The organism is Vibrio sp. QJM3NY_27 (assembly GCF_057785955.1).
In genome coordinates this window covers 230686-346028 of the sequence record NZ_CM173512.1, presented here as the reverse complement: position 1 = coordinate 346028, position 115343 = coordinate 230686, and the positions used below count along the sequence as shown (strand labels likewise).

101 protein-coding genes, 6 tRNA genes, 3 rRNA genes and 1 riboswitch (2 of these 111 only partly in view) are annotated in these 115343 nt (G+C 44.0%); of the genes, 54 read left to right on the top strand and 56 right to left on the bottom strand.

The features are described from left to right. The 7 genes from AC3CIA_RS17470 to phnE (AC3CIA_RS17440) form a co-directional block, all read left to right on the top strand. Positions 1 to 1355: the 3' portion of an ATP-binding protein gene (locus AC3CIA_RS17470; protein ID WP_488519364.1), read on the top strand. It extends 619 nt beyond the left edge of the window; the window shows 1355 of its 1974 coding nt (coding positions 620-1974); its start codon lies off the left edge, out of view; its stop codon occupies positions 1353 to 1355. Beyond that, complete coding sequence (locus AC3CIA_RS17465) at positions 1352 to 2704, top strand: sigma-54-dependent transcriptional regulator (RefSeq protein WP_054541528.1); 1353 nt, start codon at positions 1352 to 1354, stop codon at positions 2702 to 2704. Before AC3CIA_RS17470 ends, AC3CIA_RS17465 begins: the two co-directional genes overlap by 4 nt. 296 nt (positions 2705 to 3000) lie before the next feature. After that, positions 3001 to 4221: a glycerophosphodiester phosphodiesterase family protein gene (locus AC3CIA_RS17460; protein WP_488519363.1), complete on the top strand. Its 1221-nt coding sequence runs from the start codon at positions 3001 to 3003 to the stop codon at positions 4219 to 4221. Positions 4222 to 4520: 299 nt separating this feature from the next. Further along, complete coding sequence (gene phnD, locus AC3CIA_RS17455; RefSeq protein ID WP_004732989.1) at positions 4521 to 5561, top strand: phosphate/phosphite/phosphonate ABC transporter substrate-binding protein; 1041 nt, start codon at positions 4521 to 4523, stop codon at positions 5559 to 5561. A gap of 128 nt (positions 5562 to 5689) precedes the next feature. Further along, entirely contained in the window at positions 5690 to 6460 is a 771-nt protein-coding gene (gene phnC, locus AC3CIA_RS17450; protein WP_004732991.1) for a phosphonate ABC transporter ATP-binding protein, read from the top strand. Continuing rightward, entirely contained in the window at positions 6448 to 7272 is an 825-nt protein-coding gene (gene phnE, locus AC3CIA_RS17445; protein WP_488519362.1) for a phosphonate ABC transporter, permease protein PhnE, read from the top strand. The genes phnC and phnE (AC3CIA_RS17445) overlap by 13 nt, the downstream gene beginning before the upstream one ends. Continuing rightward, positions 7272 to 8075, top strand: a complete 804-nt coding sequence (phnE, locus tag AC3CIA_RS17440) for a phosphonate ABC transporter, permease protein PhnE (protein WP_004732994.1) — start codon at positions 7272 to 7274, stop codon at positions 8073 to 8075. The genes phnE (AC3CIA_RS17445) and phnE (AC3CIA_RS17440) overlap by 1 nt, the downstream gene beginning before the upstream one ends. 170 nt (positions 8076 to 8245) lie before the next feature. Here phnE (AC3CIA_RS17440) and AC3CIA_RS17435 read toward each other — a convergent pair whose 3' ends face one another. From AC3CIA_RS17435 to hpf, 3 genes are all read right to left on the bottom strand, one after another. Next, a complete protein-coding gene (locus tag AC3CIA_RS17435) occupies positions 8246 to 9025 on the bottom strand; it encodes an HAD-IIB family hydrolase (protein ID WP_488519361.1) in 780 nt (259 codons plus the stop codon). A 109-nt stretch (positions 9026 to 9134) separates the two neighbouring features. Further along, positions 9135 to 9290: a DUF3012 domain-containing protein gene (locus AC3CIA_RS17430; RefSeq protein ID WP_108150212.1), complete on the bottom strand. Its 156-nt coding sequence runs from the start codon at positions 9288 to 9290 to the stop codon at positions 9135 to 9137. Positions 9291 to 9563: 273 nt separating this feature from the next. Beyond that, positions 9564 to 9920 (bottom strand): ribosome hibernation-promoting factor, HPF/YfiA family, encoded by a 357-nt coding sequence (gene hpf / locus AC3CIA_RS17425; RefSeq protein ID WP_004733000.1) that lies wholly within the window; start codon positions 9918 to 9920, stop codon positions 9564 to 9566. A 420-nt stretch (positions 9921 to 10340) separates the two neighbouring features. Between hpf and AC3CIA_RS17420 the strand changes: the two genes are divergently transcribed. Together AC3CIA_RS17420 and AC3CIA_RS17415 are read left to right on the top strand one after the other, a co-directional pair. Beyond that, entirely contained in the window at positions 10341 to 10925 is a 585-nt protein-coding gene (locus AC3CIA_RS17420; RefSeq protein WP_054546278.1) for a hypothetical protein, read from the top strand. A 412-nt stretch (positions 10926 to 11337) separates the two neighbouring features. Continuing rightward, positions 11338 to 12768: a YfcC family protein gene (locus AC3CIA_RS17415; protein ID WP_488519360.1), complete on the top strand. Its 1431-nt coding sequence runs from the start codon at positions 11338 to 11340 to the stop codon at positions 12766 to 12768. Positions 12769 to 12890: 122 nt separating this feature from the next. On the opposite strand, the gene glgC is transcribed toward AC3CIA_RS17415, so the two are convergent. Further along, positions 12891 to 14111, bottom strand: coding sequence for a glucose-1-phosphate adenylyltransferase (gene glgC, locus AC3CIA_RS17410; RefSeq protein ID WP_488519359.1), 1221 nt, complete (start codon positions 14109 to 14111; stop codon positions 12891 to 12893). Positions 14112 to 14510: 399 nt separating this feature from the next. Here glgC and ompW point away from each other — a divergent pair, with 399 nt between their 5' ends. Further along, complete coding sequence (gene ompW, locus AC3CIA_RS17405) at positions 14511 to 15152, top strand: outer membrane protein OmpW (protein ID WP_004733008.1); 642 nt, start codon at positions 14511 to 14513, stop codon at positions 15150 to 15152. Between the two features lie 202 nt (positions 15153 to 15354). Next, complete coding sequence (locus tag AC3CIA_RS17400) at positions 15355 to 17181, top strand: choice-of-anchor I family protein (protein WP_488519358.1); 1827 nt, start codon at positions 15355 to 15357, stop codon at positions 17179 to 17181. Between the two features lie 109 nt (positions 17182 to 17290). On the opposite strand, the gene AC3CIA_RS17395 is transcribed toward AC3CIA_RS17400, so the two are convergent. Then, complete coding sequence (locus AC3CIA_RS17395) at positions 17291 to 18010, bottom strand: SDR family oxidoreductase (RefSeq protein WP_004733012.1); 720 nt, start codon at positions 18008 to 18010, stop codon at positions 17291 to 17293. A gap of 251 nt (positions 18011 to 18261) precedes the next feature. Between AC3CIA_RS17395 and AC3CIA_RS17390 the strand changes: the two genes are divergently transcribed. Further along, positions 18262 to 19167 (top strand): LysR family transcriptional regulator, encoded by a 906-nt coding sequence (locus AC3CIA_RS17390; protein WP_488519357.1) that lies wholly within the window; start codon positions 18262 to 18264, stop codon positions 19165 to 19167. A 53-nt stretch (positions 19168 to 19220) separates the two neighbouring features. Here AC3CIA_RS17390 and AC3CIA_RS17385 read toward each other — a convergent pair whose 3' ends face one another. After that, entirely contained in the window at positions 19221 to 19559 is a 339-nt protein-coding gene (locus AC3CIA_RS17385; protein ID WP_004733017.1) for a winged helix-turn-helix transcriptional regulator, read from the bottom strand. Between the two features lie 105 nt (positions 19560 to 19664). On the opposite strand from AC3CIA_RS17385, the gene AC3CIA_RS17380 reads away from it, so the two are divergent. Beyond that, positions 19665 to 20432: an SDR family NAD(P)-dependent oxidoreductase gene (locus tag AC3CIA_RS17380; protein WP_054546287.1), complete on the top strand. Its 768-nt coding sequence runs from the start codon at positions 19665 to 19667 to the stop codon at positions 20430 to 20432. Between the two features lie 135 nt (positions 20433 to 20567). Then, complete coding sequence (locus AC3CIA_RS17375) at positions 20568 to 21221, top strand: cupin domain-containing protein (RefSeq protein ID WP_488519356.1); 654 nt, start codon at positions 20568 to 20570, stop codon at positions 21219 to 21221. Between the two features lie 78 nt (positions 21222 to 21299). On the opposite strand, the gene AC3CIA_RS17370 is transcribed toward AC3CIA_RS17375, so the two are convergent. After that, entirely contained in the window at positions 21300 to 21938 is a 639-nt protein-coding gene (locus AC3CIA_RS17370) for an NAD(P)-dependent oxidoreductase (protein ID WP_171309254.1), read from the bottom strand. A 162-nt stretch (positions 21939 to 22100) separates the two neighbouring features. On the opposite strand from AC3CIA_RS17370, the gene AC3CIA_RS17365 reads away from it, so the two are divergent. Next, positions 22101 to 22997: a LysR family transcriptional regulator gene (locus tag AC3CIA_RS17365; RefSeq protein ID WP_488519355.1), complete on the top strand. Its 897-nt coding sequence runs from the start codon at positions 22101 to 22103 to the stop codon at positions 22995 to 22997. 137 nt (positions 22998 to 23134) lie between these two features. Here the strand turns inward: AC3CIA_RS17365 and AC3CIA_RS17360 are convergent, their stop codons facing one another. After that, the gene (locus AC3CIA_RS17360) at positions 23135 to 23983 is read right to left on the bottom strand and encodes a hypothetical protein (protein WP_488519354.1); all 849 of its coding nucleotides are present in this window, start codon (positions 23981 to 23983) and stop codon (positions 23135 to 23137) included. 381 nt (positions 23984 to 24364) lie between these two features. Then, complete coding sequence (gene ribB / locus AC3CIA_RS17355; RefSeq protein ID WP_004733029.1) at positions 24365 to 25021, bottom strand: 3,4-dihydroxy-2-butanone-4-phosphate synthase; 657 nt, start codon at positions 25019 to 25021, stop codon at positions 24365 to 24367. 185 nt (positions 25022 to 25206) lie between these two features. Continuing rightward, positions 25207 to 25357, bottom strand: a riboswitch (FMN riboswitch). 386 nt (positions 25358 to 25743) lie between these two features. Between ribB and AC3CIA_RS17350 the strand changes: the two genes are divergently transcribed. Further along, on the top strand, positions 25744 to 26490 hold the full coding sequence (locus AC3CIA_RS17350) for a phosphatase PAP2 family protein (protein WP_065206288.1): 747 nt from the start codon (positions 25744 to 25746) through the stop codon (positions 26488 to 26490). A 52-nt stretch (positions 26491 to 26542) separates the two neighbouring features. Here AC3CIA_RS17350 and AC3CIA_RS17345 read toward each other — a convergent pair whose 3' ends face one another. The 3 genes from AC3CIA_RS17345 to AC3CIA_RS17335 form a co-directional block, all read right to left on the bottom strand. Next, the gene (locus AC3CIA_RS17345; protein WP_054546295.1) at positions 26543 to 26905 is read right to left on the bottom strand and encodes an MmcQ/YjbR family DNA-binding protein; all 363 of its coding nucleotides are present in this window, start codon (positions 26903 to 26905) and stop codon (positions 26543 to 26545) included. A gap of 70 nt (positions 26906 to 26975) precedes the next feature. After that, on the bottom strand, positions 26976 to 27701 hold the full coding sequence (locus AC3CIA_RS17340; protein WP_017075912.1) for a sulfite exporter TauE/SafE family protein: 726 nt from the start codon (positions 27699 to 27701) through the stop codon (positions 26976 to 26978). 225 nt (positions 27702 to 27926) lie between these two features. Next, positions 27927 to 29132: an MFS transporter gene (locus tag AC3CIA_RS17335; protein ID WP_488519353.1), complete on the bottom strand. Its 1206-nt coding sequence runs from the start codon at positions 29130 to 29132 to the stop codon at positions 27927 to 27929. 29 nt (positions 29133 to 29161) lie between these two features. Between AC3CIA_RS17335 and AC3CIA_RS17330 the strand changes: the two genes are divergently transcribed. Further along, a complete protein-coding gene (locus AC3CIA_RS17330; RefSeq protein ID WP_372204473.1) occupies positions 29162 to 29311 on the top strand; it encodes a hypothetical protein in 150 nt (49 codons plus the stop codon). Positions 29312 to 29771: 460 nt separating this feature from the next. Then, positions 29772 to 30386 (top strand): DUF6198 family protein, encoded by a 615-nt coding sequence (locus AC3CIA_RS17325; protein WP_488519352.1) that lies wholly within the window; start codon positions 29772 to 29774, stop codon positions 30384 to 30386. Positions 30387 to 30530: 144 nt separating this feature from the next. Here the strand turns inward: AC3CIA_RS17325 and sigZ are convergent, their stop codons facing one another. Next, on the bottom strand, positions 30531 to 31145 hold the full coding sequence (gene sigZ, locus AC3CIA_RS17320; RefSeq protein WP_488519351.1) for an RNA polymerase sigma factor SigZ: 615 nt from the start codon (positions 31143 to 31145) through the stop codon (positions 30531 to 30533). Further along, on the bottom strand, positions 31129 to 31425 hold the full coding sequence (locus AC3CIA_RS17315; protein WP_004733042.1) for an ArsR/SmtB family transcription factor: 297 nt from the start codon (positions 31423 to 31425) through the stop codon (positions 31129 to 31131). The genes sigZ and AC3CIA_RS17315 overlap by 17 nt, the downstream gene beginning before the upstream one ends. Before the next feature lie 232 nt (positions 31426 to 31657). Here AC3CIA_RS17315 and AC3CIA_RS17310 point away from each other — a divergent pair, with 232 nt between their 5' ends. Then, positions 31658 to 32758, top strand: coding sequence for a permease (locus AC3CIA_RS17310; protein WP_488519350.1), 1101 nt, complete (start codon positions 31658 to 31660; stop codon positions 32756 to 32758). 80 nt (positions 32759 to 32838) lie between these two features. On the opposite strand, the gene AC3CIA_RS17305 is transcribed toward AC3CIA_RS17310, so the two are convergent. Together AC3CIA_RS17305 and trmY are read right to left on the bottom strand one after the other, a co-directional pair. Continuing rightward, positions 32839 to 34170 (bottom strand): IS4 family transposase, encoded by a 1332-nt coding sequence (locus AC3CIA_RS17305; RefSeq protein WP_488518170.1) that lies wholly within the window; start codon positions 34168 to 34170, stop codon positions 32839 to 32841. Positions 34171 to 34309: 139 nt separating this feature from the next. Further along, entirely contained in the window at positions 34310 to 34909 is a 600-nt protein-coding gene (trmY, locus tag AC3CIA_RS17300; RefSeq protein WP_004733046.1) for a tRNA (pseudouridine(54)-N(1))-methyltransferase TrmY, read from the bottom strand. A 258-nt stretch (positions 34910 to 35167) separates the two neighbouring features. On the opposite strand from trmY, the gene AC3CIA_RS17295 reads away from it, so the two are divergent. The 10 genes from AC3CIA_RS17295 to AC3CIA_RS17250 all read left to right on the top strand — a co-directional run bounded on the left by AC3CIA_RS17295 (position 35168) and on the right by AC3CIA_RS17250 (position 42162). Next, the gene (locus AC3CIA_RS17295; protein ID WP_488519349.1) at positions 35168 to 35692 is read left to right on the top strand and encodes a DUF3087 family protein; all 525 of its coding nucleotides are present in this window, start codon (positions 35168 to 35170) and stop codon (positions 35690 to 35692) included. 577 nt (positions 35693 to 36269) lie between these two features. Beyond that, positions 36270 to 37824: ribosomal RNA gene (locus tag AC3CIA_RS17290) — 16S ribosomal RNA — on the top strand. A 122-nt stretch (positions 37825 to 37946) separates the two neighbouring features. After that, positions 37947 to 38022 (top strand) — tRNA-Glu (locus tag AC3CIA_RS17285). A gap of 20 nt (positions 38023 to 38042) precedes the next feature. Further along, positions 38043 to 38118 (top strand) — tRNA-Lys (locus AC3CIA_RS17280). A 26-nt stretch (positions 38119 to 38144) separates the two neighbouring features. Next, positions 38145 to 38220 (top strand) — tRNA-Val (locus tag AC3CIA_RS17275). A gap of 25 nt (positions 38221 to 38245) precedes the next feature. Then, positions 38246 to 38321: transfer RNA gene (locus tag AC3CIA_RS17270), tRNA-Ala, on the top strand. Positions 38322 to 38386: 65 nt separating this feature from the next. Continuing rightward, a tRNA-Val gene (locus AC3CIA_RS17265) sits at positions 38387 to 38462 on the top strand. A gap of 418 nt (positions 38463 to 38880) precedes the next feature. After that, positions 38881 to 41774 (top strand): 23S ribosomal RNA (locus AC3CIA_RS17260). Between the two features lie 98 nt (positions 41775 to 41872). Next, positions 41873 to 41988 (top strand): 5S ribosomal RNA (rrf, locus tag AC3CIA_RS17255). The 16S, 23S and 5S rRNA genes sit together here with 6 tRNA genes alongside, the layout of an rRNA operon. Before the next feature lie 83 nt (positions 41989 to 42071). Next, positions 42072 to 42162 (top strand) — tRNA-Ser (locus AC3CIA_RS17250). A 291-nt stretch (positions 42163 to 42453) separates the two neighbouring features. Here AC3CIA_RS17250 and AC3CIA_RS17245 read toward each other — a convergent pair. Further along, positions 42454 to 43866 (bottom strand): sulfatase-like hydrolase/transferase, encoded by a 1413-nt coding sequence (locus AC3CIA_RS17245; RefSeq protein ID WP_488519348.1) that lies wholly within the window; start codon positions 43864 to 43866, stop codon positions 42454 to 42456. 70 nt (positions 43867 to 43936) lie between these two features. Here AC3CIA_RS17245 and AC3CIA_RS17240 point away from each other — a divergent pair, with 70 nt between their 5' ends. After that, positions 43937 to 44791, top strand: a complete 855-nt coding sequence (locus AC3CIA_RS17240) for a glycerophosphodiester phosphodiesterase family protein (RefSeq protein ID WP_473578611.1) — start codon at positions 43937 to 43939, stop codon at positions 44789 to 44791. A gap of 84 nt (positions 44792 to 44875) precedes the next feature. On the opposite strand, the gene AC3CIA_RS17235 is transcribed toward AC3CIA_RS17240, so the two are convergent. From AC3CIA_RS17235 to AC3CIA_RS17210, 6 genes are all read right to left on the bottom strand, one after another. Continuing rightward, the gene (locus AC3CIA_RS17235) at positions 44876 to 46198 is read right to left on the bottom strand and encodes a CoA-disulfide reductase (RefSeq protein WP_488519347.1); all 1323 of its coding nucleotides are present in this window, start codon (positions 46196 to 46198) and stop codon (positions 44876 to 44878) included. Between the two features lie 77 nt (positions 46199 to 46275). Beyond that, positions 46276 to 47682 (bottom strand): cation:dicarboxylate symporter family transporter, encoded by a 1407-nt coding sequence (locus tag AC3CIA_RS17230; protein WP_488519346.1) that lies wholly within the window; start codon positions 47680 to 47682, stop codon positions 46276 to 46278. Positions 47683 to 47719: 37 nt separating this feature from the next. Further along, positions 47720 to 48103: a RidA family protein gene (locus AC3CIA_RS17225; protein ID WP_135458371.1), complete on the bottom strand. Its 384-nt coding sequence runs from the start codon at positions 48101 to 48103 to the stop codon at positions 47720 to 47722. A 24-nt stretch (positions 48104 to 48127) separates the two neighbouring features. Next, entirely contained in the window at positions 48128 to 48793 is a 666-nt protein-coding gene (locus tag AC3CIA_RS17220; RefSeq protein WP_488519345.1) for a helix-turn-helix transcriptional regulator, read from the bottom strand. 503 nt (positions 48794 to 49296) lie between these two features. Beyond that, positions 49297 to 50631, bottom strand: coding sequence for an MATE family efflux transporter (locus AC3CIA_RS17215; RefSeq protein WP_488519344.1), 1335 nt, complete (start codon positions 50629 to 50631; stop codon positions 49297 to 49299). 262 nt (positions 50632 to 50893) lie between these two features. Next, positions 50894 to 51868, bottom strand: a complete 975-nt coding sequence (locus AC3CIA_RS17210; RefSeq protein WP_488519343.1) for a helix-turn-helix domain-containing protein — start codon at positions 51866 to 51868, stop codon at positions 50894 to 50896. Positions 51869 to 51960: 92 nt separating this feature from the next. On the opposite strand from AC3CIA_RS17210, the gene AC3CIA_RS17205 reads away from it, so the two are divergent. Together AC3CIA_RS17205 and AC3CIA_RS17200 are read left to right on the top strand one after the other, a co-directional pair. Continuing rightward, entirely contained in the window at positions 51961 to 53331 is a 1371-nt protein-coding gene (locus AC3CIA_RS17205) for a serine hydrolase domain-containing protein (RefSeq protein ID WP_488519342.1), read from the top strand. 66 nt (positions 53332 to 53397) lie between these two features. After that, entirely contained in the window at positions 53398 to 54183 is a 786-nt protein-coding gene (locus AC3CIA_RS17200; RefSeq protein WP_488519341.1) for a hypothetical protein, read from the top strand. A gap of 83 nt (positions 54184 to 54266) precedes the next feature. Here the strand turns inward: AC3CIA_RS17200 and ppsA are convergent, their stop codons facing one another. After that, positions 54267 to 56639 (bottom strand): phosphoenolpyruvate synthase, encoded by a 2373-nt coding sequence (ppsA, locus tag AC3CIA_RS17195; protein WP_017086817.1) that lies wholly within the window; start codon positions 56637 to 56639, stop codon positions 54267 to 54269. A 178-nt stretch (positions 56640 to 56817) separates the two neighbouring features. On the opposite strand from ppsA, the gene ppsR reads away from it, so the two are divergent. Beyond that, a complete protein-coding gene (gene ppsR / locus AC3CIA_RS17190; protein ID WP_017069200.1) occupies positions 56818 to 57651 on the top strand; it encodes a posphoenolpyruvate synthetase regulatory kinase/phosphorylase PpsR in 834 nt (277 codons plus the stop codon). Positions 57652 to 57763: 112 nt separating this feature from the next. Here the strand turns inward: ppsR and grxB are convergent, their stop codons facing one another. From grxB to AC3CIA_RS17175, 3 genes are all read right to left on the bottom strand, one after another. Next, positions 57764 to 58396, bottom strand: coding sequence for a glutaredoxin 2 (gene grxB / locus AC3CIA_RS17185; RefSeq protein ID WP_054548426.1), 633 nt, complete (start codon positions 58394 to 58396; stop codon positions 57764 to 57766). Positions 58397 to 58729: 333 nt separating this feature from the next. Beyond that, entirely contained in the window at positions 58730 to 58888 is a 159-nt protein-coding gene (locus AC3CIA_RS17180) for a hypothetical protein (protein WP_004733064.1), read from the bottom strand. A gap of 164 nt (positions 58889 to 59052) precedes the next feature. Beyond that, the gene (locus AC3CIA_RS17175; protein ID WP_171328273.1) at positions 59053 to 60033 is read right to left on the bottom strand and encodes a Gfo/Idh/MocA family protein; all 981 of its coding nucleotides are present in this window, start codon (positions 60031 to 60033) and stop codon (positions 59053 to 59055) included. A 209-nt stretch (positions 60034 to 60242) separates the two neighbouring features. Here AC3CIA_RS17175 and AC3CIA_RS17170 point away from each other — a divergent pair, with 209 nt between their 5' ends. Then, entirely contained in the window at positions 60243 to 60725 is a 483-nt protein-coding gene (locus AC3CIA_RS17170; RefSeq protein ID WP_054548424.1) for a GNAT family N-acetyltransferase, read from the top strand. A 2-nt stretch (positions 60726 to 60727) separates the two neighbouring features. Further along, positions 60728 to 61507, top strand: coding sequence for a L,D-transpeptidase family protein (locus AC3CIA_RS17165; RefSeq protein WP_488519340.1), 780 nt, complete (start codon positions 60728 to 60730; stop codon positions 61505 to 61507). A 79-nt stretch (positions 61508 to 61586) separates the two neighbouring features. On the opposite strand, the gene AC3CIA_RS17160 is transcribed toward AC3CIA_RS17165, so the two are convergent. From AC3CIA_RS17160 to AC3CIA_RS17125, 8 genes are all read right to left on the bottom strand, one after another. Further along, a complete protein-coding gene (locus AC3CIA_RS17160) occupies positions 61587 to 62324 on the bottom strand; it encodes a sulfite exporter TauE/SafE family protein (RefSeq protein ID WP_237288673.1) in 738 nt (245 codons plus the stop codon). Positions 62325 to 62484: 160 nt separating this feature from the next. Beyond that, a complete protein-coding gene (locus AC3CIA_RS17155) occupies positions 62485 to 63204 on the bottom strand; it encodes a glycerophosphodiester phosphodiesterase family protein (RefSeq protein ID WP_237288674.1) in 720 nt (239 codons plus the stop codon). A 56-nt stretch (positions 63205 to 63260) separates the two neighbouring features. Continuing rightward, on the bottom strand, positions 63261 to 64571 hold the full coding sequence (locus tag AC3CIA_RS17150) for a sn-glycerol-3-phosphate import ATP-binding protein UgpC (RefSeq protein WP_488519339.1): 1311 nt from the start codon (positions 64569 to 64571) through the stop codon (positions 63261 to 63263). Further along, the gene (ugpE, locus tag AC3CIA_RS17145; protein WP_012601047.1) at positions 64561 to 65403 is read right to left on the bottom strand and encodes a sn-glycerol-3-phosphate ABC transporter permease UgpE; all 843 of its coding nucleotides are present in this window, start codon (positions 65401 to 65403) and stop codon (positions 64561 to 64563) included. Before ugpE ends, AC3CIA_RS17150 begins: the two co-directional genes overlap by 11 nt. 38 nt (positions 65404 to 65441) lie before the next feature. Beyond that, on the bottom strand, positions 65442 to 66323 hold the full coding sequence (locus AC3CIA_RS17140) for an ABC transporter permease subunit (protein WP_488519338.1): 882 nt from the start codon (positions 66321 to 66323) through the stop codon (positions 65442 to 65444). A 239-nt stretch (positions 66324 to 66562) separates the two neighbouring features. Then, positions 66563 to 67855: an extracellular solute-binding protein gene (locus AC3CIA_RS17135; protein WP_488519337.1), complete on the bottom strand. Its 1293-nt coding sequence runs from the start codon at positions 67853 to 67855 to the stop codon at positions 66563 to 66565. Positions 67856 to 68142: 287 nt separating this feature from the next. Next, entirely contained in the window at positions 68143 to 68745 is a 603-nt protein-coding gene (locus AC3CIA_RS17130) for a 2OG-Fe(II) oxygenase (RefSeq protein ID WP_488519336.1), read from the bottom strand. 170 nt (positions 68746 to 68915) lie between these two features. Continuing rightward, positions 68916 to 69953 carry an L-dopachrome tautomerase-related protein gene (locus AC3CIA_RS17125; protein WP_488519335.1) on the bottom strand — a complete coding sequence of 346 codons (1038 nt, stop codon included), beginning with the start codon at positions 69951 to 69953 and terminating at the stop codon, positions 68916 to 68918. Between the two features lie 357 nt (positions 69954 to 70310). On the opposite strand from AC3CIA_RS17125, the gene AC3CIA_RS17120 reads away from it, so the two are divergent. Next, positions 70311 to 71099 carry an MBL fold metallo-hydrolase gene (locus AC3CIA_RS17120; protein ID WP_488519334.1) on the top strand — a complete coding sequence of 263 codons (789 nt, stop codon included), beginning with the start codon at positions 70311 to 70313 and terminating at the stop codon, positions 71097 to 71099. A 73-nt stretch (positions 71100 to 71172) separates the two neighbouring features. On the opposite strand, the gene AC3CIA_RS17115 is transcribed toward AC3CIA_RS17120, so the two are convergent. Further along, positions 71173 to 71601 (bottom strand): ATP-dependent zinc protease family protein, encoded by a 429-nt coding sequence (locus AC3CIA_RS17115; protein WP_004733090.1) that lies wholly within the window; start codon positions 71599 to 71601, stop codon positions 71173 to 71175. Positions 71602 to 71634: 33 nt separating this feature from the next. After that, entirely contained in the window at positions 71635 to 72540 is a 906-nt protein-coding gene (rimK, locus tag AC3CIA_RS17110) for a 30S ribosomal protein S6--L-glutamate ligase (protein ID WP_017076564.1), read from the bottom strand. A 602-nt stretch (positions 72541 to 73142) separates the two neighbouring features. Here rimK and AC3CIA_RS17105 point away from each other — a divergent pair. Both AC3CIA_RS17105 and AC3CIA_RS17100 read left to right on the top strand, forming a co-directional pair. Then, complete coding sequence (locus AC3CIA_RS17105) at positions 73143 to 74927, top strand: SgrR family transcriptional regulator (RefSeq protein WP_488519333.1); 1785 nt, start codon at positions 73143 to 73145, stop codon at positions 74925 to 74927. A gap of 179 nt (positions 74928 to 75106) precedes the next feature. Next, on the top strand, positions 75107 to 76168 hold the full coding sequence (locus AC3CIA_RS17100; RefSeq protein WP_488519332.1) for an MBL fold metallo-hydrolase: 1062 nt from the start codon (positions 75107 to 75109) through the stop codon (positions 76166 to 76168). Between the two features lie 196 nt (positions 76169 to 76364). On the opposite strand, the gene AC3CIA_RS17095 is transcribed toward AC3CIA_RS17100, so the two are convergent. Continuing rightward, a complete protein-coding gene (locus AC3CIA_RS17095; protein WP_016769096.1) occupies positions 76365 to 76790 on the bottom strand; it encodes a MarR family winged helix-turn-helix transcriptional regulator in 426 nt (141 codons plus the stop codon). Between the two features lie 98 nt (positions 76791 to 76888). Here AC3CIA_RS17095 and AC3CIA_RS17090 point away from each other — a divergent pair, with 98 nt between their 5' ends. The 5 genes from AC3CIA_RS17090 (at position 76889) to AC3CIA_RS17070 (ending at position 81635) form a co-directional block, all read left to right on the top strand. Beyond that, positions 76889 to 77380 carry a DUF2798 domain-containing protein gene (locus tag AC3CIA_RS17090; RefSeq protein ID WP_054547167.1) on the top strand — a complete coding sequence of 164 codons (492 nt, stop codon included), beginning with the start codon at positions 76889 to 76891 and terminating at the stop codon, positions 77378 to 77380. 34 nt (positions 77381 to 77414) lie between these two features. Next, the gene (locus tag AC3CIA_RS17085) at positions 77415 to 77720 is read left to right on the top strand and encodes a DUF3861 domain-containing protein (RefSeq protein ID WP_017088697.1); all 306 of its coding nucleotides are present in this window, start codon (positions 77415 to 77417) and stop codon (positions 77718 to 77720) included. A 382-nt stretch (positions 77721 to 78102) separates the two neighbouring features. Continuing rightward, a complete protein-coding gene (locus AC3CIA_RS17080; protein WP_488519664.1) occupies positions 78103 to 78867 on the top strand; it encodes a hydratase in 765 nt (254 codons plus the stop codon). Positions 78868 to 79055: 188 nt separating this feature from the next. Further along, positions 79056 to 80414, top strand: a complete 1359-nt coding sequence (locus AC3CIA_RS17075) for a Na+/H+ antiporter NhaC family protein (protein ID WP_488519331.1) — start codon at positions 79056 to 79058, stop codon at positions 80412 to 80414. 156 nt (positions 80415 to 80570) lie between these two features. Continuing rightward, entirely contained in the window at positions 80571 to 81635 is a 1065-nt protein-coding gene (locus tag AC3CIA_RS17070) for a helix-turn-helix domain-containing protein (RefSeq protein WP_146456224.1), read from the top strand. Between the two features lie 20 nt (positions 81636 to 81655). Here the strand turns inward: AC3CIA_RS17070 and AC3CIA_RS17065 are convergent, their stop codons facing one another. The 4 genes from AC3CIA_RS17065 to AC3CIA_RS17050 form a co-directional block, all read right to left on the bottom strand. Continuing rightward, the gene (locus AC3CIA_RS17065; protein ID WP_428783015.1) at positions 81656 to 82669 is read right to left on the bottom strand and encodes an alpha/beta hydrolase family protein; all 1014 of its coding nucleotides are present in this window, start codon (positions 82667 to 82669) and stop codon (positions 81656 to 81658) included. Between the two features lie 124 nt (positions 82670 to 82793). Beyond that, positions 82794 to 83990, bottom strand: coding sequence for a multidrug effflux MFS transporter (locus tag AC3CIA_RS17060; RefSeq protein WP_481586237.1), 1197 nt, complete (start codon positions 83988 to 83990; stop codon positions 82794 to 82796). A gap of 273 nt (positions 83991 to 84263) precedes the next feature. Beyond that, positions 84264 to 84644: a hypothetical protein gene (locus AC3CIA_RS17055; protein ID WP_171308027.1), complete on the bottom strand. Its 381-nt coding sequence runs from the start codon at positions 84642 to 84644 to the stop codon at positions 84264 to 84266. Positions 84645 to 84799: 155 nt separating this feature from the next. Next, the gene (locus AC3CIA_RS17050) at positions 84800 to 86512 is read right to left on the bottom strand and encodes an RluA family pseudouridine synthase (protein ID WP_237289346.1); all 1713 of its coding nucleotides are present in this window, start codon (positions 86510 to 86512) and stop codon (positions 84800 to 84802) included. Between the two features lie 314 nt (positions 86513 to 86826). On the opposite strand from AC3CIA_RS17050, the gene AC3CIA_RS17045 reads away from it, so the two are divergent. Beyond that, positions 86827 to 87279, top strand: coding sequence for an NUDIX hydrolase (locus AC3CIA_RS17045; protein WP_488519330.1), 453 nt, complete (start codon positions 86827 to 86829; stop codon positions 87277 to 87279). A gap of 17 nt (positions 87280 to 87296) precedes the next feature. On the opposite strand, the gene AC3CIA_RS17040 is transcribed toward AC3CIA_RS17045, so the two are convergent. From AC3CIA_RS17040 to AC3CIA_RS17000, 9 genes are all read right to left on the bottom strand, one after another. Next, entirely contained in the window at positions 87297 to 87734 is a 438-nt protein-coding gene (locus tag AC3CIA_RS17040) for a bifunctional diaminohydroxyphosphoribosylaminopyrimidine deaminase/5-amino-6-(5-phosphoribosylamino)uracil reductase RibD (protein WP_054547159.1), read from the bottom strand. Between the two features lie 202 nt (positions 87735 to 87936). Continuing rightward, positions 87937 to 88491, bottom strand: coding sequence for a nucleotidyltransferase family protein (locus tag AC3CIA_RS17035; protein WP_488519329.1), 555 nt, complete (start codon positions 88489 to 88491; stop codon positions 87937 to 87939). Then, positions 88491 to 88778 (bottom strand): putative quinol monooxygenase, encoded by a 288-nt coding sequence (locus AC3CIA_RS17030; protein WP_488519328.1) that lies wholly within the window; start codon positions 88776 to 88778, stop codon positions 88491 to 88493. Before AC3CIA_RS17030 ends, AC3CIA_RS17035 begins: the two co-directional genes overlap by 1 nt. A 939-nt stretch (positions 88779 to 89717) precedes the next feature. Next, on the bottom strand, positions 89718 to 90575 hold the full coding sequence (locus tag AC3CIA_RS17025) for a hypothetical protein (RefSeq protein WP_428786045.1): 858 nt from the start codon (positions 90573 to 90575) through the stop codon (positions 89718 to 89720). Further along, on the bottom strand, positions 90575 to 91429 hold the full coding sequence (locus tag AC3CIA_RS17020; RefSeq protein ID WP_488519327.1) for an ABC transporter ATP-binding protein: 855 nt from the start codon (positions 91427 to 91429) through the stop codon (positions 90575 to 90577). The genes AC3CIA_RS17025 and AC3CIA_RS17020 overlap by 1 nt, the downstream gene beginning before the upstream one ends. Next, a complete protein-coding gene (locus AC3CIA_RS17015; RefSeq protein ID WP_004729948.1) occupies positions 91426 to 91797 on the bottom strand; it encodes a GntR family transcriptional regulator in 372 nt (123 codons plus the stop codon). The genes AC3CIA_RS17020 and AC3CIA_RS17015 overlap by 4 nt, the downstream gene beginning before the upstream one ends. A 222-nt stretch (positions 91798 to 92019) precedes the next feature. Further along, the gene (locus AC3CIA_RS17010) at positions 92020 to 93765 is read right to left on the bottom strand and encodes an EAL domain-containing protein (RefSeq protein WP_488519326.1); all 1746 of its coding nucleotides are present in this window, start codon (positions 93763 to 93765) and stop codon (positions 92020 to 92022) included. 851 nt (positions 93766 to 94616) lie between these two features. Next, a complete protein-coding gene (locus AC3CIA_RS17005) occupies positions 94617 to 95096 on the bottom strand; it encodes a type II secretion system protein (protein WP_488519325.1) in 480 nt (159 codons plus the stop codon). Between the two features lie 250 nt (positions 95097 to 95346). Then, a complete protein-coding gene (locus AC3CIA_RS17000; RefSeq protein WP_488519324.1) occupies positions 95347 to 97353 on the bottom strand; it encodes a putative bifunctional diguanylate cyclase/phosphodiesterase in 2007 nt (668 codons plus the stop codon). Positions 97354 to 98165: 812 nt separating this feature from the next. On the opposite strand from AC3CIA_RS17000, the gene AC3CIA_RS16995 reads away from it, so the two are divergent. Both AC3CIA_RS16995 and AC3CIA_RS16990 read left to right on the top strand, forming a co-directional pair. Further along, positions 98166 to 98855: a response regulator transcription factor gene (locus AC3CIA_RS16995; RefSeq protein ID WP_054547152.1), complete on the top strand. Its 690-nt coding sequence runs from the start codon at positions 98166 to 98168 to the stop codon at positions 98853 to 98855. Then, a complete protein-coding gene (locus tag AC3CIA_RS16990; protein WP_054547151.1) occupies positions 98848 to 100197 on the top strand; it encodes a sensor histidine kinase in 1350 nt (449 codons plus the stop codon). The genes AC3CIA_RS16995 and AC3CIA_RS16990 overlap by 8 nt, the downstream gene beginning before the upstream one ends. Before the next feature lie 103 nt (positions 100198 to 100300). Here AC3CIA_RS16990 and AC3CIA_RS16985 read toward each other — a convergent pair whose 3' ends face one another. Continuing rightward, a complete protein-coding gene (locus AC3CIA_RS16985) occupies positions 100301 to 100837 on the bottom strand; it encodes a GNAT family N-acetyltransferase (RefSeq protein WP_171316499.1) in 537 nt (178 codons plus the stop codon). Positions 100838 to 101062: 225 nt separating this feature from the next. Between AC3CIA_RS16985 and AC3CIA_RS16980 the strand changes: the two genes are divergently transcribed. Continuing rightward, a complete protein-coding gene (locus AC3CIA_RS16980; RefSeq protein ID WP_171316501.1) occupies positions 101063 to 102328 on the top strand; it encodes an HD-GYP domain-containing protein in 1266 nt (421 codons plus the stop codon). Between the two features lie 164 nt (positions 102329 to 102492). Here AC3CIA_RS16980 and AC3CIA_RS16975 read toward each other — a convergent pair whose 3' ends face one another. The 4 genes from AC3CIA_RS16975 to AC3CIA_RS16960 all read right to left on the bottom strand — a co-directional run bounded on the left by AC3CIA_RS16975 (position 102493) and on the right by AC3CIA_RS16960 (position 105237). Then, a complete protein-coding gene (locus AC3CIA_RS16975; protein ID WP_488519323.1) occupies positions 102493 to 102942 on the bottom strand; it encodes a PTS sugar transporter subunit IIA in 450 nt (149 codons plus the stop codon). Beyond that, entirely contained in the window at positions 102939 to 104195 is a 1257-nt protein-coding gene (ulaA, locus tag AC3CIA_RS16970; RefSeq protein WP_004729966.1) for a PTS ascorbate transporter subunit IIC, read from the bottom strand. The genes AC3CIA_RS16975 and ulaA overlap by 4 nt, the downstream gene beginning before the upstream one ends. A gap of 9 nt (positions 104196 to 104204) precedes the next feature. Beyond that, positions 104205 to 104474, bottom strand: a complete 270-nt coding sequence (locus tag AC3CIA_RS16965) for a PTS sugar transporter subunit IIB (RefSeq protein WP_004729968.1) — start codon at positions 104472 to 104474, stop codon at positions 104205 to 104207. 286 nt (positions 104475 to 104760) lie between these two features. After that, positions 104761 to 105237 (bottom strand): hypothetical protein, encoded by a 477-nt coding sequence (locus tag AC3CIA_RS16960; RefSeq protein ID WP_488519663.1) that lies wholly within the window; start codon positions 105235 to 105237, stop codon positions 104761 to 104763. 612 nt (positions 105238 to 105849) lie between these two features. Between AC3CIA_RS16960 and AC3CIA_RS16955 the strand changes: the two genes are divergently transcribed. The 7 genes from AC3CIA_RS16955 to AC3CIA_RS16925 all read left to right on the top strand — a co-directional run. Next, positions 105850 to 107058: a NupC/NupG family nucleoside CNT transporter gene (locus AC3CIA_RS16955; protein WP_004729974.1), complete on the top strand. Its 1209-nt coding sequence runs from the start codon at positions 105850 to 105852 to the stop codon at positions 107056 to 107058. Between the two features lie 357 nt (positions 107059 to 107415). Next, a complete protein-coding gene (locus AC3CIA_RS16950; RefSeq protein ID WP_054547148.1) occupies positions 107416 to 107685 on the top strand; it encodes a hypothetical protein in 270 nt (89 codons plus the stop codon). A gap of 114 nt (positions 107686 to 107799) precedes the next feature. Next, complete coding sequence (locus AC3CIA_RS16945) at positions 107800 to 109248, top strand: TolC family protein (RefSeq protein WP_054547147.1); 1449 nt, start codon at positions 107800 to 107802, stop codon at positions 109246 to 109248. Further along, positions 109245 to 110516, top strand: a complete 1272-nt coding sequence (locus AC3CIA_RS16940) for an efflux RND transporter periplasmic adaptor subunit (RefSeq protein ID WP_488519322.1) — start codon at positions 109245 to 109247, stop codon at positions 110514 to 110516. Before AC3CIA_RS16945 ends, AC3CIA_RS16940 begins: the two co-directional genes overlap by 4 nt. A gap of 2 nt (positions 110517 to 110518) precedes the next feature. Beyond that, a complete protein-coding gene (locus tag AC3CIA_RS16935) occupies positions 110519 to 113662 on the top strand; it encodes an efflux RND transporter permease subunit (RefSeq protein WP_488519321.1) in 3144 nt (1047 codons plus the stop codon). A 155-nt stretch (positions 113663 to 113817) separates the two neighbouring features. Then, positions 113818 to 114528 carry a response regulator transcription factor gene (locus AC3CIA_RS16930; RefSeq protein ID WP_488519662.1) on the top strand — a complete coding sequence of 237 codons (711 nt, stop codon included), beginning with the start codon at positions 113818 to 113820 and terminating at the stop codon, positions 114526 to 114528. Continuing rightward, positions 114525 to 115343: the 5' portion of a sensor histidine kinase gene (locus tag AC3CIA_RS16925; protein ID WP_428785161.1), read on the top strand. Its footprint extends 435 nt past the window's final position; 819 of the gene's 1254 nt are visible here — the first part of the coding sequence; its start codon is at positions 114525 to 114527; its stop codon lies off the right edge, out of view. Before AC3CIA_RS16930 ends, AC3CIA_RS16925 begins: the two co-directional genes overlap by 4 nt.

Here is a 115343-nt window from a genome sequence, read left to right as displayed (position 1 = left end):
AATTAGGCTTGGTCGAAAAGTTGTATAACGACTCCAGTTTTAATGAACTGGATTACACCAGTTTGCGATTAGAGCAGGTAGGGGAAGAGTGGTGGAAGCTCTGGGTCAGTGGTGATTTAAGAAGTGATTTTCCTCAATTAGATCATCAACTCACGGTGATTTATAGCCTTGCCTCAAGCGATAGCAGCTTGTATGGGATGAAAAATAAAGCGCTCGATCATCTTTATCAAGAGCAATACTTCCTGCAAAACAGCCGCGAGCATTTGAACCAATTAACCGTGCAGATCGAAAGCAACACCAGCAAGGTGAATAGCAATATTGACCAATCGATTCAGCAGGCACAGCAATCTTTGCAATCTAACCAGCGTCTCTCTCTTTTCCTTTCTCTATTTAGCGTGTTGGCTGCCGCTGCTATTTCATGGTTCTACGTGCGCAAGAGTATTTTGGAAAGACTTTTACAGCTTAAAGACAACATGTTTGCGATTTCGACCGGCCATTTAGATACCGAAGTGTCCATTCGTGGCAAAGACGAAGTGACGCAAATGGCCAAGTACCTAAAGGTATTCCAAACCACGGCCAAAATCGTTAAGCAAACTAACCGAAAATTAGAAGCTGAAGTGGAAGAGCGAACCCTAGCCGAAGCCAAGCTGCGAGTGACTCAAGATGAGTTAATCCAAGCCGGAAAACTGGCTGCATTGGGGCAACTCAGTGTCGGGATAACGCACGAGATCAATCAACCGCTGACCGCAGTAAACAGTCACGTTCGAAGTGCACAGCTTTGGCTCGGTAAAAATAGACCAGACAGAGCACAAGAGAATCTTAAAAAGATCGAAGTCCTGCTAGAAAAGGTGGCTGCGATAACTCGTCACTTAAAAGCCTTCTCACGTAAGAGCGACGGCAAGATTGATAATGTGGAACTAGAGAAGGTGATTGGCGATGCGATTGATCTGTTTGAAACCAGACAGAGCCCAGTATCGATTCAATATTCGCCCCAAAGCTACCAGATGGTTCGAGCCAACAGCATACGCTTGGAACAAGTGCTGGTGAACCTCATCAGCAATGCTCTGGATGCGATTGAGCATAAAGAGCAGCCTCAACTTAGTATTGCAACGCAAGAGCTTTCGAACACCATGCAGATTTTGGTCAAGGATAACGGACTGGGCATACCTGAAGAAGATATCCCGTATTTGTTTGACCCATTTTATTCCAGCAAAACAACAGGTAAGGGGCTCGGGCTCGGCTTGTCTATCGCATACAACATAATAAAAGATTTTGGTGGCTCGATTCACGTGGAATCGGTTGAACACCAAGGCACCACCTTTATCGTCACTCTACCAAAAGGCACAGGTTCATGATTTCAGAAAAACACATAGTTCTTATCGACGATGAAATAGATGTCGTCGAAGCCGTGAGCGAAATGTTAGAGCTAGAAGGGTTTAGTGTCACCACCTTTACTGATCCCAACCTTGGCCTAAAGTCGCTTAAAGCAAACAGTCAGTCGGTTGTGTTGTGTGACGTGCGCATGCCGAAAGTGGACGGTTTGACGTTGTTGAGCTCAATCCAACACCGTGCCCCGAATGTGCCCGTTTTATTGATGAGTGGTCATGGCGATATCCCAATGGCGATCGAAGCGATGAAGCTGGGCGCTTTCGACTTTCTGGAAAAACCGCTTAATTCGAGTGAGCTGGTGGAGAAGCTTGATTTGGCGATTGCCCAGTGTCAGCACAGTTGCCCGTCAACCTCGGATGGCGATGGGCAGGAGGATTTACCGATTGAATCTGTGGTTATTGGCCAATCAAAAGCGATGGATACGATACGTAAGCAAGTGCTCGCTTTAGCGCATACCGGAGTCGATACCATCATCAACGGAGAAACGGGAACGGGCAAAGAGGTGATAGCTCAAGCTCTGCATCAATTCAGTCGTCGTAAGACTAAGCCATTTGTCGCGATTAACTGTGGTGGTATGACAGAGAGCATTATTGAGAGTGAGTTGTTTGGCCATGAAGCGGGTTCGTTTACTAGCGCGAACAAGAAGCGCATTGGCAAAATAGAACAAGCCAATGGCGGTACTCTGTTTCTCGATGAAATTGAGAGCATGCCGATTGCGGTACAAATAAAACTACTGCGTGTGATTCAAGAGCGAATGATTGAGCGTGTTGGTGGTAATGAGTTGATACCTGTCGACATTGTCGTGGTCGCAGCCAGTAAAGCTGATCTTGTGAGTTTGAGTGAGTCTGGGGAATTCAGAGCCGATCTCTTTTATCGCTTGAACATTGCAAGCTTAAACCTTCCGGCACTGCGCCAACGAAAAGAAGACATTCAGGTGCTGTTTCGCCATTTTGTGATTCAAGCGAGCCACAAATATAAGACGCGCCCATCGACGATTTACCCCGAGCAGATACAGCAGCTATGTCGGCATGAATGGCCGGGTAACGTACGTGAACTACGTAATGTCGCTGATCGATTTGTGCTGGGTATCGTCGGTGATGGCTTCGATCTTCAATCGCCAATTTGTGAAGCGTCCGGAGAAGATTTCGCCTTTGAAAAGCAGATGGAGCAGTACGAAAGGAATGTACTGACGGAAGCGCTAATAGAAAGCGCAGGTAACATTAACGAGGTATCAAGTAAGCTGAATTTACCGCGTAAAACCCTTTATCGAAAAATGAAGAAACACCAATTGGATAAAGAGAGTTTCAAAGCTTAATTCGTTCAGGTGTTTGTTAAATGGAAAACCAAAACCAAAACCAAAACCAAAGCCAAAATAAAAGCACAAGACAACAATGACCCATTTGGTTTTTAGTCGAATGGCTAACTGTTTCAAGTGATTGTAATAAAAGAGCTTTAACATCTGGCACAAAGCGTGCAATCCCTACATTGTGGCGTCAGCCCACATGAGGTTATTCAGTGTTGAGTCAAAAAAACATATGACGGTTATCCAACATTGAATGATCGAATAAAGGACATTAGAAAAATAATTGCTTGTTGCAAGGAGATACAAACATGAAGCAAATACTGAAAGGTTCGATTGCTCTGATATTAGGCATGAGTTCAATAACGGCATGGGCCGCTGCAGAACCAGCAAACTTAGGACCTCGTCCCCTCTTTTTAGTCAACAATATGGATGAGAGCCCTTTGAAAACTAAGCTGTTGAGTTGCAGCGAAGGACCTTTTCATCGTAGTGATTTTTCTATTGGGCATCGCGGAGCTGCGATGCAGTTTCCTGAGCACACTAAGGAATCCTATTTAGCGGCGATTCAAATGGGCGCAGGTGTTGTAGAGTGTGATGTGACCTTTACCAAAGATAAGGCGTTGGTATGTCGTCACTCGCAAAGTGATCTACACACGACGACCGATGTATTAGCGCACCCAGATCTTGCTAAGAAGTGCTCAACCCCGTTTACACCAGCTAATCCAACGACAGGTGAAGATGCTCAGGTGGAGTGCCGTACTTCTGATTTCACGTTGGCTGAGTTTAAGACGTTACAAGGAAAAATGGATGGTGCGAACCCAAAAGCCACCACGGTTGAAGAGTACATGAACGGAACTCCAGGTTGGAGAACCGATCTTTACAGTCAAAGTGGGACACTGATGACACACGCAGAAAGTGCAGCACTGTTTAAAGAGCACGGCGTTAAGGTCACACCTGAATTGAAATCGGCAGCAGTAGACATGCCTTTCAATGGATTTAGCCAAGAGATGTATGCGCAGAAGTTGGTGGATGAACTGAAAGAGGCGGGTTTCAAGCCTTCTGAGGCTTACCTGCAGTCATTCAACTTGGATGATGTGAAGTACTGGATCAAAGAAGCACCGAAGTTCGGCAAACAAGCGGTTTATCTTGATGACCGTGTTTATGAGCAAACGGACTTTGTCGCGTCTGTTGAGAACATGAAAGAGCTACACGATGCGGGCGTGAATATCATCGCACCACCTCTGTTTGCTTTGGTTGAGTTAGGTGAGAACAACGAATTGGTTGCGTCTAACTACGCAAAACTGGCAAAAGATGCAGACCTAGACATTATCGCTTGGACACTGGAACGTTCTGGCCCGCTAGCGCAAGGCGGTGGTTGGTACTACAAGAGCGTGAAGGACGGCATCAACAATGATGGCGATATGATGAAAATGCTTGATGTGCTGGCACAAGATGTGGGTGTGATGGGCGTATTCAGCGACTGGCCTGCAACGGTAACGTATTACGCTAACTGTATGGACAACGACGCATAGGCGATTCTGAGAGCGCTGTTACGTCGCTAATTATAGCGTTTGTATAGAGAGCGCTTAGCCAAAGAATAATAAGAGAAAAAGCAGCGGAACAAAGAGCCTCCGGGCTCTTTTTTTACCACTGAAATTGGTGGGACAGAAATGACCCAAATGATGGATTTTTAGTTGGACACGAATGACTCAAAAGATCTTGGCTAGTTTGAGTTTTGTTGTAAGTTATTGAAATTTAGTAAATAAAAATATGGCACGAAGGCTGCAGTAGCTAAGGTGACTTTCAACAATAAGTAAAGTAAGGTTTGAATATGAAAATCAGTGTTAAAGGACTGTTAATCGCTAGCTCATTACTACTTCCTTCAATGGCTATGGCAAGCGACTGCTCTAGTCGTGGTGTGTTAGACGATCGATACTGTGATGAAAACCAAGATTTGGTGGCCGATTCACCAAAGAACCCAGATGAGTGGAATGACCCAAGTACGCTTGTGTTTACCTACACGCCAGTAGAAGACCCTGCGTTGTACAAAGATGCGTTTGCGGATTTCCAAGCTCACCTAAGTAAAATTACAGGTAAGCGAGTGATTTACTACACAGTTCACTCGAACTCTGCGCAAGTAGAAGCGATGCGTTCTGGTCGACTGCACGTTGCTGGTTTCTCTACGGGCCCAACAGGCTACGCAGTTAACTTAGCAGGTTACGTTCCAATTGCGGTGAAGGGCGATGAGTCTGGTTTCCAAGGCTACAACCTAATCACGATTGTGCGTAAAGACAGCGGCATTAACAAAATGTCTGATCTGAAAGGCAAAAAGGTTGCACACACTTCTGCATCTTCCAACTCTGGCAACCTCGCTCCACGTGCGTTATTCCCAGCGAAAGGCCTAGTGCCAGATGAAGATTATAAAGTGCTTTACTCAGGTAAGCATGACCAATCGATTCTAGGTGTCTTCAATGGAGATTATGACGCAGCACCTGTGGCATCGGACGTGTACGATCGTATGGTAGCAGCAGGTCGTGTTGACGATTCTGAACTGAAGATCATCTACCGTAGCCCACGCTTCCCAACGTCTGCTTTTGGTTACGCGTACAACTTAAAACCAGAGCTAGTTGAGAAGATCAACGAAGCTTTCTTTAGCTACCGCTTTACACCAGAGATGAGCGCATCATTTAAAGGTGCCGACCGTTTCTCGCCAATCAGCTACAAAGAAGAGTGGGATGTGATTCGTGATATCGCTCATGCGACAGGTACGGCTTACACCAAAACAGGCCTGAAGAAATTGGCTGAAAAAGATGCGGCTAAACGCGCAAAGAAAAAAGCAGCTGAGCTAGCAAAACAAGCAAACAACGGCTAACTCTTTTTCTATTAGAAGGCTAAGTTTTAGAAAGACTTAGCCCTTTTAAAATACCTACTTCAACTAAATATCTATGCCCTCGCGGGTAGGGTATAGATCATTCGAAAATTCGCACAAGGAAATGCAGTATGGCCGTAGCAAGCTATGAAGGAATAAAGATAAACAACCTTTTCCACGAATATGTGGCAGGCAAGCCAATCCTTAAAGGCATTAATATTGATATCGATGAACCAGGCATCATCGCGATCATTGGTCCATCTGGTACAGGTAAAAGTACACTTCTACGCTGTATCAACCGACTCAACGATCCAAGCCAAGGTGAGATCATATTTGATGGCGCAGACCTGACTCAACTAAAAGGGCAAGCGTTACGCAAACAGCGCCGACATATCGGCATGGTGTTTCAAGAATATAACCTTGTCGAACGTTTAACGGTTATCGAGAACGTGTTGAGTGGCCGTTTGGGTTACATGACCGCTTGGAATGCATGGCGTCGTAATTATTCTGCGCAAGACCTAGCAAAAGCGTTCGAGTTACTTGAATTTGTTGGCCTGCAAGACTTTGCTAACCAACGTGCCGACAGTTTATCGGGCGGCCAAAGACAGCGTGTCGGTATCGCTCGCGCCGTTATGCAAGACCCATATATCTTATTGGCGGATGAACCGACTTCATCACTCGACCCGAAAACCGCGGTTGAGATCATGGAGTTGATGGAGACATTCGCAGAACAGAAAAACATTCCCGTGTTGGTTAACATCCACGATGTGAACTTAGCCAAGCGTTATGCCAAGCGCATCATCGGCATGTGTAACGGTAAAGTTCATTATGACGGTAGCCCTGAAGGGATCTCAGAAGAAGATCTAAAAATTATTTACGGGGGTGAGTCATGGCTGGATTAACCCCAAGTTCATCGCCAAGCGTACCGTCAAACCAGTCGCCAGCGAAGCATGAAAACCCGTTCAAAACCTCATGGACTAACCGAGCAATCATCGCTGCAATCATTGCCTACCTGTTTTACAGCTTTGCGACGTTAGGGCTGACTTTTGATCGTTTGGTCATCGGTTTTGGTGAAAGTGAGCGGTTACTATCAAGAATGTTTCCGCCTGATTTTTCGCGTACTAGCTTACTGCTGAGTGGATTAGCGGAAAGCTTACAGATTGCGATTATCTCAAGCTTCTTTGGCATCGTTATTTCATTGTTTCTGGGCTTGTTAGCTGCGAGAAATATGATGCCTTCAATCGTATCGACGCCAATACGTTGTTTCATTGCACTATGTCGCTCTTTTCACCCGGTGATCATCGCAATCCTATTTGTGAAAGCGGTGGGCTTCGGTGCCCTAGCTGGGATCCTGACTTTGGTCTTCGCATCGATTGGTTTTATTGCCAAGCTTTTTGCAGAAGCGATTGAAGAGATATCTTTTAAACCGGTTGAAGCGATTAAAGCAACCGGTGCCAGTTTTATCAGCGTCATTTTGTATGCGGTAATGCCTCAAGTGTTTACTCGTTTTATTGGCTTTGCTAGTTACCAGTTGGATTCAAATCTACGTAACTCAACCATGGTTGGCATTGTGGGTGCGGGCGGCCTTGGCGGCACGTTATTTTCGGCATTCCAACGCTTTGACTACGACTTTGTCGCTGCTATTTTGATCACCATTATCGCATTGATTCTTGTGGGTGAATTTCTTTCCAACATTGTTAGGAGAATCTTCTAATGACAACAGCATCTATCGATAAAGAGTGGCAGCGTTTTACACCAAATGAACGAGTAGCTCGATTTGCCGTTTACCTTAGCCTTGTGTGCGCGATTGTTTGGTCTTGGCAGACGGTTGAAGTGATTCCTGAGTTCCTATACGACGCGCCAGCGCAGTTTGCTGATATGTTCGAGCGTATGGTGCCAGTGGACTACGCTTTCTATCCTGAATCAATCCACGCAGCGATGATTGAAACACTGCACATTGCAACGTTAGGTACCTTGTTTACCTTGATATTTGCGATTCCGTTGGCGTTGTTGAACGCGCCAAATATCACACCTAATAAAGCGCTGAACTGGGTGGCTCAATTCTTTCTGGTGTCTTCACGTTCTGTGAACTCATTGGTTTGGGCTTTGTTGTTTATCGCACTATTTGGCCCCGGTGTTCTCGCAGGCATTATGGCAATTGCCATTCGCAGTATCGGCTTTGTAGGGAAGCTGTTAGCGGAAGCGATTGCCGAAGTGAACATGGGGCCTATCGAAGCTCTGCGCGCAACCGGCGCTTCTTGGATGAGCATCTTGCTTAAAGGGTATTGGCCACAAGTGATGCCCGCATTCTACTCCATCGTGTTGTTCCGTTGGGACATCAATGTGCGTGAATCTGCGGTATTGGGGTTAGTGGGCGCTGGTGGTATTGGCGTGGTGCTAAACGATGCGCAGAACCTTTTTGAGTGGCAAAAAGTTTCGATGGTATTAGTGAGTATCTTCGCAGTGGTTATCGTTGCAGAAGCCGTAGTGATCCACATCCGTAACAAACTCATATAAACATATGGTGCAATGCAGCGTGTTTTGTGTGATGTGTCAAAGTTAAGAGCTTATCTAGCATTTTGAAGCTCAAACGACCCTAGGTACTTCGGTCTACCTAGCGGTCGTTTTTTTATGTCTATTGAGTGACCTGAGACCTTGTTAGAAGGGCGTGACTCGTTTTTAAGTGTCTAGCTTTTAACTGCCAGCAGCGCATCCACAAATTCTGCAAATCCATAGCCACCCGGCTGCGACATCACCTTACTTGGATGATGATCTAACTTATCCCAATAATGCTTAATGTTTGCCACGCCAACGGTGAGTGGTAGTGATTCGAACATCTGTTGATCGTTCATTGAATCGCCGACATAGCAAGCCTCATTGTGGATTTGCTCAAGCGATAAGCCTTTATCAGCAAGGAAGCGGTGTACTGCGTTTTTCTTTGAGTGTTCGCCATACCAAGCATTGATATGAATCGAACTTGCCGTCGCGTGTGCGCCTAAAGCGTGTATTCTTTCGAGTACCGCTTGAACAGTTTCAGGATCAACAGGCTTACGGTTTTGGCCGATATCAATCGCGACCTCACACAAGCGGTAAGATTGATCCAAAGTTAGTGATAGGTCGGGATAACTCAACAAGATCGCTTCAACTTCTTGTTTTAGCTTAGCTTGGTTCTGACGCACTTGTTCTAGCGGTGTTTCAGATGAGAGTTGTAATGCACCATATTGCTTCTCTAGTAAGAAGGCGCCGTTCTCTCCAAGCACGGCATCGACAGGCCAAAGCTGCGCAATATGGTCACACCAACCAGCACAGGCTCCCGTTACTGCGACCACTTTGATTCCATTGTCTCTCAGCTTTTGTAACGCAATCAGGGTTTCTGGAGGGAGTGAACCTTGCCAAGTGAGCGTGTCATCGACGTCGGTTAATACCCAGTTGATGCGTTGCCAGTCATTACCTAGTTGGTGTTCCATCCTCAAACTCACTTATTCGGGTTTATTGTGTTGCGTGGAGTGCTCAGTTCGTCGTTAAACGTCTTTCTCTCAGTCTGACTAAGTGTCGTTAATTAACGCTTAACCGTGTTTAGAAAATACAATGTTTAGCAAAATCACCGGCTTCATTGGCAGTCCAGTCGCCTTTCGGCTTTTCTTTCATCTCTGTACACCAAGCTTCACTGCCCACTTCTGTACAAGCCATCAGTTGAGTCGCTAGAAATAGAATTAGCGCGATTTTTTTCATAATAAAGATTCCTTTATTCTCTAAATTTCTGCTTATAACTGTACCAAATACTACTAGCGATTGTTATAGCAGCCAGTGACATAAGTTTGCTAAAAACGATATAGAGTTGGGCTTGGTTCTAAGATGGGAAGCGAAGGGGGGGTAGACCGTCGCGATAGGCAAAATCAAAGTGATAAAGAGATTGAGGGGTAGATCGAAAAAGCCAGCAACATGTGCTGGCTTTGAAATTCTTGTGCGCTTCTATTCGTTAGTGAGCTTTAACTACTTGTCGAGTTATACCAGTTTCATCTCTTGGATGATGTCCGAAGCGATTTCTGGCTTCGTGCTCGTTGGTTTCTCGTGTAGGTCTGCTTTCAATTGTCCCTTACGGTTACTTAAGCCTGCTTCAAGTTTCTTGAGTGCTGCAGCGATAGCTGGGTACATAACATCGTCTGTAGATTTTGCTGTTACTCGTACACCTTCGTAGTTGGTGAATACTTCTACCTGATGTTGACCGTGTTCTTTAGTAATGATGATGTCGCAACTGATCAGTGATGGGAAATGGTTCGATATCTTCTCGAATTTACTTTCGATGTCTTTGCGTGACTCGTCGTTAATTGATACGTGATGTGTTTGAACATTTATTTTCATAAATCATACCTTTCCAATGACTGTGTCATTTAAACGTAGCAAACATCGGTGAGTTTAACCAACTGCGAAATAGCACATGTGTGATTCACTTCAGTGTTATCAAATAATCTCCCATTACTCCCTTGAAAGTCCGATGAACTGGTCGCATATTATGTTTCGTGAATTTCAAACGTGTTTAAAAATCCCTCACCTTTGAAGTATTACTCCAATTCACTCTTTCAACTTAGTTTTTATCGCCCTAATCACGCATCACTCCAAATACTTATTCTAGTCTGCTTTTATAAATCCACATCCATTTTAGTGAACAAAACATATCTGCTCTGCCTATATCACAATTACTGATATAAAGAACAATGAGATATTGAGATGAATTTTAGTACGGGATACTCTAACTGCCATCTTCTATTTGGATCCGTTAACATGAAAATGCCTGTTAAATTCGCTGTAATCGCAGCTTCCCTTTCTTTCGCTTTTAATGCCTTTGCTGCCCCTGTTGAGTTTCAGAAAATTCCAGAGATCATGCAGCAGTTTGAAACGGCAGAACTGTACGTTAAGAAGTCGGTCACTCTAGGTCGTTTGCCAGCAGAGTCTGAAATTGGCATTGATTTCCCTACCTATGTTTCAGACGGTGAGGGCGGTTACAGCATCGAGACAAATAACGTAATGACAGATTCTGTTGTTATCGCAAGCATGCCGAAAGCGATTGTGGATGATGTTTTCAACCAATGGCTAGTACCTAAAGAGACATGGATCAGCAGCTACGGATCTTTGCCAACCTCAACCACTGAATTTAAGCCCTTTAAGCGTATTAAAACCATTAAAGCGATTAAGATCGATGCTGAAATTCTTGAGCTGTTAGGCAGTGAAGATGGCAACACGGCGATGATCAAAGTGAGCTGGGATGAGAAGGGAATGAAGGTCTATAAGGATGGTTACTTGGCGGATTATGAGTACGGGATTGCCCCTCATGAGATGCAAGAAAACTATGAGCTAGCGCCTAAGTAATTCAGTTCAATGTAAAAAAAGCGCCCAGTTTTTGCTAGGTGCTTTTTTAAAGCCCACCAAAACATGACGAAACTCACACTTTTCTGACAATTTACCGCTCGTTGTGTTAGCATGCGCGGCTTGTCTTTGTAATTGATAAAAAACATATTACTCAGCGGGTTTCTTTGTTTATCTGCCCGTAATGACCTCATTCAGTTTGGCCTGACTTGGCTGAACATCTGCATTTTGCTCGGACGCAAAGAGAGTAGTACTCACTACTTCACTATGTACATTTGAGAGCACCATCTATCAAAGGCCTTTTTGAAATAGCCTAAATTAGCGCGAACTTAGTTCTGCGTGAAGGGTTTCGTTTTTCCAAAAATCCCTCTCGGCGGCTAAGTACTCCTTAGTTGCTGACAAGTAAGGAGTCTATATGACGACTACGGTATCTACGTCCGTACCTACATCTCAAGCTGGTAATACAGCTCAGATAGAGAAAGAAGTAAACCACCCGTTTCTCTCTTTGGTTATCATGGTTATTGTTGCTGCAATCGCAACTTACTTCATCCCTGCTGGTGAGTTTGAACGAGTGGTCATGAATGGCCGCACGGTGATTGACCCAGACAGTTACACATTATTAACCAGTAACCCAACGACATTAGCCTCTTTTTTCGAATCATTTTTTAAAGGCTTCAAATCCGCTTCTGGCGTGATGGGTGTTGTGGTATTCGTTGGTGGTGCTTTCGGCATTATCAAACACATGGGTTTGTTAGACGCATCCGTCGTTGCGCTGACGACGAAGCTAAAGAAGCAAGGCTTGTACGTGATTGCACCTGTGATCATGACAGCGATTTTTTTCAACGTCACCTTCACGGGTATGCGTGAGCTTGATGTCATTTTTATCTCTTTGATGATCCCGATCTGTATTAAGCTTGGCTATGACGCGATCACGGCACTTGGCGTTGTTTTACTGGCAAGTTGTGCCGGTTTCGCTGCAGCTTTGGCTAACCCATTCTTTACGGGTATCGCACACACTATTGCTGAACTGCCTATGTATTCAGGCATGTGGTACCGCTTTATTGTTGGCATGTTCATGTTGCTAACGGGTGCTTGGTATGTACTTAACTACGCGCGCAAAGTTAAGCAAGATCCAACCAAAAGTTTGTTGCATGGTACGGGTTACCACTACGAATCTAGCGTTGAAGCGAAAACACTGACTACTCGTGAAAAGCTTGCGGGTATCGCGTTCTTGGGCGTATTCGCATACATGATTTTCGGCACGTTGACGATGGGGTTCGGCTTTACCGAGATTGCGGGTGCATTCGTGGCAATGGCGATCATTCCGGGTTTGGTTGCTGGTTTATCTCCGAACAAGATTTGTGAGTATTGGACCAAAGGTGTTAGCGATGTATTGGTGGCAGTACTGATCATCTTCTTCGCTCGCTCAGTGTTGACCATTATGGAAGACGCGAAGATCGTCGATTCTATTATCTTCTATCTTGCACAGATCATTTCTGGTAGCTCTAAACTTGTGGCATCGGCAGGGATCTACTTGTCGCAGGCTGCGATCAACTTATTCATTCCGTCTGGCAGTGGCCAAGCTGTGATTACTATGCCAATCATCATTCCATTGGCAGATATTGGTCAAGTGACTCGTCAAGTAGCAGCACTGGCTTCTCAACTGGGTGATGGTATTTCTAACTATATTTACCCAACCAATGGTGGCTTGTTAGCGGTATTGGCTATTGCAAAAGTGCCTTACACTAAGTGGGTTCGCTTCTTCTTACCGCTGTTCTTGTTCTGGTCGGTGGGTGCTTTGATTTCAGTTGTGATTGCTCAAATGATTGAGCTAGGGCCTTTCTAAGGGTTTCTGTTTAATCGAATGCATGGACAGTTAGGATTTAACTGAGGCCGTGTGAATTACTACGAAGGCAGCGAATTCGCTGCCTTTTTTCGTTTAAAGAAAAGCTATTACAATGACCAAGATTACTCTTCAAATTGGTAAGAAGAGGGCACGACAATGACGCCTTTTTTCGATATGTGAAAGCGTTTAGCGTCGGCAAGTCGATCAATGCCTATTTGGGTTCCATCTGGCACCTTAACGTTTTTATCGATGATGCAGTTTTGAATGTGACAATTTTTCCCAATTTCAACATCTTCAAACAGAATACTGTCAATAACAATGGCCGCGTTGTTGACTTTAACTTTTGGGAAAAAGATGGAGTTCTGCGCTGAACCACCTTCTATCACCACACCATTTGCGATCATCGAGTTGATGAAGATCCCTTGATTCCCTTCAACTGAAGCAATGGTTCGCGCAGGTGGAAGTTGCGGATCATAGGTGCGAATCGCCCAATCCGGTTGGTATAAATCGATAGGCGAGGCCGGTTTCAACAGATCCATGTTGGATTGGTAATATGAGTCGATAGTACCCACATCTCTCCAGTACGCATCTTGGGTCACTCGGCCTTCTTCATCACCAAACTTGTGCGCGTAAACACTGTTGTTGCCCACCAATTTAGGAATGATATCTTTACCAAAATCGTGGCTTGAGTTCGGATCTTCGGCATCCGCCAGTAGCGCTTGTGTTAACACCTCTTTATCAAAAACGTAAATACCCATTGAAGCCATGCTTCGAGTCGGCCTACCGGGTACACATGCTGGGTAACGTGGCTTTTCGGTAAAGTTATTGATCTCGAGAGATTCGTCTATCTCCATCACACCAAACTCTTTGGCTTCATCAATTGAAACTTCCATGCACGCCACGGTTAAGTCGGCCTCGTTCGTTTTGTGTTGCTTGAGCATTGGCGCGTAATCCATGCGATAGATATGGTCGCCTGATAACACCACCACATGCTTAGCTTCACTACGAGAAAGCAGATACAAGTTTTGACAAATCGCATCGGCTGTACCGCTATACCAGCTATCACCGGTTCGCATTTGTGGGGGAACATTGGTGATGTATTCGCCGAGCTCGGGGTTAAGTACCGACCAACCATCCCTTAAATGTTTTTGCAAAGAGTGAGACTTGTACTGAGTCAGCACTAGAATTTGGCGAAGCCCAGAATGCAGGCAGTTCGCGAGTGTGAAATCGATGATTCGATATTTGCCACCAAAGGGCACCGCAGGTTTTGCACGGTTATCGGTGAGGGGAGAAAGCCGAGAGCCAACACCGCCGGCCAGAACGATTGTTAGAGTGTCTTGCATGGTCAGAACCTCAATGTATTTATGATTATGAACATAGACTTGCAAGCACTAAGCCAAATGTAACTCATTGAATATTAAACGAGGTGAGATTGATTCTTGTAGAACTGCACCAAATTGATGCGTACGAGATATTGGCTTGCTCTATTTTGATCCGAAGAGATCTGGGCAAAGTGAGGGGGTGAATTAACAAGATGACGCACGGGAAAGTTGCATTACAAAACTGTCAATAAAATGAAGGAATAAAGTGATCAGGTCGATATAAATTTATACAAATAATCATAACCTTTCACAAATTGATTCTCATCAATAAAGTAGGGTTATTATATGCTACCTTGCACGCAAAATAAGAAATGATTACTCATTCACCAATAAAAATTAAGCCCTCAAAAGGAAATTATAATGAAAAAAACAGTATGTGGTATTGCGGTTATTGCGGCTCTTATGTCAACCAATGTTCTTGCTCATAAAGAAGGTGATTTCATCATCCGTGCAGGTGCAGCAACGGTATCTCCAAACGACAGCAGCGGCGCAGTGCTTAACAATCCAGACCTAGAGTTTTCAGTAGATTCAGATACTCAACTAGGCCTTACTTTCGGCTACATGTTCACTGACAACATCAGTTTTGAAGTACTAGCGGCGAGCCCTTTCTCTCACAGTATTTCTGTTAATGGCCTAGGTAAAGTTGCTGACACCAAGCACCTTCCACCAACGTTTATGGTTCAGTACTACTTCGGTCAAGCGAACAGTGACTTCCGTCCTTATGTAGGTGCGGGTATCAACTACACGGTATTTTTCGATGAAAGCTTGAATGCTAACGGCAAAAACGCAGGCCTTACGGATGTGTCTTTAGATGACTCTTGGGGTCTAGCTGCAAACATTGGTATGGATTACATGATCAATGAAGATTGGTTCTTAAATGCATCGGTTTGGTACGCAGATATCGGAACAACAGCAACATACAAGACTGCGACAGATACATTCAAAACTGACGTTGATATCGACCCATGGGTATTCATGATCGGTGGTGGTTACAACTTCTAAGCCATTTAATCAGTTTATTAAAGTCGCTCAAGCACCAGCCAGCTTGGGTGCTTTTTTTTGCTTGCTTGTTAATTAAATGCTTAATCCAACTTACTGTTATTATGGGTAAAGCAAACTGATTGTCGTCATTTATTGTTAATAAAAGAGAAAGATAACTGTCATAACAGCCCTCTATGATCGCGGTTCTAATTATGGAGGATATATGAATCGTAAATTTAATAAGTTGACTTTATTACTGCCTATCGCGGTAAGTTCTGCTCTGGTTGGGTGTTCTCAGTCAACTTCAACGTTGGTAACACCATCAACGACTGCAACATCACCTCAAACGTCACTTAATGCTTTTAGCCTTCAATGCCAATCCATCCAACAGCCAATCGCGAGTGATGCTGAGGTAACCGGAATCAGTTTGGTTGGTCGTGCTATTGCCGACGCCCCGTTTGATACTTCTGCAGCCGAAATCGTCAGCTACGATTCATGTACCGACAAGCTTTATGTGGTTAACGCTCAAGCACAGAAAGTCGATGTGTTGTCGATGAACGCTGACAGCGCACCAACCTCTGAGGGCTCTATCGACCTTCAATCAGCCGCTGCGGCTTCTGGTATTACTATCGGTGCTGCGAACAGTGTATCGACTCATCAGGGCTTAGTTGCTGTCGCGATTGAAAACGCCGACAAGCAACAAAACGGCATCATTGCACTTTATCGTTCAGACACGTTAGAGCTGATCACTACTTATACGGCTGGTGCATTGCCGGACATGGTGAGCTTCTCGAAAGATGGTCGCTATATTGCCTCTGCAAATGAAGGTGAGCCGAATGCGGATTACAGCATTGACCCTGAAGGTTCAGTAACGTTGGTGGATCTAACCAATGGTCCTTTGCAAGCGAAAGTCACGCAGATTGATTTTAAGGCATTTAACCAAGGCCAGCCACGCCATGCAGAACTAACCGACAAGGTTCGAATCTCGGCGCCTAATGCAACCGTTGCTCAAGACCTTGAACCGGAATACCTAACGTTTGCTGATAACGGAAAGCTTTACGTAGCCCTGCAAGAGAACAATGCATTGGCAGCAATTGACGTCGAGAGTGCAGAAGTGGATGCGATTCTGGGATTAGGTGGAAAGCCTTGGGATACCGCTCAGTTGGATGCGTCAAACAAAGACAAAAACATCGGTAATCTACAAAGCTACGCAATGTTAGAAGGCCTTTACATGCCAGACAGCATCACGAGCTACAGTGTTGATGGGAACACCTACATTGTGACTGCGAACGAAGGTGATGGCCGTGAATATGGCATCAAGACGACACAACAAATGTGTGATGACAAAGGCTTTGAGTGGGATGGTGACGATTACCAAGGCACCGAAAACTACACCACAGAAAAAGACTTTTGTATTGCTTATGTCGATGAAGTGCGTGGCAAGAAGCTAGACGTTGATGTTAACCACCCATTAGCTGGTGCATTGAAAGACAATAAGCAACTTGCTCGTCTTAAGGTGATTAAGCCACAAGGGACACTTGCTGCTGATCAAAAGGTTCAAGCATTCGGTAGCCGCTCGTTCTCTATCTGGGATGAGTCAGGCGAGTTAGTGTTTGATAGCGGTGATGATTTTGCTCGAATCGTACTTGAGCAAGATCCTGAAAACTTCAACAGCACCAATGATAACAACCAGAGCGGTGATGATCGCAGTGATGATAAAGGGGTAGAGCCTGAAGCTATTGAAGTCGCTGAGATTAACGGCAAGCAGTATGCCTTTATTGGACTTGAGCGCCAGGGTGGCATTATGGTTTACGACGTAACGCAGCCTAAGAACGCAAGTTTCATCAGCTATCTAAATAACCGCGACTTTACTCAGCCTGTGTGCACTAAGGTTGATGAAGATGGTGATTGCGACAACGAGACTTACAACTCGAAAGCGGGTGAGCTAGGCCCAGAGTCAATCAAGTATTTCACTCGCTCTGGTAACCACTTTATCGCGGTCGGCAATGAAGTGAGCGGCAGCACATCAGTTTATCGCGTTGAGTTTTAATCACGGTTACTGCTTGTAATTAGACTCAATAAAAACAAAAGCGCCACTACTTAATCAGTAGTGGCGCTTTCTATTTATGCATCACAAATATATGCGTGATAATTAGTTTCTATGGCTGTTGCTTAGTTGGCGCTAGAGCAATTTCACGGATACATACGTTCTGTGGTTGTTGGTAAGCGAATGATACAGCGCGAGCGATATCGTCAGCTGCCAATACGCCGCCCATGTCTTCTTTCCAAGAATCGTAACCGTCTTTGATCTCTTGAGAGGTTGTGTGAGACAGAAGTTCTGTTTCTACAGCACCCGGTGCGATAGTGGTAACACGAACATTTGATGCCGCCACTTCTTCACGAACGTTCTCAGAAATAGCGTGTACCGCGAATTTAGTACCACAGTAAGCTGCGTGGCTTGGGAATGTTTTTTTACCTGCGATAGAGCTGATGTTGATGATAGTACCTGTGTTGCGTTCCATCATCGGAGCAAGTACAGATTGCATGCCGTTTAGAAGGCCAATCACGTTTACATCGAACATTGTCTTCCACTCTTGAGCGTCTTGAGTATCGATCTGACCAAGAAGCATTGCACCAGCGTTGTTGATAAGCGCGTCTACAGGGCCAAATTTCTCTTCACCTTGTGCGATTGCTGCGTCAAAAGACGCTTTGTCTGTTACGTCTACTTTCACTGATAGTGAGTTTGGTAGGTTCAACGCTTCAAGGCGGTCAACACGACGAGCTAAAAGTAGAAGAGGGTGACCTTCATCGCTTAGACGACGAGCGATTGCTTCACCAATACCAGAGCTTGCACCTGTAATTACGATTAGTTTTTTCATTTTATTTCCTCTGTACTTTTATTGCGTCGGTTGGCTACGACGTGTTGTTTAAGTGCATTCGAATCAAGTGCTTGTTGCCTTGCTTCGTTGCGATGGAGGTATATTAAGGAAAATAGCATTGTTGATATATAGCTCTTTACTTGAAACACTGTTGCTGTGGTGCAACAATAAAGATGCTCACTTTATAGATTTATAGCGTCATAACTCTATAGCTTCATCACTTTTTAAATTTCACAAGTAAGCTGGCGACCATGCTCAATCAAATTAACCTGTCTGATATTCGTTCTTTCGTGCTTATCGCTCGTTTAGGTAACTTCACTAAAGCAGCGGAGGAGCTTGATGTGTCTCGTTCCCACGTATCACGCCAAGTGAGTAGCCTAGAAAAACAGATGGGAGTGACCCTGTTTATCCGCACCACTCGAACTTTAAGGCTAACGCACGCAGGGCAAGATCTATACGCGAGATGTGAACAAGCCTTAGATAATATAGACCAAGCTCTGATTGCTGCGGTTGATGATGTCGAAGAAGTGCGTGGCGACATAAAAGTAAACTGTGTCGGCGGTTATCTTGGTGAGGTGATCATCGCGGATCTAGTGAATGAGTTTATGCAGCTTTACCCAGACATCAGTATTAGCCTTGATTTCAGTAGTAACCGAGTCGACCTGATTGAAGACGCTTTCGATATCGCTTTTCGCATGGGAAGCTTAGAAGACGCGGGCTTTATCGCAAGAAAGCTATTAGACATCGAGATGGGAACACTCGCGAGCCCTGAGTATTTCGTTCGTAAAGGAAAGCCAAGTCATCCTAAAGATCTGATCCACCATGACTGCTTAACGGGATCGGTGCGTAAGTGGAGTTTTCAAGCTCTGGACGATACTAAGAAAACGGTCGACGTGCATGTGGCGGGCAGACTGCAATGTAAAAATGGGCGAGTGTTGGTGCAGGGCGCGAAGTCGGGCAACGGAATTATTCGTGTACCAACCATCTATTGCTTGCAAGAACTGAACGACGGGCAACTGCTGCAAGTATTTGAAGAATGGGTGGTGCCTAAGGTCGACTTTTCAGCGATCTACCATCGAGACCGCTATCAACCGAGCCGAATTCGAACCTTTATTGATTTTGTAAAAGGTCGCTTTGAGCAAATGCCAGTCAGCTAAATGGCGCGGCCTACCTTCCTCTTTCTTTTAGCAATAATTGGACTGGCTCGAATTTACATCTCGTCGATTTCGTTTTGTAGGTTTTCCAGCTGGTCCAGAATCAGTAAAAACTTCTCACCAAAGGGTGTTACTTGATACTCAACTCTTGGTGGCAGTTCGTTGAACATTTGCTTATCTAAAATCCCAAACTCCACATTTCGCTTCAAGCATTCATTCAATACCTTGGTCGATAACCCTTCGACCGAGCGCACCATTTCACCAGGGCGATTAATGCCATTTGCCAGTAATTGGTAAACCGTTAGCGACCATTTACAGCCGTAGATGGTTTCTACCATGCGAGCTGAGCGCTCTGGTGCTGATTTTCTTGAAAAAAAGTTTTCCTGATTTTTCATAAAGATGTACCAATAAGTACCTACCTAACCGATTTGTACTTACTATTCATAGTGTTAGTTCAAGGCCTAAGATTACCACGTTCACATGACTTAGGAGATAACAAAATGAACTTCACTAAAAATGGTATTGCAGTAATTATCGGTGGCACAAGTGGTATGGGCTTTGAAACAGCGAAGCAATTAGTCGCTCAGAACATCCATGTGTTGGCTGTCGGCAATAACCCAACTAAGTTAGATAAAGCAGTGTCAGAATTGCAATCGTTAGGTCACGCTTCAGGCTGGCAAGCTAACCTTTATGATGATGCGAGTGTGTCTCGCCTTATTGAACACCTTGAGTCGTTAGATGAAGGTATTGGTTACCTTGTAAATGCTGCGGGTTACTTCAACCCTAAAGCGTTTATTGAGCACCAAGAATCTGATTACGAGCAATACATGCAGCTTAATAAAGCGACTTTCTTCATCACTCAAGCGATAAGCAAGTTGATGATCAAGAACGGCGGTGGCAGCGTAGTTAACGTTGGTTCTATGTGGGGTAAGCAAGCAATCAAAGCGACGCCATCTTCTGCCTATTCAATGGCTAAAGCTGGCCTGCACGCATTAACCCAACACATGGCAATGGAACTGGCTGAGCATAATATTCGTGTGAATGCCGTGTCTCCAGCAGTGGTTAAAACGCCGATTTACGAATCTTTCATTAAACCTGAAGAAGTGGATCAAGCGTTAGAAGGCTTCAACGCGTTCCACCCTATTGGTCGAGTAGGTTTGCCGAAAGACATCGCCAATAGCATCTCTTTTCTATTGTCAGACAGTGCAGATTGGGTAACGGGTGCAATCTGGGATGTTGATGGCGGTGTGATTGCTGGCCGCAATTAATTAGGATTCTTTTCAGGTGGCTGTCGCGTAGGCAAAATAGCAGCGAGATGGCCTCCTTGATGAGTATTCGCGTAGAATAGAAACTAGAAAGACAACAATAATAATTAAAACGATAACAAGAGTAAGGTCGCCATTATGTTCAACATGGACTTTTCAAAGAGACTGGTTATAGAAACCGAGACATTAGATTGGATCGCGAGCCCTGCTAAAGGGGTATGGCGTAAGCCGCTAGAAAGAGAAGAGAAAGAATCGGGGCACACGACCAGTGTGGTGAAGTACGATCCTGAATCTTCGTTTTCTGAGCACCCACATCCACAAGGCGAAGAGATCTTCGTATTAGAGGGTGTGTTCTCAGATGAAACAGGAGACTTCCCTGCAGGCACTTATATCCGTAATCCGCCGGGCAGCGCGCACTCCCCATCAAGCAAAAATGGCTGTACGATCTTGGTTAAGCTTAATCAGTTTGATGCGAGAGACTTAACTCAAGTTCGCATCAATACTCTAGAAACGGAATGGCTTGCAGGTATCGGCGGTTTACAAGTGATGCCACTGCATGAATTCGAACACGAGCATGTCGCTTTAGTTAAGTGGCCAGTTGGTGAACGTTTTCAGCCGCATCGTCACTTTGGCGGTGAAGAGATCTTTGTGTTGTCTGGCACCTTTAAAGATGAACATGGCGAGTATCCAAAACACACATGGATGCGCAGCCCGCATATGAGCGAGCATTTTCCATATGTGGAAGAAGAGACCGTTATCCTCGTGAAAACGGGGCACTTACCATTGGGTTAAAGGAATGCTCAATATAAAGATGAGAAAGCCGCATTGTTTTGAACAAGCGGCTTTTTTTAGTTTTTATATATGAGCTGACTAGTAAGCGACACCAATACGTTGGCGTGGGAACTTGCCAGATTCTAGTTCATCAATCATCGCGATAGCGTAATCGCTGACGGATATTTTGCTGTTGCCAGCTTCGTCGGTGAGTAATTGGTCGCCGCCTGTGCGGTAGGTCGACAGTTTCTCGCCCGGGAAGATTTCTGCCGCTGGGCTAATGAACGTCCAGTTAACCTGGCTATCAGACTGTTTGAACACTTCAAGAGCTTCACCTTGTGCTAGCGCTTCGTTTTTATGCTCTGCTGGAAAGTCCGGAACGGTAACTAACGGTACGTTTGGCGCCACTTCTAATGAGCCTGCACCGCCAACCCAAAGTAGGCGCTCGATACCAAGGCTTGGTAATGCGGCTAACAATTTAGTCGCAGTATTTTTTACGATGTCGTGATTACCTAGAGCACGTCCGCCAATCGAAGTAATTACTGCATCAACGCCGGATAGCGCGGTTGTAAGGCTTGCTGCTTCATCTTGTAAATCAAATGAACGAACTTCAACACCTTTGGTTTCTACTTTGCTTGCATCTCTTACTACAGCAACCACGTCGTGACCACGAGATTGAGCTTCTTGAGCGATGTGACTACCAATCCAACCTGATGCGCCTAATACTGCAATTTTCATAATGTCTCTCCAATTATCGAATTTATTGAGTCGTTTTCTCGACAGCCATTGCAGTCTAATAGCTTACTAGGTTGCGATAAATATCGTAAAATGATGTAGATTGTATCTATATAGTGATCTAATAAGATTCGGTTAGCTGCTAAACAGCTCAAGGAGAGTGCGATGGATAGGTTGACGGCGATGCGCAGCTTTGTCGAAGTGGCAAATTGTGCCAGTTTTACGCAAGCGGCAGAGCATTTGGACATGAGTCGATTACAAGTGTCGCGCCACGTTCAAGAGATCGAAGCGTGGCTAAAACAAAGACTTTTGCATAGAACAACTCGAAAGGTGAGTTTGACGGCGGCAGGGGAAATCGCATTGCAACGTTGCGAAAAAATTCTCAATGAAACCGCAGAGCTAGAAGTCACTTCACTTAATCAAACCGACGATCTTTCAGGGGTAATTCGAATTGCAGCGCCGATTGGTTTAACTCAAAACATGCTGTTGGATGTGGTCGAGCAATTCACAGAGCTTCACTCTAATATCACGGTCGAGTTGTTTGCCTCAGACCGTTTTGCGCAGCTAGTGGATGAAAGAATCGATATTGCCCTCCGTTATACTGACCAACCTGACGATAGCTTGATTGCCCGAAAGCTAATGGAAATTGATTCAGTGGTGTGCGCCTCACAAGACTACCTAGACAAACATGGTGAACCTCAAACGGTTGAAGCGCTTCGACAACATAATTGCTTTCGTCATCTGAGTGTGACGAAGTGGGATTTCGTGAAAGATAACCAATATTATTCGGTTGAGGTGTCTGGCACTATTAAAGCCAACGATGTTGGGGTGTTAACCCGCGCCGCGCAGCATGGAAAAGGGATAGTTCGCTTACCTTGTGACTTAGCGAATCCATTGATAGCGGATGGTAAATTGAAACGCGTTTTGGATGATTTTGTTTCACCGAGTAGCGTACTTTGGGCGGTGTATCTATCTCGCAGTTATCAGCTTCCTATTGTTCGTCAGTTCATTGATTTTGCAGCAGAAGCTTGGTCTAACGATATTAAGTCTGGGGATGTTTGAGGTCATATATCTTAAGTACACAAGTACACAAGTACACAAGGCATAAACATATAAATACAAAAATCCGATATCAAAGGTGATATCGGATTTGAACTCAATAATTCAGAGTTCCAGCACGCTCTCCTCTCACGAAGTCTTTACATGTAATGATGTACGGATAATCGGGTGTCTATCGCCTTTTCGTTAATGTCAGGTAAAGGTCGATACAAGCTTCTGGTAATGTCCGTCAATACTTGGTCGTATACTTTTGAAACGACGGTTGATATATCGCTTGTCAATTCGTACATGGTATCTGCCGGTTGAGTTGCTTCGGTACTTGATGCGATCTCAGTAAGTGCATGCATCGCACGTGTGCAAATCGGTGACCCACTGCTTATAGGGCAGATAATTGATAATTGGTTAAGTTTTCTGTGTGTCTGAGAGGCGTAGAATTTGAATCTCGCATACTCTTCTGGCTTCTCCATATCAGGTATACACATTCTCAGCTTGGTCAATATCTCCATGCAATCCAAGATCTGTTGCCAATTCATATGGTATTCGCTACTCATGTCTTCTCGTTCAGATTGGATCAGCCAGATGATCATGACTTCATCCATCAAGAACATGCTGTGGCGAATGGTTTTACCGTGAATAGATTGGTTACGCACCAAGCTACGATTTTGCCAATCGCTGTGCATTGCGATGAGTTTTAGATGGTAGATGCGATACATAGGACGGCTATCAAACGACACATGAGATTGAAGCAGTTCAGACACCTCAAGTATGTTGTCGTAAATCTCATTCACTTTGCGAATCGAGTCGCTAGACAGCTTATAACCAAGAGCATAATGCGTTGCGGCGCGATGTTTGCGTGATAGCAGCAATAGTTCTCTGAGTAGAACTAAGGTTTCAAACCTATGTGATAGCGCCGTTTGTCTCTTTTTGGAAAAATGAAATAGGGCAGCAAGTACTGCTATGGATAAACCAACTGAAATAATTACAAACATATTTAACTCCTAATATGTGCATACCTACTTAGTGGTAGTGCAGACACCGTGCCAAAATCAATAAGTGTTATATTTCAGTGGTTTATGTTTTTTCTTTGTTTATGGATGATCAATGATGGTGCATGACTTCACCATTCGAGTGAATGTTTCTCATATTTTGCAGGATTTTTTGAGAGGTTACGCTTTTCTTGTGATTAGGCTGGGGAGGTTTCGATAGGTAGGGACACTTCGGCGATCAATCTCTAGCTCGTGTCAAAGTACGGAAATTAAAAAGGCCTCATTCTTTAATGCTATTAACTAGAAACAGCATTAAAAAGTGAGGCCTTTCAATATTTACTAGCGATCCAATTATCGCCAGCGCGGGACACTGACGATTAAACGTTACGCAAGCTTAAGGTCGAACTCAGTGCGGTACATCACCATATCTTCAATGGTCAGTACTGGCATGTTGTGCATTTTACCGAAAGCAACGATCTCTGGCGCTTTTGCCATCGTGCCGTCTGGATTGGTTACTTCACACAGTACACCTGCCGATTGAAGACCTGCCATTTGCATAAGATCCACAGTGCCTTCTGTGTGACCGCGGCGAGCAAGTACGCCACCTTTGCGAGCACGCAGTGGGAATACGTGGCCAGGGCGAGCAAGGTCAGTAGGTTTAGCTGTTGGGTTTGCAGCTGTCTTGATCGTTGTTACACGGTCAGCGGCAGAAACACCTGTTGTTACACCAACTTTTGCTTCGATAGTTACGGTAAACGCAGTTTGGTTTGCGCTGTTGTTATCAACAACCATAGGTGGAAGTTCAAGTTGATTTGCTTGCTCGTCGGTTAGACACAAGCACACAATGCCGCTGCATTCGCGGATCATAAGCGCCATTTGAGCATTGGTTAGGTGTTCTACTGAGTAGATGATGTCGCCTTCGTTCTCGCGATCTTCATCGTCAAGTAAAAGTACGCCACGACCTTCGCGTAGAGCTTGCAGTGCGTTTTCAACGCGAGTGATTGGTTCGCCAAATTCGGCAAGTAATGAAGACTGATTCATGGTTAAACTCCTAAAATATCACCAGAATCAGGGCTGTATGAGGGATCTCAACCGAGCACGACAAAGCTAACTCATTACAAGAGGCTTTAGCTCATTATGGTTTTATCCAAAACGAAATGCACCCGTCTAAGTTGGAGGAATGAACCCAATAAATGGGCATGCCTTTCCAACTTAAACGAGTGTGTTTTCATTCTCTCTCATCCGGACTATGACCGTCGGCTCTGGCATCTCACCAGATCTGCTGACCTCGACGAATCGAGCGCTCGCGGGCTTATCTTTAGATTTTGCTAAGGACATACCGCCGGTGGGGAATTTCGCCCCGCCCTGAGAATAAAAATTAATAATTTGTTTTGCTTTGAAAGCAGACCAGATGGTAATCCTTTCAATAGTGGATTTAAAGGACTGACAGCAAAGTTTTTTAGATTCTGCTCTTTGAATGCGGTAAGTGCTCATTTTATCAACGAAACAGACATCACTTGGTTTGCATACACAGTTGCGCGTAGATTTTGATGTTTGAAAGGATTTTTATGTGTCTATGAACATGAGTGTGTGTCGAATTCATATCGTTGACAAAGCAAATGTTTATCAAATGAATGCTAACGTGGCTTAATAATTCAATATTGTTACACCATGACGTCTTACTGACCGTTTTGACATAAAATTGATATTAGCGCTGCTAAGCTGCGATAGCATCCGGACACTTTACCTAAAAGATCTTAGCCATGACTTCTCTGTTCTCTAACAAATCCAAAGGCTTATTACTTCTCGTTCTAAGTTTGTATTCTCTCGTACCTTTTTTGATCTTTGGATCGAACTTTGACCTTGGAAGTGCGGTTTTGCCTTTCTATGGTGCGTTCATGACGTTCGTGACGTACTCAGCAGGTAATCAAGGATTCTTGGTAACGTTAGCTGTTTTGTCTCTGGCATTGCTCACGATGAAGTTTTCCAAAGCTAAGCTAGTCAGCCTGTGTCTGCAGCTTGGCCTGTTGTTGGTTCTTAGCTTTGCAGCTAAAACCTTCTTAAAGCATTCAACAGAAAGCCCTCGACCTTATTCTGAGTATTTGGTGACGCAAGAAGTTGTCGAAATGCCAGAAGTGTTTTATGAACTGCCACTGGTAGAAAAGAACGCAGCGATTGCATCTGTGCAAGATAAGGTGAGTGAGTGGCGAACGCGCCACTGGTTGGGTGAGACTGACTATTCTTTCCCATCTGGACACATGATTTTCGTCGGTGTGTGTTTGGCGTTCTTCGGTGGATTGTTTTTAGAAGCGAAGCGTTTTTATTTGGTTGGTGGTTTACTGGTTTGGGCTGGTGGTGTCGCTTACAGCCGAGTTTGGCTTGGCATGCATCGCCCAGAAGACTTAGCCGGATCTATCGCTTTTGCAGGTCTTATCTATCTATTGGTGCCGCTTATCTCAGAGCAAAAAATAGAACGCTATTTACCTGCATTTTTGAAACAGACTTCCTAAGGATCCTTCCTCACTCCGAAAGAGGGCTCAGATTAGCAATACGTGATAAACGTTATTGATTGAGCCCTAGTTCTGCTTGTTTCTTTTTGGTTAGCCCTAATGAAACAATTCGGTGTGATTCAGTGAGGTAGTATCTCAGCTCCTCATCCCTTTCTGATGTGCTTTCAAAAAGCTGAATCCACTTCATTCCGCGCGAAGCAAAGTAGGGCGCGGGTTTGTAGCCCAGTTCTTCTTTCAGAAAGTCGAAGTTCTGATCGGATGCCTTAAAGATAAACGCAGGCTCATCGTTAGGCCCCCAACCACCAATCGCAAACACCTTCCCACCTACTTTCCAAACGTGAGAGTTATTCCACTGCATCACATAGCTGGTGGCAGGTAGTGACTCGCAGAATGCGTTGAACTCGTCGTATGTCATAGGAGTGTCCTTTCAATAGATGGGTGTGTTGGAACTGTGCTTATTTCTTTATCAGCGTTTTCGTTATGAACTAGCCAGCTAAGCCCTGCCAGATAGCAGTAAAGCCACTGATAGAACATAACAATAAAGAACCGATACGTATCTTCTCTTTTGGAATGCTTTGCGTGGTCATTAACGCCACTTTGTAACCCAACCAAGCCGCAGGAAGCAACGGGATTGTGATAATCAAATGGTGCATCGTGAAGAAGCCAATTGGGATCTGTACCAGTAATGAAATGATAGAACTAAACACGAAAAACGCAGAAAGGTTACCACGAAGTTGATTGGCATCTTGGTGCTGAAGTAGTAACGCCATTGGTGGACCACCAATACCTGAACTGGTGCCAAAGAATCCTGAGAAGAATCCAGCAATGCCCATCTTGGTCGGTGTTGGCTCTAACCTAAACGGCAGCAAGCTGACAATCACCGCAAATACTACTAATAAGCCTAACCACAGAGACAACACGCTCGTTGAAACCATCACTAACAAAGCACCACCTGCAATCGACCCCGGAATGCGTCCAAGCAGTGCAATTTTTAATCCGCCGATAGAAATGTTTGCTCGGTGTTTAAACGCATTGAATATAGAAATGAACAGGCCAACGAGACAGATAGGCGCGGGTACGTAGTCAGGTGAGACTAAAAACAGCAGTGGGGCTGCCACAATAGCCAAGCCAAAGCCGATTGCGGTTTGCACAAACGAGCCGACAAAAATGAGTGCCATCGCGATAAGTACTGTCTGATCTATGTATTCCATAAGCCTGCGGATTAATTTTAAAGGAGCTAACGAATACTATAAATTAAAACGAAAAGAATAGTCTTATTATTCAGTGAGGTTTATGCAAATATCGACCTTTATTATTGTCGATATAACGGGCAACGAAAAAGAGAGCGAATACCTCAGGATGTTATCCTTCAATACTCACTCTCTTTATTGGAATGACTGTTGGTTTTTAGCTGATGGGGGAGTCAGCGTTAAACGTTAAGCCATTGCCAATTTCAGGCGTTCAATAGGCTTGTCATTAATTGGTAAGTGGATAAGCGCAGCCGTAAATGCCAGTATCACTGTTGACCACCAGATTGGCTCGTAAGATCCGTAGTAATCGTAAATACGACCACCAACCCAAGCGCCTAAGAAACTACCCACTTGGTGAGTAAAGAACACCAAACCGTACAGAGTAGATAGGTAACGCGCACCGAAGATCTGACGAACTAGTCCAGAGGTGAGTGGTACCGTTCCTAACCAACAGAAACCAATCGCCGCACCAAAGATAGCAGCCGTTGATTCAGTTACTGGAAGAGTCACAAACGCACCAATAACTAGAGTACGAACTAAGTACAGTGCCGACATTACATGACGCTTGCTGAACTTATCGCCCATCACACCCCAGAAATAAGACCCGAAGATGTTGAAAATACCCACATAAGCCAGTGCCATTGCTGCACTGCTCGCGGGTAGGTTTTTGTCGGCTAAGTAACTCGGTAAGTGCGTCGCAATGAACATCACGTGGAAACCACACACGAAGAAGCCTGCGTGAATTAACCAATAACTTTTGTTCGCAAATGCTTCAGACAGCGCTTCTTTTAGTGTCTGAGTGTCTTCTACTTGTTTATTGGTTGCCGACTTCGGCGCTCGCATAAACAGGGCAAAAGAGATCATGAAACAACAAAGCACGCCAAATACTTGCATCGCACTTTGCCAATCGAATTCGTTCAACATGTATTGTGCACCTGGAATCACAGCGAACATGCCAAACGAACCTGCTGCTGTGGTTAAACCAAATGCCTTAGCCGCGTGCTCTGCAGGTACTACTTTTGCTACTGCACCTAACACGATCACATAGCTTGTCGCACTCAATCCAAGGCCAACGAGTGCGCCCAATGAAACGTAAAGCATGCTTGATTCGGTAGAAATTGAGGTAAGAAGTAAACCCAAACCGTAAGCACATGCGCCAGCAATAATGATGCGTCTTGCTCCCCATTTGTCCGCGGCCATGCCCACAAAAGGTTGGAACACGCCGAACAACAGGTTTTGTAGAGCAATAGCGAAGCTGAAAAACTCTCGCCCCGTGCCGAAATGCTCTGAAATTGGCATCATGAAAATGCCGAATGACTGTCTGATCCCTAGACTGATAATAAGTGTGCCGATCCCAAGCCATACCAGTAAAGGAAAACGGAAAATGCTCATTCTAATACTCTTAAATTAATGGTGGTGATGTGAGTGGTCTTGCGCTGACATGTGTTGGTCAGTCATATCATGGTGATGTTCGTGCCCAGAATGCTCATGCGCTGACTGCTGGTGGCATCCACTGCTCACGGCATGCTGAGCCAAGAGATCAATCAATGGCTGACTGTGATGCACAATAATCAAACTAATGACGAGAAATAGCGTCATTCTGGCCAGCTGGGCAAAAAGAGATTGTGAAAACATAAGGTGTTTACATGCGCTCAATGTTGTAAGAAGTCGCGCATCATAATGACGAGTAGTGTATGTATCAAATGACCTTTTGTGATTTAGTCTATGCGTTTTATGCATATATTTAAGCATCGTTAGAATCAGGGCGAAACGTGACCAATAAATAGGAAAACTCGAAGCTCACTCATTCAACGATAGAAGCATGCAATTAATAATGAGAGCCTAGCTGCAGGTTTTTAACTACCTGTTTAATTGAAGATTTCACAAAACTGTAAAAACTAATATACAAACTAATCACTAAGCAACATTGGCCGTTCACTCGACTTATCTGTCAAACATCGTAAATTTGGGCGTAAATCGTTTCAAAACTACTGAAACGCGATGTTCAAAGATTCAGGGAGAGTCATTCACATGGATAAAGATCATAATCTTCGCGAAAACTTATTGGCACTGCTCTTAGGTAGCGCACTGGTTTCACTTGGCGTTATCTTTTTCAATCAAGTCGGTTTGCTCACCGGAGGCACGGCTGGTCTAGCGATCTTCATTACCAAAGTAACAGACCTAAGTTTTGGTCAAGTGTTCTTCGCGCTCAACTTACCTTTCTATATTTTGTCGGTTGCTCGTATGGGCTGGCGTTTTACCATCAATACCTTTATCGCGGTTTCGATTGTTTCGTTCGCTGTGGACCATTTGTATCACGTGATTCAGATTGCCGAAATTCATGCACTGTATGCAGCTTTAATCGGTGGTGGCTTGATTGGTACCGGCATGCTGGTGATCTTTCGTCATAAGATGAGCTTAGGTGGTTTCAACATTCTGGCACTGTTCTTACAAGAACGTTTTGGGATTCGCGCGGGCAAGGTTCAGATGGCATTAGACTGTACGATTGTTGTGCTTTCACTGTTTATTGTTGATATGTCATTGGTTCTGTTGTCTGTACTGGGTGCAATCGTCACCAACTTGATTCTAGCAATGAACCATAAGCCAGGGCGCTATCAACCTGTGGTAAAAGCGGAAGCAGCATAGTTCGGTTCGCTCAAGCACTAGGTTCGCTTAAGCTCTAGATTTGTTTAAGTAAAGAGTGATTTACAGATTCTGAAAACAACAAAGCCAGCATCAATTGCTGGCTTTGTTGTATTTGAATAACAGGTTCGAGTTAGCTATTAGTTATTAACAGTTGCTACAATCGTTGTCTGGCTTGAGCTCGCAGTCAATCACATTGCCTTGTTGATCAAGTGACAGGTTACAGCACTCTTCAAACAGGTTCTTAAGATCCCCGCGACTTTTCTGAACGCGAGACTTAACCGTTGAGTAGCTGACGTTTTGCGCCTCCGCGATCTCTTTCTGACTTTGACCTTTGATGTCGACAGCAAGCAGCAATGATGAACTTTGTTCTGGTAGCGCCTGAATAAAGGGTTCGATACACAATGAAAGCTTCTGTTTGAACTCAGAGTTGTGGTCTAAATCGGAGAACCACAGATCTTCAGCATCAATTTGGCTGTCACGTTGTTGTCGAGCATGCTTACGATAGAAGTCGATAATGGTGTGATTGGCTAACTGGAATAGCCACGATTTTACGCTGCTCGCATCTTGCACCTTATCTAAGTTCTGATAAGTCTTAATCAAGATCTCTTGCAGTAAGTCTTCTACATCAGCGGTGCTGTTGACCTTGGAATGCAAGAATGACTTTAACGCTTGCTGATACTCAGCCCAAACTTGTTCCAAATTCAAAGATGCCCTATTCAAAGGTGCCTTATTCAAAGGTGCTTTAGTTGCATTGTTCATTCACGCAACACTCGTCTTGTAAGAAATCAATCACGCCTTCTAGGCATTCATATTCTGCTACGCAAAATAGGGTTCTTCCTTCACGTCTTTGGCTGATTAGGCCTGCCGACGCTAGGCTTGAAATGTGGTGAGACAAGGTAGAACCGGGGATACCGAGTTCTTCTTGTAGGCCGCCAACTGCAATGCCTTGGTAGCCAGCTTTAACGACACTTTTATAGATAGTTAGGCGAATAGGGTGACCCAACTCTTTAAGTGCTTTCGCAACGACTTCTAAGTTCATATTAACTCCTCAAGATTTAATTTCGATATTAGTCGAAATGTAGTCCGAATACAAATGTAAAAATAGTGATTCTATAACTTATTGAAAATTCTTCCTTTTAAAAATCAATTCGATTTTTATCGAAATAAATATTGATCTGTTACGAAATATTTCTATAATTCGAGAATATTCGAAATTAAGGGTTGGTTACTTTCCTCATAGAGTCCCGCCTTAAATCCAGTTTGGAGTTATTATGAGCAATGAAATGTTAACAATGCTAAAAGACGCACTTGATATGTTCGCTTTCTTAGCAGTAGAGCTAATCATCCTTTTCTTGGCGATCAGCTACATTGTTGGGATTATGCAAGAGTTTCTTACGCCAGAAAAGATTCAATCTATCTTGAGCTCACGTAACGGTAAGGGCTATGTGGTTGCTGCACTATTGGGTGCGATTACGCCTTTCTGTTCATGTTCGACGATTCCTTTCCTAAAAGGATTACTGCGTGCAAGAGCAGGTTTTGGTCCAATGATGGTGTTCCTATTCGGTAGCCCACTCTTGAACCCGGTGATCATTGGCTTGTTCGTGATTACGTTCGGCTGGCAAGTGGCTGTGTTCTACTTCTTAGTAGCAATGACGGTATCGGTAGTGGCAGGTTACGCACTTGAGAAGCTTGGCTTTGAGCGTTACGTAAAACCTGAAGCGTATGAATCGACAGGTTCTGCTTCAAGCTGTGGCACTAGCTGTGGTGATTCTGCTCCTAAGAAAGCAGCGCCAGCGAAGGCAGAATCTTCATGTGGTACAAGTGCATGTGGTGAACCTGCACCTGTAATGGCTAAAGAAACATCTTGCTGCGATTCGAAAAAAGAAGAGCCACAAGTCACTGTTTCATGCTGCTCAACGGATGGAAGTGCGACTGCAGAAATCGTAGATAAGAAAGAGCCTAGCCGTTGGATGAGAATTTGGTTCTCAACTTGGAAAGACTTCAAACAAGTTTTCCCTTACCTAATGATGGGTATCGCGATTGGTTCATTCATCTACGGCTTCATTCCTACAGACCTAATTGCTGAATACGCTGGTGAAGGTATGTGGTATGCGATTCCTGTAGCGGCTGTGATTGGTATTCCACTGTACATTCGTGCTGAAGCGGTAATTCCACTAAGTGCTGCTCTAGTGCAGAAAGGTATGGCGTTAGGTTCGGTAATGGCATTGATCATTGGTAGTGCGGGTGCAAGTTTGACAGAAGTTATCTTGCTTAAATCGATCTTCAAAAACCAAATGATTGCAGCATTCCTATTCGTTATTCTAAGCATGGCGATGGGCGCAGGCTTCCTATACAGCTTCATCTTTGGTTAATCAGTTCTGATTACGAGATAGCACCATCGATAACAAGACATCGATAATAAAAAAGAGCTCACATAGTTGAGTAATGCCAGTCAGTTAAGCTGACTGGCATTTTTTCTATTCGTTGCATATTTCTTAGGTTTCAGTTTCACCCAACGAGGATAACTTCTATCTTCTCTTCGAGGTGGTAGGATAAACATCGATATTTGCTGTAGTAGTACTTCATAGTGTTTGGGTAGTTTCCCAGGACTCGTTAAAGGTAAAGCTGCAAAGTATTGAGTCACAGCCATGGCACTACTCGTAAAGCTTAATTGATTCGGCCAGACGCTATCTAACTTGCTCGCTGCCTTTGTCATAACCTGCCTTATAAGGTTATAGGCTAACAAAATCCCCCAGAGCTCCTGTTTGACCATATCTGGGCGCTTACTTCGCAATGTATACTCACTATCAAGCAAGGTTTGCTTCATTTCCCTATAACCTAATTCGATTTCCCAACGGTAGCGATAGAGCTCTACAATGTCTTCACCAGGAAAGTGCAACCCATCACGCATTGATGTAAGCACCTGATATTTCTTTCCTTTGATAATTTTCGACACTAACCGTGCTTCTATTATCTCAGGGAGGTCACTGAATTTCTTTCTTGCTTGAGGTGTCGTTTTTATAGCAACGATAGCGTCACTCTGGCTATATTTATGAACGACTTCATACTGAAAGTCCTTTCTCACAGGGAGCATCCAATGTCTTTCTTGGCCTACTTTATTCCAGCGATTAAGTAGCCCTAGAGAGTAATATCCTTTGTCAAAAATAGTCAGAGAATGATCGGGGGTTTGTTCAATGAGTTCTTCTGCAAGGCGCATTTCGTTGGTTCGATAGTCAGAGAATGCACTATCGATTATCTGATGACTCGTAAGCTCCATCAGACAAACCATACGTACCTTAGGGTAAATATTTTCAGCTGATTGATTGCGCTGTGCTTTAAACTCTTGATGATTTTCAGGTGTATCTGTCGTTCTCCAAACGACACCATCGACGGATAGAAGGTTTAGTCCACACCAAGTTTCGAAGTTAGACGATTGATAGCTATGCGCTGCCATCTTCTTAAAGACTTGCTTAACACCTTCTTCGCCCAATCTCTGTCTCGCCTGAACAACAGCGCTTGGGGCAACAAAACGTTGTTTGTCTGGCAGGACAATATCGAGTTGATTAGCTATATCCCAAACAGATTGTTGTCGAAAAAGACTCATTCCTACAACGGACCAAAGTACAGCCTCTAAAGGTAAACGCCTTCTTCTCACCGTTGCGACCCCCGCTTGTTCGAAGCCTTGCTGAATAAGGTCTGGGCTAAGAATGTCAGAATATCTATCAAAGTGATGAAAGGTGTTACATGATCGAAAAGTATTCGCAAGTTGGCTTTCTAAAGACATAAAAAATCCGATATTAGTTTCCTAATATCGGATTTTGAAGCCTTTTGAGGATCGGTCAAATGATCTCACAAATTTCTTAACTGATCGGCATTACTCACATAGTTGAGCTCTTTTTGCGTTGAGACTATTAGTTCGGAGATTAGAAACCGCGAATATCAAGCTCATTGTTGATCAACACAACGCACTGAGAAGCAAACAGCATGTTTGGACCCAAGCTGATTTTCTCTGTCCCTAAACGCTTCAAGCTGTTGTAGCTTTTCTTCGGCATAGGGATATGGTCAGTCAGAAGGAAACATGGGTTTTCAGCAATCTCTGCATCACGGATAAAGTCACCCTTTTTATCCATCATGTACAGCTGGTGGTCTTCAGCCAGTTCTTTAACCAACTTTTCAAAGCTCATTGTGCGAACCGTGATGCCCGGTTCAACCTGACGTGTCTGTTCTTTTGTCATACCTTGAGAAGCATCAACCGCTCTTACTACCGCTGATAACAATGCCGATTCATGAAAGCCACCAATGTTGGTGATCTCATTTGAATCGAAAGTGATCGTACGTGAAAAGTCTTTAGTACTTTCTAACACAAGGTGCACGGTGACATTCTCACGGTGAGATTGAGCAACGAAGATCGTGTTCATCAGAGTATGAGCCAGAATCTCGGTATGAGCATCTTGACCAACACCTTCTAAGATAAGTTTACTCTCTGTAGGGGCTGCGCGAGCGCGTAATACAAATGAACGCATGGAATGTACCTTGTCAGTATGTGATAAAGCGAACACAGGCTTTATCAACATGAATTGATGAATAACCAAAATTTATGGCGGTATGTAACTCTTTTCTATTAATGAAGTCAAATGGAGTTATGTATAGTACTGATCAGAAGAACTCTACGTATTAAATAGAGAATGACCACATTACAAGATGGTAAAGGTTGAAGCGAAGCAAGGTTTACATAGATAGTATGCGCAAATTATCAGGTGACTTACATAAGGAAGTAGTCGATGAAGTTACAGAAGATTAATAAAGAAGAATATAAAAAGAAGATGAACTTACTGTTGGTTTCATTGGTTGGGTCACTCGCCTTGTTTGCCATCGTATTCGGTAGCATTCTGATTGAACTTTTTGGTTCAGTTGGATCAGTTACTGGGGAAGCGACAGGCAATTTCCATTTGAATGTACTCGGGGTGATTTTATCTGTCGCACTGAATGCCTTTATCGCGAGTCGTGTGAAAGGGCATGATTACTTTAAGGAAGCACTTTATGTGTGGAACCTTAAACAAACTCACAATCAAATCTATCGCAAGCTCAAGCGTATTCAACCGAAAGCTGAGCAAGGCGATCGAGAAGCACTGACGATCCTTTACTTCTATTACACTACGCAAAAACAGGTATATGACCTAGATAACAATACATTGACGATAAAAACGGTTCAGCAATCGCTAGATAACATAATGGAGCTGAGTGAAAAGTGGAGTATCGAACTGGATATAAAGGCATTTTCGAAAGATCTAGTCGCGAAATTCTAAGTTATATGCTCTTGATTGTATTAACTTTGGCCTATGAAAGAGGGTTTTGACGTAAAAGTAGACGCTTAAGCAACTTTTTTGAATTTTTATCAAAAAATAGGTTGCCATGTTTACGATGATCTCTATAATGCCGCCTCACTGACACGGCAGACGCCACAAGGCTTCAGCGGTAATCAGTAAGACGGAAAGTTCGAAAGAAATTAATTTTAAAAAGTGTTTGACACTTAAGATTAAGTCGCTAGAATTCACGTCCGCTTTCAAGGGTTTCTTTGTAAAAAGAAAGTTTCGACAAGCAAAGCTCTTTAACAATTTAAACCTATCAATCTGTGTGGGCACTCGTTGATGAATATCAAAACGTTTTATCCTTTGGATAAAACAGTTACTTCGGTAACAAACTTGATTTCAATGAGCTGAGTGACCAATACAAAATTAAGTTTACTTAATTTTGGCACAGTCAATTCATTACCATTCTGTTCTTATTTATTTAAGAAGAGAGGGGTAATAGCTTTAGAATTACATGTTCATGTTTACATGAATATTAGTTTTGAAGTCAGTATTCGTTGAGTCACAAAATCTTAAATTGAAGAGTTTGATCATGGCTCAGATTGAACGCTGGCGGCAGGCCTAACACATGCAAGTCGAGCGGAAACGACACTAACAATCCTTCGGGTGCGTTAATGGGCGTCGAGCGGCGGACGGGTGAGTAATGCCTAGGAAATTGCCTTGATGTGGGGGATAACCATTGGAAACGATGGCTAATACCGCATAATGCCTACGGGCCAAAGAGGGGGACCTTCGGGCCTCTCGCGTCAAGATATGCCTAGGTGGGATTAGCTAGTTGGTGAGGTAATGGCTCACCAAGGCGACGATCCCTAGCTGGTCTGAGAGGATGATCAGCCACACTGGAACTGAGACACGGTCCAGACTCCTACGGGAGGCAGCAGTGGGGAATATTGCACAATGGGCGAAAGCCTGATGCAGCCATGCCGCGTGTATGAAGAAGGCCTTCGGGTTGTAAAGTACTTTCAGTTGTGAGGAAGGGTGTGTAGTTAATAGCTGCATATCTTGACGTTAGCAACAGAAGAAGCACCGGCTAACTCCGTGCCAGCAGCCGCGGTAATACGGAGGGTGCGAGCGTTAATCGGAATTACTGGGCGTAAAGCGCATGCAGGTGGTTCATTAAGTCAGATGTGAAAGCCCGGGGCTCAACCTCGGAACTGCATTTGAAACTGGTGAACTAGAGTGCTGTAGAGGGGGGTAGAATTTCAGGTGTAGCGGTGAAATGCGTAGAGATCTGAAGGAATACCAGTGGCGAAGGCGGCCCCCTGGACAGACACTGACACTCAGATGCGAAAGCGTGGGGAGCAAACAGGATTAGATACCCTGGTAGTCCACGCCGTAAACGATGTCTACTTGGAGGTTGTGGCCTTGAGCCGTGGCTTTCGGAGCTAACGCGTTAAGTAGACCGCCTGGGGAGTACGGTCGCAAGATTAAAACTCAAATGAATTGACGGGGGCCCGCACAAGCGGTGGAGCATGTGGTTTAATTCGATGCAACGCGAAGAACCTTACCTACTCTTGACATCCAGAGAAGCCAGCGGAGACGCAGGTGTGCCTTCGGGAACTCTGAGACAGGTGCTGCATGGCTGTCGTCAGCTCGTGTTGTGAAATGTTGGGTTAAGTCCCGCAACGAGCGCAACCCTTATCCTTGTTTGCCAGCGAGTAATGTCGGGAACTCCAGGGAGACTGCCGGTGATAAACCGGAGGAAGGTGGGGACGACGTCAAGTCATCATGGCCCTTACGAGTAGGGCTACACACGTGCTACAATGGCGCATACAGAGGGCAGCAAGCTAGCGATAGTGAGCGAATCCCAAAAAGTGCGTCGTAGTCCGGATTGGAGTCTGCAACTCGACTCCATGAAGTCGGAATCGCTAGTAATCGTGAATCAGAATGTCACGGTGAATACGTTCCCGGGCCTTGTACACACCGCCCGTCACACCATGGGAGTGGGCTGCAAAAGAAGTGGGTAGTTTAACCTTTCGGGGAGGACGCTCACCACTTTGTGGTTCATGACTGGGGTGAAGTCGTAACAAGGTAGCCCTAGGGGAACCTGGGGCTGGATCACCTCCTTATACGAAGATACCACGATGAGTGTCCACACAGATTGATTAGGTTTAGAAAAGCAAAGAGAAGAAGAACTCCCAAGGTTCTTCGAAGTTTGTTTTTACTTTTAAAGTAGAGATAAACTAGCAGTGTCCCGTTCGTCTAGAGGCCTAGGACACCGCCCTTTCACGGCGGTAACAGGGGTTCGACTCCCCTACGGGATACCACTTCCTTCAAGAAGTAAAAAGGGTCGTTAGCTCAGTTGGTAGAGCAGTTGACTTTTAATCAATTGGTCGCAGGTTCGAATCCTGCACGACCCACCATTTCCTCCCAAGGAAATAAAAATTTGGGGCGATTAGCTCAGTTGGGAGAGCACCTGCCTTACAAGCAGGGGGTCACTGGTTCGAGCCCGGTATCGCCCACCATTTCCTCCCAAGGAAATAAAAATATGGGGCTATAGCTCAGCTGGGAGAGCGCCTGCCTTGCACGCAGGAGGTCTGCGGTTCGATCCCGCATAGCTCCACCATTCTTTCTCCATGAAGAATGGCTTTTATTTTCACTTTTTGAAAGTGAAGACAAAAGAACTATCATGGGCGATTAGCTCAGTTGGGAGAGCACCTGCCTTACAAGCAGGGGGTCACTGGTTCGAGCCCGGTATCGCCCACCATCTTTAAACATTCTTTGATGACAACAGTCTAATGAGAGTTTTTAAAAATGGTTTTGAAAGTTTAAAACTCGAAAAACTCTTGCTCTTTAACAATTTGGAAAGCTGACTGATTTGAATAACGAAGTTATTTAAATCAAATTTAAAAGTTCTCAATGTTTATCTGCTCTTATTTAATAAGAACGGCATAAACACAACAAACACATTCAAGTGTCTTGTATTCGAATGATCAGAAATGATTGTTCATTTTTTGATTCTACTTTTTATTAAAAAGTGGAAACAAGAAGTAAATTGAGTCCGGCAAACAGTCATTGAGAATTAACCCTTCTTAATGACAACCAAAAACCTTGGTTAGTTGCCATACGCTTATTTGTCTTCACTTTTTAAAGTGAAAGTAAATAGAAACCCTTTCGGGTTGTATGGTTAAGTGACTAAGCGTACACGGTGGATGCCTTGGCAGTCAGAGGCGATGAAAGGCGTAATAACTTGCGATAAGCCCAGATTAGGTAGTAATAACCTTTTGAGTCTGGGATTCCTGAATGGGGAAACCCACTTACATAAGTAAGTATCCTGTTGTGAATACATAGCAACAGGAGGCAAACCGGGGGAACTGAAACATCTAAGTACCCCGAGGAAGAGAAATCAACCGAGATTCCGAAAGTAGCGGCGAGCGAAATTGGATTAGCCCTTAAGCTTTTAATGAGACAGACGAAGGCTCTGGAAAGTGCCGCAATAAAGGGTGATAGCCCCGTAGTCGACATCTCATAATCAGTGAAAACGAGTAGGGCGGGACACGTGATATCCTGTCTGAATATGGGGGGACCATCCTCCAAGGCTAAATACTACTGACTGACCGATAGTGAACCAGTACCGTGAGGGAAAGGCGAAAAGAACCCCTGTGAGGGGAGTGAAATAGAACCTGAAACCGTGTACGTACAAGCAGTAGGAGCACCTTCGTGGTGTGACTGCGTACCTTTTGTATAATGGGTCAGCGACTTAATTTTAGTAGCAAGGTTAACCGTTTAGGGGAGCCGTAGGGAAACCGAGTCTTAACTGGGCGTACAGTTGCTAGGATTAGACCCGAAACCAGGTGATCTAGCCATGGGCAGGTTGAAGGTTGAGTAACATCAACTGGAGGACCGAACCGACTAATGTTGAAAAATTAGCGGATGACTTGTGGCTAGGGGTGAAAGGCCAATCAAACCTGGAGATAGCTGGTTCTCCCCGAAAGCTATTTAGGTAGCGCCTCGGACGAATACTACTGGGGGTAGAGCACTGTTAAGGCTAGGGGGTCATCCCGACTTACCAACCCTTTGCAAACTCCGAATACCAGTAAGTACTATCCGGGAGACACACGGCGGGTGCTAACGTCCGTCGTGGAGAGGGAAACAACCCAGACCGCCAGCTAAGGTCCCAAAGTATAGCTAAGTGGGAAACGATGTGGGAAGGCTCAGACAGCCAGGATGTTGGCTTAGAAGCAGCCATCATTTAAAGAAAGCGTAATAGCTCACTGGTCGAGTCGGCCTGCGCGGAAGATGTAACGGGGCTAAGCTATACACCGAAGCTGCGGCTACGTACCTTAGGGTATGTGGGGTAGGGGAGCGTTCTGTAAGCCGTTGAAGGTGTGCTGTAAGGCATGCTGGAGGTATCAGAAGTGCGAATGCTGACATGAGTAACGATAAAGGGAGTGAAAAACTCCCTCGCCGGAAGACCAAGGGTTCCTGTCCAACGTTAATCGGGGCAGGGTAAGTCGACTCCTAAGGCGAGGCCGAAAGGCGTAGTCGATGGGAAACGGGTTAATATTCCCGTACTTCTTACAATTGCGATGGGGGGACGGAGAAGGCTAGGTGGGCCTGGCGACGGTTGTCCAGGTTCAAGTATGTAGGCGGGTGGTTTAGGTAAATCCGGACCACTACTAACGCTGAGATACGATGTCGAGCTACTACGGTAGTGAAGTCATTGATGCCATGCTTCCAGGAAAAGCCTCTAAGCTTCAGATTGTAAGGAATCGTACCCCAAACCGACACAGGTGGTCGGGTAGAGAATACCAAGGCGCTTGAGAGAACTCGGGTGAAGGAACTAGGCAAAATGGTACCGTAACTTCGGGAGAAGGTACGCTCTTATCAGTGAAGTCCCTTGCGGATGGAGCAGACGAGAGTCGCAGATACCAGGTGGCTGCAACTGTTTATTAAAAACACAGCACTGTGCAAAATCGTAAGATGACGTATACGGTGTGACGCCTGCCCGGTGCCGGAAGGTTAATTGATGGGGTTAGACTTCGGTCGAAGCTCTTGATCGAAGCCCCGGTAAACGGCGGCCGTAACTATAACGGTCCTAAGGTAGCGAAATTCCTTGTCGGGTAAGTTCCGACCTGCACGAATGGCGTAATGATGGCCACGCTGTCTCCACCCGAGACTCAGTGAAATTGAAATCGCTGTGAAGATGCAGTGTACCCGCGGCTAGACGGAAAGACCCCGTGAACCTTTACTACAGCTTGGCACTGAACATTGAACCTACATGTGTAGGATAGGTGGGAGACTATGAAATTGCGTCGCTAGATGTGATGGAGTCGTCCTTGAAATACCACCCTTGTAGTTTTGATGTTCTAACGTTGGTCCCTGAATCGGGATTACGGACAGTGCCTGGTGGGTAGTTTGACTGGGGCGGTCTCCTCCCAAAGAGTAACGGAGGAGCACGAAGGTGGGCTAAACACGGTTGGACATCGTGTGGTTAGTGCAATGGCATAAGCCCGCTTGACTGCGAGAATGACAATTCGAGCAGGTGCGAAAGCAGGTCATAGTGATCCGGTGGTTCTGAATGGAAGGGCCATCGCTCAACGGATAAAAGGTACTCCGGGGATAACAGGCTGATACCGCCCAAGAGTTCATATCGACGGCGGTGTTTGGCACCTCGATGTCGGCTCATCACATCCTGGGGCTGAAGTCGGTCCCAAGGGTATGGCTGTTCGCCATTTAAAGTGGTACGCGAGCTGGGTTTAGAACGTCGTGAGACAGTTCGGTCCCTATCTGCCGTGGGCGTTGGAAAATTGAAAGGGGCTGCTCCTAGTACGAGAGGACCGGAGTGGACGAACCTCTGGTGTTCGGGTTGTCATGCCAATGGCATTGCCCGGTAGCTAAGTTCGGAATCGATAACCGCTGAAAGCATCTAAGCGGGAAGCGAGCCTTGAGATGAGTTTTCCCTGGCACTATAAGTGTCCTAAAGGGTTGTCGTAGACTACGACGTTGATAGGCAGGGTGTGTAAGTGCTGCGAGGCATTGAGCTAACCTGTACTAATTGCCCGTGAGGCTTAACCATACAACACCCAAGGGGTTTTGTGGACTCAGATGTACCAGACCTTGAATGAGTTTGAAGAGAAATAACTTTTAAATCAGTTTTCCGAATTTTAAAATTTGCTTGGCGACCATAGCATTGTGGACCCACCTGATTCCATGCCGAACTCAGAAGTGAAACACAATAGCGCCGATGGTAGTGTGGGGTTTCCCCATGTGAGAGTAGGACATCGCCAGGCTTTATTTGTATTTTCAGTTTTAAAAACTGAAAATAAAACTAAAAGCAGCGTACAAGTAAGACTGATTTTAGTAACAACTTGTTGGAGGGATGGCTGAGTGGTCGAAAGCACCGGTCTTGAAAACCGGCAACCGTTAATAGCGGTTCTAGGGTTCAAATCCCTATCCCTCCACCACCATTAGAAAGCCCGCTGAGAAATCAGCGGGCTTTTTTCTTATCTGTTTCAAATCATTATGTATCATCCAAATATTTACACACGCACTTAATTCACCCACGGATACTGTCAGAGTTTCCTAAATCATCTCATTAGGCTGTTTGCTAACAAGGTTAATGAAGTTCTTGAATAAGTAAAATTGAGCTGATATCTGCCTACACAGTGTTAAATAAGGGATAACTTGATGTGCGGAGAAGGTTACTTACTAAGTAAACTTTATGGTATTCAGAATCTTCTGTATCAGTTGTTCGCTTAGTCGATTTTTCTTACCTTAAACTCACTCGTTAACACTAAGTCATACTCCTTTCCTATGTACTCGGTATTGAAGATACTTTTATGTTGCTCTGTCTGTTCTGAATCTATTCCTATCCATTGCGCAAATGTGTCTGAAAAGTCTCTCAAATTATATTTGACCGAATGTGTTTTTGTTTCTTGAGTATCGTCACTCATTGTTACAAACGGCACTTCTACTGCCTGCCTTGAAAAGTGTGATCCAGTGCCGTGAATCAAATATGGGGGGGCATTTACAGACGTTAGGCCATGGTCAGAAAAATAAATGATTTTATATGTTTTATCATGCATTGTGAGTAGATCTCTAAGCTTTTCTATAAAAGCAACGCCATAAGCCACTGATTTTGAATAGCATACTAGGTACTTGTTATCTGAGGGTTTTAGTGAAACCTCCCCATCAAATCTCTTACAAAAGTCATAGTGTGACCCCATGGTATGAATGAAAATGACTTTCGGTTTTTTAGTTTCTTCACGAATCGCCTTGATCACTTCTGGTAGGAGAATGTTATCGGGTTCAGCTTTATCATAAGACGTATTCTTATAATATTGGTAATGTGCCCTACTCGCGATTGCGGATACCTGTGTCTCGTATTGCCCGATCTTAGCTTGATTTGATATCCAATAAGTTTTCATTCCAGCATCATTAGCAAGATCTATCACATTTAAGTTTTTATCATGCCTGTTTACATCTAGGCTCTTTGATAATATTCGAGGGACTGAGAAATATGTAACAACGGATGGGGAAATAACACCATTAAATATGGCTGCTCCTTTTATCTTTCCATTCTCTTCGTTATACGATGGGAAGTAATTTTTAATAACAGATTCACCAATATTTACGATGTAAATATCCTTTAATACATTATTTGTATGAACATTCTCCCATTTTGAAGAGATTACTGATTTTCCCCCTTCGAGAAGAGACAGTTCATAATATAAAGAAATAGGTTTAATAACTGTAATTAACCCTAAAAAACTAAACCACACTTCATGATGGATTGTTTTTGAGTATTCTTCATTGAGGTATGTCGTCTTTTTATTATCATGTAAGCTATAAAATTTGGTGATTAATATGCTGGAAAATAATATCAACATAATTAATGAAAATGGCTTACCAACCTTTCCTAAGGCAATGTGAAATGATAAAAAAATTAGAATGGAAAATATAATAATCTTTACATATGTTATGACGCTAATGCTTTTTATATGTTCAAGAGCTTCACCTCGATTAGACTCTAAAACCGACCCTAAGACACCTAAGTCTAAGCTTAGAGAGTTTAATCTTAAGTAGAAATCAAAAGTCATTATTACCGTGAGAAGAAGAAATACAAATCTATTACCGACAAATGCTATTATAGTTGCTATACATAACATGTTTAAACTCAATATTGACAGGGTAAACCACACATTATCATCAGCCCCAGTTATCAACAGGTAAAATGTCATGATACTTAAAGGAATCAGAGTCTTAATATCAATATTTTGTCTAGTTCTCATATGTTTTTGGGTAGCTTTTGTTATCGGCCCTTCGATAAGTGTAGTCATTGATGTATGGAGAGGCAATGTAAAGGCATACCCAAATGAACATAATAACATCCCTAATATTATCGGTAATTCTGGTGGTTTGATCGCACATGCCGGTGGGGGAATCAACGGTTTAAAATATACAAACTCGTTAGAAGCTATAGAGCAATCAATTGAACATGGTTTCAAGATGATAGAGTTAGATCTACTTATTTCATCGGATGGAAGGATCGTTGCTGTTCATGATTGGAAATCTTTTCATGTAATGACAGACTCTAAGGCGAAATCTGCCATCACATATAATGAATTTGCTATAAAGAAAATTTACGGGGAATATAGTACATTAAGTATTGAACAAGCAACTAAAATTCTTAACGAAAGTAATGTTTTTTTAGTTACGGATAAGATCCAAGACCTCGAACTGCTGTCACAGAATATTATAGATAAAGACAGAACCATTGTTGAAGTTTTTAATATAGATAAATACAACGAAGCAATAAAATTAGGTTTTAATAATGTTGCATTAAATATAAGTGTAAGCTCCCCATTTATTAAAGAATGGCTTTCTTTGAATGAAATTAAAGCAGTTACTTATAGAGGTGATAAACTAAATAACTATGGTTCAGAGTATGAAAATGCGATTAAAATAGGTAATGAAGGAATATCTTCTCTCATATATTCTAAGGAAGACTTAGATTTGGCTAATATTCGAAGTTATGGATTGAAGAACTTTGCGTTATATGTCGATTTTGTTCTGCCATCAGATGAACTATAAAATTGTATCTTATCTAAAAAGCAGAGCGTTTATGCTCTGCTTTGGTGTTTAGCTAAATATTTTTGGAACTTGTGCGGTGTTGGTTTATTTAGCTACATTACCTGCCACGTTTAGAGCATCCCATGTACGTGCAAAAGGTGGTGCGTAGCAGAAGTCCATGTAACCAAGCTGTTGAGTGGTCATCTTCGCGGTGATAGCGACAGCAAGAGCATTGATACGGCCAACCGCTCCTTTCTTACCTACGATTTCACCACCAAGTAGGACCTTAGTCTCTGGGTGATAAACTAGTTTTACCTTGATGTCTTCTTGGCCTGGATAGTAATCGGTTTGGTTTTTATCTGAAATGGTCGATACTTTCACATCTAAGCTGTGTTCTTTCGCTAGAAGTTCAGATACGCCGGTACACGCCAGTTCGTAATCGAGCACTTTCAAGCAAGACGAACCTAAGAAGCCTGACATATAAGTGTCTTTACCTGCCAGCTTGTCTGCCATCATACGTGCTTGCTTATTGGCTGTGGTTGCTAAAGGAACATAAACTGGTTTTCCTAGTGCCATATGATGGACAACGGCACAGTCACCTACTGCGTGGATGTAAGCATCTTCAGTGGCACCATATTCATTCACCAACAACGCGCCATTTTGAGCTTTTGGTAATTCGAATGCTTCCGTGTTTGGTTTGAAACCGAGTGACAGGATCACGACATCGGCTTCTATATTGCCGTTATCGGTTTCTACTATGTAACCGCCTTGCTCTGCATCGTGAATTGCAGACACGCTACAACCTGTTTTAAGGTCAGCACCAGATTCTCGAATTGCCCCTTCGACCACTTCAATGATCTCTGGGCAGAACTGACGGCTCATGATGTGCTGTTCACGTTCGATGATCGTCACGTGTTTGTCTAAGCCGTGTGCAGCATCGAATACTTCCAGGCCGATAAAGCCTGCCCCTATAACACACACACGCTGCTTGTTAACATCCTTTAGCGCTTCTTTAATCGCCAAGCCGTCTTCCATGCTTGTTAGTGTGTATACGTGTTCTGGATTGAATTCACCGAATGGTGGAACGATTGGTCGCGCACCTGTCGCAATCACCAGCATATCGTAATCGATAGTGCTCTCTACGTTTTGGTGACGCACCGTAATTTGCTTTTCAGTGCGGTCGAATGACACCATTTCTGTTTCTACACGTACATCTAAGCCTGATTTTATGGCTTGCTCTGGTGTACGGGAGATCATCCGTTCGGTGTCATCAAACATGCCGCCTGCAAAGTAAGGTAAGCCACAGGCTCCGAAAGAGATGTAGCTACGCTTATCTAAAACGATGACTTCGTCTGATGGTTGATTACGTTTGTATTTTGCTGCGAAACTCATACCCGCGGCGCTACCGCCAATAACAACAACTTTCATATTTACTACCTAAATAACCTGAACTCAGGAAAAACAGAAGAGCACTCACGTGGAGTGCTCTTAATTAAGTTTGAGAATTATACTGCTGCTTCTTTTGATACTGTCGCTGTAACGTCAGCGTCGTACTGTTCAGTATCCAATGAGCCATTCTTCTTCGCTGTAAGAACACCAGACAACATAGAACCTGAGATGTTCAGCGCAGTACGAGCCATGTCAATTAGCGCTTCGATAGACACTAGAATCGCGACTACTGTGATGTCTAGACCCATGATGGTCAGTACAGCTACTGCTGCGAACGTTGCACCACCACCGACACCTGCGATACCGAATGAAGCAATTGCAATAACAGCGATCAGTTGTAGGATGAAGCTCAAGTCTACAGGCATGCCCATTACTTGTGCCGCCATGATTGCTAGCATAGCTGGGTAGATACCAGCACAACCGTTTTGACCGATACTGGTACCAAATGTTGCTGACATGTTTGCTGTTTCTTCATCTACACCTAGGCGTTGAGTTTGTGTTTCAACGTTTAGTGGGATAGCTGCCATGCTTGAACGAGAACCGAAACCGAACACCAATACTGGCCAGATTTTCTTCATGAACTTAGCAGGAGAAAGACCGAACATGGACACCATGACGAAGTGGATGCCGAACATAACGCCAATTGCAACGTAGCTTGCTAGAAGGAAGCGGCCCATTTCAGCTAGTGCGAATAGGTCATTCGTCATCATGAACGTGGTCATCAGAGCGAATACACCGTAAGGCGTTAGCTTCAGGATTTCACGAACCATTGAAAGAACCACTTCTTTTGCAGAGTTGATGAAATCAACGAAGTTTTGCACTTTCTCTGGCTTACGGTTTTTCACTTGAAGGATACAGAAGCCTAGGAACATGCCGAACAGTACAGTCGATAGTGTAGAAGTACGTTGAGAGCCCGTTAGCATGTCGAAGATGTTGGTTGGAATGATAGACAGAGCCATACCAGACAGGCCACTACTTGCCATTGCATCTTGTGTTGCTACCAGTGAATCACCACGAGCTTCAATTGCACTGTTTGTGCCGATAGTGCTTACTAGCGCGTTCGCATCGATACCAAATAGGTAAATACTTGCGACACCAACGGCTGCTGAGATTGCACAAGTGAAAAGTAGAATACCGATGATTTTTGGTGCAATACGAGATAGCGCGCCGCCGCCTTCAACGTTCATGATCGAAGAGATCATCGCCACAAATACTAGCGGGATAACGATCATTTGTAGAAGTTTGATGTAGCCTTTACCGAACACGGAAATCAGTTCAGCAAAGCCTGAGGTTGCTACGTTACCGACACCGAAAACAAGTTGAATTGCGCCACCGAACAGTAAGCCAGCAGCAAGCGCACTCAGTACGCGGAAGTTAAAACTTTTCTTTTGCTTTTTGAAATTCGACAGCAGTGCGTAGAACCCAAAGAACAGTATGCTTAAAGCAATAAATGAAACGCTCATGAGAATCTCCTATGATACCCATTAATACCTAAGTCGGTTATTTTCTGTATGCGATGGCTTCAACTTCAACCAGTGCGTCTTTTGGTAGTCGTGCTGCTTCAACACAAGAGCGAGCAGGTGCGTTCTCTGTACCAAACACTTCGGTATACACTTCGTTAAAGGCTACGAAGTTTTCCATGTCTGATAGGAAGCAGGTTGTTTTCAACACTGTGTCTAATCCCGCATTGCTGGCTTCTAATACGGCTTTTAAATTTTCAAGAGACTGACGAGCCTGCTCTTTAATACCGCCCTCAACAAACTGCATGGTTTCTGGAACAAGAGGTAATTGACCTGATGTATAAACCATGTCGCCGTAAGACGTACCTTGTGAGTAAGGACCGATAGCTGCAGGTGCTTGTTCAGTGGCAATGATCTGTTTCACGATGTAACTCCTAAATTATTGGTTTTATTCTGATTTGAATTCACGGATAAACTTGTAAACCGCTTGTCGGCTGATTCCAAGTTGCTCTGATACTTGTGTAGTCGTCTCTTTTAGCTCAAATACGCCGTTATCGAATAAACAACGAATGATGGCTTTATTGCGACCTTTGGAAGAAACCGACTCGTCTTGATCAACCTCTTTAATGGCTGAACTCAATGCTTGTTGAATCACGTCGTTCGCATTGTTGCTGAATGTCTCGCTGACAATGGCTTGCGGCACATTGCATTGCGGCATCAGCGTTTTGACGATTTCTGGGAATGGGAAAGATAAGTTCATGTTGATACACAGCATGCCGATCGGTTTTTGCTGCGGACCAGCCAATACACAGGTAGTCGATTTCAGTAGGGACCCGTCTGTTGCGTTGGTGAAGTAGCTTTTTGGAGAAACTTCGCCAGTTTTCTCGAATGCACTCCACATGCGTAAACCTAAATCGGTGATCGGTGAACCAATTTCACGGCCCGTATGATGACCATTGACGATCTTCACGACTGAGTTTTCTAAGCTTTCAAATGAATGGATGACTACTTCACAGTAGGGGCCAATCAAATCGGCAATCGTGTCTGCTAAGCGGAAGTAATTTCTTAAGCACTCTCTGTCTTCATCGGTGAATCGAACTTGTTTTACATTCATGATTTCGGTTTACATTTTTGAACTCAATGACTGAAATCTACTCCTTTGGTGGTATTTCAGCAAGATGCAGTAAACTTCTGTAAACCGACAAAAAGCGTTCAAAACATCAACAAAAATCAAAATTCAGACCTAAATCACGAGTGGAATTTGAACAAGATCACTTAAGATAGCCAAATCAGGTTTAATTTCTTAAACCCTATCAAAGTTTACATATTTAAAACCAAAGGTTGCGTTTTTGAATGTTTAGATGATCTAGGACAAGTTCTAAAGGGTACCTAAAAATTGGCTCGATTGATGTTTTAGATGAATGTTAATTAAGCATTCGTTCTGAGAATAAGATGACGGTTGATTGGAATTTTTTTCAATTGAAAGCAAGGTTGGATTAGAGAGGCTATATTCGTGAAAGAGGGTCATCGGAAGGGATGTAAATTAGAATTTAGGTATTAAAAAAGCAGCCTAAGTGGCTGCTTTTTTAATACCTAACGCTCTAGCTGTTCAATTACCTATTTGGCAAGCTTATCTTCGACTTGCCCGAGTGCGCGTTGGTACATAAACCATGCACAGGTTCCGGCAAGTACATTCCCTACCATAGCGCCCCAGAACAGACCTTCAATACCAGCAAGCTGCGAACCAACCCATAAGCAAGGTAAGAAGAAAGCAAACAGGCGCAGCGCTGAAATCGTCAAGGCGGTGTAAGACTTACCCAGAGCGTTCGAGACAGAAACCATCAGCATACAGATTCCCAGTGGCCCTAAGCTAATAGGCACGATCAGTAGGTGATAGTTCAAAATCGTCGATACTTCGCTTTCACTAGTCATAAGGTTTGCTAGCCCACCAGAGAACAACCAAGTCACTAACGCTATCACCAACTGGAAACCCAATACGAACATCACTGCAATCTTAACGAGCTTACGTATGTTTTCGAGGTTGTTCTCTCCTAACATGCGGCCAATCATTGGAGGCATCGACATAGTAAGTGCTAACACGGCGACAATCGAGAAGAATTCAAAACGTGAACCCAACGCCCAAGCAGCAACGGCAGCGGTGCCATAGCTAGCAAGCAGCTTAGTGGCAAACATTGATGAAACGGGTGGCAGCAGCTGACTGATCATCGCTGGTCCCATGATGTTACCAATGGAGCGAACACTCTTACCAATGTTGAGATCGTGCCAGTCAAATGTCATCCAATGTTTCTTAGTTACCTTAGGAGCAACGATAAAGATGCCCGCACCGAACGCTAAAATGGTCGCAATGGCTGCTCCATTGATGCCCATGTCGAAAGTAAAGATGAAAATCGGATCCAATATCAAGTTGATGATACTGGTCGCGATCATCATTGAACCGGGCAGCATGGTATTACCGTTGGCACGACAAACACTGTAAAAGAAGTAGAGTAGGGCTCCTGTCCAAGAGCTGGCTAGCCAATAGATCCAATAAGAATCAATGATCGGTAATACCGTCGGTGGCGCATCCAACAATTGTAAAATTGGCCCACGAAGCAGATAGATGATGACAGAGAAAAGCGCGACACTCACGCTGCCCATCGCAATCACTAATCCACCAAGCTGCTTAGCGTAGCGCGTTTCATTCGCGCCAATGGCTCTTGCAATTACCGCGGTTGTTGCGATTCCTAGCCCGACCTGAATACCAATGATGATCATCTGTATTGGAAGCGTAAAACCTTGAACAGCGAGCGGCAGCACGCCCAGTTGGCCAATAAAAGCACTGTCTACAAGCTGGAAGCTCATAAGGGAAAGCACCCCAAACAGCATTGGCCATGTCATTGTATAGAGTTGTCGGCCAAGAGAAGGCGAGGGAGTTGCGGTAGTAGAATTCATAACACTCTTATCGGTCTTGAAGTTAGGCTTGTGTTGGTGACAAACCTCTCAATGAAGAATTGCGTAAAGGATAACGTAAGGTCAGCTCGATACCAATAATTGTTCTTAGATCTATCGATATTACCTTTGCACAGTTTCATCGGTATGTGAGCATTGTGCGATGTAACTTTATGCGTTCGCTTATTGAAATTTAAGGTGTCGTATCTTGTTTCTGAGTTTGATATTGGCGGATTGGGTCTAAAGGTTTTCAAATCGATTATTTCTAAGGTTTCGCTTTATGCCGATAATTTGGTGCTGTGATACCAACCCAACCTTTGAAAGCACGGTTAAAGTTGCTCAAATCACTGTAACCAACTTGCCAACTGATCTCTTGCACTGAAAGATCGGTCTCTTCGAGTAGCTGTTTTGCTTTGGTTTCACGAACCTGTTCTTTGGCTTCTTTAAAAAGAATGCCTTTGCTCTTCAGGTTTCTCTGTAGCGTTCGTTTTGTCATGCCGAGCATGGTCGCAAACCATTCAATATTGAACCAAGGTAAAGTCGAATAAGTGTTTATCAGTGTCTTTACGGCTTGCTCCCAATCTTGGGTACTATTTTGTTCTGAGATAGCGCGATAGTCGTCGGGCAGTGGGATCGCAATCGCCCCATATTGTTGCTTAAACTGAATATCAGAATTAAAAAAGTGTTTAGGTAACTGACGCGCACCGTTGTTGGTAGAGACAAGCTTAGCGTGTGATGGTTGCCACTGGTCGTCTATAAACTTACGGCATAGGGTAATCACTGTAAGGGATCTAAACCATTCGGATTGTTCAAATCCAGAGGTTGATGGATGATAGCAACTGCGATGACATAGCCACCACAAGCCATCTTTTTTCTCGGTCCATATCGTGACGTGGTTGTTCAAACTAGGCATTTCAGCGATCAAACAACGAATGGCTTGCTCTAACGAACTACATTTCTCTATCTCATGGTTTAGCTGTGGCGAAAGTTGTTCCAGAGAGGTTTTTCGCCCAACTTCAATACCAATCGAATAACCAAACTTACGCTCAAGTCGATGAATAAAGAGAATTAAATCTTGGGTAGGAAGCCATTGGTTAGATTGTGTTAGCTCAATTGGTAAACCGCACTCGATAGCGACACTGCGCCAGTCAAGCGATCTCTTATCACAATACGCAATGTACGGGGCAATATTACTGGTAGAGCTCAATAGTATGTTAGTTATGTTCGATGATGCTTTCATTGTTGTTAGTATTACCTATAAATGTCACCAAATGACCTAATTAAGTGTAGCGTAACTCCATATACTTCTTCTAACCCAAAGAGGAGAAGAACATGAAACTTACACCCATTGCCTTAATTATTTCATCACTCACGATTTCATCGCTTGCTGTGTCATCGACTGTATTTGCAGAAAACCCAGTAGAAGCCGCGCTTAAGATTGAAGGCGCGCAGGTTACTCTACCTGTAAAAGATGCTCACCAATCTTTTACTCCTGGTTTCGTTGATTCAGCTCGTGAAAATTTCAATAATTTCCATTGGCAAATGGGTGGTGACCATAGTGTCTATTACAACATGCACATGAGTGAATTTATGCCGACCGCTCTTGCCGCTCCTAATGCTGAATATAAGCCACTGGTTAAAAATATCGATTCACGCCTTGCTAAATTAACCGTAAACACCGAAACCAAAGGTGAGCTGACAATGGAGCAATACCTAGCGGATGAGCAGTTCAGAACTCAAGGCTTCATGTTAATTCACAAGGGTGAGATCGTTTATCAGGCTTATCCCGGCATGAGCCCAACAGACACCCACGTTTGGGCCTCAACAGCGAAAACGACGGTAGGCGCAGTAGTCGCTATGCTGGTTGAAGAAGGTAAAGTCGATCCTGAACAGGACATTGCTCACTACGTTCCCGAACTCAAAGCAACTAATTGGGAAGGCATCACTGTTCATCAGATTCTCAATATGTCGACTGCGCTAGACAATGAAGAGACATTAGAGTCTATCTTGAACCCAGATTCTGATGTAGTGCGCTTCTTTGCGGCATCGTTTAACTCACCAAGAGCAAAAACGGGTGAGATGGAAACTTGGATGGACGTGGCTAAGGGCGCGCAAAAGCTTGCAGGTGAAAAAGCGGGTGACCATTTCCGTTACGCATCTATCAACACCATGGTGCTGACGAAGTTAGTTGAAAACGTTGAAAACAAAACCTGGACTCAAGTGTTCGAAGATCGTGTTTGGTCAAAAGTGCATGCTCGTCAGCCTATGCAGATCAACCTAACACCTGATGGAATGGGTATCGCGGTAGGTTTGGTTTCGACGACCTTAGAAGATATGGCACGTTGGGGAACGTTATTTACACCGAGCTGGAAAGCCGTTGCTGATGAGCCTGTGATCTCACAAGCGGTGATTGACCGCATTCATAATGGTGGCGATCCGAAAACCTTCGAAGGCACCAGCAAAGATAGTAGTTCAGTGCATGCTTTTAACGAAAAGGCCGACTACAACGCTTATCAATTCGATTATATCTTCAATGACGGTGCGATGTCGAAAAGTGGCAACCTTGGCCAGTTTATCTATATCGACCCAGAGCGTGATTTTGTAGGCGTGATGTTTTCAACCAACCCATACCACTCAGGTTTTGGTGAGAATAAAGGTCCAGCACTGATGCGCTCTGCAGCGAAACTACTTGCCGACAAATAATCTACTTATAACCCAACAGGATGTTCCAGGCTTCAAGGAGGAAGCAAACGACTTTCGAGATATATAATGAAAAAGTTTGCTCTATTGATCCCTTTGAGTTTAGGTTTAGCGCTGCCTGCACATGCAGAGTCCGAACGTGTTATCGACCCGGCTGATGTCACCAAAGTTTATACTCAAGCTGCATTGATGTTGAACGGTAGCTCAGATATCCAATTTCAGGGACAAGTTTCTGGCGGTTTAGAAAACGGTCAACAGTTTGCCCTACTTGCTGAAGCGACGTTTGTCGATGAAAGTAACACAGCGCTTCGCGATCCAGACAAGTTTGGCACTGAGTACAGTAACTCTAGAGTCCAGTATTTCCATGTATTTGAGACGGGTACTAAGGCGACACCTAAAGTGGGTCTGTCATTAGATTACATTAATACGCGCAACAGCATTAAAAATGACTTATTGTCGGTTGGCGGTGTTGTTGCGATTAATCCAGTTTATACCGGTGGATTTCTTGTATTTCCAAGAGCAGGGTTGATGACAGGTAGCATGGAGATCCCTGGTGTTACTTCATCTAAAGATGATTTAACGGGATACTCGCTTGGTTTGATTACCGCGAAGCATCTCGGTGACTCAGGCGCCTATGTGTCTTTAGTACCAGAGTGGCAGGATCTTTCTGGCGATGACATCGATATGCAGAACTTCTCTTTCAAAACATCGTTAAATGTACCGATGAACAGTGCAAGAACTTGGTGGTTGAATACGCGTTATGACATTACCAAAGCAGATGTTGATGTGAAAGGTGTGTCAATGTCGAATGATTGGCAAACCGAGGCTTGGATTGGTGTGAGATACTACTTCTAACTCCCTAGTTTGCTAACATGCAAAGAACTTAAAAAAGCCAGTCATCGTGACTGGCTTTTGTCGTTTAGGTCTCGCACGAAGCGTTATTTATTTGCTACGTTACCAAGCTTCAACCACGTGTCGATAACCGTATCTGGGTTTAGTGAAACAGAGCTGATGCCTTGCTCCATTAACCATTCAGCTAGGTCATCATGGTCAGATGGGCCTTGGCCACAAATACCCACGTACTTACCCGCTTTAGCTGCTGCATCGATTGCCATTTTCAGCATCGCTTTCACCGCTGGGTTACGCTCATCGAATAAGTGTGCAACGTCACCTGAATCTCGGTCTAGGCCAAGTGTCAGCTGCGTCATGTCGTTCGAACCGATCGAGAAGCCATCGAAGTACTTCAAGAACTCATCAGCCAATATCGCATTCGATGGTAGCTCACACATCATGATGACTTTCAGACCTTGGTCGCCACGACGCAGGTTAAATTTAGCCAGAATGTCGATAACCGATGCCGCTTCGCTTGGAGTACGAACGAATGGAATCATGATTTCAACGTTCTTCAGTCCCATCTCGTTACGAACGCGTTTCAGCGCTTGAGTTTCAAGCTCGAAACAGTCTTCAAAGACTGGAGAGATGTAACGAGATGCACCACGGAAGCCCAGCATTGGATTCTCTTCATGTGGTTCAAACGTTTTACCGCCAACAAGGTTACTGTACTCGTTCGACTTAAAGTCAGACATACGTACGATTACACGCTTAGGCCAGAACGCAGAAGCGATGGTCGCGATGCCTTCCGTTAGCTTGCTTACGTAGAAATCGATAGGATCTTTATAACCACGAATGCGTTGGTTGATTTCTGCTTTGATCTCATCCGTTTGCTCATCGAAGTTCAGCAGAGCTTTAGGGTGAATACCAATCATCTTGTTGATGATGAATTCAAGACGAGCAAGGCCAACACCTTCGTTCGGGATCTGAGCGAAGTCGAAGGCACGATCTGGGTTGCCTACGTTCATCATGACTTTGGTTGGCAGCATTGGTAGCTCATCAACCTCAGAACGTTTGATTTCAAAGTCGAGTTCGCCATTGTAAACGTAGCCCGTTTCACCTTCTGAACATGACACTGTCACGATGTCGCCATCATTTAGGCTACTTGTCGCTGTACCACAGCCAACAATGGCAGGAATACCGAGCTCACGAGCAATGATCGCTGCGTGACAAGTACGGCCGCCACGATTAGTCACAATCGCGGACGCTTTCTTCATCACAGGTTCCCAGTCTGGGTCTGTCATGTCTGTTACCAGTACGTCGCCTTCTTGAACCAGTGACATTTGGTCTAGAGAATCAACTAAGCGAACAGGGCCTGAACCGATGCGTTGACCGATAGCACGGCCTTCAACTAGTACATCTGCCTTGTTGTTTAGTTCGTAACGCTCGATAACGTTTTGGTCGCTTTGAGAACATACGGTTTCAGGACGAGCTTGAACGATGTAAAGCTTGCCGTCGATGCCATCTTTTGCCCACTCAATGTCCATCGGACGTTGGTAGTGCTTCTCGATGATCATCGCTTGTTTTGCTAGCTCTTTGATCTCTTCATCGTTCAATGAAAACTCGTTACGCTCTTGAGTATCGGTGTCGATGATATCAACTTGCTTGCCGATCTCTTGGTTGGTTGAGTAGATCATCTTGATCAACTTAGAACCAAATGTCTTTTTAACAACTGGGTAGTGACCCGCTTCTAGCATTGGCTTGTGAACGTAGAATTCGTCTGGGTTCACAGCGCCTTGTACAACCATTTCACCTAACCCCCAAGAAGAGGTGATGAATACCACTTGGTCGAAGCCTGACTCAGTATCAAGCGTGAACATCACACCTGAAGAGGCTTTGTCTGAGCGAACCATACGCTGGATACCCGCAGACAATGAAATGCCACGGTGATCAAAGCCTTGGTGTACTCGGTAAGAGATAGCACGGTCGTTAAACAGAGAAGCGAACACGTGTTTCGTTGCTTCGATAACCGCATCGATCCCTTTCACGTTAAGGAAGGTTTCTTGTTGGCCTGCAAATGAAGCATCTGGAAGGTCTTCAGCTGTTGCCGATGAACGAACCGCAACAGACAATTCTTCGTTGCCTTCAATCAGTTCGCGGTAGTTATCACGGATGTCTTGCTCTAGTGATTCTGGGAAGGGCGCGTCTAGAACCCATTGTCGAATCGTTGCACCTGTCTTACGCAGTGCGTCAACGTCCTCAACATCAAGCTCATCAAGGAGTTGGTGAATGCGCTCATCAAGACCTTTGTAGTCAAGAAAGTTGTTAAACGCATAAGATGTGGTAGCAAAACCATTAGGTACTGATACGCCAGCGTTGGCTAGGTTAGAAACCATTTCGCCAAGTGAAGCATTCTTACCGCCGACTTTGTCGACATCTTCCATGGAAAGGCCATTGAACCATAGGGTGTTATTTTGCATTTATTTCTCCAGAAACATAGCAAGCATTGTAGGGATTTAAAGGCAAACGATTACGTATCAGTTTAAAAAAATGTAAATTATTTTCTAAAGCTGTGGGGGACGTAATAGTCAGCAGGGTTTCGTTATATATATTATGGTTCCCATCCTACTCAAAATAATTTTAAACATTAAATAAAAAATGCAAATTGATATCCAAAGTCGTGATGTATTCTATGTTTCTGATGGAACTGCCATAACATGTGAGACTTTAGGGCATGTTGTTCTAGGTCAATTCCCATTCGAAGCTAATGAAAAAACCTTCCCGTTTGTCGAAAGTGAAGACAAACTTTCTGATTTATTAAAAGAGATCGAAATTTCGTATCGTGATACGGGCAACCACCCGTTGGTCTTTTTTTCGATTGTGATTCCAGATATCAAGCAGAAGCTCTTGGAGGCACCAGCGCATTGTTATGACGTGCTAGAGAGTATTGTGCAGAAAGTGCAAGACGATACCCAAATGGCCCCTGTGCCTAAGCTGCAGCGCTCACGTAGTGTTAATAAAGATTCAGTGAAGTACTTCGACCGTATTGCTGCGATTGAATACACGCTGGCTCATGATGATGGCATCACGCTGAAAGGGCTTGAAGAGGCGGATATCATCCTATTGGGTGTGTCTCGAAGCGGTAAGACACCGACAAGTTTGTATATGGCGATGCAGTTTGGCTTGCGCGTAGCGAACTATCCGTTCATTCATGATGACTTGGCGCGCTTGAAGCTGTTACCCGAATTTGAGATCTACCGACACAAGCTGTTTGGTTTAACCATTGATGCGGAAAGGTTGACTGAAATTCGAGAGAACCGTTTAGCCGGCAGTGAGTATGCGAGTGACTCGCAATGCTTGTATGAATTGCAAACGGTAGAGTCGATGTTTCGCCGAGAAGCGATACCTTACATCAACACGTCTTCGCTATCGGTTGAAGAAATTTCAACACGAATCTTGGAGCGAACAGGGTTGAGAAGGCGCTTGTTGTAGAAAAAGATAATTAAGTCATAGAAATCGAAGCTCGTCCGGACAATGGTTCGGGGAGCTTCGATTTTTAGTTTAGGCTAGTTGCTAACGACTAATGGCTTAGCAAATTAGCAAATTAGCGAAGAAGCTTAATGCCTAACGTTTGACTCTGTTTTTCTAACCAACGCTCAAGTGCTGGTGGCCATGTGATGCTTGGTTCAACACAGAAGCCACGAAGCATTGAGAAATAGAGTGCTTGATCAACTAAAGGTAGCGATGATTCACCATTCTCTAGATCCAATAGAAGCTCTGCATCTTTCAGTAATGGGTTAATCAGTTGAACGTATTGTGGGGTCTTTTCTAAGAGCTCTTCAAAGTTAAAACCTTCGGTCTCTTTACTTGTACGCCAAGCTTCTTTGGCTCCAGCAGAGCGATATTCAGCCAAGTCGAGGTTCCACCAACGTGGGCGTCCGATCTGTTGAGTAAGAGGGAAAGCGCGGCTTTGAAAAAGCGCAGCCTGCTCAGACGGCTCACGTTGCTCGTCACTTGATTTCAAATCCATGAAGTAAACAATGATGTCTAGGCTTTCAGCCATAATAGAACCGTCGTTTTTCTGTAGGACTGGCACCATCTTCTTACCGATCAGATCGATAAGGGTTTGGGCATCATCATAATCCACAGAAACAAGTTCGATGTTCAAGCCTAAAGATTGAGCGATGTAGGCAACTCTTGCACAGAAAGGGCAGTGGTCGTAAATGTAAAGCTTCATAGCTTCCCTTAGTTCAGGATAGAATAAATATAAGTTAATGCTAATGTATCAGAAAGTATTACGAACATTAAGCGTCAATAAACGCTAAGTACTGATAAACAGCAAGCATCAACAATACACAATAAGTGCTTGGTATAAATGCTCTTTCATTAATTCTATTGTCTGTTGGATTCGGCTTTACTGCAATGCGTAGACTAATGGGAAGGCTAGTGAGAAATAACGGGCACAAAAAAGGCTCTGGCGGCTCACTCTAATGCAGAAGAGTGAAGTCAGCCAAAGCCTCAATGTTGTTACCTTTAGCAGAGTGACTACTAAAAGAGCATAGTGGTTAAACTATGCTTTTTTAAGGTCTTGTGCTGGGTAAGTAAGCGTCATTGCGCCTTCTACCGTTGTAACGTGAACGTAGCCACCACCAGCACTTAGGCCAGTCACTACCATTTCACCAAGCTCAACACCTTTTGTTGCTACAACGCGATCGTCAACTGAAAACACTTTACACACCTTCAATAAATTAAATAAATACGATAGATATCGAACGCGGATTTAAACAGATGACACTCCAATCAACTAATCCGGTTATTTGTCGTAAAGATTAAATTTAGTTATGCATAAACCAGTATTTCTTAAAAATCAGTTTGTTAACTCATTCAGCGATGTTATTTGTCTGCAGGATAAACGACACCAACTTGCTGGCGCATCTCTGTAATTAACTTAGCAACAGTTAAAGCGCGCTGTTGGGCTTGCGTTTGAGTTGCTTGATCGCCACCAATGCAGTCTGCAAAGGCTTGCGCCTCGTAACACATTGAATTTTCGCTTTGCGCTTGAGTGAGGTTCTCAATACTACCATCACGGTAGCGGATCTTAACGTCAGTACATTCAGCGATGTGATCGATGATGATCGCTCCTAGTTCACCTTGGATCTCGCTTGGCGCATAAGAGTCGCTGACTTTGGAGTGAGCGAGCGTTACGTCAAACTCAGGATACTGGAAGATCGCACAGCCATGAGCATCGACACCTGAATCCAGTAGCTTTGCCGAAGCCTGTGCATTTTCAGGTTTGCCAAATAACGCGACTGTCGCGGCAACACAGTAGAAGCCAATATCGACCAATGAGCCGTTAGAAAAAGCTGGATTGAAGGTGTTTGGGTTCTCGCCGTTTAGGTATTTTTGGTAGCGCGATGAATACTGGCAGTAGTTGATGTGTGCCTTATGTACCTTGCCAATCTTCTCTAACCCTAGTTGAACTTGCTTAAAGTTCGGTAGAAACTGAGATTTGTACGCCTCAAACATCACCACACCGTTCTTCTGAGCAACCTCAAACATTCGGGTTGCTTCATTAATATTCGATGCGACAGGCTTTTCACAGATGACATGTTTGCCGTGCTCCATCATCAAGATGGACTGTTCGCAATGGAGTGAGTTCGGTGAAGCGATGTACACGGCTTCAACTGTTTTGTCATTGGCCAATGCGTCGAGTGAGTCATACGTCGTTTCAACGTTAAACTCTTGGGCGAACTGTGCCGCGCTGTCTAGATTTCGAGAGTAAACCGCAGCAAGTTGCATTGATTGAGATTCGTGAGCAGCTTGAACAAACTTTTGTGTAATCCAATTGGTTCCAATTACAGCAAACTTAATCATATAGGTGTCCAATAGTTAGTGTATTGATTCTGCAGAGATAGTAGCACTCAACGGCTGGCAATGTGCCTGAGATTTACGGAACAATTCCCCTAAACATAGTGCCTAATATTAATAATCAGCCTTCACAGAACGTCTGGGTTGACCAGTACAACGGTGCACAACGAAGTCATTTTTGCTAAGGTATTAGTGAATTCAAATAAGGTAATGATATGCAAATTCGGACTGCCAAGGTCACTGATATAAGCTCGATCTTAGAGCTCTCAGAGCAGATAAATCGTCAACATCATCTTGGTGCTCCGATGGTATTTGCGCCACCTTCATTGGGTTTTACTGACAGTGAAGAGTACTGGTTAGGGTTGATGATCGATCCTGTAGGGGCTTTCTTCGTTGCTGCTGATGAGCAACAAGTGGTTGGCTTCTTAGCCGGGAAGGTGACACAAAACAAAGGGGTGAGCTTTATTCAGCCGCATAAGGTGGCAAGAGTGAATACTATTGTGGTTAACGATCAAGTTCAAAGCCAAGGTGTCGGTCGAGCTTTAATGAAGTCATTCAATCAGTGGGCTCAAGCGAGCGGTGCTATCGAGCTTAGGTTAGAAGTGATGGAGTTCAACCAGCAAGCTCAGGGTTTTTATGAGTCGTTAGGGATGGAAACTCAATCTCGAACCATGTCCATGCGTTTTGAGGAGATTTAAAGGTGCGTTTGATTTGGCCTTTATCGTTATGCTTACTCTTTTCTACTTCGCTCGCTTATGCGGAGAAGCTCGTCGTTGATAAAATTGTGTCTGATGCGACCGCTATCGAAACCATTGTATTTGAGTCAGCACCTTCCCATTCTAGTCGCACACCTACGTCATCGGTCACCTCGAATTCGAAGCATGTCATTGTTATGGACGATGCTCTTGAAGGGGACTCTCAACAAAAGGTCACCCAGCTTTCTCAACGCTCTTCACTAGATCCATCTCAAAGCTCTTCATTAGGTCAACCTCAAAGTTCCTCTCAAGAGTTTTACACTCTACCTGACGCGTCTTCTGGCATAGACCCGTTATTGCAAGTGGTCACCTTAGTTAAAGTCGACAAATCTAAACGTAGAATGTATCTGCTCAAAGGGGAGGAAGTGGTTCAGGAATTTCGTATTGCGCTAGGTAAGCAACCGAGAGGGCATAAGCGCTTTGAAGGGGACAACCGAACGCCAGAAGGGCAATACCAGCTCGACTATGTTATGGAAGAATCAGACTTCTACCGCTCGGTGCATATCAACTACCCGCGATCATCAGATGTGCAGTGGGCACAACAAAATGATGTTGATCCTGGGGGCAATATCAAGATCCACGGAATCAAGAATGGTGAGCGTCGTTCACCTAGTTTTATACAAAGCTTCGATTGGACGGATGGTTGTATTGCATTAACCAATCAAGATATGGATGAGTTCATCCAACTCGTAAAAATGGGTACCCCTATCCATATTGAATGGTAGTTATCGGTACCCAATTTTCCTGAACAATTCTCGAAAAAAAACTCTCGAAAACAATTGCCGAAATCAGCGCTAGAGCCAGTTACAGTATGACTCGACCTGCACTGAAGATAGCAATCACAATGAGCAGTGCAATCGTGACTGGCTTGAACTTCGCCCCACCAAACCTCTCAAACAATTTTGAACCGACATAGCCGCCAAACATGCTGCTTGGTAAGAGTGCTAGAGTAAGCCAGACCACATCACGATCGACTAACCCTGCGATAGAGGCCGTAACAAAGGCGCTAGAATCAGCTAGTACAAAGAACGCGATAAGGCCAGCTCTGGCAATGTGAGGCTCGACTGGGCTTGCAAGTGCATGCGTTCCAACCGGAGGCCCAGACATTGAAGCCGCGCCGTTCATTACTCCAGCAAGGCTGCCGAGAATATAGGGCGCAAACCTAGGTTCGCTTTGATACTGAAAGCCTTTGTAGATCATAAGTGCAGACGCAAAGATAAAAGCGCTGATGATCAAGATGATCGTGTCTTGGCTAACCGATTTGAGCAAGAGTAAGCCGACCGGAGTGAAGGCTAAGCAAGGGATAAACACCTTTGAAACCCAGCGCCAGTTAACCTGCTTTCGAACCTTTGGCAGCAATTGAATATTACCGAGAAGGTCGATCAACATGAAAACAGGGACCAGTTCGATAACAGGCACGAACAACGCGCTTAATGGCAATGCCACTAAGGTGAAACCGAAACCTGAAAAGCCACGAACAATAGCGGCGAAAATGAAGATTGCACCCAAAATTGGGAAGGTTGGACTAAAAATGAGATCCATAAATTAAGTAACCAATGAAGCTGTCTGTATAGAGCGAGCTAATGAAACCAAGTGAGTAGCGGAATGTACTCCTACTCACTTGTGTTTGCTACCTAATTTTTAGGTTTATTGGGGTTAATTTTAATGTCTCTTGAGGCGTGCTTTTGCGGTATTTACGAGGTCAATTTATAAAGTTGAATTGATTCGGAAAATCAGTAAATACAGCGTCTACTTTTGATAAAAGTCCGAAGTGAGACGGATCATTGACGGTGTAGCACCATGCTTGAATGTTTGCTTGGTTGAGCGTATCGAGATCGCTCTGGTTTACATGTTCATAGTTCATGTGGCAGCTGAACGCTTTGACCTTATCGATAAGCATAAGATCATCTTGAGTCAGTTGCTCTGTGATTACTCCCACTCGATATCTCGGTAAATGACGAGCCATTTCAGCAACCACCTTATGGCTGAAGCTCGAAAGTAAGACCTTATCGGTGTCTAGATTTGAGCGAATCAACTCGTCGTGCAGCAAATCAACCACATAAGGGGCTTGATGTCGGCTGTCGACTTTAATTTCGAGGTTGACGCTAAGATCATGCTGCTCAACAAGTGCAAGTAACTCTTCCAACGTCAGTATTTTTTCTCCAGCGAACTGCTCAGACTTCCAACGGCCAAAATCGAGCTGACGCAGTTCAGCAAGGGTGTGTTCATCAACTCGACCCTTGCCATCGCTGCAGCGCTCAAGCGTGTGATCGTGACAAACGACCAGTTGGTCATCCTGAGTGGGCTGAATATCAACTTCAATCCATTTCAAGCCGAGTTTAGCCGCTTGTTCAATGCTTGCTTTGGTATTTTCTGGGTGAGTACCTGCGACACCCCGATGACCTACGATGATAGACGACATAATTAATCCTTCTTAAAGACGCACCGTAAAAACGCATTAAATATAAGTGTACTCGATTAAGCTAGAGCCGTCGTTAAGCTTGTCGCATCTTCGTGTGACTCCTGTGATGTGAAGTTATTTGGGTGAATGCGTTTGCCAAGATTGTCAAAAATATGCAGGTTGGATTTATCGATGCTTAGCCCGAGAGGGACAGCTTGGCACAGCGTCGTTTCGGGTGTCACTGCAATAAAGAGTTGTTCGTTCACAAGGCCATGAACCAATTGATTTGGCCCTAAAGGCTCAACCACGCTGATGCGTAATTCAAGCGGCAACGTGTTCATGACTAAATCGGCACAAACCTCAGAGTGTTCTGGGCGAATACCAAGTGTGATGGCTGTATTTTTTACGTGGGCGTATTCGGGCAAGTACATTTGCTGGTCGCCAATCTCAAGGTAGCCGTCGTCGAGTGTTGCTGGTAAGAAATTCATCGCTGGGCTGCCAATGAAGCTTGCCACAAAGGTACTGGCTGGCTGGTGGTAGACCTCTCTTGGTGTTCCTACTTGCTCTATTTGACCGTTGTTGAGTACCACGATTCTGTCAGCCAGTGTCATGGCTTCAACTTGATCATGAGTGACGTAAACACTGGTCACACCAAGCTCGCGTTGTAGCTTTTTGATTTCTAATCTCATGTGAGCACGCAGTGAGGCATCTAGGTTAGACAAAGGTTCGTCAAACAGGAACAGTTGCGGATCGCGAACGATTGCTCGCCCCATAGCAACACGTTGACGTTGACCACCAGAAAGCTTGGCTGGCTTGCGGTCTAGGTATTCTTCGATTTTCAGCGTTTTGGCAACTCTCTCAATTTTCTCTTCAATAAGGTGCTGACTGACTCCTCGATTCTTTAAGCCATAAGCTAGGTTTTTGTACACCGTCATGTGAGGGTAGAGCGCATAATTTTGAAAGACCATCGCGATATCACGCAGGGCAGGTTTCTCTGTATCAACCCGACGGCCACCTAAGTGAATCTCGCCACCAGAGATGCTTTCCAAACCCGCAATGGATCGCAAAATAGAAGACTTGCCACAACCAGAAGGACCCACCAAAACAAGGAACTCACCTTCATCGATATCAAGCGAGACTCCTTTGACGGCTTGATGGCCGTTTTCATACGTCTTGACCAAGTTTTTGATACCCAACATGGTGGCAGCTTTACGCGTACGATCGTGAGTGGCTTGGTTGTGCGCTAGCGTCTGCTTTAAGTTTGGCATCGAGGTGTCCTCTGTATTTTTGTGGATAGTTTGGTGAGAAGGCAGCTGAGACGTCTTGTACTCATCAAGTGATTGAATGCGGTTATTGTTCATTTGAGTTGTGTCGTTATTATTTTTCACTTTCTACTAGCCCTTTTACAAACCAACGCTGAAATACAACCACCACTAAAACGGGTGGCAACATGGCTAAAATCACCATGGCGAAAGCATAGTCATAGCGCGGTAAACTGGTTTCATTGATGTTGTTGAGTACTTGTTTTATGCCCATCACGATGGTGTTGTAGCCTTCATCGGTAGTCATCATGATCGGCCATAAGTATTGGTTCCAACCCACAACAAACATGATGATGAAGATCGCGGCGATCATGGTTTTAGATAGAGGCAGCAAGATATCGACAAAGAATCGAAATGGACCTGCGTTATCTAACTGGGCGGCTTCTAACAATTCATCGGGGATGGTTTTGAAGAACTGTCTAAAAAAGAAGGTCGCGGTGGCTGATGCGATCAAAGGTAGAATCAACCCTGTGTAGCTATTAAGAAGCCCAAGCCCTGCGACAACTTCATAGGAAGGGATAATACGAACTTCTAATGGCAGTAGCAGCGTTACGAAGATCAACCAAAACCACGCCGTGGCGTAAGGCAGTCGAAAGTAGACCAAAGCATACGCCGCCATCATCGAAATGATGATCTTACCGATCGCAAAACCTAGCCCCATGATCATTGAGTTGGCGATCATTTTACTGGCGGTGACTTCGCCACTGAAGCCCATACTTTTGTTCCAAGCTTCGCTATAAATAGCCGTAAAGTTATCGCCCGGTAGCCATTGCAGACCTTCGCTGACAATGGTGTTTGGATTGTGGGTTGAACTGGCAAAGATTAGCCAGATAGGGACTAACATAAACAGCATCCCAGCAATTAAAATTAGGTGGTCAGAGACCTTATTACTTTTCATAAATAACTCCTGTCGCGTTAAAACCTAGCTGTCGTCGGCTAGTAATGAACACGCTTTTCTACAACGCGAAACTGGATAAATGTAAGAGTGAGGACCAGTAGTAACAACACAACAGACTGTGCAGAGCTGCCGCCTAAATCTGCGCCAACAAAGCCATCTCGATACACCTTGTAGACTAACGACGTTGTGCCTCCCCCCGGACCGCCATTGGTCATGGTGTCTATCACGCCAAAGGTTTCAAAGAAGGAGTAGGTGAGGTTGATGACCAACAGAAAGAAGCCAGTAGGGGCCAGTAGTGGGAAAGTGATGGTCCAGAAACGTTTCGAGTCACTGATACAATCCAACATCGCTGCTTCTTTTACGGCGTAAGAGATCGATTGAAGCCCCGCCAGAAAGTAGATGAAATTCACCGAAACTTGTTTCCACACGGACACCAAAATCAGAGCAAGCGTGGCATCAACAGGATCGGTCTGAAAGCTAAAGTCCCAACCTATAACCGCAAATATTTCGGTAAACACGCCAATGTGTGGGTTAAACAAGAAAGCACCGATAACGCCTGCTATCGCGGGCGCAACCGCATAAACCCAAGTGAGGGTGACTTTGTATACGCCTTGTCCGTGAATGATGTTATCGGCTTTCACGGCAAGCAGCAGAGCCAAGGCAAGTGATAAGAAAGAGACCACAATCGCGAACATCAAAGTAAATCCAATCGAGTTCAGGTACTCGCTCGATTCGAATAGCATTTGGTAATTCTCAAACCAGACGAATATAGATGAGGTGCCCCAAGGGTCTTCCAGCATAAATGAAAGGTAAACCGCCTTTGCTGCTGGGTAGATAAAGAAAACGGCAATGATGAGGATCTGAGGCGCCAAAAATAGGTAAGGCAGCGGAGAGTGAAAGAATTGCTGACGTCGTTCCACAGGGTAATCCCTAAAAATAGTTACAGTGGCCACTATTTGCGACCGTTACCACTAGCGCGATATCAAGGCATGCATCCAGTTGAATTATCGTTGTTGGAGTAAGAAATGGCGCTAATGAAGAACCTCCTCACGCCTTGCCATTACGTTTTTAATCGCAGTGACAAGTGGTGAGGAGCAATTAACGGCTTTTGGTGTGTTAAGCCTTTAGTTCAGTTATCTGCTCTAGCTAAAAAGCAGAATTAGTTCATCGTTCGAGCGAAGCGTTTCAGTAGTTTGCTGCTCTCATCTTCGACCTTGTTTAGGCTGTTCTCGACACTAGATCGGCCTGCGAAGATGTTATCGAACTCACGGTGCATCACTTCACGGATCTGCGGGTAATAACCTAAGCGGTAGCCCTTAGTCCACTCGCCCGATTTCAGGCTTAGCTGCTTTACGCCCACTTCTGCGTCTGGCTGTTCTTTGTAGTAACCAGACTCTTTCGCTAGTTCATATGCAGCGGTCGTTACAGGCACATAGCCAGTGGTTTTGTGCCAGTAAACCTGAGTTTCAGGCTTAGTCAGGTAATCAAAGAACGCGGCCACACCTTTGTCTTGTTGTTGGTCATGGCCATTTAATGCAAACAGAGCGGCACCACCAATGAAGGTTAAGCCAGCATCAGGGTTAACCGAATTCCAGTATGGAAGGTAAGTTGTGCCTAGCTCGAAAGGTACGCGGTTACGTAAGCCACCGAATGAACCTGAAGAACCCATCCACATTGCTACTTCTTGACGCTCGAAAGGCGTTTGGTTTGCATCCCAGTCGCTGCCGTAATACTTGTAGTAACCTAGATCTGACCACTCTTTCATCTTGCTAACGTGCATCATCATATCTTTAGTGTTGAACATGATTTTAGTGGATAGGCCGTCGTAGCCGTTGTTCTGGTCAGAGACTGGTAGATTGTGGCGAGACTTAAAGTTCTCAAACATGATCCACGGCGTTAGAGATTGAGAAAACGCGATGTGCCCTTCTGCTTTCAACTTCTTGGCTACCACTTCTAACTCTTCATAAGTTTTAGGCGCTTTGGCCCCCACTTCTGAGAGAAGGTCTTTGTTGTAGTAAAGAACCGGTGTCGAACTGTTGAAAGGCATACCAACCATTTTGCCTTGGTTGTCGGCATAGAAGTTACGAACGCCCGCCAGGTAATCATTCGAATTAAAGTTGTAGCCCGACTCAACCAGAATATCCTGTACTGGTTTCGCCACGCCTTTCGCGTTCATGATGGTTGCAGCGCCGGCATCGAAGACTTGTAGAATATTGGGTGCTTCACCTGCTCGGTACGCTGCGATACCCGCAGTTAAGGTCTCTGTGTATGAACCTTTATAGATTGGCGTGATCTTGTAATCATCTTGTGACGCATTAAAGTCAGTCGCAATTTTGTTTACTGTTTCTCCAAGCTGGCCGCCCATTGCGTGCCACCAAGTGACTTGAGTCGTTGCGAACGCGGGCATTGCTGCTGTTGCCGAAAGAACGCCTGCCAAAATTAGCTTATTCATCTTCTTTTCCTTTTGGATGAAATCGATGTAGAGGTATTGAATTAGAGTATTAACGAGACGGTAGGGGTGTCGTTTGAAGCTATCTTGAACAGGCCATATTTCACTTACGTGGCTAAACCGTTTCAGTGATATGAAAGATTCGTTTCGATTTTATTTAAGAGAAAAGTTATTGATGGTTTTGATGTTGAACATGTTCGGTTTTTAAGACGTTTTATTGGACAACTGTTGTTCAATAAAAAAGCCTCTCGATGGAGAGGCTTAGAAGAAGGTTCGATGTGGATACAGTTTTAGTGCGCGATATCCAATTGGTTGTCTTTCACGCCGTTAATTCGGAACCAACCAGCGATACTGAATCGCTCTGTGTTGGTTGGCAGTACCTCGTGTGGGAACTGTTCAGACAAGAATACCAACAGTCGACCACCCTTTGGTGGAATGGTCGCGATGTGATTGTCTTTCAGATCGTAAACCACGAGCTCCCCTGCGTCTTCCTCAGACCATTCGTCATTCATATAGAACACGGTGGTTAGGCGGCGGTTTTCATTGCCTTTAAAGCAGTCTAAGTGCTTCTGATAAAAGTCACCTTTTTCGTATTTAGCAAAGTGCGCTTCGTACTCGAACAGACCTAAAAAGAACGCTTGGTTTGCCTCTAAACGAATTTGTTCCATTTTGTCTAGGAACAGAGATGTTGGTTCGCCCATATCACGGCGTACCCACTGAATTTTGTCACTACGAATCGTTGCTTCTCGTGCTACGTCATCATTACGGCCGATCCTAGCCTTTTTCCAGTTCTCTGGAATGCAATCCCTCAATGCCACCACTTCTTCTTGAGTTAAGAAGTCATCCCAAACGAAATAACCTTGGGTAGAAAGAGCATCGATTAATTGGTTCATGTATAGCACTCAGACAATAAAATAGAGGCGCATATATAGTCCGAATAACTCGGGCTAACAAATCACGTATTTTGTCGTCACGACTAATGTTTATAGTTTGCTGGTGAAGATAAGAGAGAGGATCAACCGAAAAGAAAAGTGAGCCAATTTAAAGGCTCACTTCTGTTGGATTATCGTCCGGTTGTTCCTTTAGCTAGTGCTTTGATTCGTACGACTTCGAATGGTCGAGTACCAGTATCTTTACCGTTGTTTAAGGCAGCCGTTCGATCAAGTTGATTGACCGTTACGTAAATATAACCGTCAGGGCCAAATGACATGCCATCAGGCCAAGTTTGGTTGTCTGATAGTGTGGCAATAATTCGGTATCCTTTTGGTGTAGATACACCAATTGCATTACTCTCTATATCAGTAATATAAACGTTCTGATCACTGTCTACCGTAATGCCATCTGAATAAGGTTTATCGGCGTATTTTTTAATATTGGTTGCGACTGTTTTACCATTATTATCAAACTCACTCGCTTTAACACGGTAAATTGTATGGCCGTTGACAGCGCCGAAGTAAACCCATTCATAAGATGGATCAATCGTGATTGGGTTTAACGCAAAACCAGTTTTACTGTCGGCCTTCATTGATGGGTGGTTTTCTGCCACTCGAACCGCTTCTCCCGTATTGAGGTCAACGGTTACAAAGGCTGGAATGGCTTCACTTTTTAGATCGTTCTGGGTCATATCAGCAATGATAACACGTTGTCTTTTTTGGTCTAAAGCAAAGTCTTGTAGGAAGCTTGTCGGTTTTAAAACTGAATCCGGTATTTCAATCGTTTTTACCAACGTTTCATTACGAGTATCCCAGCCTGTTATCGTATGAGTTGCCAGATCGAGAATCCATGCGACTCCGTTGTCGTCGGTACGAATAGCAATGACGGCTTTAAATAAAGAGTCATTACCTTGTGCATACTTCATCGTTGGGTATGGTGTCTGATTTCCTGCCACGCTTAATTCGATTACTTTGGTCGAAGGGTGGTCGAGTGGATGAACGCTCAGTAATAAACGTCCATCCGGTGTAATTGAAGGGTTTCCCGGACGTTCAGTCATGGTCGCAACAACCGTTGCTTGTTTTAGTGTTGGCATGAGTTCTGTCGCAGCTTGCGCATAAGTGGATAAAAGAGTGCTCGCAAGAATTGTGTTGATTATTGTTTTTTTCATTGTGTTCCCCTTGATAATTGACGTAAATGTTACCAATGGGTTAATAATCATCAACAGTGCTGCATTTGTTACACTTTCAAAATTATTTTGATAATAGACTTAAATTTCTTCTTTAAGATGCATAGTATTTTCAAGAGCGTTGTGAATTTAATGCTTTAAAATCAGCATTATTGCAAATGCTCCTGTCATTTAAGGTTTTTTTTATTCAAGAAGTAGGCTCGTCTTTTGTTATCTGTATCCGTAATTCTGCGTTCAAAAAATCATATTTTATTTATCTTTGCTATATTCTGGTTAGACCACTTGTTACTAGATTGTTAGTTCTATCCAGTAGGCAGGGATAAAAAATAGGAATACCGTTTGCAACTTCATACCATTAAAGGCTATATCCAAGACATGTATCTCGTAGAGTACCCAGACAAGTTGCTCTTGCTAGATGGCGCTTGTCGGGCGGATATCCCTCATCTCAGATCTTTCATTGAAGACCAGCTCAATCGCCAATTTAATGATTTACATACAGTGGTGGTCACGCACATGCACCCTGACCACGCAGGGGCAGCGCACAAGCTCAGACAATTAACTCATTGTAATTTGGTCGCAGCGAATCGAGATAGGGATTGGTATCACGGTGTTGATGGGGTATTGATGCACCTTGCGGACCTAGCGTTGGCTCGATGGATGGCAAATCGATTGGGAAAACCTAAAGCGAATCTGTGGTATTCAAGAAAGTTGAAGCCGGATTACAAGCTGTCGGATGGAGATAGCATTCCGGGGTTTGACGACTGGTTAGTTCTGGAAACGCCAGGCCATACCGACAGAGACCTTTCCGTCTATTGCCCATCGCACAGTGTCGCGTATGTGGCTGACTTGATGGTCGAGGTTAAGAAGAAACTGATTCCGCCGTTTCCTATTTTTCACCCCAACAAGTATCGAGCGTCGGTATCTCGTATCTATGACATGCAGTTTGATACCTTGCTGGTGGCGCATGGGGGACAAGTGAATTTGAGTGAGCAAGCCTTTGAACATCTGTTGATGAGTGCGCCAAGAAGGCCAGTGACACATTGGCGAGTGACTAAAATCAAACTCAAAGGATTGCTAAAATCTGTTTGGCGATTTGGGTTTAAAGATAAAAAGAATCGCCATAAATAATAAAGGCCAGTCTCAAAGACTGGCCTTTATTATTGTGTTGTTGACTCACTATTTGAGCTGTGGAGCAGTTCAATTAGTGAGAGATTAGAAACTCACCTGCTGGGTCAACAATCACTTTGTCACTCATGCCTTGACGACCAAGCAGCATCATATAAGTCATATCCTGACGGTTGCTCAGTGTGATATCGATAGGCCATTCCTGACCACCAATTTTTAGCATGGTTTCAATCACACAACGGTGTTCAACTTCGCCGTTTGACGATTTGATTCTTTTACTCGTTTTCAGTTTCGCCTTGCAGCGCACAGTTTCTTCTAGGTGGTAAACGTCAGGGTGAAGATCGAACTCAACGAAGTTTTCACCGTCTGTTTTTACACATAGTAGATTGTCTACGTGTAGAGAAGAGGTTTGAGCCCCCGTATCAACACGTGTATGTAGTCCAGTTATCCCTAACTCTGGTAAGCAAAGTGCTTCAGTATTCCCTATGATCATTTTATTGTTCATGTTATTTCCAATCATGAGTAAATGGCTGTTTAATTAGCCTTTTCCACGAGTACGGTTAGCGTTTGGTTTTGCATTTTTTTCGATACATTCGAAAATCATGTTTGCTACATCTTTGCCTGTCGCTTTCTCAATACCTTCTAAGCCAGGAGAAGAGTTCACTTCCATTACAACTGGGCCATTCTTAGATTGTAGAATATCAACGCCACATAGGTTTAAACCCATGATTTTCGCAGCATTGATTGCTGTAGCGCGCTCTTCTTTGGTTAGTTTAACCAGTTGAGCTGTGCCTCCACGGTGCAAGTTAGAGCGAAATTCACCCTCACCAGCTTGGCGTTTCATTGCGGCAATCACTTTATTGCCAACAACAAAACAGCGAATGTCGGCGCCATTTGCTTCTTCAATGAACTCTTGAACTAAGATGTTCGCTTTTAAGCCCATGAATGCTTCGATAACGCTTTCAGCTGCTTTGTTTGTTTCTGCTAGAACAACGCCGATACCTTGAGTACCTTCAAGAAGCTTGATGACCAGTGGCGCGCCACCTACGTTTTTGATCAAGTCTTGAATTTTGTCTGGGCGGCTAGCGAAACCTGTTTTTGGCAAGCCAATACCTTTACGAGACAACAACTGTAGTGAGCGCAGTTTGTCGCGAGAACGACTAATAGCTACTGACTCATTGATACAAAAAGTGCCCATCATTTCGAATTGGCGAACAACCGCAGTGCCGTAAAAGGTAATGGAAGCGCCAATACGTGGGATTACAGCATCGTATTGAGGTAGCTCTTCACCCATGTAGCGAATCTTCGGATTGTTACTCGCGATATCTATATCACAGTGCAGCGTGTCGATAACATCGACATGGTGACCACGAGCTTCACCTGCTGCTTTTAAGCGAGAAGTAGAGTATAGATTTTCGTTGCGAGAAAGAATTGCGATACGCATGGCGTTTCCTTAGTTAATACCTGATTGGTAACTGCAAATAAATGAGTTGTTAGCTGAGCTTTCAGTTTTTCTGAGGCTCTTTGCTTGCTTCGGGGCGAACCTTAAGGCTTTTCGTTTAACTAAGAAAACGAATTAAATTTGTCGAGTCGATAACGGAAATTTATCAAGTGTGTGAGCTATTGGTACAACAAGGTTGAGAGGGGATTTGAAATGGAAAAGCGAGTTGAGACCTAACTCATATTGGGGGTAGGAGCCTATTAGGTTGCACTCAACTCGCGTTAACTCGGTGCCAAAAAGTGTACTAATAACGCCAGTTACATAGCTCTATAAGTGTTCGTAGTGCTTCTCTTTCGAGCTTGCTACAGGTGCTTTTTAGCTTATTAAGATAGTATTTTCTCATGATGATTACTTCTCTTGTATTAGGCTTTGGTAGGAACTTTGAGTTCCTTGCTGACCTACTAATTATGGTTATTTAATAGGAAGTAATAAACAGATGGGTTTTTATTAAAGCGTTCCTATTTTTGTCTTTTATCGTCACTTTAAGACAAATGTGTTTTATAATTGGCTTTATGAGGAAAGGTTATTTCTAAAAGGTTCATTATTTGTCTGATCTAAACATGATGCGTTACTACACAAGGCTGGATTCGTTCGAGCCTAACATCTCACACTCGGTTACCTTGACTGAGGTTGCAGACAAGCTGTTTACTAGTTTGCGCCATGCACGAACCTTGTTAGGCAAGATGCATCAGGCTGAGTGGGTAGTGTGGGAGCCTAAAGTGGGACGGAATCAACGTTCTAACCTGACATTACGCTTTAGTAATCAAGAAATGACTCAACATGTTGCCAGTAAATTGATAGAGCAGGGCAAATACGAAAAAGCACTCTCTATTTTGGAAGATGACCGGGCTGTATTTGGCGCTCTTCTCCAAGAAACTTCCGGTGCGACGATTCGAGAAGGGTTATTGCACGTTCAATTAACTTACAAACGTAAGTTTGAGGACTTGTTCCCACATCATATTCACCGCAGTAGTGAACGGTTTCTGATCAGGCAAGTGTTCAGTTGCCTAGTCACTTGTAATGGCAAGGGGAAGTTGAAGCCTGAACTTGCACATCATTGGGAATATGATTCTGAGAAGTTGGTTTGGACTTTCTATTTGCGCCCTGGTCTCACTTTTCACGATGGTCAACCCGTCGACGCCAAACAGCTAGTATCGTTGTTTACCGCTTTACAACCGCTACCTTTCTATCAGACAGAGCTAGCTCATGTTGCTTCGGTTTACAGTGAGCAGCCGTTAAGGATCAGCTTCCAACTGACCAAGGCCGATACTGGTTTTGCTGGCTTGCTTGCTGGCGTTAAGTATTCAATTCAACCTGCTGCGCAAGTGACCCGTGAGCCATCGCCATTCAATTCGGTATCTCATGCTGTTATTGGAACAGGGCCCTTCAAAGTGGTTGAGACCAATAATGAACGTATCAAACTCGCGGCATTTGAACATTATTATGGCTGTCGTTCTTTAACGGATGAAGTCACCATTTGGCAATTTGAAGAATCAATGTCGGGCAGTGCTCGTTTTGATGACAGCCAAATGCAAGTCTCACCTTATGAAGACTCGTCTTGTTTTCATCAACTCGGAAAAAGCGATGCGGAGCTGGTGTCTGCAGATACTGATGGCCTTCGTAGTCGGGTCGAAGATGGTTGCTTGTTTATCCTGTTCAATCAGAATTCAACGGCAAACTCGTTAAGCGATGAGCAGCGTAAATACCTCTCCGGGCTCGCCAATCCGCAAGCTATTTTGTCTCAATTGGAACAAAATCAAGGGTTGTTCAGCGTGTCTTTAGCTCAGAATATATTGCCAAGCTGGCAAAAGTTGTATCGAACGCCGTCGAAAGAAGTTCAATTACCTAAAAAGATGACCATAGCCGTTTACAATTACTACGCCCTATATAGATGTGCTATCTGCGTGTCAGACATACTCAAACGATATGGTGTGGAAGTTGAGGTGAATACGTATAGCTTTCGAGAACTGGCTCAGCTATCTCAGAGTGGTGACCTTAAAGAAGACTTGGTGTTGTGTAACCTCAATCTCGATGACAATGCACCTTCTTCACTGTTCTCGTGGTTGATGAATGATCCTGTTTTGCACTCTGCACTAGGAGAGATGAACAGCGATTGGCTGAAGCAGCGCTTAGATCATCATAAGGCAGCGGTTGAACTGCCGAATTACTTGGCAGAGTTGGAGCCCGTTGCATCGACGCTGATCTCGGACTATTGGTTAGTGCCTATGTTCCATCACCTACAAACCGTGCGTTTCCAAGGTATTCTGAAGAATGTAGCCATCACGAACTGGGGTTGGCCAGATTTCAAGAATGTATGGTCTGCTGATTAACCTTACCTACCAGATAGGGTAACTCCTTTTCAAAGTCGGTTTTTCCAAAATCGATTTTGGCACGATCACGTTTAGATAAATTAAAACTTACACTCATTGGTTTACTTTTTTATTTTGGTATGTAAACTAATCAGTGTAGTTTTTGCGTTGGGATAGACCCAATGATTAAAGAGATACCAATGAAAAAATATCTATTACCGATTTTAGGAGTACTTGCCGTGGTCGCTATCGTAAGCACAGGTTCACAATCAAACGACAATCTAGATAAGTTTCCGAAGAAGTTTGTTAACAGTGAGTTGGAATACAAATCGGGTATGTCTGATATTTTTTCAATCTTGAAAGCTTACGTGACTGTGGAAAGGAATGAGCCGGTGCCACGAGCTGAATTGCCTCTGAAACCGATGACAGCCGAGCAACTGATCGAAGAACAAGACGATGTCGCTTACCGCTTGGGTCACTCTAGCGTGATGATGAAGCTGGATGGCAAGCTAGTGATGACTGATCCTGTGTTCAGTGATCGCGCATCGCCAGTGCAATGGATGGGGCCAAAGCGCTTCCATCCAACACCAATCTCATTACAAGAACTGCCTGATATTGATGTGGTAGTGATCAGCCACGATCATTACGACCATTTAGACAAAGGTGCCGTAAAGGTATTAGCAGACAAAGTAGGGACATTTTTGGTGCCACTCAGAGTCGGTGCTCTACTAGAAAAGTGGGGCGTGGATAAAGCAAAGATCATTGAGTTGAACTGGTGGGAGTCAGCAACCGTTGCTGATATCGAGTTCACTTTGACGCCGACACAACATTTTTCTGGGCGTGGCTTACTTGATCGTGACCAAACATTGTGGGGGAGTTGGGTCATTAACGCTTCAGATAAGAAAGTCTTCTTTAGCGGTGACTCTGGTTACTTCAACGGCTTTAAAGAGATTGGTGAGCGTTTCGGACCGTTTGATTTAACCATGGTTGAAACGGGCGCGTATAATTCACTCTGGGCGGATATTCATATGTTCCCAGAGCAAAGCGTTCAAGCGCACATTGACCTTAAAGGTAAGGTGATGATGCCAATCCACAACAGCACGTTTGACCTTTCTATGCACGATTGGCAAGACCCAATGGAGCAAGCACTGACGATAAGCAAAGAGCGAGACGTGCAAATGGTGAGCCCTGTGATGGGTGAACGCCTAGTGATCGCAGAGCCAGTCCCCGTTCAAGCGTGGTGGAAACTAGCATCGAATTAGAGCTGTTACCTAATTAGAACTGGCATCTAATTAAAACGGTCATCTAAGTTAGAAGTAGCCATACCGCTAATCTATATCAAATCAGCTCATACAAAAAACGCCACCAATCGTACGATTCGGTGGCGTTTTTTTCATCTTTCTAAAGATCGGCTTTGTTTCAAAGAGCCGATCTATTTCCAATCACTCATTCTCTAGATCAGTTTTCTAGATTGTGAGCCATCTTGCTCGCGATTTTTCGAAACTGTTCTAACTCATCGTCGGCCATGCCTTTGGTCATTCTCTTCAGCATTTCACGATCAATATTCGCGACCTTATTCATGATCTCTTGACCCTTATCGGTCAGAACCAATAACTGGCTGCGCTTGTCTTCGGGATTAGGCGATTTCTTCACAAGTTCCTGACTGATCAACGCGTTAACGAGCCTAGTGACTTGCGCCTTATCGCGGTTTAGGAAGTGTGCAATATCAATAGAAGTACATGGAGACTTCTTGGTAATGATCTTCATTACACGAATATTCATTGGCGCGATGTCAGAGTCCAAACTCTCAATCTGTTCACTCATTTGACGTTTCAAAGAGTGTACCAAACGAAAGATGGATTCTAGCGATGTGTTATCAGACATAAACGATCCTTAGAAATCTAGTTGACTATATCAACCACTTTATTTATAGTTGACATTATCAACTTAATTGTTCGTAAATTCAAGACAGGAATATAGATATGACGATTCAAGCAACATTAACGCCAACTCTTCCTGAGCAAAAAGCCACGCCTGTATTGCACAAAGCTTTGGTCATGATGAGTTTAATGCTGACGATTGGCGGCAGTTTAACAGCGGTTATGACTTACATGAATGTCGGGTTTGGTGAGGAATTCATCAGCAATTGGCTATCATCGTTAGCGCTTGCTGTCGTGATTATGATGCCAATCGGCATGGTGATGATGACTTTGGTGACTAAAGTCACTGCTAAGGCGTTGCCCAATTACGGCGAGAAAGCTCGCAACCTAATCGTGGGATTGATTATGGCTTTTATCATGGAGTCCATCATGGCATTTGTAACAGCGGCAAATAATATTGGATTTTCGGATACATCGGCGTTTACCAGTGGATGGTTTAATGGATTTATTGCTGCGCTTCCTATTGGCCTTACGATCATGGTCGTGATGTCGATGACGGTTAAACCTAAGCTCGAACGATTCATGAAGAGCTAGCCAAAACACTTTTTAAGCATTGTAGGAGATCCACATGACAGCATTCACAGGCAAACATAACAACTACCGTATCACTATCGAAGAAGTGAACATCAAAGAAGATCGTGAACTGCAAACCATGCAGTTTGAAATTGAAGACAGAGAAAACATGTTCGCGATTGTTGAGAAGATCAAACAAGACAGCGGCTTAGACGAGCAATCAGCAGCGCGACTCGGGGTGAGCATTCGCCTACTCGGCCCAATGATGATGCAAGATAGAAAGCATCCTCTGTTTGTTGATTTCATGCCTCACTTTAGAAACTTCATGCAGAATCTGAAGAAGACGTTAAAAGGGCAGTAAAGCCTAATCATCAGTAATACATCTAAAAGCCAGTAACCAACTTACTGGCTTTTCTTATATCTAATACCAATCGTAGTCAATAACTGGTCAGCCTAGCTGGTTAAAACGTTCGATAACTGCGTTATAATTTTTGATTGTAGAATAACTACTTATCAAAAAATGATGCCTTGTTCTCAAACCTTTTTCCGGCGCTATTTCTGAACACTTACTTACTGTGATTGGTATAAATCAAAATAGTTTCAGTTGTTTACGTTTAGAATATGCGAAAATTGATGGCTGAATTTTCGGTGTTGGTTCGTTGTTGAATTGTCTATTCAAGCTTCAAGAAATCCGATATTATACGGGTCATAAAACTAAAGGTGGTATTATATGACAAATGTATTTGACAAATGTATTTGAGCAAGCAGCTGAAGAACTGCTGAGTCGCCGCGTCGCGGGAACTAAAGCACCAAGATTGGACGAACAGTATCGTCCGAATAACTTGGAAGATGCGCTAAAGATCCAATCCTCAATGATCGATCTCAAGAGCGACAAGGTCGGTGGTTGGAAGTGTTTGCTTCCTTTGGCTGAAGACAAGTTTATTGTTGCGCCTATCTTTTCGGGCAGTATTCAACAAGGTGAGGTTTGTGAACTGTTTGCAGACAACAACGTTGTTCGTGTAGAACCTGAAATTGCTTTTACGCTTGTAAAGAGCCTGCCTGCAAACCCAGAAGGTTACAGTGAAGAGCAAATCAATGAAGCGATTGGTTCTTGCCATATGGCTCTTGAGTTAATGCAATCTCGCTTTGCTGATGACAGCGGTGCCGAGTTCTATGAAAGACTTGCTGACGGCCTAGTAAACCAAGGCTTGTTCATCGGCCCTGAGATTGATCGCGAAAAAGCGTTCACTTCTGCTGAGATCAGTATTGAAGTAACTCAAGGCGAGCAAGTTCAAGCATTTGACGGTAAGCACCCGAATACACTGCCACCAAGCCCAATCTACTGGCTGATTAACTACATGACGCGTCGTGGTGTTGATTTCCAAGCGGGTGAAGCAATCATCACGGGTTCTTACTGCGGTATCGTAGAAATGGAATTCGATAAGCTAACGACATTCCATTACCAAGATATTGGCGAATACCAAGTAACGTTTAAGCAGAAACGCTAACTTCTATTGGCGCACTATCTGTTATCGAAAGGCTATTCATTGACTAGTAAATAGCCTTTTTTATTAAGTGATGTTCAATAGGGTTCTTATTACTTTGCATTTAATTGGGCGTTTAGACGTCTAGACGTTGACAAGTTCTAAGTGTGACATTAGTCTCTCTTCTCCCTGTTCTATTGCGTTGTCGTTCCATGTCTAATTCGAAAAATTCTAATGCTGTAATTGCACCTTCTGCAGTTGCACTTATCCCTCTGATTGTTTTCCTTTCGCTGTTTATTGGCGTAGGTTCGTACTTGTCGTTGCAAGGCGTCGACTTTGCGTTCTATCAGCTTCCAGCTCCGATTGCGGCTTTGCCTGCGGTGATGTTGGCGCTGTTACTAAGCAAAGATAAATTGAACCGTGCTATCGAGCAATTCCTGAGTGGAGTCGGTCACAAAGACATTATTGCAATGTGTATGATCTACCTATTGGCGGGTGCTTTTGCGGCTGTGGCTAAAGCGTCTGGTGGCGTTGACGCGACCGTAAACCTTGGCCTATCTGCTATTCCAACTAGCATGATTCTGCCGGGTATCTTCCTTATTTCTGCTTTCATCGCAACAGCAATGGGCACTTCGATGGGTACCATCGCTGCGGTTGCACCTGTGGCGTTAGGCATTGCAGATTCAGCAGGCATGAGCATCCCACTAACAGCTGGCGTTGTTTTAAGTGGCGCGATGTTTGGCGACAACCTTTCTATCATCTCTGATACCACGATTGCCGCGACCCGTTCGCAAGGCTGTGAGATGAGAGATAAGTTTAAAGAGAACATCCGTATTGCACTTCCTGCTGCGCTGATTGCGATTGTTATCTTTGCTTTCAACAGCACGGCAACTCAAGTTCCTGAAACGGGTCCAATTGAGTGGCTGAAAGTACTGCCGTACATCACCATACTGATTCTTGCGGTATCTGGCATGAATGTCTTTGTCGTGTTGACCATTGGTATCTTGCTGGCGGGTGGCGTGAGCCTAGGTTCTATTGAGAACTACGGTATGACTGATTACGCTCAAGACATCTACGCAGGCTTCGGCAACATGCAGGAGATTTTCTTATTGTCGATGCTGATTGGCGGTTTGAGTGAACTCATGCGTCGTCAAGGTGGATTGGCGTTCCTGACTAACTTAGTAAGTGGTGTGATTCGTGCGTTTGGTTCTTCACACTCTAAGCAAGCGAATGGCCGTGCGAGTGAGCTAGGTATTGCTGGCTTGGTATCTATGGTGAACCTATGTACGGCAAACAACACAGTAGCGATCATTGTATCTGGTAGTGTGGCTCGCCAATTGGCGGAAGAGAACAACGTGTCTCCACGTCGTTCTGCAAGCTTGTTGGATGTCTTTTCATGTGTGATTCAAGGCGTATTGCCTTACGGTGCACAGGTATTGCTATTAGGTTCGGTATTTAACTTATCGCCTTTGGATATAGTGGCTAATTCTTACTACTGTTTCGCGCTTGCAGTCGTTGCTGTGGTAGCTGTGTTTATCAAACACCCAGCGCGTCAAGTGGCTAACGCTTAGTAGTAATTGACCAAACTCAGTCGTAACTGGCTTTGATAAGAAGGCTCCTTAATAGGAGCCTTTATTACATCTGATGAATGGATTACCATGAATTCAAGTTGTCATCGATATCTATTGAATTATCGAGGCTATGTACTCAGTTATTTAAATGGAATTTTGATGCTCGCTATTCCCCTACCATTTATTGCAGCTCTGCTGTTATGCGTCACGGCTGTTTTACTTAGATATCGTTACCCACAGACAAGCCAAAAACCGTTTTGGTTTATTATGTTGTGTGCGTTGATGATTACTGTTGTTGGGCTGCGTTGGACGTTTGATATTGCGTTGTTCCGTTTCTTACAACCGGTTCTAGGGGCAAGTGTACCGGTGGCTGCATGGCTCTGCTTTGCGGGAGCTCATCGAAGTAAACCTTTGTCTCTTTTGCATTGCTTAGGCCCAGTCGTTGTTCTGGTTGGCTCCTTTTCTTATTCGTATATTTGGGATGGAACGATTGATCTATTGTTGATCTCGCTATATCTCAGCTATGGCTGCTTGTTGTTGAAATCATCGTTTAACTTCCCAGAGCACGTCAGGCTGAGTGATGTATCGAATGTTTTGTATGCTGAGCGTACAGCAGGTATAGCCTTACTGTTTTCGGCTCTAGTGGATAGCATTATCTCGTATGATATTTTGCTGCTTAACGCACAACACACCGACTTAATTCTGTCTATTGGTTACCTAGTTCTTATTCCCGCAATTGTTGGGGCTGTGGTCGTTGTCAGTACCAGTACGTCTCCGACTCCGAAAAAAAATCAACAACAGAGCGAACTTTCAACGCTAAATAGCATACAAGACGAAGTTGAGGCATTGATACCAACGGTGAGCTTAGACGAAGACAAAGAAGTCACGCAGATCGTCGCTAAGTTTGATGCGTTAATGAAGGATCATCAGGTGTTCAAAGACCCTGACTTGTCCCTGAATCGAGTGGCGAGAAAGTTAGGTATCCCAGCTCGAAAAATATCGTCTGCGGTTAATCAAACTCACCACCAGAACATTTCAAAGGTGATTAACGCCTATCGAATTGAGCACGCTAAGACTCTCCTGATGCAAAGTGATGAAGCGATAACGGATATCTTCCTTAGTTCAGGCTTTCAGACCAAGTCCAATTTCAATCGCGAGTTTTCAAGGATAACTGGGCAAACTCCGAGTGAGTATCGAAGTTCGCCGCAAGTGTTAGATTGAGTGTGTTTGCTTTCCGTTTATCAATTCAGAAAGCTAACGATGTCGTTTAAGATCAATTGATGTAGCTGGTCGCGTGATGTACCAACGCCATCTTTACAAATAATGCCATCGCCTGGCACTTCTTCTTCAAGCATCGGTACCGCCCCAGCTTTGCAACTTTGAATGAAGCTGAAATGGGTAGCGCTTTCGTAGACCTTATAGCGTCTTAAATTAAGAGGCATGTGCTCAGCAATGTAGCCAGATTCTAATGCCTGAGGTAGATCCCCAATATCAATCCCAGCCGCCAATATTAAGGTTGGCACTGTAACGTCATTTAAGCTGCCGACTGAGAAGCTACGAGCAAGCCCCAAATCAAGGCTGACAACGCGCTGAATTCTAGGGTCTGATAGGTCTTTTTCATTTGGTTCAGCTGGTTGGGCTTGTGATAGCCCTAATTCATCAGACAGCCCACAGGTACGCGGGTTAGGGTATATAAGACACTCGGCTTCAAAGGTCGCTCTATCTATTTTCGCTCCTGCCAATTGCATCACTGTCCAGCCTCCTAGCGAGTGTCCGATTGCAGTGATATTGTTGGCGTTAACAGCTTGCTTCCATTGAACTTCGCTTAACAGGTAATCGATGGTTCGAGTGATATCTCGCGGCCTCTCCCACCACTTGGCCGCTTGCTCTTGAGATTGGTCGAAAGAGGTGGTTCCCGGATGGTCAGTGGCCGCTACGATGTAGCCACGACTCGCAAGTTCGGTCGCCAACCAGTTTTGGTTTCGCCAGTTTCCTCGGTAGCCGTGTGATAGCAGTACAACTGGAAAAATGCCTGATTGAATCTCTCCATCTTTGATGACTTTCGTGCCGATGAAGGCTGGGTTATCGCCAATCAAGGTTGTGTCTAAGACATCTTGTGTGGGATACCAAATGGCAGTGTTTAGCGGGCGATTAGGGTCGTCAGTTAAGGTGACTTGAGTGAATCCGACATCGGAAGCGATGGATGAAGCGCAGAGGAAAAGTAGGGATGTGAACAGTAAATGTATCCATTTCATGGTTTAACTCCAATTGAGGTGATTGGAGCCAATATGCGCTAAAGCCAGTGAGCGCGAGACCTCAAACACGATCGAGGACGCCCTAAATCGTGTTTGAGTACAAACTTAGTTATTTTGGATGCGCCTAATTCAGCTTATTAGTCACGAACTCTTTGTTTCTGATCATTAGCCACATCAGGCCGCCTAACGTACCGACGGATAATTGAATAAAGCCTAGGTTTTCAATCAGTGAATCTGGGCGGATTGAAACCAACACCATGCCAAGCGAACCACAAATCATGCTGAAGAACTGTATCAGTGCGACGGCAGAGCCCGTGTCATGATCTTGTTGATTCAACATCAAGTTGGTACCCGGTACTCGCATGATGATCGCCATTAATGTCGCTGGTGCAGCGATGAACATGAAGAACCAAGGGGACAGGTCGCCAATGGTTAGAGTGAAGATTCCCGCAAGCGCTAATAAAGCAAAACATCCTGAGATGACCTTTTGAACCGGCATTCGGTAGGACAACTTCATGTAAATTGTTGGACCAAATGAGGCGCACAATGCATTGAATGCGAACGCGTAACTAAACTGTTGTTCGGTCAATCCAAAGTGATCGATGTAGATATAAGAACCCGCCGCAAGAAAGCCCATCAACGCCATCGGTATGATAGAGAAAATGACCAGCAGCTTGACGAACGAGCGGTTTTTCATGACCACGCCCATTCTTCCCCATGAGCGGAATATGGAACCTTGGTATTTGTTTTCGAGTGTTTCTTGGTAGCAGCAAGCTAATACTGACGCAAATGCACCAAAAATGGCGAGCGTAACAAACATCATTCGCCAAGAAGCAATTTTCAGTAAAAAGGCTCCAAACACAGGCGCAACCATTGGTGCGATGATCACCAGTGACATGATAGTCGCCATGATCTTTTCACGTTCTCGGCCGTCATAAAGATCTTTTACAATGGCAGTCGCGATAACGGTGATGGCACTGCCCACAAAGGCTTGGAATACACGAGCACCAATCAACTGTTCGATGCTATTGGTCATCGCGCACAATATGCTCGCGACCATATAGCCCGCTAATCCAATCAATAGGATCGGCTTACGACCAAATTTTTCGCTGAGCGGCCCCCAGAACAAAAGACCGATGGCGTAAGTAACGAAGTAGCTGCTCAGGGTTAGGTTGACCATGGATCGATCAGTATTAAACACCTCGACCATCTGCGGAAGCGCAGGTAAGTAAAGGTCGATAGTCAATGGAGGGAAAGCACTTATTATGACGAGAAAAAATAGCATACCGGTCTTTCCCAGTACTGGTTGTGGTCTCTTCAAGGTGGCTCTCCGTTGTCCAAGGTCGGTTTCTAATTGATGTGATATTGATATACAGAAGGCTAGGCACGTCAGACAAGAAGGATAGAGTCGTTCAAGAATATGGTGAAAGTATCGATGAGCTTATCTCTATGAGTTCGAATCTACGAAGTCGGTCTGCGCACTGAATTGTATTACAAAACATTATTACTTTTATAGCTAACGAGTTCAATCAGTTAGTAGCAGGGTGGCTTGTGATCGCCAACGACACATTGTAATGATTATCGATTTGGCTTGTTATCTTTTCTTTGGGCGTTTTTCGACTAAACCGTTACGCTCTAAACCACGTCGAACGCTGCTGCAAAGCTTACCAAAGCGGCGCAGTTCCTCGAAGTTGGGGCCTTGGCCAATGGAAATACTGTGCTCCCAATACATTAACTCACTGTCGACCATCTCTAGTAGTTTCTTAGAGCAACCCGAGCAGTTTCCTTTTGGCCCACAGATAAACGTCTCCGATTCGTAAAGTGGGAGTTCGTTTTTAACTTCTTCAATTAAGCTTAGCATTGCCAAATTTAGATTAGGCTTTTTGGTTGCTAGTGGTTTCAAGCTTGGTGCTTGCGCAGTTATCAGAGAAGAAGTTCGTGTGTTGTGGGGCAAATTCAAAGCAGCTGATGACATATCAAAGGCCTCAAGGAGAGAAGAAGGTGGGCATGCTACTCTTCACAACAAAGTGAATCTTGATGTAGTGCAATAAGCGTGGAGATATACCCAAAAGAGGTAGGAGCCACAAGCGGTGTGACTCCTTTTTTAAAGCTCGGTACTAATGAGAGATTTTAGAATTCAGCGTCGAACTGGAACTCCATCCACTCTTTGGTGACTGGGTGGTGCAGTGCAAGTCTTTCTGCGTGTAGGTGCAGTCGGTCGGCTTTATTACCATATAGGCCATCACCCACGATAGGCATGTTAAGCCCTTCTTGGTGTGAACAGTGAACACGTAACTGGTGTGTACGGCCTGTTTTAGGGTGCAGGTAAACCTTAGTGGTTTGTTCGTTTCGCTCAATCACTTCCCATTTGGTTTCTGCAGGCTTGCCGTGTTCGAAGCAAACAATCTGACGAGGGCGGTCATACAAGTCACCACGCAATGGCAGTCGAATATAGCCTTCATCTTGGTCTAGAACACCTTCAATCATTGCGACATATCGCTTCTCAACTTCACGAGTAATGAACTGCTTCTGTAAGCTTTTGTTCGCACGTCGTGTTAAAGCAAATATCAGAATGCCAGAGGTCGCCATATCCAAACGGTGGATAACAAATGGCCCTTCAACATCTTGGTGCATTTCTTGAACGCGTGTGTAGGCCGAATCTTTAATGTTTTTACCCGGCACGGATAGAAAACCTGCTGGTTTGTGTACTACAACAATGTGTTCATCTTGGAACAGGATATCGAGGTCTTTTCCTTCTGCTGGGTTCTCTAGTAATGGGTTTGGATCCACCTCTAGGCCTTTCATCATATGGCCTAAAATCGGTACACACTTACTTTGGCAAGAGGCGTAGTATTTCTTGTGTTTACGGATCTCCGATTTCGGTGAACGACCCCACCAAAATTCAGCCAGTGCCAATGGTGTGTAACCGTTTAAATACGCGTATTGCAAAAGCTTGGGTGCGGCACACTCGCCAGAACCTGCTGGTGGTATTTTGTTTGGCGTGTCTTCAAAGATCTGGTTGAGATCCTCAATGTTACCTTCCGCATTTTGGAAAGCGTATTGTGAAAACAGTTTATGCTGAAGTTGATGAGAAAGGTGTGCTCTTTGCTCTTTGAGTTCAGCTAATTGATTAGTGAACACATCAACTTTGATTTGTAACTCGTTTAAGATCTGTTCCCAGTTGAGCTTGAGATATTTTTGCTGATTTTTGTCGGCAACACTGGCCTTGTTTAACTCGCTATTTAGCTGTTCGAAGGCTTGCTCATCAAGGTTTTCTTTACCTTGTTCACGCTGTTCTTTACGTGTTTTTCGGCCTTCTATAATTAATAAACGCTGAGCTTCAATCTCTTGTTCAGCTTGTGCTTTTTGTTGTGCCAGTTGCTCGCACAGTTCAAGGTAATCAGCGTTTGCTTGCAGCGCTTTAAATTTCGCATTCACAGCCATCATGTCGGCTGTGTCTTGATGGAAAAAGCTGTCGCTGCTCAACATGTCGAATACGGGTGGCACAAAGTGAGGCAGTAGGTTTTGGTCGGCGATTTTTCCAGAGAATGCAGAGAAGTAACCCAATTCACCTTCAGGGCTTTTCACCAGTAACACACCAAACATTTTGCCGCGACCAGCGTCAGAATCCAGTCCGAAGTCATGCTGCCAGTCGGTTTGAGTTTCTAGATATTGTTGAAGCTGATGAGAAGCGATTTCACACAGTGCGTGTGGTTCATAATAGAACGGGAAGGTGAAACGCTCAGGCAACGAATATGACTCGATCGGCTGTTGAAAGCGGGTGAAGCAATGCTCAGGTGTGTGGCCGTTATCTGAGTCGTGCGTTGAGTTTGATGAGTGCATAGTCGTCTTAATACTTATATCGTGGTGATAAATGGGTGTGAGTCTACTGTGTGAGAGTCTAAAAACTGATGCGCTAAAAACAAAAGTGAAGAAACACAGTACAAGACGGCGATTCTACTCTTTATCGAAATACGCCTCAAATAAGAATCGCTCAATGACTGGGTACAAAGGTTGTTATTAGATATACAAACCTCAAGAGTTACGCTTGATGTTTATAAATTGATGAGTGGCCTCTCGTTTTTAATCAAAGAAGACAACTTCACAAATGAAGGGTGGTAGCCTTGCCGCCCTCTTTTTCAATCTAAGGTAACGTTATGATTCCACTCAATACTTCGATTGTATCCGGTGTCGCTATTTCAGAGATCGACGGACAAATGAAAATGTTATTAATGAAGCGTGTGAAAGGCGAATTTTGGTGCCATGTCGCAGGCTCGATTGAAGCAGGTGAAACAGGCTGGCAGGCTATCGTGCGCGAGTTTGAAGAAGAGACCCAAATTAAAGTGAAAGCTTTGTATAACGCGCAGTTTCTGGAGCAGTTTTACGAGGCTCACGTTAATGTGATTCAGCTCATCCCTGTGTTTGCGGTGCTATGCCCGCCCAACCAAACGATTGAACTGAATGACGAACATACAGAGTACCGCTGGTGCGATTTAGAGGAAGCGAAAGCACTTGCGCCGTTCCCCAACCAACATGCCGTCTACGATCATATTTGGTCGTATTTTGTCGATAAGCGAGTCAATCCGCTTTATCGAGTCAAATTGAGTTAGCGTTGGCTGTTTAAGAGCTAAGACTTACCAAGATACGGGGTTAGAAAAGCGCTCACTTGTGCTTGGCATAGCCCTACATCCACTTTCACGCCGTGCGATTCAAGTATCGCAACACCACGACCATTATTGCGAGGGTCTGGGTCTAGCATCGCCACGACTACGTGTTTTACACCTGCTTTAACCAATGTATTGGCACAAGCGGGTGTTCTGCCAACAAATGAACATGGCTCTAAAGTTACGTAAGCGGTAACCTCTTCCATTGTTCCGTCCGTTTTGCTGTCATAGCCATTCAGTGCTTCAACCTCGGCGTGGTTTCCACCGACTTTTTGTGTGTACCCAACAGACACCACCTTATCGTTCTTTACCAAAACACAGCCCACCGGTGGGTTTGGTTGGCAATCGGGTAGGGCTTGGCGCGAAGCTTCAAGAGCTTGCAGCATGTATTGTCGGTTCATGGTCGTTACTCAGTATGACGAGAGAGCGCAGCAGTGAGTGACCGCGCGCGGTTGATGACTTGGTTAGTTACTAACTTACTAAGCTAATAAGCTAAGCAAGTGGGGGCATGTTCGATCTGATTGGGCTTTTAGTCAATGGTTTTCATTTTGAATCTGGCCGCTAGTTGACTGTAGCCGCTCATTAACTCACTGTGGTTAATCGTTAACTGTGGCCAATCGCTAATTTGGGCCAATGAGTTAACCAGTTCTTAGACTGAACTCGTTGGTCAAACACGTCTTTGCTGCGATTGGGGTTCGGTGTGATCTTCAAATCAAACAAACTCTCTAAACCAAAAGTGGAAATACACTCGATTTCTCCTGTCGGGCTTTGCTTTACGGCGACGGCGGTTTCTTTCTCTGGCCAGTAACTCATCGCATCCAATGAACCTTGGTAAGGCTCATCCCCATTTCTAGTGTGCATGCAGGCTTGATTGCGAACTTGCCAATTCAATTCAGGTAACCACTCTTGAAGCTGAGCCTCGTATCGAAGAGCCGATTCGTAAGAGCTATCAATGGGATCAAAGTAAATCACATCAATATCATTGAGTGGTGTAGGGGAATGAAAACCATGTAGGTAGTCCCAAACGAGATTTCGCACAAAGCCTGCGGCGATATAGCATTGTGGTAAACCCAGTTGAGAGACGCAGTCTAAAACCTTCATTCGCAATGGATCTTGCTTGACCAATGTGATGATACGGTTGGCTAGCGGGTCAATCATTATGGTGTCGGAACATCGGTGATTTGGTAATGACGTGTCACGTTCTTGGAGGTTTCACCCCACTCAGAAGTTTTTACTCGCTGTTGGTGCGCTTCAAACGCCTCACGGCTAGTGAATTCTTCATAAACTTCAAAACGATTAGGTTGAAGTGAGCTTTGACTGACTCGAAACACGATACAACCGGGTTCTGAGAGTGTTAGTTCTTTATGCACAACCAAGGCTTGTGTGACGGATTTTAGGTCGTTGTCTGGCACTAGAATATGCCCTTGCAGAATTACTTTACTCATAATTACGTCCATTTAATTTTATTCACTACGGCTTTCTTCTATAAAAAGCTCTACCCGTTACAAACATAATCCCATTTTGATGTTGTGACGTATAGGCTAATGTGACGACTAATTGTTCACATTGAATATAGACTTAGTTACGCTGTAACCTTATGGGTGAGGTGAGTAATAAAAGATAAGATGCTGGAACTAAATCCGCGTTGGTCCGGTCTATTAAGTACGTATCATTGAACTGTATTGATACTGAAATGAATTTGTCATCTGAGATAACTAATCTAAATTTCGAACAACGGCTTAAGATATTAAATTGAGCCATAGTTGATAGCTAGGTCATACTTTGATGTAAATGGTACTCAAAACTCTATAAATTTTGTGATTTGTATCATTGATCTGGACATCAAACACCGTTAGATTCGAATGGTTGGCAATAAAAATAGCTCATGCAGAGCAGTTAAAGAAAAGGAAATATCCCTTATGAAAAAAATGAGAAGAGCACAGCTTCATCGCGTTCGCATCCAATACTGGAAAGACACAGCGAAAGAAGCTTCAAAGAAATAAGCTTTAAATCGTAAAGCTTTAAGATAAAAAAAGCTGAAAAGCTTAATCAAATGTAAACGTAACAAATTGATTTCATTAGCACTCTCAAGGACCTTCATCTGGTCGGCAACTAAAGAAATCATCCTCCAAAGAGCTGACAGGCATTAACAACAATGCATTCAATGTCAGCTCATTAATACCTCCTCTTAGATTCTCTTGTTGCTTCACTCTGTTACTCCTAACTAAAACCCCTTTGTCCCTTTGTCCCTTTGTCCCTTTGTCCCTTTGTTCTTGTTACCCATATCGGTATTCGCAAAGTCGTGATCAAAAAAAACTCCCGATTTCTCAGAAGCTTTGATTTAGATTTTGATATCTGATGTTATCCGATCAGGATAGATGACTCTATCGTTGGAACAGCGTCTTCAAGCTTACATCGTCCGTTCTATTCAATTTCAGGCTCAGTAGATAACCACCAACACCAATCAATGCGTAAATACCTAAAGATAAAATAGGCGCTTCTGCAATCGCGCTGAATGGGTTGCTTGCTATGAGCACATTCATTGGTAATGACGCGATGAGAGATAGGAAATCATTGATGCCATAGAACCCAAACACGGCGACAGAGAGGAACTTAATCGCATAGCTTGAGATGAAAATGACAAGCAATGGGGAGTTCACCAGCTGCGAAATAGCTAGAGTGACAGTTGCCAGTGGCAATAAAACCAGTGCAACTAACATCATTCTTCCAAAAAACACGACCCAGTTGCTCAGCACATAAAACAGAGATTGCTGCTCAACCAATAGCGCCAGTTGTTGCTCACTTGAGACGTTCAATATCCAGAATAGAAAATCTGCGAACAGCACTAACAACGCACAGATAGCCGGAATAACCACTAAACCGAAGCCTAGCTTTACGCAGTGAGTCATTGCATTGGATACCGGCATACTTCGCCAAAACATTGAACTGCCTTCTTGGCGTTCTTTACGCAGCGTTTTAGGGATGTAAAGCGTCGACAGGATCAGTGAAATAAGGCCCGCGCCAAAGTAGATCACTGAGTTGAGATCTTGTGCGAACTCTCTGTGAATGTCGCTCACGTCACCATTCACTTGCATTTCAAAGAAAAACTCATGTTGCGCTGCGCCATTAAAGAACAGACCAACGAACAGTAAGAAACCACATAATGCGACAAACAGAGGCAATCGAGTGTTAACTTTGTGCTCGATGAGTTCTTTTTCTAGCATGTAAAAACTTGGATGCATTATGCCTTCTCCGTCTGTGTTGCAAGGAATAGGTCTGCTAGACCAACGTTATAGATGTTACCCAGTGATTCAACCTGCGCTTTGTATTGACCTTCTAATAGCCACTTAGTCGTCCCTAACCCAGGCTGAGAGGTGAGTGGGTTAAGTTTCTGTATCTCGCTTGAATGGTTGTTTGCGACTTCGATAATGAAGTAGTCGTGCTCGATGTCTTCCATGCTTTTTTGCAGTACACAATGACCTTGCTTCAAAATCAGTACATCCGTTAATAGGTGTTCAATTTCTGAAACCTCATGGCTTGCAATGATCATGGCGCGTTCGCCATCGTGGAACCATTCTAATAGGTGGCGATAAAAAGTATCGCGGTACAGCAAATCTAAGCCCAGCGTTGGCTCATCTAAGATCAACACTTGAGTGTCAGTCGCGATGATGATCGCAAGGTGAAGTTGTACTTTCATCCCTTTAGAAAGCTGCTTGATAGTAGAAGACAACTTGATGTTGGTGCTGCTTAACGTGTGTTCTGCTTTTTGCTTGTTGAAGCTAGGGTGCACACCTTGTGTGTATCGAAGCAGTTGTTTAACGGTCATCCACTCTGGTAACACGTTAACATCTGAGATGTACGACAAGTGCTGCATGAGCTCAGCGTGCTGGTGGATAGGGTGGTAGCCGTTTACTTCAATCTCACCTTGATAGTTGTGTCCACCAAGCAGTGATTTGATCAGAGTCGATTTACCTGCGCCATTGTGGCCCAGCAGACCAAGTACTTGCCCTGGCTTTAACTCAAAGCTGATGTTTTCGACACCCACTTGATTTGAATAGGTTTTGGTTACGTTTTTCACGGAAAGTAAAGTACTCATGACTTGTCCTTTATATGTTGTGCTAGCTGTTTCACGAGTTCTTCGACACTCATATCAATGATGCCTAGCGTCTCAGCGATGGCTGGGATCTGTGTGTTGATGAATGATTGGTGTGCAGACTCTTTCAATTTTTGAAGTGCCCCTTCGGCCACATACATGCCTTGGCCGCGTTTTTTCTCTACCAAGTCTTCATCCACCAGTAACTGATAGCTTTTCATGACAGTAAGGTGGTTGATCTTGAGATCGGCAGCAACCGCACGCACAGAGGGTAATGCTTGTTGCTCTAACCAAACACCTTGAAGAATTTGGTCACTGATCTTTGCGGCAAGCTGCCTAAAGATCGGTTGGTCGTCTTTCCATTCGGTCATAATTAAAATTGCATGGTGATATACATGTGTATAACACTAACCTTTTTATTCGAATTGGCAAGGGTTTTATGAAAATGGATCGGATATTTTTATATTTGGATAAAGCATGTTTGGCGGGGAGGGTACTTGAAGCCTACGTCCTTGTGGGCTTTCAAGCAGCTGTATGAGCGATGATTATTTGAATAGGAAATGGTTGCTCGTCAAGATTTCTGTTAGGGGAGCCTACTGCTCCTCTGAGTCATTGGGCCGGCTATACAGATAGCCTTGATGTAAGTTGTAGCCTAGCTGACACAAGATATATTGTTGCCTGCGCGTCTCGACACCTTCATAAATCATCGTGATATTTGATAAGCGTCCAATCTCAGAGATATTAAGCAATACACCCTGATGGTGCTCTCCTGACTCGATATCCTTAACAAAGCAACGATCCAGTTTTAGATAGGCCGGAGAGATAACATTGATGATTTCTATGTTGTTATTGCCCGTACCAAAGTCATCCAGAGCGATAGTGATACCAAGCTTTTTGATATCCTTAATGTTATCGATAACCTCACATCCATAGCCAATATTCGAATATTCAGTAATCTCGACGACAAATTCATTCGCTTCCATCGCGGCCAAATGCTCTCTGAGCCTTGCGAAGTTCGACCCCACCAAAGCGCTCGGACACACGTTGACACCATAGATCTCATGGCTGTTGTGTAATTTGGCTTTTCTGACCGTCTCGATGAGCAAGATAGTGTGAAAGGTGAGTAAATTGGTGCGTCTCATGGTGTTGATGAAGCTTAAAACGCCGACGTTACGAACTCGAGATAGCAACTCGTAATACAGGACGCTGTTGTCTTCGGTGTTGATGATGGGCTCTTCTTCAAAGGAGATGTGTTTCCAACGAAACAGGTAGATCATAAAGCCCAGAATATAGGAGCGATAAAGCAGTGTGGCGAGAATCAGAGAAAGCGCAGTCCACAGTACGACAATATCGTCACTGTAAAAGGTAATGGTTGCACCGGTTGGCAGTGGTGTTTGATAGATAGCTTTGCTTTCTTCACCAAGGTTCAGAATGTAATAACCATTCTTCTGGATCGAGACCGAGTCGACTAACAGCGGCAATAGTGAGTTCTTGTATCGAGCTTCAATAGAGCGTGTAGAAATACGCACCGTTAGGTCAATGTCACGCTTAGTATCTACGAAGCGTGAATAAGCGAAATCGGTACTATCGTAAAAGTCATCAACTTGATCAAGGTTTACCATTTTCGAGCGTGTTTTGGAGATATAACATGAACCATAAGACGTAGTCATGATGACAGAATCTAGGTTGAGTGAATGTCTTAATGAGTGCACAGCCCCTTGGTTATCGCAACCATAGAGCATGATTTCTTCAGCAATATGTTTGGTGTTTTCGCTGTATTCATCTGCAATCTTCGTCGTATAAAGGATTTGGAAAAAGTAGACAACGAAGAGGAAAAATGAAGAGACGGTGAACACGGTTATCAGAGCCTTAATCAGTTCTCTATGATAGGTATTGAACATCATTTTCAACATTTCTATCTGACTGGGCTTGAATTGATTGATGTCGTACTTTGGTGCGATGCAGTTTGTAGAGCTCTTATCGAGATCGATGAAGTAACCCACCTTATAAAGGTTAGAGATAAGTTCGCTATTATTATCTATCTTTGCTTTTTTACATAAGTTTCGATACTTCTTTCTTATTGAGGCGATGATGTTTTTTAGTGCATACAAACTAAACTCTTCATCAAAATGTAATTTAAAAGACTCTTCAACATCTCGTGCAGATTGAGGGTTAGATATTGATGAGTGCTCAATAAGATATTTGAATACAAAACTCTCTTTACTATTAAGACTTTCCTCTGATATCTTATTACTGTTGTTCTTGATATATATTTTTTCTTCATTGTAGATCAGTTGCAAGCTCTCATTATTGTTGTTTATATTGAAAGAACAGTGCATGGCTCAACTCCTAAGCGACAGTTATTATATTCATGTGATTGATGTGTATTGGCTGGGATTTTCATTCAACCTAAGAGTCCTTTCCAAATAATATAACCAAAATGTCACCATTTTCTCTTAAGATGTTGATACTAATCGCAGAATTTGGGCTTGAATGAAAGGTTATGGAGATGTTCATCCAAAAGTTGAATTTATAAATGAAAGCCAATGATTTACAAGGGATAAAAGGGATTTATCCATTTGTTTTGGTATTTATCCATTTCACCGCTTCTATGTGGAAGATTTAGCTACTGGATTTAGAGGTTTCTAATGTAGCTTTTGATGGTATTCATTCGGTTTATTGATGTGTGAGATTTATCAGAATTTTTCAGGATAAACTTAGATTATGTCAATTTATGTAATATTAATTACAACTTAATTAAGACATGATTTTAGTAATTGAATTATATGGCTAGATGATGGAATTGATAATATTGTATTTTGAGTCTGCTTTATTTGTATTATTACGTATTATTAAATAATGAAATTTTTAGGTGGGAAGTTTTAGATAGCACGAGGATGCTATTTATAATTATATATTTATACCTATCTATTTACGAAAGGTGTTTAACCAAAACACTGTTGATATCTATATCAGAAATGCACCTATGTAGATCTTTACAGGCTAATTATAAAAAATAAGATATGAATTAAGTTCATGTTATAACGTAAACAGCACTTAAAGATGTAAGTAGCAACAACTTAACCCTATTCGTATTATTTTTGAACAAATTTATCGTAACCAGATGATATTCAAAGAGCTGTCTCGATGGTTTAGCTCTAACTTCTGAATGAGTAAAATCGTTGAGTATTTAACATGCGCCATCAAGTACGACGATTTGAGGTTCTTTTTCTGGTTGATAGAGTACCTGACAAAAGTCACCTTCAGGTGAATAGGTGTAGTTATCTGCGTCAAAAGAGATAGCAGCTACTCTTTCGGCATTGCTGCCAGAATCGACTTCTTTGTTGATCACGTGAAGCTCTGTTCTGTCGATATTGAGCAGCCTTCTGAGTGAATCCACATAAGCTATAGGGTAGCCATGACAGACGTAGTAGGTTTCAATTTCCGTTTTTTCTACATAGTTGCACTCTCCCTCAACGCCAGCAATCGCAGACTTGGCGTAGATCATATCGATACCGGTACGTAGGTTACCCGCTACGTCGTGTATTTTACTCGCACGGGCGCTTCCTTGAACGTTTAAGAACTTGACCATAGCCGTGGTAGACAGGATAGCTAAAATTAAGACTGCGATGATAAGTTCTAAGAGAGTGAAGCCGTTTTGTCTTCTCATATTTACCGATTATTTGATCTGATTGAGGGGCTGCTTGAGGGTAATCTAAATACCAAAGCCATTACAGAAGGTAGGTATATCTGTTATATGGCTTGCAGGTTGATTGTTCTCAATAATTGCATAATAAACAATACTTTAACTTCGGCTTGTCGTTATTGGCCGCAATGTAAGCATACGTAAGCGTTGATGTGGGTATCACTCTCTGGACTACGAAGTGCTAAAAAACTCTAACTTATTGATAAATAGGTTTTTAAATGTCTATTAATCGATCTGTTAAAAATTGTCTTTCGACTTCATTTGACGGGATGGGCTTACTAAACAAGAACCCTTGAAGATACTGGTATCCACAATCGATCAAGAACGCTTTTTGCGTTTCTGTCTCGACGCCTTCAGCCACTACTTTTAGCCCCAGTTTATCGCAGATAGCATGAGTGGCTTGGACTATTGCTTTGCTCCCTTTGTGCGAACCATGGACAAAACTTTTATCGAGTTTAACGGTGCTAATTGGCAAGTCATGCAACATTGAGAGTGAGGAGTACCCTGTGCCAAAGTCATCAAGGTGAAGTTCTACGCCTAATTTTGATATATCACTTAATGCTTGTCTGACTTCACCATGCTTGAAGATCATGGAAGACTCCGTGATTTCAAGGGCAACGCTTTGAGGCTGGATGTTGTAGAAGTTCAGCATTGCCAATAACTGTTCGGCAAAGGTAGCGTGCATCTGAATACTCGAGATATTGATGCTCATCATCAACTCATTATCAAACTCTCGTTGCCACATCGATAACTGTTTGAGTGCGGAATTGAGAACCCATTTTCCGAGAGGAACTATTTGCCCACTCTCCTCCGCTAAGGTAATAAATTCGTCAGGAGCTATGTCACCTAGTTCTTCGTCCGACCATCGAAGTAAGGCTTCAAATCCTTTCACCTTGTCGCTGTTAGTGTTCATTATCGGTTGGTAATGAAGGTTGAGGTCGTCATTCTCTAAGGCATGCGTGAGTCGATGACGGATCTCTACCTTGCGGTGAAGGGTTTGTGCTAAACAAGGTGTAAAAGTTTGAAATCGATTTCGTCCATTTGCTTTGGCCATATGCATCGCCATACCTGCTTGCTTGAGCAGTGACTCTTGATCGATGGCATTATCAGGGAAATGAGCGGTACCGATGCTGCAACCAACAGACAAGGTGCCAATCCCTCTGATGTGGAAACTCTTGTTCAAGGCTTCAATAATACGAGAGCAGAGCAGCGGGATATTGTGATTTCGGCAGGCGTGGGCAATAACAATGAATTCGTCGCCACCAAATCGACCGATCATGCACGTTTCGTCGACGAGGTGTTTAAGACGTTCGCCAACCTGCTTAAGTAGTTGGTCACCGACACTGTGTCCATAAGTATCATTGACCAATTTGAAGCCATCAAGGTCGACAAACATCAACTCAAAGGGCGAGCGATAGGCAATACTGGTTTCCAAAAGGTTGGTGATACCGCGGCGATTATAAAGCTCAGTTAAACAGTCGTGCTCAGCGTTGTATCTGGCTTTGATCAGTTTCTCTTTTTGTTTAGTTGTACAGGTGAGGTTTAACAGAAGCTCGCTTTTATCAAATAGCCATTTTCCTTGAACGTCAAAGTGATGAATTTTGTTATCTATTTCGCAGCTGACTTCCTCTAAAATCTCGCGGCCTTTACGCGCAGCAAACAACCATTGTGCTGCTGCCTCTTCACTTGAAACGAAGTCGGATAGGGTACTAAACGGTGAACCATAGCTTTGAAAGAATGCGGAGTTAGCGCTCACTACGTCTCCCGAGTTATCAAATAGAAGGGATAGATTTGCGCCATCAGAGCAAGCTAAGTCGTGCTTTAGGCTGCCCTCTTCGGCAATGACTTGTACCAACATCCCAGTTCGACCATCGGGCAATGGGATCCCAGAAAATAGGCATAATGCACGTTTGGAAATGTGGTTTGGCGTGAAGTTCCACCATGTTTTGATGCTTTCGTTACGTAGAAATTGTCTTTGGTATTCTTCCAGTGTTGCTTCTATCGCTTTTGACATCTCGACACTAAAGTCACGTGATGTCAGCTCAAACATCGACTCAGACTCCCAGAGGGGGAGCGCGTTACTATTTGCCCAAGTTATTCTTTTATTATCAATATCATATATCCAAATAGGACACTTGAGATGCTCGAAAGGTTGATAATTGGTCATCATATTGAACTCGGTGAACTGATGTGTTGGTCGAACAGTGCCTACCGAACTCATGCATTCAGTAGGCGCTTATCAAATTGAATTCTGGTCTTCAACAGCCGTTAAAAGCCGTGTTGAAGAAGAAAAAAGTGCTACAGAAAGGAGCGTGCTATAGAACTCACAGTTGAAGCCCATCTTTTGACGAATGTTATTTTTGGCGCGACCTGAATGTTTATCCAAGAATTTGCCTGCGCTTGAATCGGATTCACTATTTCTTGTTTATTGCTATCAGCTAATAACTGCGTTGAAAATAAAGGGAGGCTGGTCAGTAACAGTGAAAGCGGTTTATTCATCTTAAAGTGGACCCTGTGTGGTAGTGGTGATTAGCAAATGCTGGATCGAATTATCAATTTCATGAATATTATTTGAAGAAGATATTGCTTAATAGCGCCTGCCGAGGCCCTGAAAATGCAAAACACTGGCTGGTGAGTAACGTAATCGATTTCTTTCGACTGTCGAACGCTATATTTGGATTTTAAACCTATAAATTTGTCATTTGTCAGTGATATTAACCGACAAGTCATTACTATTTGGAGGGTTGATTTGATTGGGTTTTGTAAATGCCTTAAATGTAAGTGTGAGTAAGAAAATAAAGCAAACGTAAGCGTTGTATAGGCAATTAAAACACCGTGAATAGCGAGTTATTGATGGCCAACCTTCTTAAACTAAGGAGTACTGGTGGTTAAGCACTGCGTTTTGTAAACGTGTATGTACAAAAGTGATTACAATGTTTTGCGTACGGTAAAAGTGAGGCTCGAAGCACAACATTGATGATATATGAGCAGTATATATACTGCCCTCGCTTTTAATAAATACGGGTGATAGGAATGTCGAAAACCAAAGTGCTCATTGTCGAAGATGACCAAGAGATAGCTCGTTTAACTACGCTTTACCTAGAAGCTGAAGGCTACGATGTTAGCGTTGTTCATGAAGGGAATTTAGCACTTGAAGCGATCCGCAGTATTGAACCTGATTTAGTGCTGTTGGACTTGATGCTTCCAGGCATGAGTGGCGCTCAAATTTGCCGTCAGGCTCGAGAGTTTTACAATGGAATAATTTTAGTGTTGACCGCCTCTGCCGATGAAATGAGTGAGGTAAGCTTATTTAAGTTTGGCGCGGATGATTACGTTGCAAAGCCTATTCGTGGCCATGCTTTGTTGGCGCGAATTGAAGCGTTATTACGTCGAGCTGCTCCTATTGCTATCGCGCCAGAAAAAATGGCTGAAAAGCAATGCGATATTGTGATCAACAATATTGCTCAAAGTGCCACTCTGTATGGGCAAAACCTTAAGCTTACTTCTGCCGAGTTTGAAATCTTAAACCTTCTTGTGAATAACATCTGTCAGGTCGTGACTCGAGACCAGTGCTGTCAGTTATTTAGAGGGATTGATTATGCTTTTAATGATCGTTCTATTGATATGCGAGTTTCCGGTTTAAGACGAAAACTACGCATTCACGCAAAAGACAAACAGTTGATCCGTACGGTTCGCAATAAGGGGTACATGCTGGTTGCGTAAGTTCATGACTGCGAAACTTCGTTCTGTTTCGATGTTTGCCCGATTGTATCTTGGGATTGTGGTTGGTATGTCGGCAACGATCTTTTTGTTTGTGAACCTAGGTGAAGGGCACATGCGAAGAACCGAGATCGAAACTTTCTTAAATGATGGTATTTACTTCGTTGAGCAGTATACCCGTCAGCACAATCAATATAATTCACTGTATAAAGAACTCGATAGAACAGGCTACCAACAATTTTATATCTTCAATTTACGCCTGTTAGATAATTGGTCGGGAGAGGCTCCATGCCAACGATGCGAGTTATTTACCACTTTAAATGGTGTACCTATATACCTCAGTGATAACGATCTGTACTCGGCGGTGTTTCAACTTCCAAATTCTAAATTTAGTTTCGCGTTCAGTGAGGTAGGGGATTTTTTCTCTCCTGAAATTGAATGGTATGAAGATTCAGAAAGAAACTTTTTACTCGGGCTTTTGTTCGCCATTATTGTCGCGATCGGCGCAAGTGTTTACTTACCTGTGAGGCGTTTTCAAGAAAGAATCGAGTTGCTAGTTGAGAAGCAAAAACAGTTTGGTCGAGGGAAACTCAGTACTCGTTCTGATCTAGACGACATTCATCCTGTGTCTGATTTGGCCAGCAGCTTTAACTTCATGGCGGAAGAGATCGAGAGCAAAGTGAAACAAAGCCACATCTTTGCTCAAGCTATCCCACATGAGGTGCGCACCCCGCTCAGTCGTATTCAGCTGGCGACCGATATTCTAAGAAGGGGAGCCCCCGACCATCATCAGGCGCTTTTCGATGATATTGATACCTACATTGAGGATATCAACGATCTCACTTCAGAAATTATCATGCTGTCGAAGTTGAATGTCATGGATAACTCATTCTTTGAGCTCGTTAAAGTGACCTCTGATCTTCATGAGTACTGTCTCGATCGTATTCGTTACTCTCAGTTAGACAATGTGCTCTTTGAATCCAAAGTAGGGCAAGATTGCAAGATTAAGTGTGACTGCTCAATGGCACGTTTGGTCTTCGATAATATTCTCAAAAACGCGGGTAATTACACGCGCGATGAGGTGTGGATGACACTGGATGAGAATTCAGAAAATTGGCTAGTGGTTATTGAAGATAATGGTTCTGGAATCCCAGAAGACAGTCGTGATGAAGTATTTCTTCCGTTTTCCCGTCTAGATTCAAGCAGAACCTCAACAACGGGTGGTTTGGGGTTAGGCCTCGCGATTGCGATTTCAGCGGCTAAAAAGCTTTCTTGGGATATCAAAATCGATGACAGCAACCATGGTGGAGCTAAGTTCAGTATCGTGATTCCTAAGACCGTATAACTGGGCGCTCTGAGGGCTACTTAGGTTCTAGGTTCGTAAAATAACAAAGCCACGGTCGAATACCGTGGCTTTTTAGTATGCTCATTTACATAATAGTGACTGCTTAGAGCTTAGAGCGATGAAGACCATAAATGGCGTGGTCTACGATGCGGCCATTCAAGTTCTCATTACGAGTTATAATACCTTCTAACGTGAAATGTAAGCGCTCACAAACTTTACGGCTGCTCATGTTCTCAGTGGCAGCTGATATTTCAATCTTTTCCATATCTAACTCATTGAAAGCAATATCAATCAGTTTTTCGACCACACGGGTGACTATCCCTTTACCTTGGTACGATTCAGACAGCCAGTAACCTATCGTGACTTTCTGTTTGTTGTGGTCAATGGTGTTGAAGCTACAGTTACCGACGATATTGTCTTTATACACAATCGCACATGTCATGCTTTTCCCTTCCGCATAATCGTGTAGCGAGCGCTGGATGAAGATCCTAAAGTCTTGCTCGGTTTTACAATGTGGTGGCCACACAAGCCATTGGCTTAGATACTCATTCTGACTTCGTGAAATTTCCGCATAGTGAGAAGCGAAACTCTCTTCAACCAATGCGATGGATAGTTCGTTATCGATAATCGTTTTAAACATGTCTTTCCTTTTCTTTTGGCTGATGATTTAGTGATTTTTGGTCGGCAGACTATAATGTCGCATGATTTTCAATATGCAACCACTTGTAGCACGGATTTTTCGTGATACGTTAGTTCTATCACGAAACTCATTAAACCTTACAATAGTTGTGTATATAATCATTAGCTATGCATTAGTATTAGCAGCCTAAATATATAAAAACTATAAAAATGCTAGGCTTAAATAATGATTCAACATTGCCAAGAGGTAACCGTAGACCTAAGAAAGGCTCTATTTGGTATTGCTAAGGCGCTTGATAACGTCGGTTTTGAAAGCAAAAACCATGGGCAGAGGGTAGGTTATATCGCGTATCGATGTGCTCTGAGCGTCGGGTGGGAAGAAGAGCAGGCCCAACTTGCGTTCTCATTAGGGTTAATTCACGACTGTGGCGTATCGCAAATTGATGAGCAGCTCAGCTTAACTTCTGGGTTTGTGCCCGACTCGAGCTATCACCATTGTCAGAAGGGCTACCAAATCTTAAAAGAGTGCCCAGTTCTTTCTATATTCGCTAAGCCGGTTCTTTATCATCATACCCCGTGGGCTGAGTTAAAGGCGATTCATATCAGCGAGTTAGAAAAAGAATTGGCCGCGATCGTGATGCTTGCCGACAGAGTCGATTATCTATACGGCATAACCTCTTCTGATCGTTATGGAAATTTAACACCAGATGGAAAAGCGAGCATTATTGAACGTTTGACTGAACAAGCGGATGAGATGTTCGAAACCAACCTTGTACAACACATGTGTGAGCTGGTCGATCTGGATGATTTTTGGTTCTCGATGGAAATCCCTTACATCGAGAACATGAGGGATAACTTCGAACCTGTGCCGTTCTTCTCTCAGCAAATGTCGCTGGACGAGACGGTGGCCTTTGCCGAGTTTATCGCCAATGTTGTTGATACAAAAAGTTCGTTTACTTTTAAGCATTCGTTGAAAGTCGGGCAGCTTTCTGAATATCTCGCCAAGCAGTTGGGTTACTCATACACAACTCAGCGTAAACTCTATTTAGCAGGGCTAGTTCATGATATCGGCAAACTGCAAACACCTAATGACATTCTTCATAAGCCGGATTTGCTGACCGAAGAGGAGTATTGCTGTATTAAACGCCACGCAACGGACACTCGATTCGCACTGCAAGAGCTGTTTAGTTCTCCTCAGGTATGCCAATGGGCATCCAATCATCATGAAAGGTTAGATGGATCAGGTTACCCAATGGGTAAAACGGCGGAAGAGCTGGATCAACCGAGTCGGATCGTCGCTGTGGTAGATGTATTCCAAGCATTATCTCAATCACGTCCTTATCGTGCTGGTATGACGTTAGAACAGACGATGGCTATTTTGAGAGACTATGTTGAAAACTATAAGTTAGATCGAGAAGTGTTTGAATGTCTTGAAAAACACGCACAGTACTGTTTCGAGTTATCAACTGATAAAAGAATGTACGCGTTTTAACGCTAGTGAATGGTTTCGAGGTGTGATGCCTTCACTCATACTCGATGAGAAATGACCAATCACCAGAAACAGAAAAGCGATAGCCGAGGCTATCGCTTTTTTAGTGGGGGCTTTCAGGAGATAAACATCAGTAGGAACTAAAGGTTAAGGCCTAAAAATTGAAGCTAGTATCGTTTAAAGATCTCGATGATCTCTAGCTCTGTTTCCGCTGCGATAATGGCATCAATGTCATCATCATTTTGGAACAACTCTGATAGCGCCATAATAGTATGGATATGGCTGTCTGAGTCCATCGCTGCCAGAGTGATTGAAAGGTAAACGTCACCGTTGTCTTCCGACTCTAAATCAACACCCTTTTTGAATACTGTCACCTGTAGTGATGCTTCGTTCACACCATCTTCAGGACGAGCATGAGGCATCGCAATCTTTGGTGCTAGAACATAGTACGCGCCAATGTCCTTGTGCTTTTGTTTGATAGCTTCAACATAGCTAGCTTCAATTTTGTTGCTTGCTAGCAGTGTTGAACAGGTTAAATCAATCGCAGCATCAACCGTTAGGTTTTCTTCAGAGTTGATGATAACGCCTTGGTCACCGATTAAATCGAATAGGCTCATGAAACAATCCACCCTAGAATCAGACCAACAACACCGAAGTCGAAGTCAGCAAACGTTGTTGCTTCAAGACCCAGGCCACCCAGTACAGGAAGTAGCAGCATCGGTAGGAAAGAGATACACAGACCTTGCGTGAATGAACCTAGGATTGCACCGCGTAAACCGCCTGTTGCGTTACCGTAAACACCAGCTGCGCCACCAACGAAGAAGTGAGGTACCACGCCCGCTACAATGATTGTCCAACCAAGTGCACCTTGTACTGCCATTGCTAGTAGACCAGCAGCGAAAGAACAAAGGAAACCGATAAGTACCGCGTTTGGGGCTACAGGGAATACCATTGGGCAATCGAGAGCAGGTTTTGCACCCGGAACTAGTTTGTCAGAAATACCTTTAAATGCAGGAACGATTTCAGCAATTAGCATCTTCACACCTTGCAATACGATGTAAACACCACCTGCAAAGATTAGAGATTGCATGAAGGTAAACACAACCCAGTTTTGACCGCTTGATACTGTTTCTACAAACTCGCCGCCCGCAATAATAGACGCAAGCATGAAGAAGATTGCCATTGTTGTTGCTACGGCTACTGGCGTATCACGCAGGAACATTAAGCTTTTAGGAACTTGGATGTCTTCTGTTGATTTTGATGTGTCACCGAATTTGCTACCAATGAAGCCAGACACGATGTAAGACAGTGTCGAGAAGTGACCGATAGCCAGTTGATCAGTACCCATTACTTTTTCAGTGTACTTTTGGCCTAGCGCTGGCATCACAACCATTAGTGTACCGACAATGATAGAGCCAATTGCGACTAGAGCAGTGCCTTCAATGTTTGCTGTAGACAGAATTACCGCTACTAGCATAGACATGAACATTGTGTGGTGACCCGTTAAGAAAATATATTTTAAAGGAGTAATGCGAGCCAATAAAATATTCACAACGAATGCGAAGAACATAATTAGAGCCATTTCATAACCGAATGCTTCTTGTGCTAATGCAACAATTGCTTCGTTATTTGGAATAACACCACTTACGCCGAATGCTTCAGTAAATACAACTGAGAAGTTATTTAGTGCGCCAACAAGAGCGCCAGCACCAAAACCTAAAATTAGGAAACCCATTACGGTTTTAATTGTGCCTTTTAGAATGGTAGAAATATCAGCTTTTTGTGCAACAAGGCCAATGAAAGCAATTAAACCTACCATGATTGCTGGCTCTTTTAATAATCCGAGCATGAATTCGAAAAAGTTTTGCATAATTTGACCTTACATGAAAGTTTTTAGTTGTTCTTCGATTGATGCTTTGTCAAAAATATTTTTAAGGCTGATGATGTTCTCTTTTCCACCGTCTTTCAGTTGGTTAGCAACGTCTGTTGCCGCGACCCAAATATCCGCATTGCTTGATGCTGCAGAAGATAGATCTTCGTGATCAATCTCTGCTTCGAAACCGATTTTTTTAGCCACTTCTTTCACTGCCATTTCCATCATTAGTGAAGTACCAAGGCCGTTACCGCAAACTACAAGAATCTTTTTCATAATATTTGTCTCAATTGGATTTTAGGGGGGTGAGAAACTGCGTTCTCTTATTGTGTGAGAGCATAATAATGTAAATATTCAGATTTCAATAAGATCTCCATCACAAAGCTAAAATGAGATTGTGATGGAGATCTCGTTAATTCGCGTTAAAGATCCAGAGTGAGACTTTGATCAAATTTAACTTTTCACTCGAATATGCAACGTATCTTATTGAGAAAGGCAGGAGTAAATGTATTTATTTTTCGGAAGGCAAATATTTAGAGGATCTGTGAAATAAAATAGATAACTAATCGTATCGACCGTAATCGATAAGCATTTTCTTAAGCATGCTATTGACGTCTTTGGTCTTTTTATTTCTTTTTGTTAATTGACTAAGAGAGGTTGGCTTTGGAGCCTCAGTTTTATCATTCTCAACATCTTCGACCTTATCTTTCATTTTTTGTACGGCTGGTAATAACATTCGAATTTCTTCGTTATTAGTGTTGGTTAGTACCACAATATTTTCAGATTCAACTTGGGTAATGGTCAATATTCCATGTTTAACGGATTCAACCTTTTCACCAATCATAATTGATTCAGGTGCGACAGAGCGATCGGTTAACTGACCTGTACGTAATTTCGCCGCACTGATAGCGCGGATATTTCCGGTATTTTCAAACGCGACAATAACAGTATAGGTGTTATAATATTCAACTACTGTCACATAGCCATGTCTATTTGTTTTGAATTTAGCTCCATTGTTCATGTCGTGCGGAGCTTCCATTTTCTTCAAGTGTGTCCTCTCTTAGTCTCGATGGCTGTTATATCTAATCAGCTCTATTAGTATTTTATAGATAATTATTTGGTGAGATCATACAAAGTATATACGCATCTAAACTTAAGATGAATCTTGAAGTATCGGGAAATGAGGCAGAGCACAGAAAAGTAGTAAGAATCACACAGAATTAACCGAGTGATTACGCTCGTACGTTTAAAGGCTTAACATTACAAATTCAACTTCATACAGGTTGTTTACAGTTTTTATGCACACAAAAGACGATAAACACAGCGTTTTGTTTAATCCTTGACCGCGCGATCGTTTGCGTCAAAAAATGTGATGAAAGTCTCACTTAACTGTTTATACTTCTTTTCCGGTTTTAAGCCGGTGCTTAGCCAATACAAGCCGTCACATGGATATGTGAATGACCCCACGGACCGGACCAGCTACGTTCCACTGCTTGTATAAGGTGATTTTTACATGAACAACTCGTTGTTACAGTCGCTAACGTTGTTAGCTCCTTCATCGCGTAGCGTTTTGCTTGCGGTTCTTTGTCCTATTCCTTTGATGTCATTCGTTTGGCTCATGTTCACTCTTTAAGGATTACTAGGACACATTATGAATATTCTATTTGGTCTTGTCGGTGTTATTGCACTGATTGCTTGCGCATGTCTGCTATCTGAGAGTCGCTCTTCTATTAACTGGAAAACGGTCTCTCGTGCACTATTACTTCAAATCGGCTTCGCTGCTTTGGTGTTGTATTTCCCTTGGGGACAACTGGCGTTAACAAGCCTAAGCAATGGCGTTTCGAGCTTGCTTGGTTTTGCAGACGTTGGTATCGCTTTCCTATTTGGTGATCTGGCTACTGAAGGTTTCATTTTCGCGATTCGCGTACTTCCAATCATTATCTTCTTCAGTGCTTTGATCTCTGCGCTCTATTACTTAGGCGTTATGCAGAAAGTGATTCAAGTTCTTGGTGGAGCCGTGCAAAAACTGCTGGGTACCAGTAAAGCTGAATCTCTAGTTGCAACAGGTAATATCTTCCTTTCTCAGGGTGAGTCTCCTCTTCTTATTCGTCCCTTTTTAAAGTCTATGACTCGTTCTGAACTGTTTGCTGTAATGGCGGGCGGCATGGCGTCAGTAGCCGGCAGTGTACTGGGTGGCTATGCAGGATTAGGTGTTGAACTTAAATACCTTATTGCAGCAAGCTTCATGGCGGCTCCGGGCAGCCTATTGATGGCGAAGATCATTGTTCCTGAGCGTAGTACTCCGAGTGACTACGACCACATTGAGCTAGATAAAGCTGACCAAAGCAACGTGATCGATGCATTGGCAAGTGGCGCAATGAACGGTATGAAGGTGGCGGTCGCTGTCGGCACTATGTTGGTTGCATTCGTGAGTGTGATTGCAATGGTCAACACGGGTTTAGAAAGTCTAGGCGAAATGTTCGGTTTTGCGGGCATTACCCTGCAAGCTATCTTTGGTTACCTATTCTCGCCTCTTGCATGGTTAATTGGTATCCCGAGTGATGAAGTATTAATGGCAGGTTCTTACATCGGTCAGAAGATCGTAATGAACGAGTTTGTTGCTTTCATCGACTTCGTTGAGAACAAAGCTCTGCTGTCTGAACATAGCCAAGTGATTGTGACTTTTGCATTGTGTGGTTTTGCCAACATTGGTTCTATCGCGATTCAATTAGGTTCGATTGGTGTTATGGCACCAGAGCGTCGTGCAGAAGTGGCAAACTTAGGTTTGAAAGCGGTAGCGGCTGGTACGTTAGCAAACCTAATGAGTGCATGTTTAGCGGGTATCTTCATCCTGCTTTAAGCTAGATTAAGTTAAAGTAGCTAGATTCAATAAAAGCGCTTAAATTTAGTAAAAGCGGGTATCTTACTTACGGAGTTTACGTAAGAAGGGTATCCGCTTTTTTGTGCCTGCTGGTTAGGTTGATTCAGATTCAAACCACCACTTTCATTACTCTGTCGTGTATAAGGCTCACTCGGAAGAGTAATAGAGCAAGCCTGTTTTATCCGATATACTTGAATATCATCAGGTTGCGATTAATATCGTTCGGTTTCGGCTAAGAACATTCGATTTCGATTGAGAATATTCGGTTTCGACTAAGCACATCCGCTTTCGATTAAGAATAATGGCAACCAAGTCCAATAAATCAAAGGTCTCCCCATGAACATGCGCGTTCTCATCGGTCTTATCACTGCCTTTATCGGCTTGTTTGCGATGGTTTATCTTATTGCTAGTGGTACTCAGTTCCCTATCTCTCAGTGGCCGCAAGAGGCTTACCACGGTTTAGTATTCAGCATCGTATGGGGCACTGGCGTCGCAGCATCGGTGGCGTACTTCTTCTCGGCATTGGTGTTTGTGACTATTGCAGTGGTTTGCTATGCGATTGGTTATAAGATCGGTGGGCTCTTTTCTAGCAAGTCAGAAGCATAAAACAGAAGTTTAAACGTACACTTTTTGCATTTTCTTTTAGGGTTAACGTTCGCCTTAACCCTCCCTTAACCTCCAGCTCGTTATCTTGCCTCCATTCTTACAGGAGACAAGAAGATGAAATTGAATCTTCCTTTAAAACATTCCCTTATTTCACTTGCTCTAATCGGGTTGAACGGTTGCACGACAGCCAGTCAGGCTGACTATGTTTCGTTAGCAGAGCAAAGCACTAGCAAGACACAGCAAAGCTTGCTTTCAGAGCTGATCCAACAAACCTCTGAAGAACAGGCTTTGAACCAGCATGCTTCTAATGAACAAGAGTTAGATACAGAGAATCTACAACTCACCGATTTAGTGAATGCGCCGGAGCTCGATCTCTATATCGAGCGCGCTCTGCAGAACAGTCCAAGCCTTCAACAAAGTATCACAGCACTCAAAATTGCCTATGCACAGCAAGGTGTGACGTCTGGCGACCGCTTACCAACCGTCGATGCGAGTTTTTCTGGTCAAGCTGACGAAGGCACTAAAGGCTCAAGCACCACTGAAACCTACACCACGGATGTCACGGTCGGTTGGGAGTTGGACTTATGGCAGAAATTAGCAGACACAAACAACGCCGCGTTAAAAGATATTGCGACGTCTCAGGCTAACCTTCAGGGCGCTCAAGATCTTTTGGTCGCGAGTGTTATGAGAGGTTGGCTTGATATCAGTTTGAAGCAGCAGCTTGTTGATATTGAAACGCAGCGCTTAGTGATCCTCGAAAACAACGAAGAGCTGGTTTTAGAACGTTATCGCACAGGGCTAGGTAGCCTTGAAGAGCTAGATAACGCCAAAACGAGCAGCGCATCGACTCAAGCAACTTTGGCCGATTACCAAGAGCAACTGGCACAAAGTCGACGCGCGTTAGTTTTGTTAACGGGGCAGTGGAGTGGAGAGTCTGAGGAGTTATCACTTGCGGATCTCGGTTCATTCCCAACCATCATTAACCCGCTAGACAACATGCCGACGCAAGATCTGGCAGGGCGTCCGGATCTTCAAGCGGCTTTCTTCAATATTGAAGCAGAAACACTGCGTGCTGATGCTGCATACAAAGCGATGCTGCCGTCGATCAGCTTATCTGCAAGCCTAACCGATATGGCAGAATCTCCGAGCGAAGCGCTGCTTACCGGGCCTTTGTGGAGTGCGCTTGGCCAAGTATCGGCACCACTGTTTCAAGGTGGCAAGCTGAAAGCCCAAGCAGAGATTGCTGACTTAACCACAGAAACCAGTTACTGGGCTTACCAAGAAACACTACTGAATGCGGTGAATGAAGTGGAGAACGCGATGGGTCAAGAGTCCTCACTAACGCTTCAACAGCAACACCTAACGAACGCCTTGGTGAGCGCACAACGCAGCTTCACCAGCTATGAAGAGAAATACCGTCAGGGTTTGGTCGACATTTTTGATCTACTTACTGTTCAGCAACAAACCTATGACCTTGAAGCGCAGCTAACACAAACCATCTATAACCGTCTTGTAAACCGAATTGATTTAGGCCTAGCTCTGGGCTTGGGAGTATCTTCATGAAACTGAACACCATCACAATTGCAATCACCCTTGTTGCGGGTTCAAGCATTTTTGCTGCCCTCGCTTACAACGGTTCACAAACAGAGCTTACTCCTCAAAAGACGAATGAATTAACGGTTTCAGAGTCTCAAATCATGGTTGCTGAAACTAAGTCTATTGGAACTAAGTCTGTTGAAACGACCACCTTAGCAGCCTCGCAACAGCAACAAGTGTCAGTGGTACTCGCAACTCTCGGAGACTACCAAGCGGAAGTGGTGGGCTACGGAGAAGCGAAGTCGCGTTATGAGTTGATGTTTTCAACAGAAGTTGGTGGCCGAGTAGAAACGATCAGCTCGCAGTTTGAAACAGGGCAAGTGATAAGCCAAGGTGAAGTGATCGCCAATATCGACTCGACCAGCTACCAACAAGCGGTAACGCAAGCAAAGGCGAATGTTGCTCAAGCTCAACTGGATTTATTGGAAGAGCAAAGACAAGGCGAACAAGCTAAGTCTGAATGGCAACGCTCTGGTTTGTCCGGCGAGCCAGATTCACCTTTAGTATTACGCGAACCACAACTGGCACAAGTAACAGCTGCCTTAGAGAACGCCAAGCTTGAATTGGTAAAGGCTCAGCAAGACCTCGAAAAAACAACCTTGGTTGCCCCTTTTGATTCGTTGGTCGTGAGTCGTGATGTTCAACCGGGAAGCTACGCACAAACGGGCGCGCAGATTGCTACGTTATACAGCGTTGATGAGGTTGAGGTCTCTGTTCCTTTGTCTGAAAGCCAATGGTTGAGCTTACCCAACAGCGATAACTCGCAATTGAAAGAGCAGCCGTGGCCAGTGATTCTGTCGAGTTCTGATGGTCAGTACCAGTGGCAAGGTTATGTCGAGCGAGTAGAGCAGCACTTACAACAAGACACACGTCAACGTTCACTGATCGTGAAAGTCGATAACCCTTTGGAGCAAGAGAAAGATCTTTATCCAGGCACATTCGTGCAGGCAACGATCTCGGGTAAGCAACTAACTCAATTATGGGAGCTGCCAGCTTCAGCACTTTCGCAGCAGGGTGACCTGTGGTTTGTGGATGGCAACGGTCTGCTCTCTAAATCAAACGCGAATGTTGAGTTTGAAAAGGGCGGTTTGATTTACATCGACCCTACCAAGCTGAACAACTCTGCCGATCTGAATAGCCTTACAGAATCAAATAGTGACAGTGTGCAAGTGGTAAAGCGTCCGTTAAGCAGCTTTAAAGCAGGCATGGTCGTTCTGGCTAAGGCGGAGGGTTAATCATGTCAAACAAGCAGCATACAGGCGCTATTGCATGGTTTGCTAACAACTCTGTGGCAGCGAACTTATTGTTAGTGGGCGTGATCATTATTGGCGTGTTATCGCTTAACACGTTACGTAAAGAAGCATTCCCGAGCCTAGAACCCGATGTTGTCACTGTTTCAGTGACTTATGACAGTGGTGACCCTGTTCAAGCGGAAGAAGGCCTTGCGATTAAGATTGAAGATGCGTTAGAAACCGTACCTGGCATTAAGCGTATTACGTCTACTTCTGATGCGAACGGCAGCTATGTTTCGATTGAAAAAACGAGCACCTATGATCTTGATACCCTGTTAACCGACGTTAAAACTAAAGTTGATGCTATCAATAACTTGCCTGCGGGCGCTGACAATCCTGTTATTGATAAGGCACGCATGCAAGACCACGCCTTATGGGTGCAGCTTTATGGGGATGCAGACCGAGCAACGCTGCAGAGCTTAGCCGAGCAACTTAAGTCGGATTTACTGAGCCAATCGGCGATTCGTGACTTAGAGATTAAGGCTAAGGCTGATCCTATGATCTCAGTCGAGGTTGATGAGAACAAGCTGCAAGCATACGACTTAACTCTGACTGACGTTTCTGAAGCGATCAATGCGGAGTCTTCTGCTGCAATTTCTACCAGCCTTCGCAACGGTGAAAAAACGGTTCGTTTGAAGGTGTCGGAACAGGCGTATGAGATCCAAGACTTCAACGCAATTCCGGTAATGACGACGACTGATGGTACGCAAATTACACTGGGTGACATTGCCAACGTTGAAGACATGTTTGCCGACGATACCTTCATGCTTTCTCGTTATAACCAACAGAATGCGATGGCGATTCAAATCGTGATGGATGAATACGGAGACGTCGTCAGCATCGTTGAACAGGCTCAACAAGTGGTAGATCGCTGGGAAAAAAGCAACATGTTGCCTAGCGATGTCGAAATCGAAACTTGGTACGACAAAAGTACCATGATCAAAGATCGCTTGAGCCTATTGGTGAAGAACGCGTTAACGGGTATTGCTCTGGTATTCATCGTGTTAGCGGTATTCCTAAACGTGCGTGTCGCTTTCTGGGTCGCTGCGGGCTTACCGTTCGTATTCTTTGGCACCATGTTCTTCATGACAGACACCTTTATGGGGTTAACCATCAATGAAATGACCACCTTTGGTTTCATTATGGCGCTCGGAATAGTCGTCGATGATGCCGTGGTGGTTGGGGAGAGTATCTACTCCACACGCAAAGAAGAAGGCGACTCGATCGGCAGTACTATTCGAGGCACTATGAAGGTGGCATCACCAACCATATTTGGTGTGCTAACGACGGTTGTTGCTTTCTTAGCACTGGCTAACGTTGAAGGTAAAATGGGTCAGATTTACGCTCAGTTCGGCACGGTCGTGACTATCTGTTTGTTGCTATCTTTGGTTGAGTCTAAGTTCATCCTGCCATCGCACCTCGCGCACATTAATACCAAGCGCAGCGACAAAAAGGGGCTTTGGGCTCGTGTTCAACATGCTGCGGATACTGGATTAGGTTGGTTTAACAAGCGTATTTATTGCCCGGCTATTGAATGGGCACTAAAACTGCGTTACGCCGTGGTAATGGTTTTCTTGTCGTTGCTTATCTTGGTTGCTGGGCTACCGATGACGGGTGCGGTTCGTGTGGCTTTCTTCCCTGATATGCCGGGTGACACCGTTACAGCTGATATGTCGATGCAGAACGATGCTAGCTTTGGCCAAACACAGCAAAACTTATTAGTGCTTGAAGCGGCGGCAACACAAACGGATGAAACTCTGAGAGCGCAATACGGTGCTCAAGATGAATCATCGGAACTGCTTAGCCTTCAGGTTATCGCCGATGCCGATGATTCTGGCCAAGTGAAAATTGAATTGGACAGCGACAGTGTTTACACATCGAACGAGTTTGCAGATGCGTGGCAAGAGACTGTTGGCCAAATGGAAGGGGTTAAGAAGCTTAAAATCTTGTCTAAAATGGAGATGGTCGATAACTTCAAAGTCGAGCTAAAAGCGTGGAATGAAGAATCAGTTTCGGCGGCCGGCAATGAGTTCTTAACCAAGCTTCAAGCTATTGACGGTGTGAGTGGCATTGATCATAACTTGGATCTGGGTGAGCCTCAGTATCGTTTCGAATTAACACAACAAGGTCGTGCGTTAGGTTTTGATACCGCAAGTCTTTCACAGCAAGTATTACAGGCGTTTGGTGGTGACATAGTTCAGCAATTCCAACGTGGTAAAGATGAGGTGAAAGTTCGAGTTCGTTACCCAGAATCGGATCGTCAAACCATTGCGGATATCAAGCAATCGAGCGTGAGAACCAACGACGGTACCGTGGTGCCTTTGAGTACGGTTGCTGAGGTGCATTCAGACTACCAAGTATCAGAGATCACACGTATTGATAGCCAACGTGCTGTGTACATCAGTGCAGTATTGGACAAAGAGGTGGTTGCGCCTGCTGAGCTTGTTCATCAGTTGCAAGACACATTAGTACCCGATTTAGAAGCGCAATATCCGGGGCTAACGGTCGACTTTGCTGGCGAAACGGAAGAGCAAGAAGAAACCGCGAGTTCAATGATGAGCATGTTTGTACTCGCCATGATTGCTATCTACACGCTGCTTGCTATCCCGCTGAAGTCTTACATTCAGCCTGTGATTATTATGACAGCGATTCCATTTGGTATTGTTGGGGCAATCTTAGGGCACTGGTGGAATGACTTAACAATCAGTATCCTATCGTTAAACGGTATCCTTGCGTTGAGTGGCGTGGTGGTAAATGACAGCTTGTTGTTGGTTTCTCGTTTCAATGAGCTAATCAAAGAGCAGGGCAAGTCGGTTCACGATGCGATTGTTGAAGCGTGTTCAGGTCGACTAAGAGCCGTGTTACTCACATCGGTCACCACGTTCGCAGGTTTGACGCCACTATTAAGTGAAACGTCTCTGCAGGCTCAATTCCTGATCCCTGCAGCGGCGGCACTAGGTTACGGCATTTTGTTTGCGACGTTTATTACGCTGATTCTGACGCCAGCATTACTAATGATTCAGTGTGAGATTAAGTCTCTGATTCTTAAAGTCACAAATCGAGTCAAAGGCGTTGAACAAACGGCTTAACAATGGCTAAGCTAATGATGATATCTAACGGGTGGATGCTGAATTAGTCTCAGCAGCATCTGTTTAGGTTCATTAGCAGTCAAGGCTCAATAGGCTAAGGCATTACAGAACTGCGCATTACTAGCCACAATATAACTAAAATAGAGGTCGTCATGATGGCAGAATCCGTCACTAATAAACTCACAGATAAGCTTCAATTGCTTTTGGTTGAAGACGACCTCGATTTGGCCACTGCTGTTATTGATTACCTCGATTTAGAAGACATCCAGTGTGATCATGCAGCAAATGGTCTAGCTGGACTCAATCTAATTGAAACTAATCGCTATGACGCAGTAATTCTCGATCTCAATTTACCTAAAATGAATGGCTTGCAGGTTTGTGAGAACTTGCGGGCACAGGGGATCGACACACCAGTATTGATGCTGACGGCGCGTGATACGCTTGATGATAAGCTGACAGGCTTTTCAAAAGGTGCCGATGACTACTTGATCAAACCATTTGCGATGGAAGAGTTGATTGTTCGAGCTCAAGTATTGGCAAAGCGGCGCAGTGGTCAGGTTAGCCGCTTATCGGTGAGTGATCTGGAGATCGACCTTAAACAGCATCAAGCTTATCGTGCGAACTCACCTCTAAAGCTTTCCCCAACTGCGCTCAAAATCTTAGACGTTTTGATGCGATCTAGTCCTAATCCTGTTTCACGAGAGACGATCATGCAGGGCGTGTGGGGCGATGATCAACCAGACAGTAATAGCTTAAAAGTGCATATTTTCAATCTACGTAAACAAGTCGATGCTGAACAAGAGAACAAATTACTTCATACCATTGCGGGCAAAGGGTTTGCGATTAAGGAGCAACCAGAAGGATGAAGATTAGACCAAGCTTAAGAATCTATGTATTGCTGGCGATTCTGGTTACGGGCGTAACGACGATTCTGGTTCTATCAGCGTTGAGTATAAATTACTTTATCTCAGGTATGGATGTCGCTATGCGTGGCTCTATGATTGCTCAAGCTCAGCAAGAGGTTGTGAAACCGGGCAAGCCTATGACCAATCAAGAGTTTACGGTTGCAACGCAATGGAGCGATTTACCACAAGGTATTCAAACTCATATTGAGCAGAGTAACGTTGAGTTAAATGTCATATCAAAAAAGGTTCTTGGTAAGTCAATCTTTGCACCGCCAAAAGAAGGTTACTTTGTTATGAAAGTGATGAAGGGAGCTGAAGTGCGTTACGTTTCTGCTGTGTTTAACCAAAAACAAGACCATTTCTTAGAAGACAAGGCACTGCCTCACTTTGTGACAATTTTCCTGACTGCTTTAGCCGCGATTGTCCTGTTTTTCGCGATTTTAGTTTTGATATTACGTAAAGTAGCATCGCCTGTTGAACAGCTAAAGAATTGGGCCAAGTCGTTAGACAAAGACAACCTCAATGAACCCACACCAGATTTTCACTTCAGTGAACTGAACACCTTGGCTAACATCATTCGTGATAGCTTGAGCTCTGTTCAAAACAGCTTAGAGCGGGAACAGAAGTTCTTGGGTTATGCGAGCCACGAATTACGTACCCCTATTGCTGTCACAAGAACCAACAGTGAACTGCTAGAGAAGCTGATTCAAAAGGGTAAGAGCCCAGAAAAACAGCTTGAAGTGATAGACCGAATTAAGCGCGCGGGTTTCACCATG

Excerpts from the sequence above, each read along its gene's own strand:
- AC3CIA_RS17465 (WP_054541528.1), top strand. The coding sequence starts at position 1,352 with ATGATTTCAGAAAAACACATAGTTCTTATCGACGATGAAATAGATGTC.
- AC3CIA_RS17460 (WP_488519363.1), top strand. The coding sequence starts at position 3,001 with ATGAAGCAAATACTGAAAGGTTCGATTGCTCTGATATTAGGCATGAGT.
- phnD (WP_004732989.1), top strand. The coding sequence starts at position 4,521 with ATGAAAATCAGTGTTAAAGGACTGTTAATCGCTAGCTCATTACTACTT.
- phnC (WP_004732991.1), top strand. The coding sequence starts at position 5,690 with ATGGCCGTAGCAAGCTATGAAGGAATAAAGATAAACAACCTTTTCCAC.
- phnE (WP_488519362.1), top strand. The coding sequence starts at position 6,448 with ATGGCTGGATTAACCCCAAGTTCATCGCCAAGCGTACCGTCAAACCAG.
- phnE (WP_004732994.1), top strand. The coding sequence starts at position 7,272 with ATGACAACAGCATCTATCGATAAAGAGTGGCAGCGTTTTACACCAAAT.
- AC3CIA_RS17435 (WP_488519361.1), bottom strand. The coding sequence starts at position 9,025 with ATGGAACACCAACTAGGTAATGACTGGCAACGCATCAACTGGGTATTA.
- AC3CIA_RS17430 (WP_108150212.1), bottom strand. The coding sequence starts at position 9,290 with ATGAAAAAAATCGCGCTAATTCTATTTCTAGCGACTCAACTGATGGCT.
- hpf (WP_004733000.1), bottom strand. The coding sequence starts at position 9,920 with ATGAAAATAAATGTTCAAACACATCACGTATCAATTAACGACGAGTCA.
- AC3CIA_RS17420 (WP_054546278.1), top strand. The coding sequence starts at position 10,341 with ATGAAAATGCCTGTTAAATTCGCTGTAATCGCAGCTTCCCTTTCTTTC.
- AC3CIA_RS17415 (WP_488519360.1), top strand. The coding sequence starts at position 11,338 with ATGACGACTACGGTATCTACGTCCGTACCTACATCTCAAGCTGGTAAT.
- glgC (WP_488519359.1), bottom strand. The coding sequence starts at position 14,111 with ATGCAAGACACTCTAACAATCGTTCTGGCCGGCGGTGTTGGCTCTCGG.
- ompW (WP_004733008.1), top strand. The coding sequence starts at position 14,511 with ATGAAAAAAACAGTATGTGGTATTGCGGTTATTGCGGCTCTTATGTCA.
- AC3CIA_RS17400 (WP_488519358.1), top strand. The coding sequence starts at position 15,355 with ATGAATCGTAAATTTAATAAGTTGACTTTATTACTGCCTATCGCGGTA.
- AC3CIA_RS17395 (WP_004733012.1), bottom strand. The coding sequence starts at position 18,010 with ATGAAAAAACTAATCGTAATTACAGGTGCAAGCTCTGGTATTGGTGAA.
- AC3CIA_RS17390 (WP_488519357.1), top strand. The coding sequence starts at position 18,262 with ATGCTCAATCAAATTAACCTGTCTGATATTCGTTCTTTCGTGCTTATC.
- AC3CIA_RS17385 (WP_004733017.1), bottom strand. The coding sequence starts at position 19,559 with ATGAAAAATCAGGAAAACTTTTTTTCAAGAAAATCAGCACCAGAGCGC.
- AC3CIA_RS17380 (WP_054546287.1), top strand. The coding sequence starts at position 19,665 with ATGAACTTCACTAAAAATGGTATTGCAGTAATTATCGGTGGCACAAGT.
- AC3CIA_RS17375 (WP_488519356.1), top strand. The coding sequence starts at position 20,568 with ATGTTCAACATGGACTTTTCAAAGAGACTGGTTATAGAAACCGAGACA.
- AC3CIA_RS17370 (WP_171309254.1), bottom strand. The coding sequence starts at position 21,938 with ATGAAAATTGCAGTATTAGGCGCATCAGGTTGGATTGGTAGTCACATC.
- AC3CIA_RS17365 (WP_488519355.1), top strand. The coding sequence starts at position 22,101 with ATGGATAGGTTGACGGCGATGCGCAGCTTTGTCGAAGTGGCAAATTGT.
- AC3CIA_RS17360 (WP_488519354.1), bottom strand. The coding sequence starts at position 23,983 with ATGTTTGTAATTATTTCAGTTGGTTTATCCATAGCAGTACTTGCTGCC.
- ribB (WP_004733029.1), bottom strand. The coding sequence starts at position 25,021 with ATGAATCAGTCTTCATTACTTGCCGAATTTGGCGAACCAATCACTCGC.
- AC3CIA_RS17350 (WP_065206288.1), top strand. The coding sequence starts at position 25,744 with ATGACTTCTCTGTTCTCTAACAAATCCAAAGGCTTATTACTTCTCGTT.
- AC3CIA_RS17345 (WP_054546295.1), bottom strand. The coding sequence starts at position 26,905 with ATGACATACGACGAGTTCAACGCATTCTGCGAGTCACTACCTGCCACC.
- AC3CIA_RS17340 (WP_017075912.1), bottom strand. The coding sequence starts at position 27,701 with ATGGAATACATAGATCAGACAGTACTTATCGCGATGGCACTCATTTTT.
- AC3CIA_RS17335 (WP_488519353.1), bottom strand. The coding sequence starts at position 29,132 with ATGAGCATTTTCCGTTTTCCTTTACTGGTATGGCTTGGGATCGGCACA.
- AC3CIA_RS17325 (WP_488519352.1), top strand. The coding sequence starts at position 29,772 with ATGGATAAAGATCATAATCTTCGCGAAAACTTATTGGCACTGCTCTTA.
- sigZ (WP_488519351.1), bottom strand. The coding sequence starts at position 31,145 with ATGAACAATGCAACTAAAGCACCTTTGAATAAGGCACCTTTGAATAGG.
- AC3CIA_RS17315 (WP_004733042.1), bottom strand. The coding sequence starts at position 31,425 with ATGAACTTAGAAGTCGTTGCGAAAGCACTTAAAGAGTTGGGTCACCCT.
- AC3CIA_RS17310 (WP_488519350.1), top strand. The coding sequence starts at position 31,658 with ATGAGCAATGAAATGTTAACAATGCTAAAAGACGCACTTGATATGTTC.
- AC3CIA_RS17305 (WP_488518170.1), bottom strand. The coding sequence starts at position 34,170 with ATGTCTTTAGAAAGCCAACTTGCGAATACTTTTCGATCATGTAACACC.
- trmY (WP_004733046.1), bottom strand. The coding sequence starts at position 34,909 with ATGCGTTCATTTGTATTACGCGCTCGCGCAGCCCCTACAGAGAGTAAA.
- AC3CIA_RS17295 (WP_488519349.1), top strand. The coding sequence starts at position 35,168 with ATGAAGTTACAGAAGATTAATAAAGAAGAATATAAAAAGAAGATGAAC.
- AC3CIA_RS17245 (WP_488519348.1), bottom strand. The coding sequence starts at position 43,866 with ATGTTATGTATAGCAACTATAATAGCATTTGTCGGTAATAGATTTGTA.
- AC3CIA_RS17240 (WP_473578611.1), top strand. The coding sequence starts at position 43,937 with ATGATACTTAAAGGAATCAGAGTCTTAATATCAATATTTTGTCTAGTT.
- AC3CIA_RS17235 (WP_488519347.1), bottom strand. The coding sequence starts at position 46,198 with ATGAAAGTTGTTGTTATTGGCGGTAGCGCCGCGGGTATGAGTTTCGCA.
- AC3CIA_RS17230 (WP_488519346.1), bottom strand. The coding sequence starts at position 47,682 with ATGAGCGTTTCATTTATTGCTTTAAGCATACTGTTCTTTGGGTTCTAC.
- AC3CIA_RS17220 (WP_488519345.1), bottom strand. The coding sequence starts at position 48,793 with ATGAATGTAAAACAAGTTCGATTCACCGATGAAGACAGAGAGTGCTTA.
- AC3CIA_RS17215 (WP_488519344.1), bottom strand. The coding sequence starts at position 50,631 with ATGAATTCTACTACCGCAACTCCCTCGCCTTCTCTTGGCCGACAACTC.
- AC3CIA_RS17210 (WP_488519343.1), bottom strand. The coding sequence starts at position 51,868 with ATGAAAGCATCATCGAACATAACTAACATACTATTGAGCTCTACCAGT.
- AC3CIA_RS17205 (WP_488519342.1), top strand. The coding sequence starts at position 51,961 with ATGAAACTTACACCCATTGCCTTAATTATTTCATCACTCACGATTTCA.
- AC3CIA_RS17200 (WP_488519341.1), top strand. The coding sequence starts at position 53,398 with ATGAAAAAGTTTGCTCTATTGATCCCTTTGAGTTTAGGTTTAGCGCTG.
- ppsA (WP_017086817.1), bottom strand. The coding sequence starts at position 56,639 with ATGCAAAATAACACCCTATGGTTCAATGGCCTTTCCATGGAAGATGTC.
- ppsR (WP_017069200.1), top strand. The coding sequence starts at position 56,818 with ATGCAAATTGATATCCAAAGTCGTGATGTATTCTATGTTTCTGATGGA.
- grxB (WP_054548426.1), bottom strand. The coding sequence starts at position 58,396 with ATGAAGCTTTACATTTACGACCACTGCCCTTTCTGTGCAAGAGTTGCC.
- AC3CIA_RS17175 (WP_171328273.1), bottom strand. The coding sequence starts at position 60,033 with ATGATTAAGTTTGCTGTAATTGGAACCAATTGGATTACACAAAAGTTT.
- AC3CIA_RS17170 (WP_054548424.1), top strand. The coding sequence starts at position 60,243 with ATGCAAATTCGGACTGCCAAGGTCACTGATATAAGCTCGATCTTAGAG.
- AC3CIA_RS17160 (WP_237288673.1), bottom strand. The coding sequence starts at position 62,324 with ATGGATCTCATTTTTAGTCCAACCTTCCCAATTTTGGGTGCAATCTTC.
- AC3CIA_RS17155 (WP_237288674.1), bottom strand. The coding sequence starts at position 63,204 with ATGTCGTCTATCATCGTAGGTCATCGGGGTGTCGCAGGTACTCACCCA.
- ugpE (WP_012601047.1), bottom strand. The coding sequence starts at position 65,403 with ATGAAAAGTAATAAGGTCTCTGACCACCTAATTTTAATTGCTGGGATG.
- AC3CIA_RS17135 (WP_488519337.1), bottom strand. The coding sequence starts at position 67,855 with ATGAATAAGCTAATTTTGGCAGGCGTTCTTTCGGCAACAGCAGCAATG.
- AC3CIA_RS17130 (WP_488519336.1), bottom strand. The coding sequence starts at position 68,745 with ATGAACCAATTAATCGATGCTCTTTCTACCCAAGGTTATTTCGTTTGG.
- AC3CIA_RS17125 (WP_488519335.1), bottom strand. The coding sequence starts at position 69,953 with ATGAAAAAAACAATAATCAACACAATTCTTGCGAGCACTCTTTTATCC.
- AC3CIA_RS17115 (WP_004733090.1), bottom strand. The coding sequence starts at position 71,601 with ATGAACAATAAAATGATCATAGGGAATACTGAAGCACTTTGCTTACCA.
- rimK (WP_017076564.1), bottom strand. The coding sequence starts at position 72,540 with ATGCGTATCGCAATTCTTTCTCGCAACGAAAATCTATACTCTACTTCT.
- AC3CIA_RS17100 (WP_488519332.1), top strand. The coding sequence starts at position 75,107 with ATGAAAAAATATCTATTACCGATTTTAGGAGTACTTGCCGTGGTCGCT.
- AC3CIA_RS17095 (WP_016769096.1), bottom strand. The coding sequence starts at position 76,790 with ATGTCTGATAACACATCGCTAGAATCCATCTTTCGTTTGGTACACTCT.
- AC3CIA_RS17090 (WP_054547167.1), top strand. The coding sequence starts at position 76,889 with ATGACGATTCAAGCAACATTAACGCCAACTCTTCCTGAGCAAAAAGCC.
- AC3CIA_RS17085 (WP_017088697.1), top strand. The coding sequence starts at position 77,415 with ATGACAGCATTCACAGGCAAACATAACAACTACCGTATCACTATCGAA.
- AC3CIA_RS17075 (WP_488519331.1), top strand. The coding sequence starts at position 79,056 with ATGTCTAATTCGAAAAATTCTAATGCTGTAATTGCACCTTCTGCAGTT.
- AC3CIA_RS17065 (WP_428783015.1), bottom strand. The coding sequence starts at position 82,669 with ATGAAATGGATACATTTACTGTTCACATCCCTACTTTTCCTCTGCGCT.
- AC3CIA_RS17055 (WP_171308027.1), bottom strand. The coding sequence starts at position 84,644 with ATGTCATCAGCTGCTTTGAATTTGCCCCACAACACACGAACTTCTTCT.
- AC3CIA_RS17050 (WP_237289346.1), bottom strand. The coding sequence starts at position 86,512 with ATGCACTCATCAAACTCAACGCACGACTCAGATAACGGCCACACACCT.
- AC3CIA_RS17045 (WP_488519330.1), top strand. The coding sequence starts at position 86,827 with ATGATTCCACTCAATACTTCGATTGTATCCGGTGTCGCTATTTCAGAG.
- AC3CIA_RS17040 (WP_054547159.1), bottom strand. The coding sequence starts at position 87,734 with ATGAACCGACAATACATGCTGCAAGCTCTTGAAGCTTCGCGCCAAGCC.
- AC3CIA_RS17035 (WP_488519329.1), bottom strand. The coding sequence starts at position 88,491 with ATGATTGACCCGCTAGCCAACCGTATCATCACATTGGTCAAGCAAGAT.
- AC3CIA_RS17030 (WP_488519328.1), bottom strand. The coding sequence starts at position 88,778 with ATGAGTAAAGTAATTCTGCAAGGGCATATTCTAGTGCCAGACAACGAC.
- AC3CIA_RS17025 (WP_428786045.1), bottom strand. The coding sequence starts at position 90,575 with ATGCATCCAAGTTTTTACATGCTAGAAAAAGAACTCATCGAGCACAAA.
- AC3CIA_RS17020 (WP_488519327.1), bottom strand. The coding sequence starts at position 91,429 with ATGAGTACTTTACTTTCCGTGAAAAACGTAACCAAAACCTATTCAAAT.
- AC3CIA_RS17015 (WP_004729948.1), bottom strand. The coding sequence starts at position 91,797 with ATGACCGAATGGAAAGACGACCAACCGATCTTTAGGCAGCTTGCCGCA.
- AC3CIA_RS17010 (WP_488519326.1), bottom strand. The coding sequence starts at position 93,765 with ATGCACTGTTCTTTCAATATAAACAACAATAATGAGAGCTTGCAACTG.
- AC3CIA_RS17005 (WP_488519325.1), bottom strand. The coding sequence starts at position 95,096 with ATGAGAAGACAAAACGGCTTCACTCTCTTAGAACTTATCATCGCAGTC.
- AC3CIA_RS17000 (WP_488519324.1), bottom strand. The coding sequence starts at position 97,353 with ATGAGTTCGGTAGGCACTGTTCGACCAACACATCAGTTCACCGAGTTC.
- AC3CIA_RS16995 (WP_054547152.1), top strand. The coding sequence starts at position 98,166 with ATGTCGAAAACCAAAGTGCTCATTGTCGAAGATGACCAAGAGATAGCT.
- AC3CIA_RS16985 (WP_171316499.1), bottom strand. The coding sequence starts at position 100,837 with ATGTTTAAAACGATTATCGATAACGAACTATCCATCGCATTGGTTGAA.
- AC3CIA_RS16980 (WP_171316501.1), top strand. The coding sequence starts at position 101,063 with ATGATTCAACATTGCCAAGAGGTAACCGTAGACCTAAGAAAGGCTCTA.
- AC3CIA_RS16975 (WP_488519323.1), bottom strand. The coding sequence starts at position 102,942 with ATGAGCCTATTCGATTTAATCGGTGACCAAGGCGTTATCATCAACTCT.
- ulaA (WP_004729966.1), bottom strand. The coding sequence starts at position 104,195 with ATGCAAAACTTTTTCGAATTCATGCTCGGATTATTAAAAGAGCCAGCA.
- AC3CIA_RS16965 (WP_004729968.1), bottom strand. The coding sequence starts at position 104,474 with ATGAAAAAGATTCTTGTAGTTTGCGGTAACGGCCTTGGTACTTCACTA.
- AC3CIA_RS16960 (WP_488519663.1), bottom strand. The coding sequence starts at position 105,237 with ATGGAAGCTCCGCACGACATGAACAATGGAGCTAAATTCAAAACAAAT.
- AC3CIA_RS16955 (WP_004729974.1), top strand. The coding sequence starts at position 105,850 with ATGAATATTCTATTTGGTCTTGTCGGTGTTATTGCACTGATTGCTTGC.
- AC3CIA_RS16950 (WP_054547148.1), top strand. The coding sequence starts at position 107,416 with ATGAACATGCGCGTTCTCATCGGTCTTATCACTGCCTTTATCGGCTTG.
- AC3CIA_RS16945 (WP_054547147.1), top strand. The coding sequence starts at position 107,800 with ATGAAATTGAATCTTCCTTTAAAACATTCCCTTATTTCACTTGCTCTA.
- AC3CIA_RS16940 (WP_488519322.1), top strand. The coding sequence starts at position 109,245 with ATGAAACTGAACACCATCACAATTGCAATCACCCTTGTTGCGGGTTCA.
- AC3CIA_RS16935 (WP_488519321.1), top strand. The coding sequence starts at position 110,519 with ATGTCAAACAAGCAGCATACAGGCGCTATTGCATGGTTTGCTAACAAC.
- AC3CIA_RS16930 (WP_488519662.1), top strand. The coding sequence starts at position 113,818 with ATGGCAGAATCCGTCACTAATAAACTCACAGATAAGCTTCAATTGCTT.